Genomic DNA, 115,343 nt, shown 5'->3' with positions numbered 1-115,343 from the left:
ATAATAAGAGTTTACTTCACCCTCATTCTGTTCATAGTGTTCATTCGCAGAGGTAATCGATTGGCTATTAAGTATATTAAATACATTAATAGTCGCACGCATATCAATATCTGATACTGTGAAGTCATAAGCTGCAGATAAATCTAAGTTAAATGTCCATGGTGTACGACCCGCAGTACCACGGCTGTGTTTTTCATAGATTTTTTCGTCTTGTTGGCATTCACCATCACCATTTGTGTCTGGACAATCATTAGTGTAGATGTAGAACGTATCACCCCAACCACCATTTAAGTTAGGATCTTTCGACGGGTAACCTTGTCCAAATAGGCTTTGTGGGCGACCACTTTGTAACGTTGCATTCCAACCTACGGTCAGATTTTCAACAGGTTCCCAACTACCGAAGAACTTAAACGTATGACGACGGTCATTAGGTTGGTAACCTTGTGAGCCATCCATTACCGCTGGGAAGTCAAAATCTTGAGTAATACCCGCGTCAGCTTGACCGATATCTGATTTAACAGCACCTTCAAAGTTACCAACACTACGTGCCCATGTGTAACCAAACTGGTAGCGAATAGTGTCAGCTTGATAGTTCAAGCTAAATTCAACCGATGTATATTCATTGTTAGCCTTTGGGAGGCCTATTGTTTCAGCTGAATAAGTAGTCAGTGAGCCTGCATCTGGTACACCATCATTATCGAAACTAGAGTCACCCCAATCAGTACCATTCCAGTAGTATCCATCACTGTACCAGCTTGATGTAGAACCTGGGTTAATCATGACGCAATATGGGTATGCGTAACGTCCACAGTAATCATCAAGTGCAGTTGCAACCTCACGATAAGTACCTTTTAGCCCAACTGTATACTCTTCATTAAGTGCTTGTTGAACACCAAGAATATATTCATCTTTTGAGAATGGGTCAGCTTCTTTTGCCTGGAATATATCTTTTTCAGGAATAACAGGCACCCCACTCACTTGTTGTGAATTTGCTAAACCACCATTACCAATTGTATCTGCAAGTGGTGAAAGACCTGTTGGTGCACCTGTTTCTGGATCAACACCGGTGTAGGTATAAGCTGTTGTAATATCGCTCACACCAGATGCTGCACGGAAAATTGTATTATTAGCAACTGGTAGATAATAACGACCATATGTACCATAAACTTTTGTATCACCCGTTCCTGTTGGGTCCCATGTAAAACCTAGGCGTGGTGCAATATCCGTTTTAAAACTTGTTAATAACTTACCCGTTGTTCCCCAGCTATCAAACTCATCGACACGAAAACCAACATTTACCGCAAAATCGTCAGTAACTTGCCAATGATCTTCTATATAGTAAGCTGTTAACTCTGATTCAAAGCTACCACCACCATCAAAAATACGGTCTTCAACATAATCAAGTGCAGCACCTGTATCATTAGTAAGTGCACCGTTATCTGCTTGCCAACTACCATTTGCAGCTAATGTACGGTAATCATAGCTGTGACCACCAATTGGCTGACTAATTCTTTCTGATTTTCGCTCTTGATAATCAATACCAAAGCTAATTTCATGGTCAGACCAAACATACTCAACATCTAAACGATATTGCGTATTTTCATCATTATTTGCACCAAAGCTACCTCCCGCGCCACAACCTGTAATAGGGTTAGATGTTCCTCGAGAGTCAGTTACACTAGGACAAACAAGGTTTTCAGACTGAGTTTCATATTCAGTCTTAATATTACCAGCCATAGCAGTAATTACTAAGTCTTCGGTTAAGATACCAGTGTAACTTAGACTCTGTGCTTTACCGCCTCGTTTCAAAATAGCACCATCAATTCTTTCACCAACTGTGCCATTACCGTAATCATATACTGAGCGCTCGATATCACGTCGGTTTGAATAAGCAAAATAGCTTAAACGATGGTTTTCTGTAATATCCCAGTCAAGCTTACCGCCCCAGAATAAGTTATCGCCACCTGATGCAGACTCTTTACGATATTGGTCATTTGGAGAGAATTCATCGCCGCCCCATGTATAAGTAGACTCTGTATCACGAGGATTAACTAAACCATAGAAAAATAAAGTATCTTCAATTAATGGTCCACCAACAGCTAAAGTAACATCCGCACTATTATCAGAAGCTAAACTTTCATCTCGGAATATTTGTCCTGCACCTTGTTTTCCGCGAGAGATTGATCCCTCTTCTTGCAACGAATCAGGTGAATATTGAACTACTGCAGAAAACTCCCATTCATTGGTACCACTTTTAGTGGTTGTATTTATAGTTCCTCCCGTAGCTCTACCAAACTTAGCAGAATAACCGCCAGTTTTAACTTGAAATTGATCATAGAATTCGAATGGGACTTCACCGCAACCTAAACCCTGACGTGTATTAGTTACTTCTAGACCATTAATATAACACGCATTCTCTGCAACCGATGAGCCACCAAACGATGCTGTATTACCAAATGCACTGTCGCCTTTAACAGCACCTGGAGCAAGTAATGCTACCGATGTAAGATCTCGACTAATAGGCATACGATCTATTTCAGCATCGGTAATGACTAAGCCTGAATCAGCTGTTGATAAATCAATTGAGGAAATTCGTGCTCCAACAACTTGAATAACTTCAGGACCTGAATTGGAGATATTCGCTAGATCAAAATTTGCTTTTGAATTGGCACCAAGTGAAACACGGACTTTATCTTCTGCTACTACGGTTCCATTTTTCAAAACTTGGATATCGTAGTTTCCTGAGGGTAATGATGCAAAGCGGAACGTTCCATTTTCTGAAATATTTAAAGTACGCTCTAGACCAGTCGCCGGGTTTTTAACTTTAACTGTATATGAAGAGGTATTTTTGACATTCTGAACAGAGCCAACGACGTCTGATGCAGATGCAGGAAGCGCCAACCCCAACGAAGCAGTTACTGCAATTGCAGTAATGCTTTTCCTAAATATTGATTTCATTTTTGTATCCCTTTTAAAATTATAATTATTCACCTTTATAAGGTACTAATACATTATTAAAACGGAGAACAAATGTAAAACAAAAAATTAAATATATTACAATTTAGTTATAGTATATAAGTTTAAAACTAAAAATTTACATAAAAAACACAAAAAACACAGTTAAAATTCTAAAAAAGTGAATAAAAACAGAAAAAAACAATAAAATTTAACAATAAAGCTTAACAAAAAATAAACGCAATCATGTTTAAGACTTTCGTTTATATGATTATTTATATTAATGAAGCACTTTGATAAATTGATACTTACTTTATAAATAAAAAAAGCCCTTACGGGCTTTTTCATTGCTGAATCTATTTATTTTATTTCGACACGTTGCGAACGCATCACAATATCATCGTTTAACTCAATACCAATGCCGGGTTCTTCGGATACTTGGAAAAAGCCATTTTTAGGTTGTGGGTCTTGAATACATAACTCACGATTCCACTTTTTAATCGCGTAAGTGTGATGCTCATGAATTAAGAAGTTAGGAATGGCTGTTTCTAAATGCAACGATGCCGCTGTTGCAACTGGACCGCCACATACATGCGCTTGAATACGCACATCAAAAATATCAGCGTAATCACAGACCTTTTTCGTCTCGGTGAAACCACCACATAAACCAAGATCTGGCTGAAGCACATCAATGCTTTGATCTTCAAGATAAGGACGTACACCCCAACGATTATACAAGCGCTCGCCACCGGCTATGGGCACTGCAACTTTATCAGCGACTTTGGCATGCAATGAATGGTTTAGGTAGTTCACTGGCTCTTCATAATACATGCAATCGAATTCTTCGGCGATTTCACCAATTTGAATTGCAGATGTTGCCCCTGGCAAACTATGACATTCAAAAATAATATCAACTTCATCACCCACCGCTTCACGAATAGCCTGCATACGCGCGCGGTATAACTTCATTTCACCACGAGAAATAATATTAGTGCGGTCATAATAAGTATTGCCGTGCTTATCGTATTGGATAGGGTCAACTTTCACTGCATCGTAGCCTTCAGCAATCGCTTTTAATGCCGCTTCTGCATATTCTTCTGGATGAATAAGTGCTTTAAACTCGCTGTCCCAGTCAAACTGTAATTGCGATGCGTAAGTACGAAGTTTGTCGTTAACTTTACCCCCTAGCAATTGATAAACAGGTAAACCTAATGCTTTCCCTTTGATGTCCCACAGTGCAGTATCAATCGCACTCATCGCAGCGTAGACCACTGGTCCTCCGCCTAATCCCCAAAAGCTCTCGCGTAGCATTCGTGACCATAGCTTTTCAGTTTGAAACGGATCATGGCCTATTAAAAAAGCGTCAGCCATTTCTTTGATCATCGCAGCGGCTGCACTGTGACCTAAGTCATAAGCAAGCCCGGCTTCACCAACGCCACTAATACCTTCATCTGTATGAATACGCACAAACACAGGTGTCCAAGCAGGTCTGTCTGGACAATGAATATCGAACACTTCGACGCGATTAACTTTCATGGTTACTCCTTACTGAGCAAAACTAGGATCAAGGCGATAAGCCTTACGCAGCATCGCAGGCCACGCTAATTGGCCTCCAGTGCTGCCGCTATGCACGACATTCGCTTGATTATAAATATTATCGATAATAGGTTGAGGCACCGGAATAGCTGTTTGACCACTGGCTTGAATCGCCAATTGAATTTCACAGGCGCGCTGTAAATCATAGAAGCGCATAAATGCATCCCCCACCGTTGGGCCCACCGTTAAACCGCCATGATTTACTAAAAGCATATGATTTGTAGTGCCTAAATCATCTTGTAAGCGTTTTTTTTCATCCTTGTTCACGGCTAAGCCTTCATAGCCATGGTATGACAGTGACGGCAATGAAAACATCGAGTATTGGCTTAACGGTTGTAAACCTTTTTCTTGCGTTGCTACTGCAATAGTCTCTTTGGTATGAAGGTGGATAACACAATGCGCATCATCGCGTACTTCGTGAATAGCACTGTGAATAGTGAAACCTGCAGGGTTAATTTTAAACGGTGTATCGTCGAGAATATTCCCTTCTAAATCAACCTTCACTAAGTTTGACGCGGTTACTTCATCAAAGCTTAAACCAAATGCATTGACCAAATACTGATTTGTGCCCGGTAAGCGTGCAGATAAATGGGTATAAATTAAATCACCCCAACGAAAATGCTCGACTAAACGATAGCATGCAGCCAAATCTACGCGAAGCTGCCATTCTTGTTCAGATACTTTATTTTTTAAATCGAGTTTTGGTAAGTCAAACATGGAAAACCTTGTATATGCGACAAGCATAAATAGATGTATAGAAGTCTAAATCACTATTAACCGATGATCAATAGCTGATACAAAAAGGCCACATCAATTGATGTGGCCTTTTTTATTAAATGTAGCGGATTATTTAACTTGTGATAAATAATCTGCAATTGCTGCCATTTCTTCTTCAGATACGTTCGCAACCATTGCTTTCATCGCAGAAGCCATACCGTTATTACGTGCACCAGACTTAATGTCTTTCATTTGTGCAAGTAAGTATTCTTTATTTTGGCCATTTAGCTTAGGGTATAGCGGCATAATGGGTGCTTTACCTTCTGCACCGTGGCACGTTTGGCAAAGTTTTGCTGTGTATAGTGTTGCGCCATCAGCAGCCATTGTATTGAAAGATAGGCTTGCAGCCATTACAAGGCCAGCCCCACATAGAATTTTAGTTATCTTGCTCATTTGTATCTTCTCTTTTTAACGGGTTAGAAAACATTTTCTTTAGTGTAGACCATGATTTAACAATATTGCACCCAAATTGCCCCCGAAAAATTGTTACAGCAACCTAAATGCTATGCAGTTATGCGGGTTACCATATTAAATCATCAGGCACTTCAAAATCAGCATAGGGATCATCTTCATCCTTTTGCTTATCTTCAGGTTCGACATGGAACACTATATATTCTTCGCTAACTTCAGCGACTTTTCGAGCTGGTTCATCTTCCAGAACAAAAAATTGGCCTTCTAAAACACAAATTGCTAAGCGACCACCCGCTAACGCTTTTTGTGTTTTTTCATTTACGTCGAGCTCTTTCACTTTATTTTCATAAGTGAAATTAAAGGTGCGATCGCCACGGATCTCATCCTGATTATTATGCTCTAAAATTTGCTTAACGCGAGCAACTTGCTCACGTTGTTTTTGCTCTTCCAAACGCGCTTTATTTAGTTCATCTGCTTTTTTCTGCTGCTCGAGCTTGGTTTGCTCAATGTGCTTTTGCAAATCACTTGGGTTACTGGTAGCCCCTTTCTTTTTTTTCTTTTGCTGCTTACGTTTTTCAGTTTTAGCTACTTTCGCTTGGTGCGAGGTAGTGAGCCCAGCTTTAAGTAGCTGATCTTGTAATGAACCCATCACTAAATTCCAATAATTAAAATGCGTATAAGGGCTATTTTAATCAGCTATGCAAACAAATAACAGTACTGAACCCATTTGAATCTTTGCTATTTATATTATTACACGCAGATTAACACGCGATGAAATCATGACACTTTGATTTAACGCAATATTTCTTACTTTAACCATTATGATACTTGTAAAATTACTCGCACTCTATAAGCTAATACTTTTTCTTCACGGAGCTAAAAATGCAGCTGCGACATTTGTTACTTTGCTCTGTATTTATTTTCTTTGTTTTATACGCACCCCAGCCCCTACTTGGATTATTTGCTCGCCATTTTTCTGTGTCGCCAGCCGCCGCCGGCAGTTTAATGACAGCCACAATGCTCCCGCTAGCAATCGCTCCATTAGTGTATGGGTTATTTTTAGCAAAGCGTAACCCGCTGGTTATTTTAAAAATCGCTATGGTTATACTGGCTATTAGCTGCGTTATTTTTACCTTTGCGCCGAGCTTTAACGTGTTACTTTTGATACGTTTTATTCAAGGTATTACGCTGCCAGCCGCACTCACCGCGATGACCAGTTATATTGGTGTCACTTACCAAGCCGACCTACTACAGCGTAATATGACCTTATATATTGGTAGTACGATTGTTGGTGGTTATTTTGGTCGTATGTTAGCGGCCTTATTTACTGATTTTTTAAGCTGGCAAAGCTTTTACTATGTGATAGCGATTGGCTTAGTCTGTCTTGCCTTCGCTATCCCTAAACCCCAAAAGACAACCGCAATTCATACCCCGCAATCGCCCCTTTTATATTTAAAGCAATTAAAAAGCCCATTAGTTTTGAAGCTCTATGGGGCGGTTTTTTGTATGTTCTTTTGCTTTGCAGCGCTGTTAAATTATTTGCCCTTTATTCTGCAAGATAGCTTTGCCATTACTAACACGCGCGAAATCGGACTTGTTTATACTGGCTACTTAGTCGGTGCGCTTGCGTCAATAGCCACCCCTTGGCTACTGAGAAAGTCTTCATCTCCTTGGCGCTTGCTCACTGGGGTATTTTTATTTTATAGCCTCACAATATTGCTGTTGATGAGTCAACAGCTGCTGTTATTTGTCATCGCATTTACAGGTTTTTGTGGCGCTATGTTTGTGATTCATTCAAGTGCTGCACCATTGGTTAATAAAATTAGTACCGCCCCTGCCAGTGTGACGAATGGGGGCTATGTATCGTTTTATTACAGTGGTGGTGCACTTGGTTCACTGTTACCGGGGCTGATATACCAGCAACATGGTCAAGTTGCCTTTATGGCAGTACTGCTGCTGGTATGTTTAATAGGGCTCGCGTTGGTTTATTTAGCAGGAAGGAATACGACTCGAGGCTGATGCCCTGTACTGGCAAAGAAGCGTTCTAAGTCGTCTTTTTTCATTAACCAAGTCGCGGTGTTCTCAAACGGATGGCAATGAAAAAGCGCATTAAACCAGATTTCTTGATCAAGCCACAACGTGACATTATTTTGTTTGTCGTTTAAAAGTGCCAGCATAGACACACGGCCAGGCGGCACTTTTAAATAACGTGCAAGCCGCTCATCTGAGGCAAAACCTATCCGCGAAAGTCCTTGCTGCTTTGCAATCGCTTTTAAATCAAGCTGTTTGTCGTGGGCTGTTATCACCAAAAAATGACGTTTACCTTCGTTATCACGCAGAAATAAGTTTTTCAGTCGCGTACCAGGCCTATCAACCATAAACGTATCAGCATCGAGGCTGCCATGTAATGGTGGGTGTTCTATTTCTTCGTATTCAATAGCGAGCTGAGCAAGTGCCGCTGCCAGCTTGGTTTTATCGGCATACATTTACAAACAACGTCCTCGTAATTGCACACTCAAATCACGCCATAATACTTCGTCAATTACATGTTTGTCGTCGCAATACGAACGCTCTTTGAGTTCTTCATTTAATAATTCAACCGCTTGATCTTCTAACAGTAATTTTAAGTTGCTCGACTCTTCAAAGTACTCTTGCTCGGCAAAGTCTTTAAATTGTCGACGCGTCATCGGCTTATCTAAATTAATAGGCTTTCGGCCTTGCGCTTTTACTGACACAACATAAGCAAAAATTTTATTTCCCTGCTCATCATTTTTTCCATAAAACTGTTTGTTATTAATTTCAAAAGGAGGGGCGTCCCCTTGGCTTGCGCAACCAGCTAATAAAACAACCAAAAGCGATGCTATTTTTTTCATTATTGGATAAGCCTTGAACAGTAGATGCGACCTAGTCTATCAAAAATAAAAGCGGAGGGTAAAAATTCGATCATTTTTTAAAAAACACTTGACCGCGAATGTAAAAATAATTAAAGTTCACCCCGCTTAGGACGTAAGACTTAAGCATCCTGTATTTAGGAATGTGGGGCTATAGCTCAGCTGGGAGAGCGCCTGCCTTGCACGCAGGAGGTCAGCAGTTCGATCCTGCTTAGCTCCACCACCTTCCTACTTTTCTTAGGCACTCTGCCAAATTTAATATCAAACTTATCTAAAAAAATTATCTAGTTTATCCGTTATTTTTTGCCGTCTTAATTTTATTCACATAAAAAAAAGCCGAGCAGAGCCCGGCATTTTCATGTTTTATTTTGTGTAAATAATTACTCGCGAATTTGACCTTCGCCGTTCACTAGGTATTTTTCTGTCGTGAGTGACTCTAAGCCCATTGGGCCATAAGCATGCAGCTTGGTTGTTGCAATACCAATCTCTGCACCTAAACCTAATTGCGAGCCGTCAGAAAAACGAGACGATGCATTAACCATAACCACTGAAGCATCTACACTACGTTGGAATAACTGCGCAGCAGCTTGGTCTTTTGTACAGATCACTTCTGTGTGGTTAGAACCGAATTTAGCAATGTGGTCAATCGCACCCGCGAAATCAGGAACAACTTTAATCGCAATTTCTAAATCGAGGTACTCTTCACCAAACTCATCGTCGGCCAGTACAGTCGCGTTGTCAAAATACGCTGCGGCTTTTGCGTCTGCATTCACTTTTACGCCTTCTTGACGCAGTACCACTGCACATAAGTTTAAAAACTCATCAGCGATATCTTGGTGAACAACTAAACCTTCAAGTGCATTACACACGCCTGTACGCTGCGTTTTACCGTTAAGTAATAGATTAATAGCCACATTTAAGTCGGCGTCTTTATCTACATAAAGATGACATACGCCTTTAAAATGCTGAATAACAGGAATCGTACTGTTTTCTGTTACAAAGTTAATTAGGCCTTCACCACCGCGTGGAATGATTAAGTCAATAGTATCACGTTGCTGCATCAGCTCCATGAGTAAACCGCGGTCTGGGTCTGGAATCACCGAAATTAACGCTGTTGGCAGGCCATGCTTTTCTAATACTTTGTGCATCACACTGGCAATCGCTTGCGAGCTTTTAAGCGCTTCTTTACCACCGCGTAATATGACACCGTTACCTGATTTGAAACACAATGCACCCGCATCAGCTGTTACATTAGGACGCGCTTCGTAAATCATACACACCACACCTAAAGGCACACGCATTTTACTGATCTTAATGCCATTCGGGCGCTCAGTAATTTCACGTAGTTGACCCACAGGATCGTCAAGGCTAACAATTACCTCAATCCCTTCAGCCATGGCTTCGATACGCTCATCATTTAACGTTAAGCGATCAATCATTGCCCCAGGGAGATTATTATCACGCGCCGCAGCTAAATCGCTTTCATTTTCTTTGATAATGAACGCTTTACTTTCACGAAGTGCCTGTGCCATCTCAGTTAAAACCTGATTTTTAGTGGCTGTATCCAGTAAGGCTAGCTGGGTAGCAGCGTGTGCTGCTTGGCTCGAAATATCCGTAATTAAACTCATGACTTCTCCAATAATGCGATATCTTTCTCTGAAACAACGGGGCCAATTGAATCCTGCATTTTCTCGCTAAATTCACTTTGCTCGTTGTCAGCTATAAAACTTAATAAACAGCTACTGTAATTCGCTGTTGCTTTTGCTAGGCGCGTACCATCGTCACTGCGTACTAAAATAGTATCGCCTACGCCAAATTCTCCGTGTACCGCAAGAATTTCATCACTGCGAATACACCCATTTTCTCGGTTTGATGATTCATTAATTGAACCTTCAACCACAACTTCACCTTGCTCATTGGCAGTGTGGGTCATCCAATGCACCGCTTCTTGCATTGGTTTTTCGTATGGGGTGAAAATAGTGCCTGGATTATCACCTGCTAATAAACGGTTAAATGTTTCTTCTTTAAACCCGTTTAAAATATAGGTGGTGATACCATGTGAAGTCGCTTTTTCTGCTGCTTCTATTTTCGTTTTCATACCGCCAGTACCTACAGCACTGGTTGCACACCCAGCCATAGCATAAATTGATTCATCAATGCTTTCGATTTCAGGTAATAAGACAGCGTCCTCATGTAAATTAGGGTTCTTGTCATATAAACCATCGACATCTGAGAAAATCATCAAGGCATCCGCATCTGCCGCAGCCGCAACCATGGCTGATAAGTTATCGTTATCACCTACTTTTAAATCGTCGGTTGTTACCGTGTCATTTTCATTAATGATGGGCAATACACCGTGCTCAAGTAAAGTAAATACTGTTTCTCTAATACTTGTATAGCGTTCACGGTCTCGCAAATCACCATGCGTTAATAAAATTTGCGCCGATGGGAAATCAAAAAAGCGATCCCACATGGCCATCATTTCTGTTTGGCCAGCCGCTGCCATTGCCTTTTTCATCGTCACAGAGCGTTGCTCTTGCTCTGGGAATAAATGCGAACCAGCAGCCACCGAACCTGACGATACTAAAATAACTTCGATACCTTGCGCTCGACAACGAACGATGAACTGTGCAATGGTCAGTAAATAACGAGAACGACACCCATCTTGATCGGGTGCGATTAAGGCGCTACCAACTTTTAGTACTATACGTTGCCATTTAAACTTTTGCATAACTGTTCAACTTTCCATTTTACTATCTGTTCAGTGTCAAAATGCCACTGATTAAAAGACTCACGTTTAGCCGAGCTAAACGCATTGATCATAATTAATCTGTCAAACCACTTATCTGAGCACACAGCTAAGCCACGCAAGTAATGCGATTAGATATAGCACAACTTTTATTCAGTCAGTAGACCAAACGGTTATAAACCATAAGTTGTTATAAAAAGATAAGTGTTGTTTATGTATCGCTGTAAAAAGCTGTGTGCGGCTTTTATTAATAACAACATACATAGAGCCTATACAGTCTGGTACACCAACAGATAGGGTGTAGACTGTATGACCGAGATTTAGCTGCCACGATGGGAACTAAACATTGACCAGACAATGAACTTATATTCTATTCAACACGTAATAAATACACACTGAATAGGACCAAGCTCATTTCTATTTAATTAGAAAACAAAGTGTAAAATACACACTTAGCTCGCCAAACAATTGATTAAATAGAGCTTGAGCTCTAAGTGGAAAGGGTTTTCGTTACCAATCATTTAGATATCAAATTGTTTGAACACGAAATATAATACGGTAAACATAGGGGTAAGATCAAGTCTGAAAAGCAATCATACCTTTTATACTTACCATAACCTTGAAAAATAGAGCTCAAATAACAAACAGTTAAGACCTAGCATTTATCACTTAATGATTTTTTATCAACTTTTAAGGATTTTGTTGTCGAAAGCAGCCCAAAAAGTAGTAATAACGACTAAAATCGTATGTGAAGCAACAAGTTTGCTTGTGTCTATGACGGTGAGTAGGCTTTAATAGGTAAGCAATTTTATTTAAAAGTTAACGACTGTTTATCGTTTTCAAACGCGATTACCTATCTCGTTGGTGTTTTTAAATAGTAGTAACTAAAGGATACTTTATTCTATGTCAGCAATTTATATAGCAGGGATCGCCTTGTGCTCTGTGTTAGCACAGTGGATAGCCTGGGCGTTTCGTGTACCCGCTATTTTATTTTTACTACTAACGGGTTTATTACTTGGCCCATTTAGCGGCATTTTAAACCCCGATGCCTTACTCGGCGACTTGCTTTTCCCTGTCGTGTCATTGAGTGTTGCAGTGATCCTTTTTGAAGGCTCCTTAACGCTTCATTTTCGAGAGTTAAAAGGCATAGGCAAAGTTGTTCGAAACCTATGCTCCATCGGTATGATCACCACCTGTTTAATTATAAGCCTCAGTGCCTATTGGATTTTAGAACTAAACTGGCGTGTTGCAGCAGTTCTGGGGGCAGTATTAGTGGTTACCGGCCCGACGGTTATTGCCCCTTTATTAAACTCAATGCGGCCTACGCAAGATATCGACCGCATATTACGCTGGGAAGGTATTGTTATTGACCCCATTGGTGCCTTGTTTGCAGTGCTGGTATTTGAAGCCGTTATGCTTGTTGGTCAGGGCGAAGTACTCAGCCACACGATCATTGCTTTATTCAAGACCTTAGGCGTTGGTTTAACAATCGGTGTCGTCGCTGGCTGGTTAACAACCCTACTTATTCGCCGAGAGTGGTTACCGTTCGAATTACATAAGTTTGGCATACTAGCCTTAGTGCTCATTAGTTTCACGGTTTCTAACCACTTAAGCCATGAATCAGGACTACTTGCTGTTACCGTCTTTGGTATATGGCTTGCTAATCAGGACGACTTAGAAATAGACTCTGTGCTTGAGTTTAAAGAAGACCTGTCGATGATTCTCATTTCATCCCTGTTCATCTTACTGGCTGCACGTTTACAGCTTTCCGACTTAATGATGCTGCACAGCGACGTGTTTATCTTTTTAGCCATTGTTTTATTTGTGGCGCGCCCTGCGTGTATCGCAATTTCGACGTTTAAAAGTGATTTACCCTTAAAATCTCGTCTCGTCTTATCGTGGATAGCCCCACGCGGTATTGTCGCGGCAGCAGTAGGCTCTGTGTTTGCCCTAAGCATGGTCGAAGCCGGTATCGCGGATGCAGAAAAAATAGTGCCACTTATCTTCACAGTCATTATCGTCACTGTGGTTTTACAGAGTTTAACGGCAACGCCTTTAGCTAAATTATTAAAAGTACGTCAGCCGTCACCTAATACGATTCTTATCATAGGTGCAAACCATGTTGCACGTGCTATCGCCTGTGGTTTAAAAGAACAAAACATTCCTGTTCATTTATCTGACCCCGCGTGGGAAAACTGTCGCATGGCGCGCATGGATGGTTTACCCTGTTATTACGGTAACCCGCAATCAGAACATGCTGAGCGTTACTTACCCCTAACCACAATTAGAAACGTGTTGGCACTGTCGCCAAACCGTCATCATAATGCCTTGGGCGTACAGTATTTTTCTCACCTATTGGATGAAAAAAATGTATTTTCACTGCGCTCATCAACCAACCACGCTAAAGCGAATAAAGACAGTGCGACGTTCTTATCACGACAAATTTTATTTGGTGATAACGGGGCCTATGCTCGTTTAAGTAGCTTAATCGCGAAAGGGGGTAAAGTGAGTGCAACGCGTATTTCTGACGAGTTTAGCTGGGAGCAGTACCAAGAAGTCAACAGTGAAGCAATTCCATTGTTTATTCTAAATGGTGAAAAAGATGATGACGATGATTCACCTATACGTCTTCGCCCTTTCACCACCCACATGGAAAAAACACCTCAAGTTGGTGAACGAGTCGTGGCACTACAGCCTCCTAAACTTTCTGTTTTAAAAGATCCGAATAACGGTAAAAATAAAGAGAAAAAAGAAGACCAATAATAACGATAAGGCCAGCATTTGCTGGCCTTTGTTTATTCAGGTAGACGGGCGCGGGCGACAACGCTGTCGGGCATTTTTTCTGCCAATTTAGCCAATAACTGTTCTACTTTTTTATGCTGTGCTTTGTCAGCCACCATTGAGTGAAATAACCAACGGTAGGCGTCTTCATAGTCACGAGGACTGCCATAGCCTTGATTGAATAGGTTAACCAAGCGAATTTGTGCTTTAAGGTTTCCCTGTGCCGACGCTTCTCTGAGGTAGGTGACCGCCATGGCTTTATCTTTCTGCACTAACTGGCCGACATCATAGTAACGGCCAAGCTGCTCGAGTGCCGCTGCAAAACCTTGCTGTGCGGCTTGGCGCATGTAATAAACACCCAGCTCAACATTGCGGTCTACACACACCGCATACGCTAACATATCACCATACAGGAATTGATACGATGGCAACGCCATTTTATTGGCTCGCGCTTCAATATCTTGTACTAGCTGGCAATCATCAGCCTTTACCCGCGCCAAATGTGCATTTTTATTAATTAAGCCAATTAACTCGCTCTCAGTATACAAAGGGACTGCTGTAATAGGCTCTTCAGCCATGGCTAGGCTTGAAAAGAGGAATGTTAAAGGCAATAAAACACGCATCAAAATCACTTAATGAAAATCTGTCTTAGTAAATAATATACAATTTTCATTCCAGAATAAATTTTAGGCACAAAAAAAGCTGCCGAAGCAGCTTTTTTTAAACATATCGTGATTATGCAAACGGGTTGCGTAATACCATTGTTTCAACACGGTCTGGACCTGTTGAGATGATATCAACTGGCACGCCAGTGATTTCTTCGATACGTTTGATGTAGTCAATCGCTGCTTTTGGCAACTCTTCAACTGAAGTAACACCAACTGTGTTTTCAGACCAACCAGGCATCTCTTCGTATACTGGTGTTACTTTCTCGTAACCTTCAGCAGCTAATGGTGTAACGTTCGTTACTGTGCCATCTTCTAACTGGTAACCAGTACAGATTTTCAGTGTTTCTAAACCGTCTAGTACGTCTAGTTTAGTTAAACAGAAACCTGAGATGCTGTTGATTTGTACTGCACGGCGCATAGCCACTGCATCTAACCAACCTGTTCGACGTAAACGACCCGTTGTTGCACCAAACTCATGGCCTTTCTCACCTAAGTGCTTACCTACTGGGTCTTGTTTATCTAGACCGTCGTAAAGCTCGGTAGGGAATGGACCTGAACCTACACGTGTTGTGTAAGCTTTGATGATACCTAATACGTAATCAAGGTGTAATGGACCAAAGCCCGCACCGGTAGCTACACCACCTGCAGTAGTGTTAGACGATGTTACGTATGGGTATGTACCGTGGTCGATATCAAGTAACGTACCTTGCGCACCTTCAAATAAGATGTTGTCGCCCGCTAAACGTGTTTGATCAAGAAGCTCAGTAACATCAACAACCATTGCTTTTAAGATATCAGCGATTGCCATTGCATCGTCAAATGTCTTTTGGAAGTCCACTGGCTCTACTTTGTAGTAATGCTCTAACGTGAAGTTATGGTATTCCAATACTTCTTTAAGCTTACTAGCAAACTGTTCAGGGTTGAATAAGTCACCAACACGTATACCACGACGTGCTACTTTGTCTTCATAAGCTGGACCGATACCACGACCTGTCGTACCGATTGGCTTATCGCCACGTGCTTTTTCACGGGCTAAATCTAATGCAATGTGGAAAGGTAAAATTAGCGGACATGCTTCGCTGATTAATAAGCGTTCACGTACTGGTACGCCACGCTCTTCTAGCATGCCGATTTCTTTCATTAATGCTTCTGGTGATAAAACAACACCATTACCGATCACACACTTAACATTGTCACGTAATACACCCGATGGAATAAGGTGTAAAACCGTCTTTTCACCGTTGATCACCAAAGTATGGCCTGCGTTATGACCACCTTGATAACGAACTACTAAAGATGCTTTGTCTGTAAGGAGGTCAACTACCTTACCCTTACCTTCGTCACCCCATTGGGTGCCTAGTACAACAACGTTTTTACCCATTGCAAATTCACTTAGAAAAAATTAGGACGAGATTTTACCAGAAAACGAGGTGAAAGATCACCCCGTTTAGCTTATTTTTTCTGCGGCTGAATTTTTATCATCTTATTTAATAGCACAATTACAGGCAGAACAGAGGTTTATAAAAACAGACAGTCTATGTTTTAAGCAATCTCAGAAACAAAAAAGCCCCGCAAAATAGGCGGGGCTTTTAGCAGCGACAGTAAATTACTGTGCTTTAGAACCTTTCATGTAATTAAAGAAATCGCTATCCGGTGATAGAACCATCACGTCTTGCTTATCTTTAAAGGTATTTTTGTATGCTTCTAAGCTACGAACAAAGCTAAAGAATTCAGCATCTTTACTGTATGCGTTCGCGTAGATAGCTGCGGCATTCGCATCACCTTCACCGCGCACAGTACGTGCATTTCGCTCTGCATCAGCAAGCATAACGGTGACTCGGCGATCGACTTCTGCACGAATTGTTTCCGCTTTTTCCTGACCTTCAGAACGGTGCTCTTTTGCCACTGCAGTACGTTCAGCACGCATACGTTGGAAAATAGAGCTACTCACTTCTTGTGGTAAGTTAATTTGCTTAACACGCACATCAAGTACTTCGATACCTAACTCTTGCGCACTTTCTGATGCTTGTACTAATGCTTCTTCCATCAGCTCACTTCGCTCACCAGAGACAATTTCTCTGATAGTGCGCGAACCGAAGTTAGTACGCAGTCCGTTATTAACTTTTTGCTTTAGGAGTGTTTCAGCGTATTGCTTATCACCACGAGCACGCAAGTAGAAAGCGCTAAAGTCGTTAATACGCCATTTTACGTACGAATCAACAATTAAGTCTTTCTTCTCGCTGGTTACAAAGCGGTCTGGTGCACCATCTAGCGTTTGAATACGTGCGTCTAAGCGACGTACTTGGCTAAAAAATGGGACTTTAAGGTGTAAACCAGGCCCATACACCACCGCGTTATCACTGTCGTCTTTTTGCACTTTGCTGAATAACAGCACAATTGCCTTTTCGCCTTCTTGCACAACAAATACTGCTGAGAACGACAATACAAGAGCAAGGGCGAGTATGACTAAACTAAAGTTTTTCATCTTGTTTATCTCCCCTCATTAAAACGGTCAGTAGCGAAACGATCACCGCTTGGATTAACAGTGCTGTTTCGTGATGTGTTTATCTTATTGCGAAGGTCCTTGATATCACTTGAGCTTGGAAGTGCAACTCGCGTTGCTGTGCCTTGCTTTTCCATGATTTTATCAAGTGGTAAATACAGCATGTTATTGCCACCTTTCACATCGACTAACACTTTAGAGCTGTTACCTAACACTTGTTCCATTGCATCAATATATAAACGCTGACGCGTGACTTCTTTTGCTGCTTGGTACTCAGGTAATAACTTTTCAAAACGTGCCACTTCACCCTGTGCTTCAAGGGTAATACGTTCGCGATACGCTTCTGCTTCTTGTGTCATACGTGTGACTTGACCACGTGCACGCGGTTCAATTTCACGGGCATATGCTTCGGCTTCACGAATAAAACGTTCTTCATCTTCTTGCGCTGCAATCGCATCATCAAAGGCATCTTTCACTTCGCCCGGCGGACGAGAGTCTTTAAAGTTCACATCGCTGACGATAATACCGAGGTTATAAGGCTCGATAATTTTGTTTAGTTCATCCCATGTTTGTTGACGAACTACCTCACGACCTGTTGTGAGTACTTGGTCCATTTTCACATGACCAATGACATAACGCAGTGCACTATCAAGTGCCTGTTGTAAGCTGTGATCAGCATCCGTTACACTAAACTTGTAAAGATGTGGGTCAATTACACGGTACTGAACTTCAAACTCAACATTAACTACGTTTTCATCTTCGGTGAGCATAAACCCTTTTGCTGATAATGAACGAACAGCTTCAATATCAACAGGAATAACACGTTCGATGAACGTCATCTTCCAACGTAAGCCAGGTTCAGCAATACGGTCAAATTGACCAAACTGTAGAACCACACCACGCTCGGCTTCTTTTACGGTGTAAATACCACTCAATGCCCATACGATGACGGCAATGATTAAAATGAAAGAAATGCCTGCGCCACCAAGTCCGCCGCCGTTGTTACCTGGTTTGTTACCACCAAATAAACCGCCAAACTTGCCGGAGAACTTACGCAGTACCTCGTCTAAATCAGGTGGGCCTTGATCTTTACCGCCTTTATTATTCCACGGATCTTTATCATTGCCATTATTACCCGGTTCATTCCAGGCCATAGCTATACTCCATTGTTATCTAAATGAATTAGGTTAAATCTATCAAATATACAGCATTTCTCATACTAAAAATGACACATGCTGCTGATTTTTAGTTCGCCGCTACAAAAGAATCGAGGTCATGCCCCATTTCTTTTTTCAAACGATTCCATTCCGCCATAGGCAAACGGACTGACAAAAGCCAATTGCCTTGCTCATCAAATTGCTCTTCATGCACAGCATTTAAATTAAATAATGCGGCACGAATACGCCCGTGTTGTGGCGGTAATTTAAGCTCATCGGCAAACATTTTTTTGGCAAGTAACTCATTAATTGCCTCAGACAACAACTCACAACCGACCCCCGTACGTGCCGAAAGCCAAACGCGAATAGGTTGCCCTTCGTCGTTTCTATCTATACGTGGCGCAACGTCATCTAGCGCATCAATTTTGTTATAAACCAATAATTGTGGCACATCGTCTGCCTCAATTTCTTTGAGTACCGATTGCACCTGCTCAATATTTTCTTTACGGCGAGGGTCTGCCACATCAATCACATGAAGCTGTAAATCAGCTTCACGCGTTTCTGTTAATGTTGCTTTAAAGGCAGCCACTAAATCATGTGGTAAGTGGCGAATAAAGCCCACCGTATCGGCCAAAATAACGGGGCCAATGTCTCCAATGTCCAACTTACGTAACGTTGGATCAAGTGTTGCAAACAGCTGATCGGCTGCATACACATCAGAATTTGTTATACGGTTAAAGAGTGTCGACTTACCCGCATTGGTATACCCAACTAATGACACCGTGGGGATTTCATTTCGAGTACGCGCACGTCGCCCCTGCTCACGCTGAACAGCGACTTTATCTAAACGGGCACGAATATTCTTAATTCTTGCACGCAGTAAGCGTCTATCTGTCTCGAGTTGAGTTTCACCCGGTCCTCGTAAACCAATCCCGCCTTTTTGTCTTTCAAGGTGGGTCCAACCACGGATCAAGCGAGTAGAAATATGGCGAAGCTGAGCCAACTCCACTTGAAGTTTACCTTCGTGGGTACGCGCTCGCTGCGCAAAAATATCCAAGATCAAACTCGTACGATCAAGTACACGACACTGGCAAACGCGCTCTAAATTGCGCTCCTGTGACGGGCTAAGTTGATGATTGAAAATGATGACATCTGCATTGTGGATTTTGACAGTTTCAGCGATTTCTTCTGCTTTTCCGGTCCCGACGAATAGTTTCGGATGTGGTGCTTGACGACTGCCTTGCACAATCGCCAAACTACTAACACCAGCAGAAGATACCAACAACTCTAATTCGTGAAGATCTTCGCGATCCCCCTCTTTAGGTAAGTCGATATGAACTAAAACTGCCTGTTCGCCGGCTTCATAACGGTCAAACAAGCATTACGCTCCTAAATTTAAAAGTTTCCAGCTTCTTGCTCTTCTGCATCATCACTTCCTTGTACACCTTGGAAGTTAACAGATCGCGCTGGAACAACGGTAGAAATAGCGTGTTTATACACCATTTGATTTACGGTGTTTTCTAGTAAAATAACAAATTGGTCAAATGACTGGATTTTACCCTGAAGTTTAATGCCATTAACCAAAAAGATTGATACTGGAATGCGCTCACGACGTAACGCATTCAAAAATGGGTCTTGTAACGACTGGCCTTTTGCCATGTTATTTTCCTTCGTTCTAGGTGTTATTATAATTAAGTAGCTGAACTCATTTAACAAAGCTAAATTTTTTCAACTACTACTAGCTTAGCGAACTTACTACACGTTGCAAGTTTTCTTCATCACCCGTGGTTAACCAAGTAACATTTGGCCAACCTCTTAACCAAGTTAGCTGTCGCTTGGCTAACTGCCGTGTGGCTGCAATACCACGAAAGACCATTTCATCATAGTCAGTTTCGCCTGCAATGTAATCCCACATTTGTCTATAACCTACGCAACGAATTGATGGCAGATCGGGGTGTAAATCCTTACGTTTATATAGGGATGAAACTTCATTTTCAAACCCCTGGTCGAGCATTATTTTAAACCTTTTCTCAATTCGCTGATGCAATTCACTGCGATCATCAGGTGCAATCGCAAATTGATGGAAAGTATAAGGTAACTCAGGCTGCTTTTGTTTTTGCAGCTCTGTCATTGTTTTACCTGTTATACGATACACTTCGAGCGCACGATTAATGCGTTGTGAATCATTTTCACTCATTTTGCTCGCAGCATCAGGATCAATTTTAATAAGCTCTTTGTGCAAATGCGGCCAACCAAACTGCTTTGCTTCTTTTTCAAGCTCAGCACGTACTTCGGGTGATGCCTCTGGTAGCGGTGATAAGCCATCAAGTAATGATTTAAAATACATCATTGTACCGCCAACCAGTACAGGTACTTTACCTTGCTCATGAAATAGATCAATCTTTTCAATTGCATCGCGACGAAAATCTGCGACTGAATAACTCTCTGCTGGATCAATAATATCAATCAAATGATGTGGCGCTCGCGCTAATTCATCAGCATCGGGCTTAGCCGTGCCAATATTCATATCTTTATATACAAGTGCGGAGTCAACACTGATAATTTCAGTGTTAAGGTGCTCGCACAATGCAATTGCCAGTTCGGTTTTCCCTGCAGCTGTTGGTCCCATTAAAAAAATGACGGGTAAGTTATTCAAGCCTGATTACCTTGCTTCGTTTAAAAACTGAGATAGTTCTATTTTAACTGCTTTTTCACGCAAACGTTGCATTGTTTGTGGATTATTTTCTAGTCGCGATATTTGTTCCAAAAAGACTTGGCTTGCAAAATACCGGGTCGGTATTTGGCTATCAAGCCAAATAAGCCAACCGTCTAATGTGCTATCAACACTCTGACAGGCACTAATAAGTCGTGCTATTGCATCACTCACATCTAATAAATACAAACAGGGCGGCAGTTTTTTCACCATCACAAAATGTTTTTCAATAACGAGGTCAAACCCTAATAACGTAAACCAAGATTGCTGCGCGTTAAGCGCATTGACGTCATCATCACTCACATTAACACGCACAGGCAACAGCAATGCTTTGCCTTCAAGGTTTCCTGCTTGTTCAACCTGAGTGTGCCAGTCGAGGCTCAATGCATGCTTAAAGTGAGCTGCAAATAACTGGTTATCTTCACAAAATACACACTGCCCCTCTTGCACATGGATAAGCTGGGTCAATGCAGGTTGTGTATCGGTTACCGCTGCAACACTGGGCTCAGGGCTAACACGGTCAAAATGTGCCGCATGTTGCTCGCTAATTCCTTGATAAAACGCATTAACATCGTGATGAGTCGTTTTAGTTCGGGGCTCACTTGGCGCACTGCCCCCTGCACGCGATGCCCCACCCGACGATGAATACGAAGGGTGACGCGTTGGCTGTAATGCCGACTTAGGGTAATCATACTGCTCAGAATAGCTTGTAGCAGGGCGACTCACTGGCAACGTACTTGGTTGAGTGAAATTAAGCGGCGTGTCTGCAACAGAGTGCGTGTTATTAACACCTGACTCAAAATCGGCGTCATGCTGAAGCGGCACGACCACTTGTTTAATCGCTTGTAGAATAAAATCATGAACCAAGCGCCCTTGGTGAAAACGCACTTCGTGTTTGGCCGGGTGCACGTTAACGTCAACTTGGCGCGGGTCAATATCAATATAAATAACGAAGCCTGGTAGCTCCTCAGACCCTGCGACCTCTTCAAAGGCCTGACGAATTGCATGCAGAATCAACTTATCGCGCATCATGCGATTATTTACATAGGTGTACTGCGTACTGTTGCTTGACCCTACAGGTAAAACCCAACCTCGCAGCATCAGCCCCGCTTCACCAGATTGAATATGTAAAGCGTGTTCGCTAAATGCTCTACCAGCGACTTGCGCAACACGGGTAATCGCATCCTCAGGGTTTGGTTTAGCACGGTACTGACGCACGACCTTGGCATTATGCGTTAACGTAATCGACACATCGAAGCGACTTAAAGCGATTCGCTTAATGAGCTCATCAATATGCGAAAACTCGGTTTTTTCGGTGCGTAAAAATTTACGTCGTGCTGGGGTGTTAAAAAATAAGTCTTTCACCTCAATGGTAGTGCCATCGGGGTGGGCTGTTGGCTTGACTTGCACCGCCATATCACGGCCTTCAGCAAACGCTTGCCATGCAGCCTTTTGCTCTTTTGGCTTCGAGCTCAATGTCAAACGTGATACTGAGCTGATCGAGGCCAACGCTTCACCACGAAAACCTAGCGAACAAATATTCTCCAGATCATCGAGTGACTTTAACTTACTGGTTGCGTGGCGAGATAATGCCAACGTGAGCTCGTCTTTATTAATACCCGAGCCATTATCTCGAATTCGAATAAGCTTATGACCGCCACGTTCAATATCTATTTGGATTCGCGTCGCACCGGCATCCAAACTATTTTCAACCAGCTCTTTAACGACTGACGCGGGACGCTCAACCACTTCACCCGCTGCAATTTGGTTAGCCAGTCGCGCGGGTAATATTTCTATACTCATAGTGTTCCTAACACGCTAATTGACTAGCTTTGGGGAATATCAAGCTCTTGCCCGATAAACAAAGTGTTCGATTTTAGGTTATTTACCGTTTTAAGCTTGCTCACAGATGTGCCATAACGACTCGCCAACATGCTTAGCGATTCACCCGGGCGTACCTTATGCTTGGTTGGGTATTGCGCTTTTAATTTAGCAAATAAAGAGTCATCAGGTGGATTTTGTAAATAATAGCTTTTAATTGATTTAAAGATTGCTTTAGCTAATCGCTCTTGGTGATTGGCTGTTTTTAGTAAACGTTCTTCACGCGGATTCGAGATAAACCCTGTTTCGACCAAAATAGAAGGAATATCTGGCGATTTAAGCACTGCAAGGCTCGCTGCTTGTGGTTCTTTTTTATGTAATTTAGCCACTTTTTTCAGCTCTCTCACCACCTCTTCAGCGACGTTAAAACCCGTTTTCATTGAGTGGTCCATCGACATATCAAGCAATGCTTGCGCTAAATACTTTTCACTAGCGGTGTCTTTTAACACCCCAGCAGCACCGCCTAAAAGCTCCGAATGCTTTTCTTTATCCTCAATCCATTTACCAATTTCTGAGTTTGCACGGCGCAGCGACAACACCCATACAGAGGCTCCATTAGGTTGCGGACTGGTGAAGGCATCAGCATGAATAGACACAAAAAAGTCTGCTTTTTTCTCGCGCGCAATATTGGTACGCGTATTCAGGTTTACAAAATAATCACTGCGGCGGATCATACGTGAAATCATCCCGCGCTCAGCATCAATCATTCGCTCCAAGCGTTTAGCGATTTGCAACGTGATGTCTTTTTCATAGGTGCCTGATGGCCCTATTGAACCGGGGTCTTCACCACCGTGCCCTGCATCAATCGCAATCACAATATCACGTTCTTGATTAAGCTCGCGCTTTTTGACACTGCTATTCGTACTCGCTATCGGCTCCGCTTTTGGTGTTTTATCAACAAGGTCAACAACTAAACGATGCTTATAAGGGTCAGTAGGTAATAATGCAAATACCACGGGCTTCGTCGCTCGGGTTAATTCAAAGACAAAGCGCACACTTTTGCTGTCTTTTGGTTTCGAATAACGCAGCTTAGAAACTATTTGGTGTTTATTTGGAATACTTGGCAGTGTATCTAACTTATCGGTGTCTTTGAGATCAATCACTAAACGCGATGGATTTTTCAGCATAAAGTAGCTGTAATCGGGTTTGTCGTTTAAATCAAACACAACCCGAGTACTGTCTGGAGAGGGCCACACACGCACGCTATTAATGGAATTTTGTGCCAGCGCAACGTCACTAACAATCAAAAGCATCCAAAAAATTAATAGTTTAAATGTACAACGACCCATTTTTGATAACACACCTTTTATTGTTATTTATTTTATTATTGCGCGCTCTTTAATTGTCTAACTATAGACTGACCACGCTCAGTTAAACTCTTTATTTCAATAGCACGTGCCTCACCTTCATAGCGTAACGTGACATCTAAATCGGGCGTAGGGATAAACTCGCCCCCTTTCTCGGGCCATTCAACCACACAAATTGCCTGTGGTGAAAAATAGTCACGAATTCCCATATACTCAAGTTCTTCAGGGTCACCTAAACGATATAAATCAAAGTGATAGACATCTGCTTTCGTTAATTGATAAGGCTCTACTAATGTATACGTCGGACTCTTAACCTTACCTTGATGACCAAAACCTTGAACAATACCACGCGTTAAAGTCGTTTTGCCGGCTCCTAAGTCGCCGTGCAAATAAATTACCGCGCCTTGCTCCATTAACGCCGCAAGTTGCTTACCCATGTTTACCGTTGCAGCTTCATCAGCCAGTGGAAAACCAACACTGTCGGTCATTATTACCTCATGAAAAACTAAAAACACACTACTTTGTTAATCATACCAGATTATTTATGTAAGGCGAGAATCAGCCATGCCTTGAATTTGACACAAAAAAACCGGCAAAGTTGCCGGTTTGTTTTAGGTAAACATTATTATGTTTAAAGACCGAGTTTCTTCTCAAGGTAGTGGATATTAGTACCACCGTTTTGGAAGTTTTCATCTGCCAAGATTTTCTTGTGCAGTGGGGTGTTGGTCTTAATGCCGTCGATAACTAATTCGTTTAACGCATTACGTGAACGCGCAATCGCTACATCACGGTTTTCACCGTAACAGATCAACTTACCAATCATTGAATCGTAATGAGGTGGTACAGTGTAATCAGCATAAATGTGGCTGTCCCAACGAATACCTAAACCGCCAGCTGGGTGGAATCGTGTGATTTTACCCGGTGAAGGAATGAAGGTTTCAGGGTCTTCTGCGTTAATACGACACTCAATGGCGTGACCACGAATAACCACATCTTCTTGAGTGAATGATAATGGTTGACCCGCAGCAATTTTTAGCTGTTCTTTAATTAAGTCAACACCTGTTACCATCTCTGTTACAGGGTGCTCAACTTGAATACGGGTGTTCATTTCAATGAAGTAGAACTCACCGTTTTCGTATAAGAACTCAAAAGTACCTGCACCGCGATAACCGATTTCGATACATGCACGAGTACAGCGATCACCGATGAACTTACGCATTTCAGCTGTAATGCCCGGTGCGGGTGCTTCTTCAACCACTTTTTGGTGACGACGTTGCATTGAACAGTCACGCTCACCAAGGTGAACAGCGTTACCTTGGCCGTCAGCTAATACTTGTACTTCGATATGACGTGGGTTTTCTAGGAATTTTTCCATGTAAACCATACCATTACCGAAGAACTGCTTCGCTTCTTGTTGTGTTAATGCGATTGAATCTACTAACTCTTTTTCGCTACGCACAACACGCATACCACGACCACCGCCGCCGCCTGCTGCTTTAATGATTACAGGGTAACCAATGCGCTTAGCGATTTGAATATTGCGTTCATTATCAGCCGTTAATGGACCGTCAGAACCTGGTACACATGGTACGCCAGCTTTACGCATTGCTTCAATTGCAGATACTTTGTCGCCCATTAGACGAATTGTGTCGCCTCTTGGACCGATAAACACAAAGCCGCTTTGCTCTACTTGATCAGCAAAGTCTGCATTCTCAGAAAGAAAACCATAACCTGGGTGAATCGCCACCGCATCCGTTACTTCTGCCGCCGCAATAATGCGCGGAATATCTAAGTAACTTTCAGACGCAGCAGGTTTACCAATACAAATTGTTTCGTCTGCCAGTAACACGTGCTTAAGATCACGGTCTGCCGTTGAGTGCACAGCAACAGTTTTGATCCCAAGCTCTTTGCAGGCGCGCAATACACGAAGTGCAATTTCACCTCGGTTTGCAATGACTACTTTATCTAACATAGAGTTGGCCTTTTGTTGCGCTATTATTCAATGATGAATAAAGGTTGATCGAATTCTACTGGCTCGCCGTTTTCAACTAGGATAGCTTTTACTGTGCCCGCTTTGTCTGATTCGATTTGGTTCATCATTTTCATTGCTTCAACGATACACAGTGTATCGCCAACATTTACTTTTGAACCTACTTCTACGTACGGCGCTGCTTCTGGTGATGCTGCTGAGTAGAAAGAACCTACCATTGGTGATTTAACTTGATGACCGGTTGGTGCGGCTGGTGCTGCTTCTGCCGCTGGTGCTTCAGCAACTGGAGCAGGTGCTGCTGCCGGTGCTGGTGCCGCAAAATGTTGAGGTGCATAATGCATTGCAGGACCTGCACTCATATTATTACGGTTAATGCGAACTGATTCTTCACCTTCAGTGATTTCTAATTCAGCAATACCAGATTCTTCTACTAGTTCGATAAGTTTTTTGATCTTGCGAATATCCATTAAACGACCCGCCTGTTAGTTTATTTAAAATTAATGTGTGTTTTGCAACCGATTAACCGCAGCTTCAAGTGCTACTTTATAACCCATTGCTCCTAATCCAACGATAACGCCTTGTGCCACATCCGAAAAATACGAATGATGACGAAATGCTTCACGTGCATGTACATTACTTAAATGCACCTCGTAAAAGGGAATGTTTACACTGAGTAATGCATCTCGTAAGGCAACGCTTGTATGTGTAAATGCTGCAGGGTTGATAATAATACAATCAACCGCTTGCCACGCTGCATGAATTCGCTCAATAAGCGCCGCTTCACTGTTACTTTGAAAATGCGTTAAATCAACATGGTAACGCGTCGCGACCGTGCTTAGTTCAGCCATAATCTCGTCAAGAGATTGTGTGCCATACTTTTCAGGTTCACGCTTGCCAAGCATGTTTAAATTTGGCCCATTTATAACTAAAAGTCTGAATTTTGCAGCCATAATACGCGATATATCCTTTAAGTAACTAGTTTAAACATATTCAACATAAACCCCTGCTTAACTTAAGAGGGTAAATGTAAAATAGCAACTATTTCTCACGTTAACCACCTATTATAGATATTTCGACGTAAATAGCAGCAAAATACTGGTCTAATCACTCTTAAACAAGGCGCATCGTACGTGTGACAAGGAGCTGCGACAAGTTATCCTTGTTGTTTTATTAGGGTGATTAATTATTCAAACCGTTTAAAATTAAACCTAATGTATTAGATTTTACATGAAGTGCTCTTTTAAAAACAAAAACGCCACTCAATTGAGTGGCGTTCAGCTTGTTCGATGCAATTAACCGTTTATTTTGCGTTATTTCGTACTTTTGCTAAATGTTCGGCAAAGTCTTTCGCATTTAAAAAGCCCGTGACTCGTTGCTCGGCTAACTCGTTACCTTGGGTATCAAAAAACAAAATACTTGGTAAACCAAACACCGTGTACTCTTCCATTAACTCAATGGTTTTTGCATCACTGTCGGTTAAATCAATTTGAATTAACTCAAAATGAGCAAACTCACTTTGCACATTGGCATCTGGAAAGGTGTAATGCTCAAATTCTTTACACGCAACACACCAATCGGCATACAGGTCCACCATCACTAAACGGCCTTGGCTGTTTGCATCACTAATTTTATCTTTAAGCTCTGCTAGGTTCGCCACTTGTGTAAAGCCGTGGTTTTGCTCTACCACATTAGTAACCACTGCTTTAGTCGGCCAAAAGTAGTTTTTCGTTAACGAAGCCCCTGTAATGACTAATAACGTTGCCGCAAACCATAAAACCGTTTTTAGCTTACTTTGCGACTGACCACTTTGCCAATGGTGCAAATACAACGCGGTTGCAAGTGCAAGTAAACCGGCCATCAACCAAATGATTTCAATATCAACAATTCGCTCTAATAAAATGAGTGGCACAACCAACATAATAAAGCCGAACAAGATTTTAACCTGTTCCATCCAACCGCCGGCTTTAGGGAGTAATTTACCACCTGACGTGCCAAGTAATAATAACGGTAAGCCCATACCTAAGCTGAGTACATAAAGCGTCAAGCCGCCTACCAAGTAGTCGCCACTTTGTGCAACATAAAGCAGGGCTGCTGATAACGGTGCCGTGGTACAAGGTGACGCGATTAAACCCGACAACACCCCCATCATAAACACGCCAACATAGTTGCCGCCTTTTTGCTGGTTACTCACCTGAGTGAGCTTATTCATCATGCCGCTTGGCAATTTAATTTCGTACCAACCAAACATCGACATGGCCAGCAATACAAACAAAATACTAAAGCTAATCAGTACGGTTGGGTGCTGTAAATACCCTTGAACTTGTCCACCCAGTGAAGCAACCACCAAACCTAACGCAGCATATGTCACCGCCATACCTTGTACATAGACAAAAGATAATGAAAATGCTTTTTTCGTTGAAAGGTTTTGCTGGCCTGCTATTAAGCTCGATAAAATTGGAAACATCGGAAAAACACACGGCGTAAAGGCCAGACCCACACCCACCAAGAAGAAAATCACTAAATTAGTCAGTAATCCCTGTGAGGCTAATTTATCTGTATAAGACTGTTCCCCCTTGGGAGCTGCAGGTGTATTTTTTTGTTCTGTTTTTGAAGGCTCTGCATTTTCTAAAGACTCAGCATTGGCTGTTAATGCCGCCAATGCATTACCCGCAGATGCACTGTCGGTAACCTGCTCACCGGCGATGATTGAAAGAGGGATGGTTCTAACTTCTGGCGGATAACATAAGCCAGCCTCTGCACAGCCCTGAAATCGCACTTTTACAACGGCATCTTCTGTCACGTTGCTTAATTTGGAGATGATACTTAAGGAATCAAAAAAAACCTCGGTTCTGCCAAAAAACTCATCTTCGATTATTTCACCTTTGCCAAGGTCTGGAATTTCAATATCAGCTCCTTTGGCAATTATTTCGACTTTCTTTTTATATAAGTAATAATCTGGCGCTATGTCCCAGCCAATGAAGAGGGTGTTACCTTGCTGATCAAAATCAAAAACAAAGGCCTGATCCACAGGAAGAAAAGTTTGTTCTGCTGGTTGTTGCAGTAAATTTCCGAGTAAATTGCTATTACTTGCACTGGCTGGCAATAACCACAGTGCGCAGAGTAATAAAAAGAACGATCGCATTAATTAAGTACCTCATCCATCCAATTAAAATAGGCTAAATTGCCTGTTGCGACATCAACGACCTGAATTTCTGGCACCTCATAACTATGCAACTTCTTGATAGTTTGGATCACCTCATTCATTTTTTCTGATTTTGTTTTGATCAGTAACTTACTCTCTTTGGCTTGAGTCACTTCACCTTCCCACATGTAAATAGATTCAATGGTCGGCAAAATGTTCACACAGGCCGCTAGCTTTTCTTTAACTAGGTGCTGAGCCAGCAGACGCGCTTCATTCTCATTTGCACAGGTAGTAAAAATTAGTCGAAAATGCGTAGTCATAAGGAACCTTTATTTGATTACATGAGTCGCATCATAGTAGCCGATAGTCACTACAATGTGTAGCGGCCTCAATGATCCTTGGTTCTACCTTGAAAAAAGACCTGATCACCCATATTTATATTTCACTGACTCAAAAAAGAGCGACATTTTTAGAGAGCGTTATGTTTAGATTTTTGTTTTTATTATTTATTTTAGTGCCGATTGTTGAGATTGCACTGCTCATTCAAGTGAGTGAAGTCATTGGCGGCTTTGCAACCATAGCGCTTGTCATTGTCACCGCGATTGTCGGTGCAAAACTTGTAAAGCAGCAAGGTATCGATGCTATTCAAAACGTACAACTGCAAATGGCGCAAGGGCAAATGCCTGCAAAAGAGTTATTTACCGGTCTGTGTGTGATTATCGCCGGTGTCTTACTGATGACCCCTGGTATTATGACCGATGTGTTTGGCTTTTTATTATTAACGCCAGTAGTGCGCAATAAATTGGCGGCAGGCCTTGCCAGTCAAGCGACTGTGCGTATGAGCTCACAAATGAATCAAGGCGCTGCACACTTTCAATATCATAGTAAAACCAGCCAACATGAAGAGCCAACTCACCAGCCAACAACCATTGATGGCGAATTTGAGCGAAAAGATTAAAAATTTTTAATTTTTATACTTGGATTTTTTTAAGCCACCCCCATTATTGAAGGCAATGAAACGCAACGGGTGGCTTTAGCACTCCCCTGCATAACACAAGATTTTTTCTGTACTGTTCAGAAACTGTTAGGAGAACTAAATAAATGAACATTCGTCCTTTACATGATCGCGTCATCGTTAAGCGTCTAGAAGAAGAAACTAAGTCTGCTGGCGGTATTGTTTTAACTGGCTCTGCAGCTGAAAAATCAACGCGCGGAGAAGTTATCGCTGTTGGTAATGGCCGTGTATTAGACAACGGTGAAGTAAGAGCATTAGAAGTAAAAGCCGGTGACACTGTGCTGTTTGGCTCTTATGTTGAAAAAGCTGAAAAGATCGAAGGTCAAGAGTACCTGATCATGCGTGAAGATAACATTCTAGGCATTGTAGGTTAATCCTACTTTTCGTTTAGCAACCCGTTTACAGAATTTAAGAGGAATTAAATCATGGCAGCAAAAGAAGTACTTTTTGCAAGTGACGCACGTGGCAAAATGCTAACAGGCGTAAATATTTTAGCAAACGCAGTAAGAGTAACTTTAGGCCCTAAAGGCCGTAATGTTGTTTTAGACAAATCATTCGGTGCGCCAGTCATCACTAAAGATGGTGTGTCTGTTGCAAAAGAAATCGAGCTTGAAGACAAGTTCGAGAACATGGGCGCACAAATGGTTAAAGAAGTAGCGTCAAAAGCGAATGACGCTGCAGGTGATGGTACAACAACTGCAACCGTATTAGCGCAAGCTATCGTAAACGAAGGCTTAAAAGCAGTTGCCGCAGGCATGAACCCAATGGATCTTAAGCGCGGTATCGACAAAGCGGTTACAGCAGCTGTTGAAGAGCTTAAAGCATTGTCTGTTCCTTGTGCTGACACAAAAGCGATTGCCCAAGTAGGTACTATTTCTGCTAACTCTGATAGCGAAATTGGTAACATTATTGCTGAAGCAATGGAAAAAGTGGGTCGTGATTCAGGTGTTATCACTGTTGAAGAAGGTCAGTCACTAGAAAACGAATTAGACGTTGTTGAAGGCATGCAGTTTGACCGCGGTTACCTGTCTCCTTACTTCATCAACAACGCAGAAAAAGGCGCTGTAGAGCTTGATAACCCATTCATTCTACTTGTAGATAAAAAAGTATCTAACATCCGTGAGTTACTACCTACATTAGAAGCGGTTGCTAAAGCAAGCAAGCCTTTATTAATTATTGCTGAAGACCTTGAAGGTGAAGCACTTGCAACGCTTGTTGTGAACAACATGCGCGGTATCGTTAAAGTATCTGCGGTTAAAGCACCTGGTTTTGGCGACCGTCGTAAAGCAATGCTACAAGACATCGCAGTCTTAACGGGTGGTACTGTAATTTCTGAAGAAATCGGTTTAGAACTAGAAAAAGCAACAGTTGAAGACCTCGGTACAGCGAAGCGCGTTGTGATCACTAAAGATGACACAACAATCATCGATGGCGCAGGTGAAGAAGACGGTATCAATGGCCGTGTTGCACAAATCAAAGCACAAATCGAAGAAGCAACGTCTGACTACGATAAAGAAAAACTACAAGAGCGTATGGCTAAACTAGCTGGCGGTGTTGCAGTAATCAAAGTTGGCGCAGCAACTGAAATCGAAATGAAAGAGAAGAAAGACCGCGTAGAAGATGCATTACACGCAACTCGCGCAGCGGTTGAAGAAGGTGTTGTACCGGGTGGTGGTGTTGCATTAGTGCGCGCTGCAAACAAGCTGGTAGACTTAATTGGTGACAATGAAGACCAAAGTCACGGTATTAAAGTTGCACTTCGTGCGATGGAAGCACCACTGCGTCAAATCGTTACAAACGCAGGCGACGAAGCATCTGTTGTTGTTAACAATGTGAAAGGCGGTGAAGGTAACTACGGTTATAACGCAGCGTCTGGCGAATACAACGACATGATCGAAATGGGTATCCTAGACCCAACTAAAGTAACGCGTTCTGCACTACAGTACGCTGCTTCAATCGCGGGTCTGATGATCACAACTGAAGCAATGGTTGCTGAAATCCCAAAAGATGACGCTGGTGCCCCTGATATGGGTGGCATGGGCGGCATGGGTGGAATGGGCGGCATGGGCGGCATGATGTAGTCCACTCCAAGCACTTCGCTTAAAAAACCCAGCTTCGGCTTAATGCCAGTCAGTTAAGCAGTTTTTTGAATAAATATGTGAATATTATTCAGTTAAAGCTGCTTAAAGCAGGTGGGGATAAAATTAGCTAAAGACCATATAGCAAAAGGGCTACAGTAAGATTTTTATAAATCATCGCTGTAACCCTTTATTTTATTGGTTTTTCCTTAACTGATCTGCATTACAGCTTCGGCTGGGTTTTTTATCTCTACAGATCACTTGACTTTATAACACGCTCAATGTGTTCTAATAACACCTCTGTTGTCCAGTCAACGCCATGGTATGGAATATCAGGCCAGTAAAAATCCCCCTTACCGCGCGCTCTGTTTACATAAACTTTGTTAGGGATTATCACTTTGCTTAACCCTGAGGGAGTATCAACAAATCGAACATCCATATAGGTTGAATCAGCACTGCTCGGCGCACCAAATAACACTGTATTTGAAAATAACTTAAAAGTATCAATTGCATCCAGACACGCACTGGCACATTGTCCGGGCACTATAACGATGGCTTTAGTGTTAAAATCACTTTCAGATACTTCATCTAAGACCGGTGTCGTTGCTGGCTTCTTCTCAATATAAAAAGGTTCACCCATATCTAACGCCGTCTGCATACCTGCTGAGACTTGTTTTACTATAGCGAAGACCTCGGGCTGGTCTTGCACTTTTGTTTTTAATGACTCAAGGTATTGCGTATTATCTTTGGATGCTCGCCACCAAACGCGTGTATTTTTAGCTAACTGCTCTCTTCGCGATGTCACATGCTGCGGCCCCCAAAGTTGCTCAGCAATTTTCATACTCCAATATGTTGAGCCACCTTGATTATGGCGAAGATCTAATATCACCGCTTTAGCCGTTAGCAACTGTTCACGCTGCTCGGCTAAATCAGTGAAGAGTTGTCGGTAACGTGCTTTTTGTTCTTCATTTGGTGAAAATGAAGGCATTGCTACCCAAGCAATCTCTTGAGTTGCCCAGTGTAGGCCTACCTCGAGCTCATCACCATTGTAAGCATTTACTAAGTGCTGGCGAACATTTTTTGGGCGCTCAGACCATTCAAGTCTAACGCTATACGTCGCGCCACTGACTTTCACAAAATCACAACTTTTAAAGGGGGTTAGAAATGGGTTTCCATCATCCACTAATAATCGCCATCCTTGGTTCCACCAATGACCGGGTTGATCAACTTCACCATAAAATTTAAACAGGGTATCGCGCATTAAGGGTTCAATAGGCGTGTTATTACAGCGCACTATTTTATCCCCTTTCGTTACTTTATCATGCTCACTGTAATACACTTTTAAGCCATCACCACGCCATACTGCAGAAAACCCGGGCCAGCGTCGTGGCAACTTAACGTCGTCAGGTAACAGTGCAACTGCCCCAGCGTGACCATCTTGCAAAACCGAATTAAAACGTGCAATTGCGGCTGCGTAACCTTGTGCATTTTCTACTTGGTCGGCAAGCATTAAAGCGTGTTGCTTGGCATTAAACAGTAATTGTGGAAACCCTGGGTTATCGCTATCAAACATGCCGGGGTGATTATCGACTGATTGCTGATAAGCAGCTTCAATATCTTTTTGTGTTGTGGCTTTCCACTGGGTTGCTGTTTTTGGAAAGTGTTTTACGGGATGAGAGCTGTCAGCTTGCACACTCACACTTGCAGTGACTAAGGCTATGCCACTCACGAGTAGAGGCAAGTATAAATTAACCGCTTTATTCATATAAATCCTTTTAATTATTTTAATCCAAACAGTGGGTATACATGTAATAGCAACGCGACTTTTAATCGTGCTACTTATTGTTTAATTTATAACTAATGACTAAAAAATAAAACCCACACTGTCGACACAGGAGCCCATCATTTTGAAACACTCTGATACAACCCGCAATAATACTTAATGATTGTGAGCTGTTTATGAGGCGAATGGGCATAAATGAAATTGGCCCTTTGATTTATGGCTTGTTAAGGTGAATTAACTAACTCTCTGACTATCATAAACAAATCACTTGGCAACATACCACGCTCACCATCGCGCTCAGCGGCGATATCACCCGCTTTTGCATGTAAGCAGACCCCTAAGCTGGCTGCTTGCAGAGTATCTAGCCCTTGTGCAATTAGGGCTGCAATAACGCCAGTGAGTACATCTCCACTCCCCCCAACAGCAAGGGCTGGATTACCATCTGTGCAGACCCAGGTTTTATTGTTATTGCTAATTAATGTGCCAGCCCCTTTTAGTACGCAGGTTGTGGTATAGCTGTGCGCTAAACGTTTGACCGCTGCAAAACGGTCAGTTTCTATGTCTGAGGTGCTGCAATTAAGCAGCCGTGCGGCTTCACCGGGGTGAGGAGTGATAACCGTGTTTGTCAGTGGAAATGACGACGCATGTTGGGCAATTAAATTAAGTGCATCGGCGTCAATAACTAAGGGTTTATTATTGGTGAAACAGTACTGCATGACTGTTTCAAAGGTAGCCTCAGACCAACTATCAAGCCCCAAACCGGGACCTATGGCAATACAGCTTGCCCATTCAAGAGAAGCAATTAGATTAGCGTCTGTGACCATTAACTCTGGCCTTCCCATACTTACACTGAGAATTGAGCTGGTATGCGTATACACCTTAACCATACCCGCACCTGTTCTCAGTGCCGCTTCTGCCGTTAAGCGAATAGCACCTGCTGTACCTGCATTACCCCCAATGCACAATAACTTACCATGGCTGGTTTTGTGGCTATTGTTATCACGCGCTGGTAGTGAGTTGATTGTTTGCTGATTAATAAGTAAAGCACAGGGTGGGCACAGCAACGCAAATGCATCAGCAATGCCTAAATCTGCAAACTCACATTGACCTGCATGCGCGCGCCCTTGTCCCGTTACCAAACCTTGTTTAATACCCACAAAGGTCACAGTAACAGTCGCTTTAATTGCAATACCTTGAACAGCGCCAGTATCGGCATGAATACCAGAGGGTAGATCGATAGCTATAATGGGCGCTCGGCTATTATTCGCCGCGTTTATCAGCTCACTAAATGGCGAGCGAACGTCACTTTGAATACCCGTACCAAGCAAACCATCAACGATAACATCAGCCTGTTCAAGCACAGCAAAGTCTGTCACGATTTCGCCTGTGGCATCTAACCAAGCTTGTTGTGCGGTGAGTGCATCTCCTGACAAGGGTTTGTCAGGTACAGCGGCTATCACTGTCACGTTTTTTCCTGCTTTTTTAGCCAAATTTGCAACGATGTAGCCATCACCAGCATTGTTTCCAACGCCGACCAACACCACGTAATGCAACGCGTCCGCAAAGTAGTTCACGCTATGCATAAACACAGCCTGACCAGCACGTTCCATAAGCGTGTACATCGCAACACCACAACGTTTAGCCGCAATGGCTTCATTCGTTCTTATTTGTTCGGCTTTAAATAACTGATGTTCAATCATTGGTTTAGTCATTCTTGAGCAATCTATCAATTTACTGTAGCAAGCAACCCCGTAGATATAAACCTGTTATTCATCTTAATCTTATCGTCTTGTCTATTTATTATTGCTATGTTCTAAAGACACTGACAATAAAAAGAGTTAACCCATGACTAATAACAAAAAAACGGTTATTTCATTATTTTGTGCCTTATTAGCCCTGCCATTAAGCGCAAATACGGTCGATATTTTACCAATGAAAGCGCGCGCTGAATTTATTGATAAAATGACTGAATTACGAGTAAAAACGTTACTGCCCCCATTAATGAAGCAGCATAATATTGATATGTGGCTGCTAATCAGTAGAGAATATAACGAAGATCCTATTTTAAAAACAATGCTGCCTGCGACTTGGTTATCAGCCAGACGCACCACCATTTTGGTGTTTGCTCGAAACCAACAAGGTGGGGTTGATGCGCACGCTATCGCGCCATATAAAATAGGCAAGGTATTCAAAAAGTCATGGGATAAACAAAAGCAACCTGATCAATGGCTTGCTCTAAATGACATAATTGAAACATACCAACCTAAAAATATTGCCCTAAACACCTCTCAAAACTGGGCACATGCCGATGGTCTTGTCGTCGGTGATTTTAATAATCTTAAAAGCGCACTCCCTAAAAAATACCTTGATAAGCTCATTTCTGCTGAACCTCTCGCTATTGAGTGGCTCGAGCAACGTTTACCTGAAGAAGTAGACATGTATAAAAAGGCAGTGGCTATTGCGCATCAAATTATTGCTGAGGGCTTCTCAAGCAAAGTGATAAAGGTAGGTGAAACAACCACAAACGATTTAGCCTGGTGGTTTAGAGAGCGGGTAAGAGAATTAAAACTGCAAACATGGTTTCACCCCAGTGTCAGTATACAGCGTGCCGATAAAAAAACGTTTGATCATGAAACAAGCTTTAGCAAAGATAATGAGCACATTATTCAAGCGGGTGATCTACTGCATGTTGATTTTGGCATTACCTATTTGCGCTTGAACACTGACACTCAACAACATGCTTACGTGTTAAAAGAAAACGAAACGCAGGCACCAGACTATTTAGTGAATGCCTTAAAAAGTGGCAATCAATTACAAGATATTTTCACCTCACACTTTGCAGCCGGTAAAACGGGTAATGAAGTACTAAAAGAGTCTCGTGCAGAGGCGATTGCTCAAGGGTTAAAGCCCACAATATACACCCACCCTATTGGTTACCATGGCCATGCTGCGGGAACAACGCTGGGCATGTGGGATTCACAACAAGGGGTTGCTGGCGATGGCGACTATCCACTCCACTTAAATACCGCGTATTCGATTGAATTAAACAACGCCGTTTTTATAAAACAATGGAATAAAGAAATTCGAATTATGCTCGAAGAAGATGCGTTTTTCGATAAATCAGGGGTGTGGTATCTAAATGGCAGACAAACTGAGTTACTGCTTATAAAATAAAAAACGGCGCATAATAATTTTATGCGCCGTTTTTTTAATACGTTACCAGTGACTACTCAGTGTCAGGTAAGTTACGACCGTAGAAGATTTCTTGCATCTCGCGTGTTAGCTTAGAGCGGATCTCTTCTTCTTCGTCTTCTGACAAATCAGATGTAGATACACCGAATAAATAGGTATTTAAGTCGGTTTCTTTTAACATCATTTTAGTGTGGAACAAGTTTTCTTGATACACGTTTACGTCCATCATTTGGTACGCTTCTTTTGTATCTTCAGTCATGTAATTCTGAATAGAATTGATCGCATGGTCGATATAGTGTTTCACACCATCAACATCACGCGTGAAACCACGAACACGGTAGTCAATTGTTACTACATCTGACTCAAGGCTGTGAATTAAGAAGTTCAACGCTTTCAGTGGCGAAATAATGCCACACGTTGATACTTCGATATCAGCACGGAAAGTACAAATACCATCATCAGGGTGCGCTTCTGGGTAAGTGTGAACACAGATATGACTTTTATCTAAGTGTGCTACCACAGTTTCAGGAAGTGGACCCGGCGCTTCATCAACGTCGTACGTTGTTTGCTGCTCAATTGGCTCTTCTGAGATCAGAATTGTTACACTGGCACCTTGCGGATCATAATCTTGGCGAGAAACATTCAAAATGTTTGCACCAATAATGTCCACTACTTCACCTAAAATATCGGTAAGGCGATCAGCACTGTACTGTTCGTCGATATATTCAATATATTCTTTACGCTGTTGTTCAGTCTTCGCGTAGCAAATATCGTAAATACTGAAGCTTAAGCTCTTAGTTAAATTATTAAAGCCATGAAGCTTAATTTTATCGAAGGGTTTATTCATGCTAAACCAACCTTTAAACGAGTGAAACCTGCACCAGCAGAAATAAAAGTTCGCGGATTTTATACGAATTTTGCGTTTGGAAAAAGCGTTATTTTACTTGTTCTTCCACAACTTCATGGCTATGTGTAATTTCTACTGTTTTATCAAGCATTAAGGCTACAGAACAATACTTTTCTGCAGACAATTGAACAGCACGCGCAAGGTGTTTTTCAGACACGTTATCGCCAGTAACCACAAAATGTAGATGAATCTTGGTAAACACACGAGGAGCAGATTCAGCACGCTCAGCACTGAGCTTTACTTGCACGTCAGAAAATGATTGCTTCGCTTTTTTAAGAATACTGACAACATCAACAGATGAACAACACCCTGCCGACATTAATACCATTTCCATTGGACTTGGTGCAGCACTGTCACTACCCGCATCAAAAACGACATTGTGACCTGAATTTGAAAGGCCAATAAAGGTATCACCTTCTACCCATTTTACATTCGCTTGCATTTATTTTATCTCTAAAAGTTATTTTGCTTGATTGTAAGCAAGTCACACTCAGATGCAATCGAAAAACGATATTAGGTGTTAAAGGAGATTACGCACTTTCAGCAACGGCTGTATCGAATAAGTTTTTTACAAGTCCAGCAAACTCATCAATAAAGGCGTGTTGCTCAACAGTAACAGGTTGATTTGTGACACTGCTTAGTACTTCTTGTAAGTCATAAACGATGCCATCGACTTCGCGAACGATTTGGCTGCGTTGTTCGGTGTTCAATTCTGTATGCTGTTCGCAAAGCAGCATGACATTCTCGGCAATCACGTCTTCAATTAGCTCTAGCACCGTTGGAGCTCCTGGCTTTATTTGACCTGGCTTCTCAAATAGCGCTAAATTTTGAGTGAGATACATGACAAGATCATCGTACCCTTGCCTATCTAAAACCATACGACTGCACACCTAATAAAATGACTAACTCTATAGATTTAAGCAGAAAGCGCTTTTAATTGCTACCTTTGCTATAAAGCCAATACAAAAAAAGCAGCCGAAGCTGCTTTTTATAATCATTAATACTGATTTAGTCTATTTTTAAGCCAGGGCTTAATGTGGCTGGCATAGCCACTTTTTCAAGCTCAACTGACGCAACAGGGTATGCACAGTAGTCTGCTGCATAATATGCACTTGCTCTGTGGTTACCAGACGCACCAATGCCACCAAACGGAGCCGCACTCGATGCACCCGTAATTGGGCGGTTCCAGTTAACAATACCAGCACGAATACGACGTAAGAAGTGGTCGTAATCAGCTGCATTGTCACTTAATAGACCCGCTGATAAACCAAAGCTTGTGTCATTTGCTTTATCAATGGCAGCATCAAAATCAGTAAAGCGGAAAACTTTAAGAAGTGGACCAAAGTGCTCTTCATCAGGGAAATTAGTCACGTTTGTACACTCTAAAATGCCTGGCGTTACAAAGCCGGTATTTTCTGTATGCGTTAACTCAACTAATACGTCAGCACCTAGTTCTACTAATTGCTGTTGTGCTGCAGCCATACCCGCGGCAGCCGCAGCCGAAATCATAGAGCCCATGAACGGCTGGTCATCAGCATCATATTCACCTACTTTAATCGCTTTGGTTGCTTTTATTAGACCCGCTAAGATGGCGTCACCTTGCTCGCCCACAGGTAAGAATAACTTACGCGCACAGGTACAACGTTGGCCTGAAGAAATAAACGCAGATTGAATTATATCGTGAATAGCAGCTTTAGTATCCGCAACGTCAGTCACGATAAGCGGGTTATTCCCCCCCATTTCTAAAGCAAGGATTTTACCCGGTTGACCTGCAAATTGTTCATGTAGGATATGACCTGTACGCGATGACCCCGTAAAGAATAAGCCGTCAATGCCTTTATGCGCCGCAAGCGCCTTGCCTGTGTCAACTTCACCTTGAACAAGGTTAATAACCCCATCAGGTAAACCTGCTTTTTGCCACAGTTTTAAAGTCAGCTCTGCAACAGCGGGAGTGAGCTCAGAAGGTTTAAATACAACCGTGTTACCCGCTAGTAATGCTGGAACAATATGCCCATTTGGTAAATGACCCGGGAAGTTATACGGACCAAAAACGGCAACAACACCATGTGGTTTATGACGGATCATCGCACGGCCTTGTGGCATGGGGTTTTCAACGTCGCCGGTACGCTCTAAAAACGCTTTTTCAGAGATCGCAATTTTACCCACCATGGCGCCTGCTTCAGTGCGAGTTTCCCACAACGGTTTACCTGTTTCTTGCGCAATGATCAGCGCTAACTCTTCACTATGCTCTTTAAGCGTTTCAGCGAACGTTTTAACAATAGCTAAACGTTCTGCAAATGATTTATCCGCCCAACTATAAAAAGCTTGGCGCGCGGCATTTACAGCACTGTCGACTTGCTCAGCCGTGGCTGTATTTGCTTGCCAAATAACATCATTATTTGCAGGGTTTACAGAGTTGAATGCATGACCAAGGCCTGCTTGCCATTGACCATTAATAAATTGCGCTGCATGCGTCATTACTGTGTCTCCTAAATTCTATAGTTTTGCAACTGATACGGTGTCGCCAGCTTCTAAGTGAAGGGCTTTTGCAAGCTCACTTGAAAGGGTAATTGTATCGACATCACACGGTAGATTAATTTGTGTCACTGTGGCTCTAAAGTCAGTCAGTTTATCATTAGCGAGCATCACGGTGGTGTCGCCTTGGCTTTGACCTATTTCGACCTGCACCTTTCTTGAATTACGAATCGTAGCGATATTATCCACTTTAGCTTCAACCGTAGGACCCGCATCGAAAATGTCAACGTAGCCGTTAAAAGTGAAACCTTCACTCTTCAACAGCTCAATAGCTGGGCGAGTATTATCATGCACATGACCAATAACAGCTTGCGCATCTTTGCTTAATAGATTCACGTAAATTGGGTATTTAGGCATTAACTCGGCAATAAATACTTTTTGACCTATTCCCGTCAGGTAATCGGCTGTTGGAAAATCCATTGAGAAAAAGTGCTCTTCAAGCCATTGCCAAAATGGGCTTTCGCCATTCTCGTTTGACACACCACGCATTTCTGCAATAACAGTTTCAGCAAAACGTTCTTTATGTTGATTAATAAACATAAAACGTGCTTTTGATAGTAATTTACCATTGTTATTTTTGCGGTAACCATCTCTCAAAAACAATGTACATAGCTCTGTTGCACCGGTGTAATCATTACATAGCGTTAAGATATCAACGGCTTTATAAACGTTAAGTGTACGCGATGAATGAATCGCTTTACTTAAATGATAATGATAAAACGCGTCATCTAAACCCACGGCGGCTTCGATGGCTGAAGTACCCACTACTTCGCCTGTTTCGCTATCTTCAAGAACAAACAGGTAACCTTCATCACCAGGCTGCTGGGCTACTTTTGCAAATGAGCTCAGTGAATGATCGATTTTCTTTTGTAACAACTCTTCATTATTAGGCAAAGATGTAAAACCATGCCCTGATTCATGGGCAATTTTAAGTAATGCTGGGTAATCACTTTGCTGGATTGGGCGAAGGATCATCATGAGTCCGCTTGCTCCCTTATAAATAACGGTAAATTATGAACGCGGGCAAGCAGTGCTTGCCCTGATATGTCAGTTGAATGATTAGCCGTTAACGACTTTAGCAACTGCTTTTTCGAAACGAGCCATACCTTCGCGGATATCAGCGTCAGGGATAACAAGTGAAGGAGTAAAGCGAACAACATCTGCACCCGCTACTAATGACATGACGCCTTCTTCGGTCCCTGCCACTAAAAACTCTTTTGCACGGCCTTTGAATTGCTCAGTAACCACTGCACCCAGTAGTAGACCTTCGCCACGAATTTCACTAAATACGTTGTACTTGTCGTTGATTGCAGTTAATAGTTCGCGGAATAAAGCCGATTTTTCTTTAACGCCACTTAACACCTCTGGTGTATTCACCGTATCAAATGCAGCTTCTGCAACAGCACACGCAAGTGGGTTACCACCATAAGTAGAACCGTGTGTTCCTACTTTTAAGTGCTGAGCAATATCAGTTGTGGTGATCATTGCACCAATAGGAAAACCGCCACCTAACGCTTTAGCTGTGGTTAAGATATCAGGCGTGACATTTAAACCTTGATACGCATAAAGCTCACCAGTACGGCCGACACCTGTTTGTACTTCATCAAAAATTAACAGCGCATTGTGCTTAGTACACAGCTCACGTACACCTTTTACAAACTCTTTTGTTGGTGAAATGATCCCGCCTTCACCTTGTAGAGGTTCCATCATAACTGCACATGTATTGTCACTGATCAGTGCTTCGAAAGCCGCTAAATCATTGTAATCACAATGTACGATATCGCCCGGCTTAGGACCGAAGCCGTCTGAATAGGCAGCCTGACCACCTACTGTTACAGTAAAGAATGTACGACCGTGGAAACCTTTATTGAATGAGATAATTTGTGATTTTTGCTCACCAAAGTTATCAAGTGCAAAACGACGCGCAAGTTTTAATGCGGCTTCGTTTGCTTCTGCACCAGAGTTAGCAAAATAAACTTTTTCTGCGAACGTTGCATCGGTTAACTTTTTAGCTAAACGCAGTGCTGGCTCATTGGTCATCACATTTGATAGATGCCAGATTTTCTCGCCCTGCTCTTTTAATGCACTTACTAAGGCCGGGTGACAGTGGCCAAGGCAGTTAACAGCAATACCACCTGCAAAATCGATAAATTCACGACCTTCTTGGTCCCAAACTCGAGAGCCTTCGCCTCGCACAGGAATAACACTTGATGGTGCATAGTTAGGAACCATTACGTGATCAAATAATTCGCGATTGACTGTCATTTTATATCCTCTTTATCGTAAGCACACGCCATCTTAAGCGGCGCTATAAAGCTAAACTAAGCTATTTTACTAAGCTAATTGAGCTTAGAGTAAAATCACCTTAATTACTCTTTGGTTCAATTTTCATTCATCCATTATTTCAGAAAAAAATCCATCTGTCTCTTAGAAAACTTTCATGCAGCCCTTGAAAATAAAGGGTTTGAGATATTTTTTCATGGATAGTGAATAACTATTTGAGGGGTATTTTTTATACAAAATACACTTAAAAGGCGCGCTGCTAGCAAACCACGCATGGGCACGTTATCTAAATATTGCTATCGCTCAGCATTTACAATGAATGAATAGTCGCAAAAAAATTAACAATTATTTTAATTAATTTGGATATGGAAGTTCTCAAAGTTGCATTTTGCCAGTTCATCAAGCTCATTTTGTGTAAAACCATAATGCGTAAACCAGCGTTGAACTTCATCTTTCTCAACTAACTGATGTTCGTTCAAGCTTAAAAACTGCGCATAGCACCGTGCTTTTAAAATCACTTGGGTCAGAGGAAGGTATTCATCATTTTTAGCAAGGGGTGTCGTTAATTGCTGCAAAACGGCGTTAAACGGCAAATACCGAAATGCCATTTGCTCAATCACGGTGGCTGTCACTTTAAGTGACAATTTGCTTAATAACGAACTTAAAAATAAAGGATCGGGTTTTAACTCTAATAATGCAGTATGCAAATCTTTCTTTTGTTCTTCGCGCGCCATAGCCACCTTGCGTTGCCACACTCGCTCAAAAGTGCGCAAATAGAGCCTTACTAAGGCAATTTTCCCTACATCCAATAACATGCCTAAAGTAAACGCGTGTTCTTCATTAACGCCGTTTAGCTTTGCTATTTCTTGTGCTGCAATAGCGCATGCCATTGAATTATCTCGTAAGCGGCGCTTTAATAAAGGAAAGGGTTCTGTGCTGTGAGGCATCCAGTGACGTACTGCGAATGTCGGGACCACAAATTTCAGGTTATCAAGACCAATATAACGCAATGCGAGTAACGGGTTATCAACTTTAACGGAAGTGTGTTTACTGCGTTGCTGGCGATAGTATGGCAAATTAACAAACGCGACGAGCTCACGCCCAAGCCAGGTTAAATCTTTAATTAACGGCTCTAAGCGACCTACCGATGCTGAACGTGTCGCAAGAATATCTAAAATAGCGGGCACACTGTCTTGAATGCCAATGGTTTCATGTACCACTGAATCAATATCTTCCAGCTGCTTGTTCATCGCATTTTCAATCACTTGATGTAATTGCTGACTCGCTTGAGCACGATACTTATGGTGCGCTGTACTGCTTTTTTGGCGTTTCTTTTGCGCTGCAACTTCAACTTCTAATAAAGTTCGCTGCTCCATTTGCTCGCCATAATCAATTTCTAAAGTATGAATATAGCCAATCTGACGCTGTGCAAAACTGTGGCCAAGCAAAAGATCATGCGCACGCTCATTAAGCACCATCGCAGTCCTTTGTTGTCGGATTTCATCGGTCATTTGCACAGCAGTATTGTCGTTCATATTTGTAAATAATTAGCTTAAGATTAGAAGCGAGTTAAAAAGTTGGCAAGTAATTCAAGCCCTTGTTGCGTCAAAATTGCTTCAGGATGGAATTGCACACCTTCAAGTGCGAGATCCTTGTGCATTATTCCCATTATTTCATCAAAATGCGTATTGTGTTCGGTCCACGCTGTAATACTGAGCTCACTGGGAAGACTCTGTTTATCAACCACCAGCGAATGGTAACGACATACCGTCAATGGGTTGGCTAAGCCTTTAAAAACACCTTGGTTTGTATGGTGCACTAAGGAGGTTTTACCGTGCATAACCTGTCGTGCTCGTACGACCTCACCTCCCAATGCTTGCGCAATTGTTTGATGTCCCAAGCAGATACCTAAAATAGGCAGCTGCCCTTTAAACTCTTCAACCACTTGCAGCGAAATACCGGCTTCATTTGGTGAGCAAGGCCCAGGAGAAATGACAATATGTTCGGGCTTTAATTGCTTGATGTCGGCAACACTTATCTCATCGTTTCGTTTAACCAATACCTCTTGATCCAAGCGCTGAAAGTATTGCACTAGGTTGTAGGTAAACGAATCATAGTTGTCGATCATTAACAGCATTGCGTGTAACCCAAAATTACTCAGTCAAAATAATGAAGCGACATTTTACCCCAAGCGCCCAGAAATGTCGGCAAAAAACGGCTACTCAGAAACGAATAAGTGTGCAGAAAGTGCTGCTTTTTCTTGCTCATCTAACTTTTGCGAACATTTATTGGCAAAATCATACCGTACCAAGACCGTTTTACCCACCGCACAACATGTGCCTTGCTGCCACGCTTCTTGACGTAATACAAAGGAGCTTGAACCAATATGCTCAACACTCGTTTTTATCTCAACATCGTGGCCATAAAACAACTCTCCGACAAAGCTTACTTCAACCTTGGCTATAATCAATTTCCACTGATGTGGATTTAAATCCGGTGTAAAAAATCTAAAAATAGGCGCACGGGCGGCTTCAAACCACACGGGGAGTACGGTATTGTTGATATGCCCTAAGACATCCGTTTCGCTAAATCGGGGCGTGATTGATTCAATAAACATAGTAACCCTATAAAAAATATAAACTAAAGGTAGCTCATGACGGACTTTATTCGCGTATACGAAAACGCCCTTAGCAAAGAATTTTGCGATAATTTTATCACGGTATTTGAACAAAGCCCGCATTTAAAACAAGGCATTACCTCTGGTGGCGTTGATTTATCTAAAAAAGACAGCCGCGATTTATACCTAAATAATCACCCAGAATACGCCGAACAATTAAAACATATTCAACAAACCACCGCAGGGTACATCTTTAAGTATCTCGAAGAGCATATTTTTATGATGATTGGCGCGTTTGGATTAAAAGTCTATCACCCAAAAACCGGTCAACCCGTTGACTTAAACCAAGACAACTTTGAAGAAGTCGGCAAGCCGCAACTGCCTTTATTAGTCCAGCAAATTTTTAGAATGGGTAACATTCAGGCGCAAAAATACGATATCAATAAAGGGGGCTATCCATACTGGCACAGTGAGGTATACCCGCAAGTAGGTCATAACGAAGCGCTTCATCGCGTATTGTTGTTTATGTTTTACTTAAACGATGTAGAAGAAGGTGGTGAAACCGAATTTTACTATCAACAACGTAAAATATCGCCCAAGAAAGGAACCATGGTGGTGGCTCCTGGCTACTTTACCCATACTCACCGTGGCAATAAGCCTATCTCAAACGATAAGTATATTTTGACCTCGTGGATATTGTTTAATCGTGCCGAGCAAATTTACGGCCAACCACAGTCATAACGTTCAATAAGATAAGTGCGACACCCCTGTCGCACTTTTTAAGCAATCTGTCTAATCTGTCACGTTATTTCATCTACAACGGTAAATAGATTTGTGCACTTAAGCCACCTTCGGGGCGATTAAGCAACTGTACTTTTCCGCCATGCATATCAACAATACGTTTGATTATTGCCAGCCCTAAACCGCTACCTTCACTACCACGGGCAGCATCGCCTTGTTTAAACGGTTCAAACACGGTTTCAAGTTCACTCTCAGGAATACCTGGGCCTTGATCATTTACAACCACCATCGCGAATTTTTTATTGCTACTCAGGCGAGTTTCAACCTCAATATCACCCTGTGAATAACGTATCGCGTTTTCAATCATATTAGTGACAACACGTTTTATTGCCACCATGCTCACTGGTACATCATGAATACTGGGGTTTTCTTTAAAGGTGATGCTGCGATGATGCTTTTGCTCTGCTTCGACGACTTCTGCAACAAGCGCATTTAAATCTTCAAGCGCAAGCTCTTCGCGCTTGTGATGACGCAAGTACTCTATAAATTGGTCAATAATCGCATTCATATCTTCGATATCATGGATTATCCCTTCGCGAAGGTAGTCTTCATCATCTGACATCATTTCTGTGGCTAAACGAATGCGCGTAAGCGGCGTTCTAAGGTCATGAGATACCCCCGCCATTAGTAAACGACGGTCGTTTTCTAATGCCGCAATACCCCGAGACATCTGATTAAAAGCACGCGTTACTTCAATGACTTCGGTTGAGCCCTGCTCTTCGAGTTTGGTGGAGAAGTCGCCCACCCCCACTTTTACAGCAGCTTGTTGCAGTGCTTTTAAAGGACGGTTCAAGTGACGCGCAAACAACCAGCCACCTAGCACACTTAAAAAACCAATACTGGACAAGTAAAAAGTTAAAAATTTCAGGTTGTTTTCTTGCAAACCCGTTAAGGGTACGCGTACCCAATAACCAGGGGCTTGCGGTGCTTCAACCCAATATACAAGCGGATCCGTTTGGCTAATGCGCACACGTGCTGAACCATTCAACTCTTTAGACATGCTGCGCGAAAGCATTGAATATTCACGTGTTTCAGCCAGCCCTTCGCGCATTGCCTGGCGCTGGGTCATGACTTCTATCCCTGTTATTTCAAAGAACTTTTCAGAGGCTTCTTTGCTCACTTCAACGCCTTCTTCCCACTCGATAAACACTGTTTTAATTTGCTTAGCGAGGATCAGATTTACTTGCTCTATGGTTGGCTTTACAACATAAAAGCTGACCGTGATATATGACACGATCTGGTTGATTAAAAGCAACGCTGCGACTAAAAATACGGTTTGTCCAAATGCGCTTCGCGGAAACATGCCCATTATTGCTACTTTTCACCGTCTGGTACAAATACGTAGCCTAAGCCCCATACTGTTTGAATATAACGAGGATTAGCAGCGTCAACCTCAATCATGCGACGCAAACGCGAAACCTGTACGTCGATACTACGCTCAAGTGCGCTGTAGTCTCGGCCTCGCGCAAGGTTCATTAACTTATCACGACTTAACGGTTCACGCGGGTGTGTGACAAGCGCTTTTAATACCGCAAACTCACCACTGGTTAATGACATGGTGTTATCACCTTGCGTCATCTCACGCGTGGCTAAATTTAGTGTGAATTCACCAAAACTAATTTCGTTTTCCTCTGCAGCAGGCGCGCCTGGTACTTCTTTAGCGCGACGACGTAAAATCGCTTTAATGCGTGCCAATAGTTCGCGTGGGTTAAACGGTTTAGGAATATAGTCATCAGCACCGAGCTCAAGACCTATTATACGGTCTACTTCGTCACCTTTAGCTGTTAACATCACAATGGGTATATCGTTTTCTTTTTGTCGTAAACGGCGACAAATGGATAAACCGTCTTCGCCGGGTAACATTAAATCGAGTACGATTAAGTGGAAATTTTCACGCTCGAGTAAGCGATCCATCTGCTCTGAATTTGCTGCTGTACGAACAATAAACCCTTGCTCTACCAAATAACGTTCAAGCAAACTGCGTAAACGCATATCGTCATCAACAACTAATACCTTTGTCGTTTCGTGTCCCATAACTTTCATTCTTGTTGTAATGTGTTACTTGTTAATATAAATGAAAAACTTAAGAATAAAAATCGAATTGCACGCTTAGATTGTTACGGAACATTTCAAAATCCTACTCGACAAAGACAAAAGACTTTTATACCGTGCGGCAGGTTTTCTTGTGAGGCTAAGTAAAATGGCAAAAACAAATTTAATTACGCGTGAAGGTTATCAACAATTACAACAAGAACATGACTATTTGTGGCATGAGAAGCGTCCTGAAATTACCAAAATTGTCACGTGGGCAGCAAGCTTAGGTGACCGTTCTGAAAACGCCGATTATCAATTCAATAAACGTGTTTTACGACAAATAGATCGCCGCGTACGTTACCTAAGAAAACGTATGCCAGACCTAAAAATTGTTGACTACAATCCGCAACAAGCAGGCAAAGTATTTTTTGGCGCTTGGGTTGAAATTGAAAATGAACAAGGCGACATCAAACGATTTCGTATTGTGGGCCCAGACGAAATTTATGAGCGTAAAGATTATATTTCTATCGACGCACCTATGGCGCGTGCGCTATTGGGTAAAGAAGTGGATGACGAATTTTCGGTCATCACACCCGAAGGCACAAAAGAATGGTTCGTCAATGAAATAACTTACCCTAACGCACCCTAATTTATCTTTAAATATTCAGAAAACATTAATTAGTGATTGTCTACTCTAAAAATGTGTTCTATAACTAAAGAGACTCAAGACGCATTTAGTGCTTGAGGTTTTAGAAGGTAGTAAGTATGTCAAACCTAATACATCGCATCATGAGTAATGCCATTGTATTCGCACTTTTAATGAGTGCGAGTTTGATATCTTACGCCAATGACATTGAAAGCCACTCAGACAGTGTTACGCCAACCGCACATTTCATTGCGTGCGACAGTACAGACCCAGCCAATACAGATACTGACTTTGACAAACATACCCCTTCGCTGATTGCCAGTGCAGATCAACCACTGCCAGATGGCCGTGTTGCGGTGTATGTTAATCCTTGTTCTGTTATTTCTGTGTTCAGCGCGCATCAGCGAGGTCCCCCTGCTTTTTAATTAACTCAAAATTGTTTCAATTAAAGTTTTATTAAAATGTATGGTGATCAAAATGAATAATTTCAAAGAATTACGTCTACAAGACATTTCAAATGGCGCATTATCTAATGCTGTAAATGAAGTTGAGCCAACCCTAGACCTAACCTCTCCGGCGCTTAAAGTATTAAATAGCTTCACCAGTAAAGACCCGTTACGCGCTCATTACGACACAACGATTGTTAATGCGCTGAAACAAACTAGCAATCACTGTTCTGACTTTATCTTAGTAATTGATAGTGAAGATAAGTTACTGGGTATTACATCAAGTGCTGACCTGCAAAGCTCTAAGATTATGATGCTTGCACAGCGCTTAAACCTGCACCGTGACGAGATTACATTACACGATGTAATGACACCGCTTAGTAATTTAGCGGGTGCAAGCTTACAAAGCATTAGTTACGCATGCATTGGCGATGTACTACAAACAATGGAGCATCAAGGTATGATGTTCTTGCTAGTCACCAGTAAAGAGCATGAAATTTGTGGGCTAATTTCTGCGCGTCAAATTGCTAAAAAGTTACATATTCCTGTTAATATCAACCCCATTGCTAATAGCTTCAGTGAAGTGATGCAACACATCGATCACCCTCACTAAGTATTAAAATTTGCGTTGTGAAGAACTATTTCAGCGGGCCTTAAAAGCAGTGCTTTTAAGGCCTTCTTATTGTGATATTATTCAGGCAATTAATCTTCAGTTTTACTGATTTTCTATTTTTTAAAAAGGTTTATGCATGAGCAATATCTCTGCACGCTTAGCGACTGAGCTAAATGCCCAGCAACCACAAGTTGTTGCTGCAATCAAATTACTTGATGAAGGTGCCACAGTACCTTTTATCGCGCGTTATCGTAAAGAAGTAACGGGTGGCTTAGACGACACGCAACTGCGTTTACTTGAGCAACGCCTATCGTATTTACGTGAACTAGAAGAGCGCCGTAGCTTTATACTTGCCACGATTAAAGAGCAAGGAAAACTAACAACCGAGCTCAGTGCGGATATTAATAACGCGGACAGTAAAACGGAGCTTGAAGATTTATATCTGCCTTTCAAACCTAAGCGCCGTACCAAAGGGCAAATTGCAATTGAAGCAGGTATTGAACCACTTGCTGATGCCCTGTTTAATGATCCAAACTTAGACCCTGAACAACACGCCACTGACTACATCAATGCCGATGCTGGTTTTGCTGATACGAAAACAGTACTCGATGGGGCTAAGTTCATTTTAATGGAGCGCTTTGCTGAAGATGCTAAGTTGCTTGCAAAATTCCGCAGTCATATAAGTCAACATGGTCAAATTGAGAGCCGCGTTATTGCTGGCCAAGAAAATGATGGCGCAAAATACCGTGATTACTTTGAACACCAAGAGCCACTAAAAAAAGTGCCTTCTCACCGTGCTTTAGCCATGTTAAGAGCACGAAATGAAGGCGTATTGCAGCTCAATATTAACCCTGAACCCAGTGCTGAAAATCCGGCACAAATCTGCGCACAAATGATTGCCGATCATTATCGCTTAGATGTTAGCAACTCAGCAGCGAGTGCATGGTTAATGAGCGTAGTGCAGTGGGCGTGGAAAATTAAATTAAGCTTACATCTTGAAAATGAGTTTTTAGGGGCGATGCGCGAAAAAGCCGAAACCGGTGCCATTGACGTATTTGCAAAGAACTTAAAAGACTTATTAATGGCAGCTCCGGCTGGTCCTCGTACAACATTGGGCCTAGATCCAGGTTTACGTACGGGCTGTAAAATAGCTGTTGTAGACAGCACTGGTAAACTATTAACGACACAAACTATTTTTCCACATGCCCCTCAAAATCATTGGGAAAAATCACTGCGCACGCTTGAACAGTTATGTCGCCAGCATAAAGTTGAGTTAATCGCCATTGGTAATGGCACCGCATCTCGTGAATCAGACAAACTCGTCGCAGAGCTTATAAAAGCAAACAGCGAGCTTAACCTTAACAAAATTATGGTCAGTGAAGCTGGAGCATCTGTTTACTCTGCCTCTGAGTTTGCTGCGAATGAATTCCCCAATCTCGATGTATCGTTACGTGGTGCTGTTTCAATTGCACGTCGTTTACAAGACCCCCTTGCAGAGCTTGTTAAAATTGAACCTAAGTCAATTGGTGTGGGCCAATACCAACACGATGTGTCACAAAGTCAGTTGGGGCAAACTTTGACTTCGGTGGTTGAAGACTGTGTAAACTCTGTCGGTGTTGATTTAAATATGGCTTCAGTGCCGTTACTTACTCGTGTATCGGGTTTAAACAAAACTCTGGCACAGAACATTGTCAACTACCGTGATGCGAATGGCTCATTCAGCAAGCGTTCTGAGCTTAAAAAAGTAGAGCGTTTAGGGCCAAAAGCATTTGAACAAGCCGCGGGCTTCTTACGTATCACTAATGGTACAGACCCTCTTGATAAGTCATCAGTTCACCCTGAAGCCTACCCGATTGTTAAGCGTATTTGCGAAAAGAACAACCTGGATGTCAATAGCTTAATCGGTAACTCAGATATACTAAACAAGCTTGTTGCGAACGACTATATTGACGACAAATTTGGTTTACCAACCGTCACAGACATCATTAAAGAACTTGATAAGCCAGGCCGCGACCCGCGCCCTGAATTTAAAACGGCCGAGTTTAAAGCCGGTGTTGAAACAATTAACGATTTAAAACCGGGCATGATTCTAGAAGGTGTGGTGTCAAACGTAGCAAACTTTGGTGCCTTCGTTGATGTAGGTGTTCACCAAGACGGTTTGGTGCATATTTCTGCTATTACGAATAAGTTTATCTCAGATCCGCGTGAAGTAGTCAAAGCGGGTGACATCGTAAAAGTAAAAGTGCTTGAAGTGGATGCTGCTCGTAAACGTATTAGCTTTACCATGCGCTTAGACGATGATGTTGATACCAGCAATAAAGCGGCAACTACAAGCAAACCTGCCGCAGCTCAAAAAGTAAAAAACACGTCTAAACCAAAACGTGACTTTGGTAATGCAGCCATGGGCAATGCCTTTGCCGATGCCTTTGCCAACGCTAAAGTTAAAAAGTAGCCATTATATTAGGCTAATAAAAAACCGCGTAAGTTATGAAGCTTACGCGGTTTTTTTGTTTTTAAAGGCTCACTAAAATGAGCCTTTAAAGCGATTACTTACGACGACGTAGTGCAAGTAATGGAAGGAGTAATACGATGAAGTGACCGAATGAACCACTTGATGAGCTCTTCGCTTCCACCTCTGTATCAGGCGTTACTTTAACTGGATATTCGCAGCTACCATTATCTTTATTTGCATTCGCATCGTAGTTAGTTGCAGCTGAATCAGTACAACCTAACTCTATTCCGTCAGACTCAACCGTCAGTAAAAACTCTTGGCTTATTTTGTCTGATGGGTTTGCTTTATCATGCACTGTAACTGTAACAAGGGTTTCTCCAAAGAAATGTGGTTCAGGGATCAGGTTAAACGACATACCGTTCACCTCAGCTGACACATGTTCACCCGTGATTACTAGCTCATTTGGCGATTGATCAGCATCAATAACCATCACTTCAATGCCATCAATACGACCATTTTCAGCAACCGTCATATTAACCATATCAGCCATTTTCAGATTGCTTTGTACATCAATCGAGTGCATTAATGTACCTGACTCTTGGCTACCTAATTGATAATCAAGCGCGATGTCTTGCATGGTGCCTTTCGCTTCTGGCTTTATTGTCGCTGTAAAGTTAAATTCAACTTCACTTTGCTCAGGGCCCACGTAATCAAAACAAATGACTAAGTCATCTTGTAAGATTTTACCAAGGTCATCGAAACCGATCACATTGCTTAGAGCACCGTCTTTGTAGCCCGCGGTTGTAGCATAAACACTGTCACCACCTTCAATAAAGATAGTGCCTGTATCAATATCAGCACCTAGATTGTCGTATGCAAAAATCGCTTCAAACTTACCTTCATGGTCATCAATACCACTGCGTAAGATCACTTCATAATCATAAGTATCACCCGTATTCTTGTCGGTAACATTATCAAATTCCATGAACAGAAGGTCACCAAGATCAGGACGTTCTTCTGCATATTGACTTGCAATTGTTAACCCTGTTGGATCGCTTGGATCACGTAGATTAGTGATTTCAAATGAACCACGCCAGAACGGGGCTAATGCTTCAACTAAGAAACCTGGACCACGGTGCGCACTCATCATCCACCAAATTGGTGTAAATTGCATAGCACCTGTTGGGTGTAAACGTACTTCGTTGTTGTTTGCTTGATTATAAACTTCAAACTTAGCGCCTTGTTTGTAGAATAACCAATCAATTGGTACATCAAAGTAAACATTTGAGCCACCTTCATACCAAGAAGCATCAGGTTGAATGCGGAAGTCACCCCATAAATCGATGTAGCCACCTGTTGAGTACTCATCGATCATTGGCGTTTTACACATTTCATTAGTGATGTTATTCGTGACAACATAATCACGCTTAACATTGCGAGTAGCCTCTTGAGTCCCTTTAATTGTTAAAGTGTTGCCCTCTACTCCCAATGAAGCAGCAACTGACTCGTTGTTAGAAGTCAATGTATCAGGCCAAACTTCCATGCCCTCAGGAATGGTTAACGCTAAAGCGTAATCGCGCGCGTCAGATTCATAGTTAGCTTTGAGTTTCACGTTAACATTTACAAGATCCATAGCGCGTGCTGAGTCTTGATCAATATTAAGGGTTAACGCTTCAGCGTCACGTTTAAAGTTAACTGATGTAAACCCTAAAGTCCCTTCAGCACCTTCTGAATCACCCAGTTCAAAACCACCGTAATACACATCGTTTAGCTGCGCTTCTGGTAGATTCCAATTAATCGCAATTTCATAGTTACCATTACCTGAATGTTGTTGTGGAGCCGACACACTGAACTCACCCGTATTTTGCTCTTTCACAAATGCATAGTGAGTCACTGTTTGATAACCCACATCGCGTAAACCAGCTAACGCTGCGGTAGCGAACCAGTATTTACCAGGCTTAGGATCGATAATATTACAGTAGTTATCCTCAACACTGCTTGAAGAATAACAAATCATCTCTTCGTTCAGTGCTTTAATTAATGCATTTGGATCTTCAGCAATGTCTTCATCCGACACCATGAACGAGCCACTACCATTCGCATCATAACCCACCACTAAGTGTGCTTTTTTAATTTGCCAACGCGGTTCAACGATATCTGATAAATCAGTCGTTTGCTCTGTTGATGCCACTTTAATCATCAGGCGTTTTGTACCTTCAGGTACCTCAATTGCCTGAATATCCCATGCTTTTTCTACACGGTCTTTCGTTACATAAGGTGATACACCTAAGATATTGGCTGTTACTTCAGTTGGTTTTACAAGGCCATAATAAGTTGGTGTAAACTCACTGTAGCTGTCAGTATTCACAACGATTGACTCTGATGCATTGGCACGAGCCATATCGATATCAACCATGGCTGGAAGCTCATCAATGACATTTTTAGCCGCTAATGTGAAGTGAGCATCAGGTGAATTACCATCGGTATTTTTAAAAAGTACTTTACCGTTAAACCACGCATTTTTGTTTATAATGCTGTCCCATGGTGCGCCGGGTTCTGCTGGGTCTAGTTTAGACTGAATGATATTCGGTAACTTCATCGTTACCATCACGTCTTGTGTTTCACCCGCTTTAAGTGTGAAGTTACTTGGTGTAACACTCACTTCGACACCCGCACTTTCTTGCTCGCCTTCAATACCCCAACCATAGGCTGTTGTATCCCACGAACCATCTTTAGTCGCTTTCACTGTGCGCATCCAAGAACAGGTCAGTTCACAGTCTTGGTTTACTAATGTCGGCAGGTTTAACCACTCCACTAAACCGCCATTACGCGGGTTAGCATTGTGATAGTTTTCGATTGTCTCATCCATGATAAGACCTGCATTTGCCGCTTGCGCAACATCAATTGAGCCACTTCCCGTCATGAAGTTGTAGTAAGGGTCAACTAACGTAACACCGTTAGAAATGCGCACTTTATTCGCCGTCATCATCAGAGCCGATTGTACTTCAGCAGGCGTCCAATCTGGGTGCATTTGCATCAATAAAGTCATGGCGCCGGTTACATGCGGAGTAGCCATTGACGTACCACTCATGAATGTCCAGTCTGATGCTCTAGGATTGGCGGTGAATGGTTGGTCATCAGCATTCGCAGCATAAATATCAACACCTGGTGCCGTCAAATCAGGAACAAGGTTGTTAATATAATAACTTGGGCCCATAGAGCTAAAAATAGCGAGCTGGTTGCCAGCTTCTTCGTCAAACGAATAGTTATTTTGCGGCTCACCAATAGTCGCAATTGCAGCGCCATCAGGGTTAGCATTCACCCAGTTGCGAATAGCAAAACGCGCACTTGAAGATAAGTGAATACCTGGGATCACATAGTTATCTGCAACAACGTTCTCGCCAAAAGCAATATTTTGCAGGATAAAACCACCTGCGCCACCCGCAGCTACGTTTTTCGCTTTATCAACACGCGCAATATCACCACGTAAACACACCACTATTTGGTCTGCGGTGAAAGTACCCGCAGGGAATGGGGCATTACAGCTAGCTGCATCATAGCCATCGTCAGCATTAGGGTCGTCGTAATTCTCAGCCAAAACAACCTCACCAGTAATTCCACCAGCGAAACTCTTACCTGCATACTCACCAACAGAAGGTGCACGTGTACCTTGGAAGTTGTTAATGGTTTTAACACCTAATTCCATCACGCGATCATGCGTTGATGCCCCCACTGTCGTCACCCAAGGTGATGTATGATCCGCAGACATATAGTACGGACCTGAGTTACCCGCAGCAGCAGCAACAGAAATACCGGCCTCACGTGCGCTTAAAAATGCCATTTCCATTGGATCTTCCCACGGGAAGCTTTCACCGCCACCGATTGAGAAGTTAATCGCATCAACGCCATCTTCAATTGCATCTTCAAAAGCAGATAAAATCGCCGACTCAGGACAACCAGCGTATAAGTCGCCTGAGTTGCCCGCGTGACATACTTGGTATGAAATAATGTGCGCGCGCGGTGCAACACCACTGGTGTGATCAAAGGTAAATGGTAAGTTTTCACCATCACTCACTTTCTCACCTGTGGCTGCTTGAAGTGGCGTATTCTCTATGTAGTTACCCGCGGTTGTGCTTGCAGTATGTGAACCATGACCGTTGTAGTCTTCACCATTCTCTGGACGACGATCAGCACGTGCAAATCGATAGTCTGAATTCGCAGCCGTAATTTCAGGGTAAGAGCGAACACCAATTAACTTGTCATTACATAACGTAGGATCAGCTTCACAATCACCAACGAAATTACCTGCACCAAATGGATTTGATTTGCTGTACTCTTCATCGCTTGCAAACGCAGGGTGGTCAGTATTGATACCTGTATCAATAATACCTACAACCATGCCTTCGCCTTTAACACCCACTGATGATGCAGGTGTAGCGCCTTGCCATAATTGATCTGCGCCAATAAACTCTGGGCCACGGTCTGTACGTAGTTCGAAAATACGGTTTGGTGTGATGCGTTTCACACCCGATTGCTTAGCCAGTAGCTCAGCATCCGCCTGCGTCATTTCGACAACAACGGCATTGTTTGCTAACGTAAATTGTTTTTTAACATCAATGCTAGCACCCACGGCACGTGCCTTGCCTAATACAGATGTTTGGCGCTGCTTTAAGAAACCCTGATAAGCACGCACCTTATGTGCCGATGTATCCAAGCGCTCATTAACCATTAACGAACGAGATTCAGTAACCGCTGTTGCAGTAAAGCCCTGAATGTCACCTTGGTAACTCGCGACTGGCTCTTCAGTCATTTGAACGATATAAGTTTGAACACCTGTCACACCCTCTTGAGGCTGGAACACATGTTCTGGTTGTTGATTTTGATAATGTTGATTTAAACGCTCAACACTGCCCTTTAATAAGCTTGGATGATCAGCAATTTGTTTTTGTTCTTGATACTTTGCGATATCTTCAGCTGTAAATGTTGGCTGATAAAAGCCTTTGTCTGACACTTTATTAAAGCCCGGCTCTGCCGCAGCATAACCTGAAGTACCTACATACAATGCTGTAAGTACTGCAACTGAGCTCTTTTTCAAGTGTGCTATTTTATTATTGCTAGGTTGCATATGATTCCCACTGATTTAATTTAAAACAGCTTTGCTTACGCAAAAGCTGAGACACTAAATTCTATTAGCAGACAGACATATACAGGCGGCGTTATGAAGGGTCAAACTGTGAGGTATACATTTCAAACACAAAATTAACACTATGTAAACATTGAAGTGGTGATATATAAAGCGTTGCGGATTATTTATACAAAATGTAGCTTTTTGTAGAAAACACTATTGCAGGAACAGAAATAATATATAAAAAGAAGCTAGCGAAAGGTTCGCTAGCTTGCTAATTAACTAAAAATTATAACGAATTGAGAAGGTAAGATCTGAATAGTCGTTTACATCTCGATACGCTGCGGTCACTAACCAATCAGCTGTAATCGCATAATTTGCACCGACATGAAGCACGGTATTATTTTCGCTTTCTTCATCATGCAGACGCTCGTAACCGATACCCGCATTTAGCTCTATTGAATCGGTTAATAAGTGCCTAATTTGTGCATTTACAGATAAAATATCAGCTGTATCTGAATCAGAATATCTCTCAGAGTTGGTATCGAGTACTTGTTCTTGATAAGTGATATCTTGCTTGTACAGTACGTCACCTTCAAATTTTAGCTGGCCCAGCTTCGCTGAATAATCAATTTTAGTCACATCAGACAGAGAGTAAATATAGCCTAAAGCTAACTCATAACGCGTGATATCTAACTCTGTACGATAAAGATATTCGGTCTGCCCCGTACCGACTGGGTTGTTGTTCATATCATAAACAGTCACATTGTCGTAGATATCTAACTCTGTAAAGTCATCAGATACTTTTGAGTAGTGGCCTTGCACATACCAGTTTTGTGCAAATTGTTTACTGACGTTGATACCATAGCCCTTGAGAGAAAGATCATCAGCATCATCAATTTTCATTTTCTGATAGCCAGCATCAACATAATCATAGCTAAGAGGTGTGGTGTTTTGTGCCATAACAGCTGTTGATACAAGTGAAAGTGCACCGATAAGTACAGCATATTTCATGTTAAATCATCCTTATTTAAAATCGTGGACAATCTAACAGAGCTAATTTTTTACCACAATAGGAACAACCCTATTTATAGTAAGTAATGTGTAAGAAAATATGAGGTTAAATAACCGCAGAAAATTGGTTTTGAGCCGCAGCAGAGGTTGCCGCTTGATAGAAATTAGCAATTCGTTGAGCACGTTGATCTACTTCCACGTCACGCTTTGCTGTTTTAGTCTCCGATGCACTCACTTGCGGGCTATCTTCATTGGCAAATTCACGGTTAATTTTAAATGACGCTTGCCCATTTTGCTGCTTATCGTCATCAGACTGAGTCGCTAACTCAGCTTGAGCCGCCGCAAGTTTTTGCGTTGCATCTGCCGCTATAGCACGGTCAGCACCTGAGGGTTCTTGTGGAGCAAGCGCTGCTGCTCGTACAGTTTGCATTTTTTCAATGGTGGCTTTTGGATCCCCCTCGATTTGTGCAACATCGATTTGAACCTCTCCACCAACAGCGTAATTAGTACCATCGGGACCGCGCTGATACTCATAACTTGGCGCACCCGCATATTGCCCACCGACAGATGCATGTGCTTGCTCGTGAATGCGCACTTCAGTATCACGGGCTTTTAATTCCTTTATTTGTTCCGCATCTTGCTGCTCTTGTTCAGCAACTTGTTGCTCTTTTTTTTGTTCTTGCTTTGTTTCTTGTTGCTCTTGTTCCGATTGCTCAGAATCGCCTTGTTGGCGTTCTTGAACTACGGTGTTGTCATCAAGACGGCCTTTCGCATCATAAGTGCCAGCGTCAGTGCCTGGTTGTCTGGCTTTTTCGCCATCGTTTAAAGTTTTATTTTCAGCGTTACTGGGTTTGGTTGCCGTAGGTGCGGGGATTACCTCGCGCAACTGGTTATCACGGCGCGCACTTTCTGTATGCACATTCGCAGTGTTTAAGTTAATGGCCGGATAAGGAGTAACGATGTTCATGATATTTATACTTTAATATCGATTAAAGTGCCCAGTACCTCATCCGCGGTTTGAATGCTATTGATATTCGCCTTGGCATTAAACTCTTCTACTTTTAAGTTGACCAGCGACTCATCAATACGCGCGGGTTGTGATACAGGAGGCGTGACTGCTTCATCGGGGCGAGCGGCTTGTAATTGGCGCTGCTGCGCAAGCTGAGCATCATCTTGTTGATCTATTGAGGCACGGCTAATCTCAGCGCTTGCCTTTTCAATACCTTGGCTAGCACGGTTATAACCTTCTACCGCATTATTAAAAACAGAACCGATTGCCATGATGGTCTCCAACAGTGAGATCTAACCGTAATTATCGCTCACAAAACGAACAAAATAAAGTATAATCCCGCTATTTTTATGGCCTCAAGCTAGGTTTTGTTTAACACACTGATTTAAGAGCTGTTATAAATGCCTCTTTGTGAGAAATAAACGGGGCATGGGATGCTTTATCAATTACCTCGTAGTCAAAATTAGGCTGCAGCGCCTGCATTTTCTTAAGAGCACGATAAGGCACTAACGCATCTAAGCGACCAAAAATGCCGACTATAGGCACCGTTAACTGTGCAAACATAGCGCGTAAATCATCGTGCTGTAGTATATCGAGTCCTGCACTTAGCGCCTGCTCTTTGGGAGCGGGGTATTGATTCAATAATAATTTTAGCTGCTTTATATCATCACGAGCAGACTCACTGCCCATAGCTTGAATAGCGAGAAAGCGTTCTATGGTTTTTTCTCTATGGCTCACTAACTGATCTTTAAACGCATTCAGGACGTCCGGCTTAATACCAGGCCAATCATCGTGCTGGGCAAAAAATGGGGTTGATGCTACCAGCACAACTTTGGCCACTTTGTCAGGCCAGTGCGCAGCAATATACAAAGCAAACAGCCCTCCCAGTGACCAACCGACAAGTATTGATCCTTCATTTAGTTCGCTACTGAGCTGCTCTGCCGCAGCATGCAAAGTGTAAGGTGTTGGTATTGACTGTGCGTTACCAAACCCAGGTAAATCTAAGCAGCGAACAGCGCCATCATGAAAAAACGTAAGTTCAGGCATAATGACTTGCCACACACCTTGATTCATTCCCCAGCCATGTAACAACACCATTTCATTTTGCATATTTATAAACTCTCAACCACACTTAGCGCTCATAATAGCGTTTAAAGGAATGAATGCAATGGCGGGCTTAATTCAGGCGTTTAAAGTCGCTTTAGATGCGCTGTTCCCAAATTTTTGTTTGGGTTGCAGGGGCCACATTGAAAGTAATCAGTCACTCTGCCCACACTGTATGGATGACCTTGCACTTTTTGACTTAGCACGTCATCCAAACCTTTTACATCGCCCCGATATTTGTGACGCTTTTCCTGACTGTCATTTTGATCATCTCATTGCCTGTGCGTGGTATCAAGCACCCTATAAACAATGGCTCATACAGTTAAAATTTAACAATCAACAGCATTATAAAGTGGCTTTACAGCAAATCATAACCAAACAGCTGCAGCATGCCCTTGCAGCAAACACACACTGGCCTGATGTATTTATCATAATGCCGTTACATAAAAGGCGTTTTTTATCGCGTGGCTATAACCAAGTAAGCCAAACGTGGTTACCGGTTCTAGAGGGCTTACAGCAAGACGTTATTACGCCTCTTCATAAACAAAAAGCCACCCAGCCACAATCAAAACTAAGTAAAACAAAACGGGTAAAGAATGTAAAAAATGCGTTTGTATGTCAGCAAGATCTGACAGGGAAATCGGTGGCTATTGTTGATGATGTGATGACCTCTGGTGCTACATTAAACGCAGCAACAGAGGCATTAAAACAGGCAGGGGCCAAACAAGTATGGGCAATCCTTACGTGTTTGACTCCCCTTAATTAGTCACCCGATGCACTAAATGCATGACCAAAGAGCAATGCATTACTTAGTAATCGGCTTGTTCCATACCAGTAACCACGAAAAACGGGATTATCAGTCATACCAATCACACTGCCTTTTCCGTAAGAGTGCGCAATTAAACCTGCAGCACCTGCTACCTGCTCCACATTGACATCATCAGTAAAGCCTGCAAGTAATGGCGTGTCTGTATAAGTAAGTACATTAACAAATGGTGCCTCCGATTTTTCAAGTAACCAAGTGCTATTTTTAAATACAGGTAAGGTATTGCGCTCAAGCGAGAACGTCAGTGGGTGCGATAAGTCAACGTGAGTATTAAAAATGGCACCTGCAATGCGTTGGCGCCCTGCTAAGTCATCTTTATCGGCATAAGTAAGGCCTTTTGTATCAAATGCACTTGCAACATCACGGCGTGACAAATAATTCGCTTTTAATAGTTGCTGATCCGCTAAGAATTTAGCACCGCCTTTATGGCCCCAGATTACCCCGCCTTTACGAACCCACGCTTTTATTGCAATTTTAGTCGCATCATCAAGGCGATTATAATTACCATGCGCAAGCACAATATGGCTGTACTTATCGAGGTTAATATTATCTAAACGCTCCATTTCAATAATACTCGGGGCAATATCAACAAAGCGATCAAGGTAATACCACACTTCGCCTAACTCATATTGGCTGGTTCCTTCGCCACCAATAAGCAGTACCTTAGGTGCTTTAACAACAGCCATAGAACGAGACCCTAAATCAGCCCCTTTCACTGTTAAACCAGAGCTGATGGGAACAATTTCAATACCGAAATCTGTTTGTGCTTGGTTTAAATAACGCACCCAATTAGGGTCTGTTTGAATACCGGCTGGTAATAAAATACTGCCTGGCTCAAAAGCAACCTCACCTGCGGGTGTTTTTGCTGTAAGTGAACTAAGCGCAACACGTGCTTGAACACCTTGCTTAAGTAAGTTATTTAACATTTTAGGAGCAAGGTAGTCATCCCACTTAAATGCATAAGCATAGCTTTGTGGTAACGCAGCGAAGCTTGATTTAACCGTTTTCTGCCACGGCATTTTTGCAATGTTTAAGCCCCAATTGCTGCTCACTTTGGCAAACTCTAAATTAAATGCATGGGCCAATGTCCAGCCCGAAACATCATAAAAAGTATTGTCAACAAAGCGTTGTTGCTCGCTAAAAATCGCTTTTACTAAACGAAATTGTGGCTGTGCTAATGGCACGTAGTAGCTTTTTTCAGAAAAGCTCTGACCATTCACTTTTAAGGGCTCTTCAAGCAAATACGCATTGATTTGGTGTTGCTTTAACACGTCTAAAAAATACGCCATGCGGCTATTATCAGCGCCGCCTTTTACCACATAGCCTTTAAAATCTTCATCGCCAGCAAGATCCGTGGCTTTAGTGTAAAACTCAGCTTGATAGTCTAGTAAGTCTTGGCGATTATCAATCGCTGCTTGGAATGTAGATAAGCTCGTTAACAGTTGATTTTTAATAGTAAATGGAAAACTCAACGGGCCGTTAATTGTTTCTTGTAAGTGCCCACGAGAACTGGCTTGTTCAAATAAAATACCCACGCCACCATTTACATCCGGGTAGGTTGATCCCTTGCCATAGTAAAAATCGTCAAAGCTTTCTTCAGTAAAATACAGCGCATTGTGCTCATCAAGCGTCTTTGCATGATAATTTGCAATTGCTTTCGTTAATGTCACATTTTCTTCTGGTGTAATTGGGTGTTTACGCGTTGATATTCCCGGTTGAAAGAAGAATGTGCTATTTGGGCCCATTTCATGAAAGTCAGTTAAAATATTAGGCTTCCAGTGATGGAACTGGGCAATACGTGCACGTGACTCAGGATGTTGTAGTAACAACCAGTCACGATTTAAATCAAAAAGATAATGGTTAGTACGACTGCTCGGCCAGCTTTCACGGTGCTCACGTGTTTCAGGGTCCGATGATAAGTTCATGCCTCGATTGCTATTTGCCCAATTCGCAAAACGCGCTAAGCCATCAGGATTCAAAGAGGGGTCTAATAAAATAACGGTGTTGTTTAATAAGGTGTCAATTTCAGGCCCTTGTGCCGCTGCAAGATAATAAGCAACTAATAGCGATGCGTTGCTACCTGAAGACTCATTGCCATGCACACTGTAACCCATCCACACAACCGCAGGTTGCTTGCTTGAGTCAGTATTTCCACCGCTTAGGCGAGCTAAATGTGCTTTACGAATCTGCTCTACTTGGCCTAATTTATCTGGCGCAGTAATCGTTAACATGACCAAGGGTCGCTGCTCGTGCGTCCGGCCAATTACTTCAATGTTAATACGCTCACTTTTGTCTGCCAATATTTGCATATACTGAACAAGTTGATCATGGCGTACATGCCACTCGCCCACTTCGTAACCTAAAACCTCTTGCGGGGTTGGAATAAGCGGATCAAATTTCACATCTTCTTCAAAATAATAGGAAAGTGGTTTTGCTAATGCTGAAAAACTCACTAGCATGGTTAATATTGTTATTATTAAACGCATAGATAGCACCTGTTATTGTTTGATGTTTTCACGCTACCATTCGATAAAATAGATGCAACTTTTTACGCTCAACACTGGCGACAACACGATGAGCGGAGTATGATAGGCAGTATCCGAGTAATTTAGTCAAGTATAGTTCGTTTTATGATTTCTATTTCTGAATCTGCACAATCTCATTTTGCTAAACTTTTAGCAGACCAAGCTGAACAAACTAACATTCGTGTGTTTGTTGTAAACCCAGGTACTTCGCAAGCTGAGTGTGGTGTTTCTTACTGCCCTGAAGACGCAGTTGAAGCAAGCGACATTCGTTTACCATTTAATGGTTTTGATGCCATTGTTGATGCAGAAAGTGCTCCTTTCTTACAAGAAGCTGAAATCGATTTTGTGACTGACAAAATGGGTACTCAGCTAACGCTTAAAGCACCGAATGCAAAAGCACGTAAGCTGACCGACGATGCGACGCTTCAAGAACGTGTTCAACATATGCTTGAAACCGAAGTTAACCCGCAACTTGCTAACCACGGTGGCCAAGTAAGCCTTGTGGAAATTACAGCCGATGGTATTGCAGTACTGCAATTTGGTGGTGGCTGTAATGGTTGTTCAATGATCGATGTGACGTTAAAAGAAGGCATCGAAAAAGAAATGATCGCTAAATTTGATGAGATCACAGGGGTGAGAGATATTACTGATCACAACCCGGGTGAGCACTCATACTACTAATTAGCGCTTAAGATGCTTAAGCAGTGGGTTTTTCGCTTAGGTAGCGACCCCAAATTAAGCCTAAAACGCTTTCTTCGCGGCTTAGCACTGTTTGTGCTAGCCGTGATATTCATTGCTATCGGCTATTATGGACCCGCAATTTTCCAGCTCGTGGGGCTTGTCATTTTAGCTGTTGCATTGTTTTATGCGTTTTGGGGCTACTTAGGTATTTTTGCGAACCGTTTCGCACAAGTGCTTAAGCGTACATCCCCTAAAGATGATGACCCTGACCTGTGGAAATAACCACTCAAATTAACAACTGTTGTTGCTTAACCATTGCGCGATAACGTAGCCATAACGTAACGCCACGCAATAACATAAAGCTTGTCATAGCGAACCATAATCCATGATTTTGCCAGTCGCTTACCAACCAAAATAACCCAAAGAAACCAAATGTCGCGCTTATTAGCATGGTATTTCGCATGTCTTTTGCGCGTGTTAAACCAACAAATACACCATCGAATAAAAAGCACCCCATGGCCGCAATGGGCAATATAATGACCCAAGGTAAGTAGTGTGTAGCCATACTGACAACCTCAGGCACATCGGTTAAAAGGCGAATAATAGCGCTACCAAACACGAAAAAAATCAGGCTATAAAAGAGCGCAAAGAGTCCTCCCCAGAACAAGCTTAAATTCACCCAAAGTTTGATCTGTTCAACACTCTGCTCCCCTTTGGCTTTGCCTACTTTTGCTTCGCTCGCATAAGCAATACCATCTAAAGCAAAACTCACCAACATCAGAAAGTTCAGCAATACGGCATTAGCTGCTAATGTTGTTTCACCGATTCTAGCACCATAAAAAGTCATAAAGCTAAAGCACAATTGCAGTGCCAGTGAACGAATGAAAATATCGCGGTTTAAATTAAGCAGCTCGCCTATTTTAGCTACGCTTAACCATGCTTTAACGGCCAAATTAATACCTTGCTTTTTAGCAAGTTGTAACACCAGAAAAACAGCAAAACCGAATGCGATATAATCGGCAATAAGCGAGGCCCAAGCCGCGCCCGCCACTCCCCAATTAAGAAAAACCACAAAGTAAATATCGAGCACAATATTTGTGATATTGGTAATTAATAATAAATAAAATGGACCTCGTCCATAATGTACGCCAAGCATCCACCCTAATAGCACCAAATTACACAGGGCCGCTGGCGCACTAAAAATACGAACAGAAAAATAGCTATACGCCTGTTCTAACACAGCTTGATTGGCATTTGACAAGTAAGCCATTAAGGATTGAATTGGTGTGCTGAGCGCGATTAATAACAACGCAACCCCAGTTGCAAGCAACAAACTACGCTTTAACAGTTCACCTAGCAAAGTAAGGTCATTTTTACCGTAAGCTTGTGCCACCAGCCCCGTCGTACTCATTCTTAAAAAGCCTGCCAGCCAAAATAGTAACGAAATAACCGTAGAGCCTAATGCTATCCCCGCCAAGTAGTGAGCACTTCCTAAGTGACCAATCACGGCAGTATCAACTAATCCTAACAGTGGGACAGTAATATTTGATAAGATCATTGGACCGGCTAATAACAGCAAACTTTTATGGTGTGCCTTATGACGTTTAAGAAAATGTTTCATGTAATTTTTGCAGTCCTGTTAGGTTTATCAATGCGTGCCCACGGCGCCGTTATTTTACAGTATCATCATGTGAGTGAAACCCTTCCTGCGGTCACCAGTGTCAGCAGTGAAACATTTATAAAACACATGCAGTATTTAAAAGATCATCACTTTACTGTAGTGCCATTAAATGAGCTAATTAGTTCACTGCAATCTGGCAAAGAATTAACCGATAAAACCGTCGCAATTACCTTTGACGATGGTTATAAAAACAATTATGAACAAGCCGCGCCAATTCTTGAGAAGTTCGGCTACCCCTACACTATTTTTGTTAATCCTAAACTGATTGATGAAGGTAAAAGCTATGTCATGACATGGCAGCAATTAAAAGCGCTTTCTAAAAAAGGGGCACTTATTAGTAATCACACCCAAACGCATAATTACATGCATTTAAAGCAACAGGGTGAAACTGACGCACAATGGCAAGCACGGACTAAAAACGACATTCTCGCAGCACAAAAGCGTATCAAAGAAGAGATTGGTCATGACTATAAATACGTAGCCTATCCCTATGGCGAATTTAATAATTCACTTCAAGCACTGGTTAAGTCAATTGGCTTTGTTGGTATTGGTCAACACTCAGGTGCGGTGGGTATTCATTCTGACTTTACCCGTTTACCACGCTTCCCTGCATCAGGCTTTTACTCAAAACTTGATACATTATCGACAAAATTAGCGTCACAGGCTTTCACTATCAAAGCGTTAAATTACTCAGACAGTGTTACTAACGAGAATCCACCTAGCTTAAGCATTCAATTTGATATGCAAGACTTTCATAAAAGCCAATTTGCGTGCTATGTCTCGGGGATTGGTCAAGCAGACTTAAATTGGACAAGCAAAGACACGGTGCAAATTATCTCGCCAGCTAAATTGAAAAGTGGCCGTTCACGTTTTAATTGTACGGCCCCTTCGATTGAGAAAAAAGGCAGCTATTATTGGTTTTCACAGCCTTGGGTGATCACACCTTAACGGCTTGCTTAAGCATTTGCGCGGTAATTTTATCAAGACGCACAATTTCATGAGCCGCATCCAGTTCGATAGCGGCTTTTGGCATGCCCCACACCACTGACGATAACTCGTCTTGTGCAATTGTATAAGCACCCGCTTGTTTTAATGCCAGTAACCCTTTCGCGCCATCACTCCCCATGCCAGTGAGTAACGCGGCAATCGTGGCTTTTGGACACGCAACCAATAACGAATTAAACAATACATCCACTGCAGGTCGATGGCGATTAACTAATTCAGATGTATCGAGTTGGCAATACAAAGCAGAGCCCTGTTTTACAACACTTAAATGTTGATCGCCCGGTGCAATGTAAGCCCAACCGGGGCGTAATTTATCCCCGTGCTCTGCCTCTTTGACATTAATTTTACAGGTACGATCCATACGCATAGCAAACGAAGTGCTAAATACTGGCGGAATGTGCTGCGTAATGACAATAGGTGGACATTGCTCAGGCATACGCACCAAAACCTCTTTAATTGCCTCGGTGCCACCTGTCGAAGCACCAATCGCCAGCACACTATTTGCTTTAAATTGTAAGGTTGATAAGGCGCTATCGGCTTCTAGGTTCTGCTCCTTGAATGTACGAACCCGAGCACCAGCCGCTGTACGTATTTTTTGATGTAATAAATGCGCATACCGCTGCAAACTTTGAGACACGTTAGCAGTCGGTTTTGCTATAAAATCAACCGCTCCCGTTTCAAGCGCTTCGAGGGTAATGGGCGATCCCTTTTGTGTTAATGTTGATATCATTACCACCGGCATAGGCCGTAAACGCATTAAGTTTTTAAGAAAACTTAAACCATCCATTTTGGGCATTTCAATATCAAGCGTTAACACGTCAGGGTTGAGGCGTTTTATTTGTTCTCTCGCTTCGTAAGGGTCTTCTGCAGACCCCACAACGTGAATATCATCTGCTTGCTCAAGAATCTCTTTAAGCAATCCGCGTATCAAAGGAGAATCATCAACAATAAGGACTTTGATCATATGCTCTCCTAAAATAGCTCAATATCCGTTTTTGCATCTTGTTGCTCAATTTCGTGTAAGTATTTAACTTCACGTTCTTCAAGTTTATCTGTATGTAGTTCACGTAGCTTTTTCACCTGTGCTTTTCCCGTTTGCGGATCAAAGATGATCTTACGAGGCCAAGGTCCACCTACATCGTGAGATACTAAATCTAAACCCTCTTCAAGTACATAAGCATTTGCAAAACGAATATTACCCACCCCGATATCTGTCATGGAGCGAATAATTTTACCCCCGCCGAATAACTTTACTTTTAAGTTTCGTTTTGAGGCACCATTTTTCAGAATTTCATTGATCAAGTACTCCATAGCCCAGTTGCCATAACGACAATTAAGACTATGCGCATTAGCGGGATCAACGCCTTTTTCAATCGGTAACATAAAGTGATTCATGCCACCAATGCCTAACCCATCATCGTAGATACACGCTGCAATACAAGACCCTAACACCGTGGTGATGAGTTCATCCGATTTTGAAACATAGAATTCACCCGGCAATACTTTCACTATCACCTTTTGCCTGCGGTTATCCCAAAAGCGTTTTACATGCTCAAACCCTGGTAAAACTGCTTTATAATGAGTGTTCATAGACCACCTTTTGGTAGATCGTTTGGCCTAAATTCTTAAACTCTCTGTGATCTTTGCCGAGTGTCTCTGAGTGCCCCAAAAATAAATGGCCTGAGTTACTAAGTAACTCATAATAGCGTCGAAAGAGTGTATCTTTGGTCGACTTATCAAAGTAAATCACCACATTGCGACAAAAAATCACATCAAAAGGACCTTTCATTGGCCAACTTTGCAGTAAGTTTAAGCGCTTAAAAAAAATGTTTTTTTGTAGCGCTGGTTTCACTTTATAAAGCTGTCCATCGTGGCTTTTTAGAAACCAACGCTTAAGCTGACTGTCTTCTAAGCCATTTACATTCGCAGCCGTGTAAGTGCCTGCTTGTGCTTTCGCGAGCACATTAGAGTCAAGATCGGTGGCCAGTATTTTCACATCCCAATCTTTTGGAAATAAATCACTTAGGGTCATTGCAATTGTGTAAGGCTCTTCACCTGTAGAGCACCCAGCCGACCAAACACGTACTCGCTTGCTCTTCGCATTAGAAACGAGCAGCTTAGGTACAATGGTATTTTTTAGGTAACTAAAGTGATGAGGCTCACGAAAGAAAGAGGTTAAGTTGGTGGTAATTGCATTTATAAACTCGCTAAACTCATGCTCTTTATGCTTTTCTAAGTAATCTAAGTACTCTTTAAAGCTTTTAAGCTTATGAAGCCGTATACGCCTTGCTAGGCGTGAATACACCATTTCTCGTTTATGTTCAGCAAGCACAATACCGCAAGCATCATATACCTGTGACGAAATGTTTTTGAAATCACTGTCTGTCAGTAAAAACTCTTTCATGTCTGGACCCACTAGCCTCAAAGAGTGCGCGCATTATAGTCAAACCATTAACTTAAGTGGTTAATCAGTCCCGCGGGTAAAAACAGCGAGACGATCATAAGCGTGTTAAGCATGATTGCACCGATACGTAAGGTAACCCACTGCAGGTAAGCGGTTACTCATGATCCCCTTACCTTGGTCACCTTGCCGTGTCTTTTTGCTCAATAAGCTGTGTTAGTTCACACCATTGACATTCACTATGGTGAAACGGCAAGCGTATTAAAACTCTTCCCACTCATCGCCTGGGTCAACAAAGTTATTTCCTTTGGGAGCTGAGCGCCCAGACGGGCTCGATTGTTTAATCGGTGACGCTGTCACTCTGCTTGTGATGTCTGTTTCCTCTTGATTCGATAGCGAGAAGAAGTTAAGCAAGCGGCGCATATCATTGGCTTGTTCTGCCATTGATTCACCTGCTGCAGATGCCTGCTCAACAAGCGCCGCATTTTGCTGTGTCATTTCATCCATTTGTGCAATGGCTTTATTTACTTGCTCAATACCTGAGCTTTGCTCTTCCGATGCCTGCGCAATATCCGAAATCATGGCCGTTACGCGTTGTACCGCTGTGACAATTTCTTGTAACGTTGAACCTGATTCATTCACCAATAATGTGCCATCTTCAACTTTGCCGACACTGTCGCGAATAAGCTCTTTAATTTCTTTTGCCGCAGCAGCTGAGCGCTGTGCAAGATTACGCACTTCACCCGCAACAACCGCAAAGCCACGCCCTTGTTCACCAGCACGTGCAGCCTCTACCGCGGCATTTAATGCAAGTAGATTAGTTTGGAAGGCAATTTCATCAATTACACTGATGATATCTGCTATCTTCTTACTCGATTCATTAATAGCCGACATACTCGTTACGGCACGGTTGACAACCTCGCCTCCTTTTTGTGCCTTGCTACGAGTCTCTTCGGCAAGCTCGTTAACCTCTTTTGCATTATCGGCATTTTGACGAACTGTACTGGTCATCTCTTCCATACTTGATGCTGTTTCTTCAAGCGAAGATGCCTGCTCTTCAGTACGTTGACTTAAGTCTGCATTGCCTTGCGAGATTTCTTCTGCACCACTGGCCACCAGTGTCGCTGATGTATTTATGCGGTTAATAACCTCCGTTAACTTATCAGCCGTGGCATTCGCATCGCGTTTTAATTTATCAAATGAACCTTGGTACTCTTGTTCAATACGCTTAGATAAATCACCATTGGCCATAGCATCAAGCATATTGGCAGTGTCTTTTACGGCATCATCTACAATACCCACTAAGCTATTTAGGCCTTGTGCTAAACGTAAGAAGAAGCCAGTTTTACCCGCAATTTCAACTCGTGCCTCTAAATCACCTTTACCTGCAGCGGTTACCAGACCAGCGATTTCTTTCTCGATAGCAACTTCTGCGGTTCTATCTTCCCACTCAACAACCGTTCCAATTCGTTCGTTTTCAGGGGTAAAAATAGGGTTAGCTACCAAACCAAAAGTACGTCCACCTACTTGAATCTCAGTGCTGTAGGTATCACTCAGTTTTGATAATAAATTACGTTGATGTGCAGGGTTTTTATGGAACACATCAATATTCTGACCGAGTAAATTACTGCTGTTAAAGTTAGGCAAGTCTTTTCGAAGATCGCTCTCTGCCACTTTCATCATATTGAGTACCGCTTCGTTCATATAGATGATGTCGTTATTCGCATCGGCAATCATGGTGTTAGTGCCTACGCGGTCAAGCGCGCGACGTACCCGTAGATTCTCTTCAGCTTCACGCTTTTCGGCTTCTGCTTTATTGACACTGTCAGTGATATCTTGCCATTCAACAATTGTCCCTAAACGCTTACCCGACGAATTAACCCAAGGGGTTGCAATCAAGCTAAAAATAAGACCCGCTAAGCGCAGCGTCGTTTTATAGGGTTCAGATAAATTCTTTAGTAATTCACGTTGATGTGAAGGATGCTTATGAAAATCATCAACACAGGTGCCAATTAAATTTTCAACAGAAAAGCTAGGCAGCACTGTTTTCAATGCGGCTTCACGTGCTTTGAGCATTTGCTTCACTTGCTCATTTACAAACACTATTTCTAAATCATTGTTAGCCATCATCACATTTGCTTGGCATACACGCAGTGCATTTGACAGGTCAGCATCACGTTTAGATTGTTTTTCAAGCTCCTTCTGTGCAGTGATATCGCTGGCGAATTTAATCACTTTGACTACGCTACCATTGCTATCAATAATTGGGTTATAGGTTGCTTGGATCCAAATTTCTTTGCCGTTTTTACCGAACCGTTTAAATTCATCCGAAATAAATTCACCGCTGCGCAAGCGCTGCCAAAACTGTTGGTATTCGGGACTTTGTGCATCTTCTTCTGCAATAAACATTGAATGATGTTGACCCTGAACTTCTTCTAGCCGATAGCCCATGGCATTTAAAAAATTTGCATTGGCAGTAATGATCGACCCAGACGGTTGAAACTCAATCACTGCAAGCGATTTATTTAATGCTGCAACAACCAAATCATTATTTGACTCAACATTTTTAGGACTGCTAAACCATCCCATACCCTTCACCTTCTTGTTAATCTACCCAATTAAATGTCCATTGTTTTTTGTAGGTCGAGTAACGCGACCATTTTTTCACCCACATTTACTAACCCCGCAACGTACTGTGCGTTATCTGAGTCAGATAGATGTGGCACTGCTTTTGCCTCATGCTCAGCAATGCTATAGACATCCGAAACAGCATCAACAACGATGCCCATAATTTTACTTGCGTTCTCTAACTCTACTTTCAGTACAATCACCACGGTGAGTGGCCCATACTCAATAGCCGGAATACCAAATCGCAACCGCAAATCAACAATAGGCACTATCGTGCCACGTAAGTTGATCACCCCCTTGACGAAATCGGGTGAGTTTGGAATAACCGTTATTTCTTCCCAACTGCGTATTTCTTGCACAGTTAAAATATCTACACCGTACTCTTCTTCAGCCATAAAGAAGGTTAGAAACTGTTTAACATCTTGGTCTTGCTCAATATTCAGCTTATTATGTAGGTCATCGTGTGCTGCAATCATGACGCCTCCAAGTTAGCTTTTGACTCTATTATTAGCTCTTGACTGCCGGGCTTTCTAAGCCCTGATAACTTAATTAAGCCACTAATATCAACAATCAGTGAAACGCGGCCATCCCCTAAGATTGTTGCCCCTGAGACGCCATCGACCTTTTGATAATTCGCCTCTAAGCTCTTAATAACAACCTGTTGCTGGGATAATAAGTCATCAACCAATAAACCAATTTTTTGGTTATCACTTTCCACCACCACCAGTAAGGTTTTATCCAGTGTTTCAATCGCACCTTGATGATTAAAAATACTGTATAGACGTAAAATCGGGATGTATTCATCGCGTAGCCGCAACACATCCAAATCTTTTCCAACTCGACTGACCTTCGTGATATCGATTTGCAACGATTCAATAATCGAAATAAGTGGAATAATGTAGGTATGCTCAGCCACACGAACAAGTTGACCATCTAATATAGCCAGCGTGAGTGGTAAGCGAATGGTGAACGTTGAACCAACACCTGGGGCAGACGACACTTCAACGGAACCACTCAAGGCTTCAATATTTCGTCTAACCACATCCATACCAACACCGCGACCCGACAAGTCGCTCACTTGGTCAGCCGTTGAAAAGCCGGGTAAGAAAATTAGTTCGTTAACTTCATTATCAGATAGATCGTCTGCTTCTGATATCAAGCCATTTTTAATGGCTTTTTCGCGTATTTTGGTGGTATTGAGGCCTTGTCCGTCATCCATAATTTCAATGACAATATTACCACCTTGATGAAAGGCATTAAGCGTCACGGTACCAACCGGATTTTTACCGGCAGCAACACGTTTATCGACCGTTTCAAGGCCATGATCAAGCGAGTTTCTAACCAAATGCACCATCGGGTCAGAAATCTTCTCCATCACCGTTTTATCTAACTCAGTTTGCTCACCAAGTAGTTTCAGTTCGACTTGTTTGTCTAGTTTTTGCGAAATATCGCGGACTAAACGAGGAAAACGACTGAACACAAAACTAATAGGCAACATTCTGATACGCATAACACTTTCTTGTAAATCGCGGGTGTTATGTGCAAGTTGAGCAAGCCCCTCTTGCAACGATGCAATCGTGGCTTCAGTAATTTCTTGCTCACCTAATTGAGTCAGCATAGCTTGTGTGATGACTAACTCACCAACCATGTTGATTAAGGAGTCAACTTTATCAATACCAACACGGATTGAGGTGGATTCGGTGTTGGTTGTTGTTGATTTTACAGCAGAGACTTTCTTTACTTCGGCATCGGGCTTGGTGGCTGCTTTTTCATTTTTGTTGTCAGTCTCGACCTGCGTTGATGGCGCCGCGCTCACAGCGACTTCATCACCAAATAAACCGCCGCATAAGGTAATCGTAATATCGGCGTCATCCTCAACCCATTCGAAAATTTCTTCGATACAACTCTGGTCTTTTTCTGTGGTTAAGAAAAAACGCCACGACAAAAAGCAATCTTCGGGGGCGAGGTCGGTAATATCAGGAACAGCATCTTGAAACGCTTGAGTTTCTAAGTCACCTAACTCAGCTAATTCACTGATCATATACAGCGGTTCATTGCCGGTTTTAAATAGGTGATGATGTGGTTTAAAATCGATTTGGAAAGTATTAATACTGTTTTCGCTGAGTGGCTCCTGCACAGGCTCTGCCACTTTACTTGCCGCACGCATACCGAGTATTTCTTCGAATTTGATTCGCAGTTCATCCGCTTCGGTTAAGTCGGGTTGCTGCTCTGCTTGCAATGCTCTAAGTAAAGCTCGTAAACAATCTACTGATTTTAGTAATAAGTTTACATGTTCAGCCGTTAAATCTCGTGAACCTTCCCGAATTTGGTCTAACAGCGTTTCTAAAACATGGGTAAAATCAGCAACAGAATTAAAGCCAAATGTACCACTGCCCCCTTTAATAGAATGCGCGGCACGAAAAATAGTGTTGATTGTTTCTGAGTCTTCTTCGCCCGGAACTAAGTTTAATAACTCAGCCTCCATAGCATCCAGTCCTTCAAAGCTTTCTTCGAAAAACACTTCATAAAATTGGCTTAGATCTATACTCATGCCCCGCTCCTATTGTTAGCGAATCACTTTTTTTAAAACCGCTAACAATTGCTCAGGATTAAATGGTTTAACAATCCATCCCGTTGCCCCCGCTGCTTTTCCTTCGGATTTTTTATCAAGGCCAGACTCGGTCGTTAGCATCAATAAAGGGGTAAATTTATAGTTTGGTAAACTACGTAATTCACGTATGAGCGTAATACCATCCATCACTGGCATATTCACATCGGATATAACGGCATCGAAACCTTGCTGTTTAGCTATGTTCAACGCCTCACTGCCATCTTTTGCTTCCGTGACTTCAAAGCCTGCTTTTTTTAGCGTAAAACCTACCATTTGTCGCATAGATGCAGAGTCATCAACAGCTAAAATTCTTTTCATAAAAACCTCTTAATTGGTATTCTCAAGTACAAGATAATGACTTAAGCCCAAACTATTTATTGCCTCTTGCAACGGCTTGCTTTCGCCTACCCAAATAATTTTGTGTTGGACTGAAAGCAAATGCTTTTGTAATGAACATAACAGCTGAATTGAGGCCGTATCGGCACGAGTCACCTCACTAATATCAAGGCAAATATCATCGTTTGCTGACAACTCTTGCAACAAATCTTGATGTAGTGATTCGACTTGAGTGATGGCTAATTCAGTAGGAAGCTTCAACATTACTGGCACTTTCCCTGCTTAAAACAATTCATAACAAAAGCTTAGACCGAGTTATTAAAATTGCCATTAATTGAATTAAAAAATTGTAAAATTTTTTAGTAGCTTACATGTTGAAATCAAAAAAGGGAGCAATCGCTCCCTCGAAAATAATCACACTTGTCTATACAGATACTTAGTGATAATAATCTGCAATTTTTTTAAACTCTTCTGTTAACGTACTGGCGTTAATAAGCGGAACACTGCCCTGTTTAAACTCGGGTTTGAAAATTGCGCGTACCGCGCCATCGGGGTCAACCATCACGACTGACGCACTGTGATCAACAGCATATTCTTGCTCATCACTGTCATTAATCGCGTAAATGAGCCCTAAATCTCTAACAAAGGGAAAGAGCTGTTTATGAGGGCCTGATACGGCTAAAAAATCAGGGTTAAAATAATCAATATAGGCTTTGCGTTTTGCGGTGGTATCTCGTTTTGGATCAACCGCTACAAACCACACTTGTACCGTGTAATCTTGGCTCAGCTGCTGTTGCACACTGGTCAATTTAGCCAACGTCATTGGGCAAATATCAGGGCAACTTGTGTAACCTAAAAAGACTAAATTCCAATGACCTTTGAAGCGACTATTATCGGCGGTGTCGCCATGCTGATCAATCAATGTAAATGACTTAACAGGCTTGGCTTGCTGATACACCAGCGCATCCACATCGGGAGGTGATTTTTCGGGGCTACAGCCCGTTAAAAAAAACACCACTCCCAAACAAAGTGCCACTAAAAAACGCGTCATAAAAGCAACCATTTATCAATAAATAAGGCGATAAAGAGTAGCATTAAATGCACAATTGAAAAACGAAATAAGTCCATCGCGGTATCATCTTTCCCACCCAGTTTTAGCTTTAATGCTTTATAAACGAAAATGGCATTTAACGCACTTGCCGCCATTAAGTATATGCCCCCTGACATACCAATTAAATAAGGTAATACACACACCAATGCCAGTAAAACAGAGTAAGCGACCACACATGTTTTACAAAATTCGATACCATGAGTAACGGGTAACATCGGAATTTTTGCTCGCTCATAGTCACTTTTACGCGCAATCGCTAACGCCCAGAAGTGAGGCGGAGTCCAGGTAAAAATAATCATAACAAGTAGCCAAGGCGCTGCCGCCATATGACCCGTTTCAGACACCCACCCTAATAAGGGTGGCATAGCACCGGCCAGCCCCCCTATAACAATATTTTGGGGTGTGGCACGCTTTAAAAAAGAAGTGTAAATAAATGCATAACCCACTAACGCAAAAAGTGTCAGTATCGCCGTTAAGGTGTTTGCCCAAATGATCAACATCATAAAGCCTGCAGTACCAATAGCAGCTGCAAAACTTAAAGCATGTTGCTTGCTCAAACGCCCCTTAGCGACAGGACGGTGGCGAGTACGCGCCATCTTGCTATCAATTTCACTATCAACAACATGATTAATCACCGCAGCAGCGGCTGAGAGTAAACCTATACCCAACAAACTTGCCAATTGAACAAAAAGACCTCGCCCCATATCAGGAGCAAGTGCTAAACCGACCCATGCGGTGAGAACAAGCATCGCAACGACTTTAAATTTGCTAATCGCAAGATAGTCTTTTAACAACGCATGACCATGAGAAAATATTGATTTTTCAGTATGTAATGTTAAGGCCATTATCGCCTCCTAAGTTCTTGCTTTTAAGTGGAAACATAGTCTAACCATTGTTAATAACAACATGGCTGCCATTAAGTTATGAGCAAGCGCTACGCTTAAAGGGAAATGCCAATGAACAACCGCAAGGCCTAAACAGATTTGACACAGTAAGGCTATTAATACGGTGACCGTGCAATGCTTTATTTTTCGAGAATAAGAGTGCGAATAGATACGCCACATAATGAGTGCCAATACAACACAGGTAACAAGGGCCCAAATACGGTGTAATAAGTGAATAGACATACGTGCCTGCTGCGATAAAACACCATATTCATAAGTACTGTGTTCAAGTGGCAGTTGAAAAACGCTCTTTAACGAGAAAGGTTGAGCATAACTGCACAATGGCAACCCATTGCAGTGCGGTGCCGCATAATTAGCCGCAAGCCACCCTCCTAAGGCAATCTGAAGTATCAGGACGACTAAGCCAATCAAGGCTAATCGGTAATACGGCCGAGCTCCCGTATCCCCACCCACAATGGGTTTTGTGGTTAGCCTCAAGTACAACAAGAACACTAAAGACAAAATACTGAATCCCCCAAGCAAATGCCCCATCACCACTAATGGTTGTAAGTTCATGGTAACGGTCCACATACCTAGCGCGGCTTGAAATACCACTAACAAAAGGAGCAGTAACGTTAACTTAACTGGGGTAGTTGGGTATTGGCGTTTTAACCAAGCCAAAACAAACAAAGCCAAAATAAATAACCCAAGCGCACCGGCAAAATAACGATGGATCATTTCTTTCCACGCTTTTGCCGCTTCAAACATCATATCTGGGTAGTTTTGTTCAACATGTAGTAATGCTGTTTCGTGCTTTGGCACCGTTAAAAACCCATAGCAACCGGGCCAGTCCGGGCAGCCTAAACCTGCATCACTGAGCCGTGTATAAGCCCCCAGTCCAACGACTAACACCGACATAAAACACGTAATTAAGACTAAATATTTATAATTTTTATACATCTTTTGCATCCTTACTGAGCTTTAACTTGAACGCGCATAATTAAGTAGTTTTTTTAGATCTTTCAGTAACCCTTTTTGAATTAATCTGTTTTGTTCTGGCTCATCAGTGTAAGGATAGTGCAGTACCACCAAGCCCATATGATCGACCAAATATAAATCTCCCGCTTTAAGCGCTGAGTTTTCATCTAATTGTCGCCAACTAGTGGCTATATCTTGCTGATTTGTAAGAACGGCAACATCAACCTTTTGCTGATTCTTACCCAAGGCAATATGAAGGTTGTCTAAGCTGGCTAACTGGGCTTCACAAACCGAGTGACAGCTTTTTGGGTAGTTAAGCGCAATCGTCCATGGTTTCGGATCGCCCTGCTGCCAATTTGCAAGCTTTACTTCTGTTTCTAACAGCTCCCCGTAATTACTTGAACCGCTGGGCAGCCAATCAAGTTTCAATGCTGTATACGCTAACGCCAGTGGCACAAAGCAACATAGAGCAAATAAACTAAGTGGATTAACTTTCATTACGTCTCCTTCTCATCGCAAAATAAGCTATAACAACACAGGCCGCACCAATGAGCAGCCACTGCACAGCGTAGGCATAATGCTTGTCTGGCCCCATCACCACACTTTCGTAATGAGGAGTCGCTATGTCATCAGCTGCAAGGCGGTAGGCTAAAAACGGTTGCAGAGGTTGCGCTAGTTGACGACTAAAAATGTCTAAATCAATTGCTTGAATACGCTTAGGCCAGCCAGCTTCAGCGCCAATTTCATCTGCTAGCGTAAAGCCTTGCAGCTGACCTTGTTTGAGTTGCACTGTGGTAGATATGTGTGAAGGTTGAGGCCAATTTACGGTGGGGAGTTGACTACGATCAACCGGTGCCTTCAACCAGCCGAAATTAACAATGACAGGCGCTATATCATCATTAATTTTTACAGCAGCAAGTAGGTCGTATCCTACTTGTCCTTGGTAAATCTGATTATCTAACAGCCAATAACGCTGCGTATTGATGAGCCCATTCAAAGTCAGCTTTAAACCTGTTTTATCAACCTGATTAGGTAATAATTGAAATGCCTGCCAGTCCATTACACCTTGCTGTTCTGACTGCTCAAGCTGGCTTAATTGCTGTTGTTTTTGCTCACCACGTTGATACTGCCACACACTCAGCCGTAAACACACCAGCACCGCAAGTGACACAACGCAAATTGCAATAATTGAGCTAAGCTTTTGTTTACGCCTTAAAATCAACTGCATCTAGGAAACCTAAAATGATAAAAATCATCATTACACTGTTATTGTTATATATCGTGTTTAATCTGTTTCGGGCGCTATTTGTGATGATGTCTACTAAGCAACACTCGCGACCTATGTCTCACTATTTAGGTCGACGAGTGTTTTTCTCTGCCATGGTACTGATCATCATTATTGCGGCATTAAAACTGGGCTTTATTCACACTAACCCATCGCCAATTCATAACGCTACAGCACGTACACAAATACAAATAAACACAACCACACCACATCAACAAAGTGCCAGTACCAAGCCGCAGCTTGAAAGGCAAAATGCTTTTCACTGGTAAAGTGACCTTTAAAAATTCGCAGCAGTACCACAAATAAAATAATCGTCCCTAAGGTCACATGCATGCCGTGAAAGCCGGTCAGCAAAAAGAAGGTATTGCCATACACTCCCGCATCAAGGGTTAGACCCAAGTCTTGGTATGCATGCATATACTCATAAACTTGCAGAGCCAAAAACACCACACCAAGCAACACAGTGAGTGATAAGAACGTTTTGAGTGCCCCCCGCTTATTGTTTTCTATGGCAACATGCGCAAAGTGGATAGTGACCGATGAAGTTAATAGAATAAGGGTATTAATCAGCGGTAAGCCTTGCCAACCCATTGCTTGTGTTGTCTCTCCCGCAGGGGTTGTCAACAATGGCCATACGGCCTCAAATGAAGGCCAAAGTACCTCGTTGGTCATGGCATTATTCCCCGCACCACCTAACCAAGGTACCGAGATCATGCGGGCGTAAAATAATGCCCCAAAGAACGCCATAAAAAACATCACTTCAGAAAAAATAAACCAACTCATACCTTGTCTGAATGAGCGATCCATTTGTGCTGAATATAACCCTTTGTGCGACTCTTCAATCACGTTTTTAAACCAACTAAAAACCATATATATGAGGATCGCAATACCAAGATATAAGACGAACTGACCACTGTTTCCTTCGCCGTTTACTTGCATTACAGTGAGGCCTGCGCCTACTGCAATTAAAAACATTGCGACAGCCCCAACAATTGGCCAAGGACTCTCGGCTGGCACATAATATTTTTCGTAATTTTGATTCATTTTGTTTGCTCCTAATTAGCAATTAGCTTGGCGGCTTAATCGTTCTTGGCCACAACTTGCCCGCTAATATCAAACACGGTGTACGACAATGTTAGCTCTTCCACGTCATCGGGTAGTTCAGTATCAACATAAAACAGTAAAGTGAATTCCACTTCTTCTCCTGCTTTTAACGGCTGTTGATCAAAACAAAAACAAGCAATTTTATGTAGATACTTTGCTGCTTTACCGGGTGAAACACTTGGGATAGCTTGCATTACCTTGTCAGTATTACTGGTATTTTTAGCACTAAACTTAACTTCTCGCATGGCGCCTGGCTGCACAGCGACGCTGTACTGCTCAGACTCCACTTTGAATGGGGCGCCACTTTGCGCATGAGTTGTAAAACTCACATCAACCTGACGTTCAGTATTTACATGCTCACTGACTTTGGCTTGTTCAAGTGAGGGTTTACCATTGAGGCCCGTAACATCACAAAACACGTCATAAAGCGGCACCAATGCGAAGGCAAATGCAAACATAGCTAAACATGCTAACAACAGCTTTTTAAGCAAAGGTGCGTGATTCATTACTTAATCTCCGGTGGCGTCTCAAAGGTGTGATACGGTGCTGGTGAGTCAACTTCCCACTCCAATCCTTCAGCGCCATCCCATACTTTAGCGGGGGCTTTTTCGCCGCCTCTGGCACACTTAAAGACCACTAAAACAAACAGCAGTTGCGATAAACCAAACGCAAACCCACCGATACTGATGATGGCATTGAAATCAGCAAATTGAAGTGCGTAATCTGGAATACGGCGGGGCATACCTGCAAGCCCCACAAAGTGCATTGGGAAAAACAGCACGTTAACGCTAACAAGCGATAACCAAAAGTGCCATTTAGCCAAGGTCTCGTTATACATATTGCCCGTCCACTTCGGCAGCCAATAATAGGCCCCAGCCATAATGGAGAACACAGCACCTGTAACTAATACATAATGGAAGTGGGCAACCACAAAGTAGGTGTCATGATACTGAAAATCGGCCGGTGTAATAGCAAGCATAAGCCCCGAAAAACCACCCAACGTAAATAACACAATAAAGGCGATTGCAAACATCATGGGTATTTCAAAGCTAATAGAGCCTCGCCACATTGTTGCCACCCAGTTAAATACTTTTACCCCAGTTGGCACCGAAATCAGCATCGTCGCGTACATAAAGAACAATTCGCCAGCAACCGGCATACCTGTCGTAAACATGTGGTGTGCCCAAACAATAAAGCTTAAGAGTGCTATTGATGAGGTTGCATACACCATGGACGCATAGCCGAATAATTTTTTGCGCGAAAAGGTCGGCACAATCGTTGAGATAATACCGAACGCCGGTAAGATCATAATGTAGACTTCAGGGTGACCAAAGAACCAGAAAATATGCTGGAACATCACCGGATCTCCGCCACCAGCAGCATCAAAAAAACTGGTCGCAAAGTACTTATCGGTCAATACCATTGTCACGGCACCTGCCAGCACGGGCATAACAGCAATCAGTAAGAAAGCCGTGATCAGCCACGTCCATACAAATAGAGGCAGTTTCATCCATGTCATACCCGGCGCTCTAAGGTTTACAATTGTCACAATGACATTGATAGCGCCCATAATTGAGCTAATACCCATAATATGCACTGCAAACACAAACAGCGCGGTATTATCGTTACTGTAAGTCGTTGAAAGCGGTGCATAGAACGTCCAACCAAAAGCGGGACCACCACCGGGCATAAGCAGCGATGCCAATAAAATAAGGAAGGCAAAAGGTAAAATCCAAAAGCTCCAGTTGTTCATTCGTGGTAAGGCCATATCTGGCGCACCTATCATCATAGGTACCATCCAGTTCGCAAGCCCTGTAAAGGCGGGCATCACAGCCCCAAATACCATGATCAACCCATGTACTGTGGTCATTTGGTTAAAAAAGTGAGGATCAACCAATTGTAAACCTGGTTGGAATAATTCAGCACGGATCACCATAGCCATGGCGCCGCCAATTAAAAACATCGTCAATGAGAAGATCAGGTACAAACTACCGATGTCTTTATGGTTGGTTGTATATAACCAACGCTTGAAACCTTTCGCTGGATGATGGTGGTCGTGATGCGCATGCTCAGTGGCTTGCTCATTAATAACGTTACTCATTAGTTCGCCTCCGCTGCTGCATCAATTGCTGCTTGAATCTGACTCGGTTGAATGACATCACCGGTATTGTTACCCCACGCATTGCGTTTATAAGTGATGACTGCTGCAAGTTGTTTTATTGAAAGCTGTTTATCAAACGCTTGCATCGCTGTACCAGGCTTACCATGTAAAACAATATCAATATGATCGTTCACATCGCCCAACACGATTGGGCTGCCTTTTAAGGCTGGAAATACACCAGGCAATCCCATGCCAGTGGGCTGATGGCAGGCTGCGCAGCTGGCCATATAGACTTGCTCGCCTAAAACAACTAATTCATCTTTCGAAAGAGTTTGATCAAGTAATGCGGCATCTGCAGCAGCGGCTTGTTCTTTCGCTTGTTTTGCGTCTGCAAGCCAAGTCGCAAACTCATCTTCTGGCAATGCCTCAACAACCACCGGCATAAAACCATGGTCTTTGCCACATAACTCTGCGCATTGGCCGCGGTACATACCGGGCTCATTAATGCGTGTCCATGCTTCATTAATAAAGCCGGGATTGGCATCTTTTTTCACGGCAAAATCAGGAACCCACCAAGAATGTATTACATCATCAGAGGTCATTAAAAAACGTACTTTTTTGTTGATTGGTAACACCAGAGGTTTGTCGACTTCGAGTAGGTAGTGCTCTGTTTTTTCGGCTTGATTATCTATTTGATCTTTCGGTGTCGCTAAAATCGAATAGAAAGCAATATCTTCTCCCATGTATTCATAGTGCCACTTCCACTGCGACCCTGTTACTTTGATTGTAATATCTGCTTTTGAAGCATCTTCCATGGCAATAAGCGTTTTGGTGGCAGGGATCGCCATAGCGATTAAGATCACAAATGGAATTGCAGTCCAAAGTATCTCGACCTTCGTGCTTTCATGGAATTGGGCAGGCTTTGCCCCTTTAGACTTACGATGATGTATCAAAGCCCAAAACATCACCGCAAATACGATGATGCCAATCACACAACAGATAATAAATATCGTCATATGTAATTCATAAACATTATTACTTATATCAGTGACACCTTTACGCATATTGAATTGGCTATTTGCCAAAGCAAGTTGCGGAAGTGCTACCAATATAAGCCACAAGGTGTAACGCAGTTTACCCATGTGACAGCTCCTTTTAATGCTATTGCAAGACGCAAAGCGAAAAGGCGTTACAGCTGGTGCCCATTCGTTTTTTTTATTGTTTAAATACCCAAACCAATCGATGGTTGATGTGTCATCTGCAAACAGCTTGGGTCTGTGTATCATCACGACGCAGTGAACGACACACTCATTGTTTAACCCCCTTACACATTTGTTGTGTGTCTTTTTCGTAAATAGGTGTTAATACAATGTACTTAACCAATTAGTTAAAAAATGAGCAATAAGCAAGTTTTTGTGGTAATAAATGTTTATTTTGGTGCAAAAATAACAACTATAATCAGCGCGTTAATTAATACTTAAGGCAAGTATAAAAACTTAAAAAGAAAGGAAAACTGCGCCGTATAAGGCTTTATGTAGAAAGTAAGGGTGAACAAATCTTAGGTAAACGGTCAAAAACAAACAACGCACCAAATTGAATCAATTTGGTGCGTTGTTTCAAAAAAGTTTAGCAAAGCAGATAAAGTAATTACTCTGCTTGTAACGATTAACGCGTAATATAAAAAGCTACATCCAATCAGCGTTGCGAATAACCCCAACCGCTAAGCCTTCAATATTAAATGACTCATGCTCTAAGTCCACTTCAATCGGGGCAAATTCTTCATTTTCAGCATGCAAAAATACTTTACGTCCTGCTTTTTCTAAGCGCTTTACAGTCACATCGTCATCGACACGTGCCACAACAACTTGGCCATTTTCTGCAACTTGCGTTTTGTGTACTGCCAGTAAGTCACCATCCATGATGCCAATGTCTTTCATACTCATGCCGTTAACTCGCAATAAGAAGTCTGCAGCGGGTTTAAACAATGCAGGGTCAACCTGACAATGGCTTTCTACATGCTCTTGCGCCAAAATAGGTTCACCCGCGGCAACACGCCCAATCAGTGGTAAGCCAAGCTGTTCTGGCTCGTCTTCTTCGACTAATTGAATGCCTCGGCTTGCTCCAGGCTTCATTTTAATCATGCCTTTTTTTGCCAGTGCTTTTAGATGCTCTTCAGCGGCATTGGCACTTTTAAATCCCAATGTTTGCGCTATTTCAGCACGCGTAGGTGGCATACCAGTGTCTTTAATAAATACTTTAATAAGTTCTAAAATTTGCGATTGGCGTTTTGTTAATGGGCGCATACAACTGGTTTTCCATACAGTACATTTAACTGTGAGTATATACAGTTATCTGAAAATCGCAAATTTAAATTCCCCTTCCTCTCATGATAAAAAACAAGCATTGAACGGTGGGGATAGATACCATATTGTATACCGATATTTCACTTAAGAAGTTAGTTTGCGAAGGAAACACAATGAGCATTTGGTATCAACCATTCACCCTCGAATTATGTAAAGAACTCGAACAGGGTATTACTGGGCAAGGCACATTAATGAAAACAATGGGCATTGAAATAACCGAAATCGGCGACGATTATTTAGTGGCCACTATGCCCGCTATTCCAGAGCATCATAACCCTATGGGGATGGTCCATGGTGGTGCTAATGTTGTTTTAGCAGAGACTGTAGCAAGTTATGCAGCCAATTTTGTGGTCGACTTCACCGCATATTATGCTGTTGGCCAAGAAATAAATGCCAATCACATTAAAGCCTCTCGAAAAGGCCTCTTAACAGCCACGGCAAAGCCACTGCACTTAGGTAAGCGAACATCTGTATGGGAAATTAAAATAACGAATGCGGCAGGTGAACTATGCTGCGTATCACGAATGACCGCAGCGGTAGTCAAGCGTTAGTGATTAACGCTCAACAGGATAAATAGTAATTTCGAGCCCTGCGCCAATCGCTGAAATACGTAATAAGGTGTCTGCGTGCAGGGCTTGATTAAAACATTTAGGTGAGTCACCCGACTCAAACCCAATATCGAAAGTACGCTTTGAGCAAGACAACCATTGCTTTAATGCATTGCGTGAGCACGACTCTATAAGTTCACATAATTGGTTGATAGCTTTATCTGGTGTGCCGATATCAGCCGCGGCTTCAATACGTGCTAATTGACGGTATTCATCTTGGTCGTAATGTAAAACCATGGCGTTTTTCTTTAAATCAGCTACCAGCGCACTAATATCGTGTTTTGATTCAAGTTCCAGATCTACATTTAAAAATTGAATTTCCGACATACTCTCGTTTTTACCCTCTATTGATATCTCTGAAACTTTAACTCAGTTTTGTACATAAACCAAATTTAGAATACAGTAAATGCTGCAAGAGCGTTGAGTCGCTCTGTCTATACCGCTGCCCAATAAAAAAATAATAAGAGGTAATCAATGAATAAGCGCGTATTTAAATATGCCCGTAAAGGGCATAAGTGGCTGGGTTACTTACTCGCCATACAACTCTTTTTTTGGTTATTAGGGGGCTTAGTAATGAGCTCAATACCCCTTCAAAAAGTACATGGTAAACATTTAGCCAATCGTAGCTTAGATAATCCATTTACCTTGCATGATTACCCCGCTTCTCTTGACCAAATAACCAAACAATTTCAGCAAATTGATAGCATTCAATACCGTCATTTTTTAACCACTCCCATCATCGAAGTGACGACTAATAAAGGCGTGTTTAACTTTGACGGTCAATCAGGTCGTGCTATGAGCACACCAACTAAAACTGAAATTATTGCCAATGCCAATGCACACTTACTCATCAAGGCGGATGTCGCGGGTGCGCAGTTACTAGAAAAAGGAGCGAGAGAAGTCGGTCACCGCTCCAATGTGTGGCAAGTGAGCTATAACGATTGGTTAAATACAACCGTTTATTTAGAAGGCGACTCCGGTAAAGTCATTACTGTTCGTAGCACTTTGTGGCGCATTTTTGACTTTTTCTGGATGCTGCATATCATGGATTATGATGAACGAGAAAATTTCAACAACCCATTACTAATTAGCTTTGCCGCAAGTAGCGTATTATTTTGTATTACGGGCATTATTTTATTACTACAAAATGTCCGTATCAGACGCCGTAAACCGATTACACGTGCTGATCAATCAAAATAGGGTTACCATCAGGGTCGGTGACAATAAAACTGGCATCACCGACCTTTTGTACCGCCAGCCCCTGTTGTTTAAAGTGCGCCTCTAGTTCATCATAAGCACTAAACTCACTTAAAGGTCTCGCACTTTGGTCCCAGCCGGGGTTAAAAGTCAGCATGGTTTTATCAAACATCCCCTGAAACAAACCAATTAAATGTTCACCGTTTTTCATAATCAACCAATTATGCTCTATCTCACCCGCAAACTGAGTAAACCCCAACTTCTCGTAAAATAGCTTTGAAGCATGGATATCTTGTACATTTAAACTCACAGAAAACGCACCCAACCGCATTGTTCAACTCCCATAGACTGTATTTATTAATGACTATAGTTTACTTTTGGCGCGTGCTCTTTTTCTTTTCAGCTCTGCGTTTTACAATAGTGTTTCCAGTAGTTCACTTATGTGATGGATATGCGTTTACTTTTATCAGCAACTTTATGCCTGTTGTTATGCTTTACGGCGTCTGCAGAACAATTTTCAAACTTTTCTAGCGCCAAAAAATACCTTATTAAAACCTTACCCGAAAATGCTAAAAGCTTATATTGCGGGTGTGATATTAAACGCCAAGGAAAAAAACTGGTGCCCGACCCGAGCGTCTGCGGGTACATACCACGTAACGAAATCACTCGCTCTGGTAAAGAAAATGCACGCGCGAAACGAATTGAATGGGAACATATAGTCCCTGCGTGGGAGTTTGGGCACCAATTACAATGTTGGCAAAATGGCGGGCGTAAAAACTGCCGAAAAGTCAGTGAAAAGTTTCGTAAAATGGAGGCTGACATCCATAATCTAGCCCCTGCAATTGGTGAAATAAATGCCGACCGCTCAAATTTCCGCTATGGAATGGTTACAACCAGCAGCGCCAACTACGGCGCATGCCCTGTGAAAATAGATTTTAAACAGCGCGTATTCGAACCACCACTTTATGCAAGAAAACGTATAGCAGACACCTATTTTTATATGCAAAAAACCTATGACTTAAAAATATCAGATAAGCAACGCACCTTGTTTGAGTCATGGCAAAAACTCGAGATAGCCGAAATAAGCAATAGAAAAGCACTGTAAAATTTGTACACCTGTTTACAAAACTACAACCGTACTCTATTGCCTTACCTCTTTCTTGTTGATATTTTTTAAACAATCATTTACAGGAAAGTAAACAAATGTTTAAAAATAACAAACTCGCAGTAGCAATCTTTTTTGCGGTGTCAGGCCTCTCTTTATCTGGCTGTGGTGGCGGAGGTTCATCAACGCCAACCAACCCAAATACAAGCACGCCTACACCACCCCCAACAAATTCTGGACCAACATGGACTGCGGGTACTTTTGCCTCATCGAGTGAATTTAAAGACCAATGTGCAATACCACGCACGGGCAATGATCCTTACAACAATAACCAACCATACCCAGATAAAGCAGGCTCTGAATTTACAGAGAAAATGTGGTTACGCTCTTGGAGCAATGAAACTTACCTTTGGTACGATGAAATTGAAGATAATAACCCAGATAACTTTAATTCAGTGGCCGCTTATTTTGCACAGTTAAAAACGTTCCAAAAAACAGACTCAGGTGCTAACAAAGATAACTTCCACTTTAGCGAACCGACCGAAGATTACTTTAAAGAAGCGCAATCAGGTGTCGTATCTGGCTACGGAATTAACTGGGCATTTATTAAGAATACTCCTCCGCGTGAGTTGCGCGTTGCTTATCTAGAAGATGATTCGCCAGCCGCTAAAGCAGGTTTACAGCGCGGCGATACTATTCTATCGGTTGACAATGTAAGCATTGATAGCAATACCGCAGCAGGCGTCGATACATTAAACGAAGTACTTTTTAGTCCAACAGCTGGCGAGTCTCACAACTTTAAGTTGCGCAGCAATGATGGCACTGAAAAGTCGATTAATATCGTCGCCGGAAATATCACCCAAACGCCGGTGCAAAACGTTGGCACCATCACTACCGAAAACGGTTTCAAAGTTGGCTACATGCAATTTAATAGCCATATTAGTATTGCTCAGCAAGGACTTATTGATGCGGTCAATCAGTTTAAAGCCGACAATATTGATGAACTCGTAATCGACTTTAGATATAACCGTGGCGGCTTGTTAGCGCTGTCATCGCAGCTTGCTTATATGGTCGCAGGCCCTGCTAATACTCAAGGTTTCTATTACTATCAAACCATTAAAAACGACAAACAACCTGTCGAAAGCCCATTTCCGTTCGTTGATATTGAAGTGGACTACTCAACTTTTGAGGTAACTAATAATACCCTGCCAGATCTTAACTTAGCAAAAGTCTATGTACTGAGCACTGAAAGCACTTGTTCTGCCTCAGAAGCTTTTATAAATGGCTTAAAAGGCATTGATGCTGAAGTTATTTTAATTGGTGGTAAAACCTGTGGTAAACCCTATGGCTTTACCCCAACGCATAACTGCGCCACGACGTATTACACAATTCAGTTTACCGGTGCCAACTTTAAAGGTTTTGGTGAATACGCCGATGGCTTAAACCCAACACCAACACCACAATTTGCAGCTGATGTGAAAGGATGTGTCGTTGCTGATGACTTTGATCACTCTTTAGGCGACCAACAAGAAGGACTCCTCGCGGCCGCTCTTTATCATATTGAAAATGATAGCTGTCCTGTTGTGGCACAAGCATCAGCAACTAAACAGCTAAACTTTGCATCACAAGCAGAACAAGAGACTGGGTTATCGCTTTCACCAAATCGTCCTATTTACAGAGAAAACATGGATTTAACTCGTCCAGTTTCAGCGAAAGGAAAGAGCAATGAGTAAAAAACATGTGCTGACTGTCGCTATGTTAACAAGCTTAGTGGCGTGTAAAAGTACCCAAGCCGAACAACCACAAAATGCCACACTAACGCGAGTCAACCCAGGTGTCATCACTCAGTTGCAACAAGCGATTCAGTCAGCCAAAGGTGGGAGCTTAGTAACGCTCGCTGATGATGTGTTTACAAAAAGCGCAGAACTATTGATTGATCACGGCACCAGTAAAGGTCCAGATGGAATGCCAATTATGGGGGCACATAGCATTCCATCTGAAAAGTTCATATTGCAAAAAGCCGCTGATCAATGCGTACTTTACTACCCTAAAAAAGAGTTGCGTATTCCACTGCCCAATGTGGAATGCGAAGTCAAATAGCAAAAAAGGCGCAGTATGTTACTGCGCCTTTCATTTTCTAGTGCTTCTGATGAATAGCGTTGCTATCCATGCAATTGTCAATAATTAACCCTTGTCAGATATCGCTATTATAGGCTTTGATGAGGACCAAACACTTCGTAATGAATACGCTCGGCTGCCACACCTAAATTAACAAGTTGCTGTTTAATCAAAGCCATAAAAGCAATGGGTCCACAGATATAAAACGCGCCATCGCTAAGCGGTAACTTTTCAGTCAGTAAAGCAACATCCATCAAACCAGTAAAATCGGCTCCGGCTCCTTCTTTAAACCATGTAAAACAACTCAGCCCTTGGTGTGTATTAACTTCTGACAGCAAATAATCTTTAAATGCATATTGCGCAGCGTTATCACAGGCATGTAAATAATGAATAGGCTGGCTAGGTTGCTTGTCAAGTAAGCTTTGCAGCATGGCCAACAAGGGTGTTTGACCAACCCCTGCAGAAATGAATACCACAGGGCAGTTACTTTCACGTAAAACAAAATCACCCGCGGGTGGGTAGACCTCTATGTGCTCGCCCTCATCTAAACTATGTAAATAATTAGAAACCAGTCCTTCTCGCTTCACACTGATCCGATAGTTTTCACCGTTACTTTTTTGTGAGATAGAGTACTGGCGAATTTGAGTATTCTCAGTCTTTTTAGAGTGGACTTTTATACCTAAGTATTGACCAGGTAAGTGCGACACAACGGGCTTTCCATCACAAGGAGTGAGGGTAAAGCTGGTAATAGAATCTGACTCAACGTGTTTTTTAGTGATCGTAAACAAACGAGTACCAAACCAGCCCCCTTTAGCTTGTTTAGTTTTTTGATATAGCGCCATTTCTTCTGTAATGCATACATCGGCAAGCAATGCATATGCTTCACGCCACGCATATTCAACCTCAGGGGTAAATTGCTCTGGCAATAACTCTTTTAAGGTCGCAATTAAATGCCCACCAACAATCGAGTAGTGTTCTGGCAAAATATGGTAACTCGTGTGTTTATGGTTAATACGCGCTAACGCACTTTTTAAGACCTCAAGATTATCAATATTTGCAGCATAAGCAGCTAACGCATTGAATAATGCAAATTGCTGATGCCCTGATTTTTGATGGGTCATATTAAAAATATTTTTTAGCTCAGGATTATAACTAAACATACGATCATAAAAGTACTCAGTAACTTGCGGACCTGCTTCTGCAAGCAAAGGCAGTGTACTTTTTACAACCTGGATCGTTTTTTCAGATAACATATTTTTTCCTATTCAAGAGTAGTTAACCTGGACGGCCATCAACACGACGTTTAAGTAAAATGGGCGCACAATGAAATAAAAATAAAATAAAACCCAGCACCCATAGCAATGCACTTAATTGCCACGCAAGGTGATGGTTTAAAATAGCGGGGAGCAGAGCACGGACAATGGCAGCTCCTGCAATAAGCATAAAGGCGACATTCACGAGTACAGGCACCTGTAAAGGACGACTTGTATGGCCATGCGATACACGCACCATCATGGCAAGAATCATTAAGCCAATCGTCCCAACAGTGACAAGATGCAACGCATCTTTAAAGAGTATGAGTGGGCTGTAAAAGCTAACAGCGATTAACGCTAAACCTATTGCCAGTGCCCAATAAGCAAAATGCAGAGACCACAATAAAGGCACTTTTAATACACCTGCATGCCACCACAAAATACTGCGATAAAAATGCAAGGTAGCTAGCCATGCGAATACCCAGCCAACACTCAATGTGTTAAAAAATAACTGGCTTAAGAAATACCAAGCAATGGCAAATAACGAACTGAATAGCAGTAGCTTATCAAGCTTAGGGCTGCGCACTTGTTCAGTAATATTAAGACCGCGTGCGGTAAAAAAAGGCACAACACGCCCCGCAACAACCCCCACCAATAACACCATGAGTAAAACGGCGGTATCAACAATACTTAGCGCAAAGGAAAACTTTTGCAAAACGACCAAACTGAGGAAAATCATATTGCACGCGCATAGCATGGCGGTAATAAAAATGAACAAATAATTATGACGGCTTTTAGCCTGTAAGAGCATATCAGTCAAAATAGCAATACCAGCCAACCACCACACAAGCTGAAATCCCCCTACCAAGTAAAGGTTAAGTTGACTAATACCATTTACGTCAACAAAGAAACTGCCGCGTGCGATAACCCAAGTCACACTAAGTAAACACAATTTAATACCGCTAACACTTGGCACACCTGTCCACGTTTGCGCTGCGGTCAGTAAGAACCCCATAGCAACGACCCCTGCAAACCCAAATAGCATTTCATGGGCATGCCACAGCGTAGCAGGCATTGTTAACTGCCAACTTGCATAGCCACTCAGAATTAGCAGCCAGTAGCTCATAGATAAAACAGCCAAAATACCAGCCCCTAAAAAGAAAGGTCTAAATGCTAATCCCCATACTGGCCATTTACTTAGCTGATAAACATGGATTTTTTTTGGCATTGGCTCTGTTAAATTAATGACTTTCATTGCAACCCTTATTTGCCTGAATTAGTCAGCTTATTGCACAGTTCACGCCAAAAATAAAAACCATTAATTTTCAATCAATTAAAAACAAATCATTGCCTTATGTGTCATAATGACTCACCATTATAAAAGACAAAAGAACACATTTAGGTCAATTTGACATGACAAGCCAAAAAAGCATCCTCGATATTGCATTGGCACTTGCCCACGTAAATCCAAACAAAAACGACTTTAGCGATCTACTAAGCTGTATAAGTGAATGGATACACTGTGATGCCGTTGCCCTACTTATTAAGCAGGGCGAAACGTTAAAACCCGTCGCCCAGCGCGGCTTGTCTCAAGACACTCTTGGCAGACGCTTTGAGATAAACGAGCACCCTCGTTTATTTGAAATTTGCAGAAGCACCCAACCGCTCAAGTTTGCTAAAGAGTGTGAGCTTCCTGACCCTTATGATGGTTTATTACAAAGTCGTGAGGGGGATTTTCCTGTACATGCATGCATGGGGCTGCCCCTTTACAGTCAACAGCAAGATTCACAATTACTGGCTGTTTTAACCTTTGATAGCCTCAACGAATATGCTTTTGATGATGTCCCCCATACTCAGCTCACACAGCTTATGCAATTAGTCGCAGCACATGTTGAAACCCTCCTTACAGTGCAACATTACCAGCAACATGCACAGCACAATCACCAACTAGCTCAGCAACTTAATCTTGAGGCTTTAACCCGAGAAGGTGTTGAAATAATTGGTAATAGCCACTGTATGCAAATACTAAAAAATGATATTCAATTAGTGGCTGCATCGGAGTTTAGCGTACTGATACAAGGCGATACTGGAGTCGGGAAAGAGCTTGTTGCACGTAATATTCATCTCAATTCGAAGCGACGAGAACAACCCTTAATCCACCTTAATTGTGCTTCGTTACCTGAGAATCTGGCAGAAAGTGAATTTTTTGGGCACAGCAAAGGCGCATTTACTGGCGCCCATTCAACTCGCCAAGGTAAATTTCAACTCGCTGATGGCGGAACACTTTTTCTTGATGAAATTGGTGAATTACCCTTAGCAATGCAAAGTAAGTTGTTGCGCGTACTGCAAAGTGGCGAAGTGCAAACCGTGGGTGAAGATCAAAGTCGTTACGTTGATGTACGCGTTATTGCAGCAACAAATCGCGATTTAAAACAAGAAGTTGCTGAAGGACGTTTTCGCGCAGATCTTTATCATAGGCTGCGCGTTTACCCACTTAACGTACCCGCACTAAAAGAGCGCGAAAATGATGTGATTCTTTTGGCTGGCTTTTTTGTTGAGCAAACTGCGCGCAAACTTGCTATAAAACAGCTAAAACTGGGTATCGACACGCAAATATTGCTACGCCAATATGATTGGCCTGGTAATGTGAGAGAGCTTGAACACGTGATAAGTAGAGCTGCTTTGAAAGCCAAACAACAACAATGGCAACAGAAAATCATCACCATTGAACCACAGCACTGTGATATAGAAAAACGTGCTACAAACACGCACACAACGACTCAGCTTATCAATACCAATACATCCTCGCTGTCATTAAAAGAAGCTACCGATGCGTTTAGTTATCAGATGATTATGCAGCAACTAGAACAGCACAACTTAAACTGGGCAGCCACTGCCCGCACGCTTAAAGTCGACAGGGCCAACCTTGTGAGGCTGGCCAAACGCTTGGGTATTAACGTAAAAAAGTCGCTCTAGTTTTTTAATTTTTTAAAATAGGCTTTTAGTAGCTGGCTAAACGCCTGTACTTTCGCGGTGCGGTGCACCAAGTGATGTGTTACCAACCAGAGGTCGGTCGGCCAAACGAGTTCTTTTGCAAGCACAGGCACTAAATCTGGGTATTGATCTGCGACCTCATGCTGTAAACCACCAATGCCCAGCCCCCTAACAATAGCACGCGTTGCTTCTGATGTTTCTGATACTCTAAGCTTGATTTGTGCGGGTGCTATGTGCTCATCAACCCAAGCAAAATAAGGCACTTTAGCGTTGTAACCAGCTACACCCGACACAAAACTATGCTGCTCTAACTGCTGTAAGGTTTTCGGCAAACCATATTTTTCAATGTAGCTTTTTGACGCATAAAATCCGGACGATAACTCAGCCAAATGCTGAGCAATATAATCTCCTTCATCAGGGCGAGGGCCTGCACGTACAGCAATATGAGCTTGACCATGGTCAAGACGTAATCGGTTTTGGTCAAGGATCACTTCAAGCCGTACTTGCGGGTGTAGGCTCTGAAACTGTTCGCATACTTCACTTAATACATCAATGAAACCACTGACCGTTGTCAGTAATAAACTGCCACGCAGTTGACTGTCGGCAGCAATAATATCGTTGTGTAGCTTTTCGAGCTCTGCATTAATCGCTTTCGCTGTCGCAAAGAGCTTTGCACCTATTTCTGTCACGGTGTAACCACGCGCATGGCGATGAAATAAGCGTGCATCAAGATTCTCTTCTAAGTTATTAACCCTTCTGAGTACCGTGCTGTGATGAACACCCAACGATTCTGCCGCGGCAGTTAATGTGCCTAGTCGTGCGACTTCATAAGCAACTTTTACATCTTGCCAATCATCAAATTGAATTGCCATAGCGCCCTCTTGTGTGCGTATATGCACATAAGTTTTGCGTTTATTTGGCTTTTCTGCAAGCTGTTTTTTGCTAAAGTTAAGGTATCAACCGTGAAGCTTAAAAGGAAGCCATCATGACAGCACCAAAAATCATTGCCCTCGCAGGCAGCTTACGTAAAGACAGCTTTAATCAAAAACTAATTAATGAAGCAGCACGCTTCGCCCTTGAAAGCGGTGCTGAAGTAGAAGTGCTAAAACTAAGCGATTTAGACTTACCACTATTCGATGAAGATATAGAAGCACAGGGTACACCTGCAGGTGCACAACGTTTAAAAGATAAACTACGTGCTGCCGACGGTATTTTATTAGCAAGCCCAGAATATAATGGCTCTATTACAGCACCTTTAAAGAATGCCATCGACTGGGCTTCGCGAACTGAGCAAGGTGCAGTGCCTGCATTTCGTAACAAAGTAACGGCACTGTTTGCGTCATCACCTGGTGGTTTAGGCGGCCTACGTGGTTTAAATCATGTACGCGATATTTTATCCGGCATCGGTAGCCTAGTATTAGCTGACCAACTTGCAGTGCCCGCTATCCACACGAAATTAGATGAACACGGCCGCATTAACGATGCCGATACTGCCGAACAAGTTGCCAGTCTTGCACAGCAACTTGTCAGTGTCGCCAGTAAATTAAATAAGTAAGCGTTTAGCTCAACTTTGTCGCTGCTAATTTTGCAGCGATGAAGTCTTCATGAGTCACATACAGAAGACTCGCGACACGGCGAATAACTAATTCTTCATGTTTATCAAGTTCGCCATCAGCGTACGCTAAACGCCATAACAGCTCGATGATATCGATGCGCTGCTCGGCACTGCACTGAGCGTTAATTTGCTTAGAAAATTGGAAGTAATCAATCGCTTCATCTAAGTTTTTCGACGCACCTTCTACAAGCTCCAGCACTTCTTCGTCTGATAAAGAAAAGTATTTCTTTAAGGTGTTGTTCAGTGCCTGTTGCTCATCATCTTGTAACTCATTGTCAGCGCGCATCACCTCAATTAATAGTGCAGCAACAGCCGTTTTGAGGTCATGTTCGCTAATGTTAGATTGGCTGTTGTCCATTGCTGAAAAGAGCTGTTTTATTTTACTGAGCATCACATTGTCCCTTTTGGGTGTTAAACTACGTATAGATGTAACGTTACCTTAGTTTGACTATGGATGCTAATTCATGGTTCAACGATGCGATGAATTAACGCATTAATCACATGGAGTTAAGTGTTTATGAGTGGAGTTAGAAGTACACAAGCACTACTGTTCAGCGCGATGATATTGATTGCGGGGTGCAGTGCTGCCCAGGCCGCAAAAGGCGAAACCGAGAAACTCTACGACTTTGATGAGAAAGTCCATTACTATCAAACCAAATTGGCAGATGGTCGTTATCATCTTGAAATTCAATCTGATGATTACCCACATTTCAAGAATCAAAGCGTCTTTTTACTGCGTCATGCTAGCCGGTTATGTAAGGACAAACCTTTTATGTTAAGAGTGACTGATGGCGTACAAGAGTACGAGCGCTTTCCTACGAAACCACGTGCCTACCAGCCACCTTTAACCGTAGTATTGCAATGTGAAGACGACGCTAATTAACCAAAAGGCTGGATAATAAGTCGGTATCCAGCGGCTACTATTAACGCCAACTTCTTGAGTTTACTTGGAGCTAGTTAATCAGTGTAGCCCCACGGAGCGTTTGGAGGTGTAATCGGTTTTGTTAAGTCAAAGTCAACACGAAACTCACGACCCTCACGCACTAAACGGTAGGTGAATTGTTTTGGGTAAATATACATTTGCCACGTATTCCCCATCGACTGCGGAATACCTTGGCTTGCAAACAACTCTTTTGAATATTGATCTGCAGGAAATGACTGAGCATTCACAAAGCCAGCATCAACAGTATGACCGCCATACATTGTAGACGCATCATCGCTGCCATCTTTATGGCGATGGTCGTGCTTTAAACTCAAACCACTGCCCGTTTTAGTTATGATCCATGTACGCGACGCATCATCACCAACATGAAATGGTACTTGCAACTCACGCTCGTTACAGTGGCGCACATGCATAATAAGCTTTTTACCTGCAAATGAGCTTGGCCCAGTGGCATTATCAACCGTAACTTTTCCCTCATACGCTTTGCCACAATGCGCTGCAATATTATTAAAAAAGCCATCATGACTTGGTATTGACACTAACGGCGCTGGGCGTGCAATTGCCACTGATGATGCTGTCACTAGCATTGAAGCCACTAAATATTTCATGGTGTGTTCCTTAAATAAAAAATACGTGTTTTAGATTAGCGATTTATACATGACAAAGAAAGCAATCACGATAAGTAATAAATAAAAACGCGGCTTACGCCGCGTTTAGGTTCCACATGTAATACACGTTTATTGCCAAGGTCTCGTGGCTGCAAGTTGCTTTTCAAAAGCATCTATTTGGCCGTTAAGCGTCTCGGTTACTCCGATAAAATCTAGGCCACTTAATAAACGTTCTTTAATGTCATGACGAATATCAAAATGAATGGTCTCAAATTTATCGCTACGAAGTTGCTGATTTTCTAAATATACTTCGATATGAATATCATCATGCTGTTCACTCAGTACAAATAATCGCTCAAGTGTTTCTGCCGGTAATGCGATAGCAAGCATTTGGTTATTGCCGCAGTTATTAAAGAAAATATCTGCAAAGCTTTCCGCTAAAATGACTTCAAAACCATATTGCTTTAATGCCCACGGCGCATGCTCACGCGACGAACCACAACCAAAATTATCGCGAGTTAAAAGAATTTGCGCACCTTGGTAACAAGGGCGATTCAAAATAAACTCGGGGTTTGGCTCGCCATTATCTAAGTAACGCCAATCATAAAAAAGCGCCGCATCAAAGCCATCACGACTTGTCGAAGTTAAAAACTGCTTTGGAATAATTTGGTCAGTATCTACATTGTTTTTATCTAACGGGGCCATTAAGCCACTAAAAAATACGCTCATTAGGCTTCTCCTCTGATATCAACAAAACGACCATGAATTGCAGCTGCCGCAGCCATTGCTGGGCTCACTAGGTGTGTACGCCCACCGCGACCTTGGCGTCCTTCAAAGTTACGATTTGAGGTCGATGCACAGCGTTTACCTGCTTCTAATCGGTCATCATTCATGGCTAAGCACATTGAACACCCCGGCTCACGCCATTCAAACCCTGCTGCCTTAAAGATATCAGCAAGTCCTTCGTCTTCTGCTTGCTTTTTAACAAGGCCAGAGCCTGGAACAATCAATGCCTCTACACCGGCTGCAACTTGCTTACCTTCAACAATCTGTGCAGCGGCACGTAAGTCTTCAATACGACTATTTGTACATGAACCAATAAATACCGTATCAACCGTTGCTGAAGACAGCTTGTCACCCGCCTTTAAACCCATGTATTTCAGCGCACTGCGAATCGCATCGGCTTTTATTAAATCAGGCTCTTGGTCTGGGTCTGGAATACACTCATCTACGCCAATAACTTGTTCAGGGCTGGTGCCCCAAGTAATTTGCGGTTGAATGTCGGCTGCTTGTAATTCAACAACATGGTCAAACTGCGCGCCTTCGTCCGTTTTTAGTGTTTGCCAATAGGCAACTGCTGCGTCAAAGTCATCGCCTTTTGGTGCAAATGGGCGACCTTTTAAGTAATCATAGGTAGTTTGATCAGGTGCAATTAAACCGGCTTTTGCGCCCATTTCAATGCTCATGTTACACAGCGTCATGCGTGCTTCCATTGACAGTGCTTCAATGCCTTCACCACAAAATTCAGCTACATACCCAGTGCCACCCGCGGTCCCTAGCTTACCAATGACCGCCATAATTAGGTCTTTCGCTGTGACTGTTGGGCGCAAGCGGCCATTAATTTGAATTTTTAACGACTTGGCTTTTTTCTGCTGTAAGGTTTGGGTTGCTAATACGTGCTCGACCTCTGAGGTACCAATACCGTGCGCAAGCGCACCAAACGCACCATGGGTTGAAGTATGACTGTCACCACAAACAATGGTCGTACCCGGTAAGGTAATGCCCTGCTCAGGCCCCATTACATGCACAATACCTTGATTAATCGAATTTAAATCATAAAGTTGAATACCAAACTCTTTACAGTTTGCATCCAGTGCCATTAACTGGTTTTTAGACACTTCGCTTGCAGCATCTAACGAACGGCTTTTTGTTGAAACGTTATGATCCATGGTTGCAAAGGTTTTTTCTGGGCAACGCACTTTGCGGTTTTTCTCACGCAGACCTGCAAACGCTTGTGGTGATGTTACTTCGTGAACTAAATGACGGTCGATATACAGTAAATCGGTTTGATCATTAATACTGGCGACCACATGGGCTTGCCAAATTTTATCATATAAGGTTTGGGCCACTTGCTATTCCCTCGTTTTAGCTGCGCTGAATGACGAGTTCAGCGCAATCAATTTTAATTAAATACGTGCAACAATTGCTGCAGCAACATCACTGGTGGTATACCCTGCATTTGGATAGATATCAGGCGTACCCACACCGGCTTCAACCGCCTCTGCCACCGCTTTTTCGATAGTCCGTGCCGCTTCATCTTGTCCAAGCGAGTAACGCAACATAAGTGCAGCACTTAAAATTTGCGCAATCGGGTTTGCCACCCCTTTTCCTGCAATATCGGGGGCAGAGCCACCCGCAGGTTCATACAAACCAAAGCCAGACTGGTTCAAACTCGCCGATGGTAATAAGCCCATAGAGCCTGTGATCATCGCGCATTCATCCGACAAAATATCGCCAAATAGGTTATCGCAAAGTAGTACATCAAATTGGCTTGGTTGCTTCACTAATTGCATCGCCGCATTATCAACATAAATGTAATCGAGGCTTACTTCTGGGTAGTCTTTGCTGACTTCGGTGACCACTTCTCGCCACAGTACACTTGACGCTAACACGTTGGCTTTATCAACCGATGTAACATGGTTACTACGTAGTTTTGCCGCTTCAAACGCAAAGCGAGCAATGCGTTCAATTTCTTTACGCGAATAGGTTTGCGTGTCGAATGCGGTCTCTTGTTCGCCTTCACCGCTGCGCCCTTTTTCACCAAAATAAATACCGCCCGTTAACTCACGTACACATAAAATATCAAAGCCTTGTGCGCTAATATCTGCACGAAGTGGTGAAGCTGCACTTAAGGCTGGTAGCAACTGTGCGGGGCGTAAATTACAAAACAAACCAAAATGCTTACGCAGTGGCAACAACGAAGCACGCTCAGGTTGCTCATTCGGTGGTAAGTTCTCCCATTTTGGGCCGCCTACAGAGCCAAATAAAATAGCATCAGCATTTTCACACGCAGTAAGTGTACTTTGCGGCAATGCTTGACCAAATTCATCAATCGCAGCGCCACCTATCGCATGGTGATGACGAGTCAATGTAAAACCAAACTTTTCACTTACAGCATCCAATACGGTTTCTGCTGCAGCCATTACTTCTGGACCAATGCCATCGCCTGCTAATACGGCGATGCTGTAATTAGATTGACTCATCCTGCTTTCCTTTGTTGTTTTAAATCAGACACTTTTTGTGCACGATAAATTAAGTTATACACACGGATCATGGCACGCACTGAGGCTTCAACGACATCTGCCGCAATGCCCGCACCGTGATAAGGGCGACCATCGTATTTAGCAATAATATTTACTTGGCCTAATGAACTTGCGCCTTGCCCTGTGGCTTCAAGGTTGTATTCAATCATCTCAACCGACATACCCGTTAAACGCTCAATTGCCAAAAACGAGGCTTCTACCGGGCCATTGCCCGTTGCAGCTTCTTGCTTTGATACACCGTCAATGGTCATGCCAATCGTAGAGCTGGCAACCGATTGCGAATTAGACGTTGAGTTAACAAACTCAAGTTGATACTTCTCGTCTTTATCTCTGATTTGATTGAAGTAAATCATCGCCTCTAAGTCATAGTCATACACAGTGCCTTTTTGGTCTGCTAATGCTAAAAAGCTCTCGTATAAGCTATCCATGTCGTAGTCAGACTTTTGATAACCTAACTCTTCTAAACGGTGCTCAATAACATGGCGCCCTGAACGCGATGTCATGTTTAATTGATTACTGGGCACACCCACACTTTCTGGCGACATGATCTCGTAAGTATTCTGCGCTTTTAAAACGCCGTCTTGGTGAATACCCGAGCTGTGCGCAAACGCATTCTCACCAACAATGGCTTTGTTTGGCTGGACCGGCATATTACATATCTTCGCCACTTGACGAGAAGCGCGGTAAATTTCTTCACTGTGAATATCGGTATGCACTTTTAAGTGGTCTTCACGCATTTTCATGATCATCGCCACTTCTTCAAGCGAGCAGTTACCTGCACGCTCACCTATGCCGTTAATCGTACACTCAATTTGGCGAGCGCCCGCCTGCACCGCAGCAATTGAATTCGCCACTGCTAAACCTAAATCGTTATGACAATGCACACTTAAGCGCGCCTTATCGATGTTGGGCACATTATTCATTAAGTGATGGATCATCGCCGCATACTCGTCTGGCGTTACATAGCCCACGGTATCAGGTAAGTTGATGGTCGATGCACCTGCATCAATGGCCTTTTCAACGATACGGCATAAATCCCAATGTGGTGTACGGCCAGCATCTTCACACGAAAATTCCACGTCATCAGTATAGTGACGAGCAAGCTTAATCGACTTTACAGCCATGGCGGTGGCGTCGTCTAAGCTCATTCGTAGTTTATGTTCAAGGTGTAATGGACTGGTTGCAATAAAGGTATGAATACGCCCTTGCTCTGCTGGGCGAAGCGCTTCACCACAGGCTTCAATGTCTTTTGCAACCGCACGCGCTAAACCACAAATAATTGGTCTTTTTACTTCGGTCGCAATACGCTGTACTGAGCGAAAATCTGCCGGGCTTGATACCGGAAAACCCACTTCCATTACATCCACGTTTAAGCGGCTAATGGTATGCGCAAGTTGAATTTTATCGTCTTCTGTTAGGCTCGCTTTAAGCGCTTGCTCACCATCACGTAACGTTGTGTCAAAAATCCAAACCTTATCTTTCATAAACTGTCCTCGTTCCCAATGACCCATTAGCGAGATAAAAAAAACCCCGCGCTTGCGGGGTTTTATAATGTTTTACAAATGCAAATACACTAAGCCCCGCCTACTCGCTTAAGCAGTAAGAGGTTTAGTTTTAATGTAATTAAACGTGTCATTTGCATCTTTATTTACTAAATGTGTGTTCAGTGAGCTGTATTTTTAACATTCAACAAACAGGCTTGCAAGCATAATTTTTCTAAAAAGTAGATTGAAAAGCGACAATAATAGAAATTTAAAATCCGTTAAACCGTACATTTTGAATAATCAATCCAAAACCTAAGTCGACAGCGTTTAATTTATCGTTTACAGCCGACTCCCGTGTTTAGATTAACTTTTAAGAATGATTGTTGTCTCGCACATACATTGTGGCGCCGCGAGCAATATAACGTAGTTGCCAAATTAGACGCTCTACTAACTCTTCTCGCTGCTGTCCTTCAATATCAAGTGCCTCAGCTCCGGCGTTAAATACTAAAGTCACCATGGCCTCCGCTTGAATATACGCATGGGTGGCATCGCATGGGGTTTCGCTTTCAAGGTAGTGAGCAAGTTCTAAGATAAAGTGTTTAATTTCACGCGCGACAGCAGCACGAAATGCCTTAGAAGTGCCAGAACGTTCACGCAGCAGCAACCTAAACTGATTACTCGAGTTATCGATAAACTCCATAAAAGTCACAATAGATGTCGTAATGACACTGCCACCACTGGCTATTCGCCTACGTGCTTGACGCATTAATTGACGCAGCGTTAAACCCGCTTCATCTACCATGGTTAAGCCAAGTTCGTTCATGTCTTTAAAGTGACGGTAAAACGAGGTAGGCGCAATACCGGCCTCACGGGCAACTTCACGCAAGCTTAAATTAGAAAAACTATGATCCGCACTCAATTGATTAAATGCTGCTTCGATTAGTGCTTGTCGTGTTTTTTGTTTCTGTTGCGCTCTAACACCCGACATGGAAACTCCCAGCGTGAATTTTTAATGATTTTTCGGTTAATGAGACAGTCTAATACTTGACGCGGAGAGTTTGAAACACTATTTTAGCGTACAAGTGTACGCTCAGATTTTGAAAGATGAAAAAACCACCTATTATTTGGACCAACGTCCTATTCTTTAGCCTTACTTTTTTGGCTGCCGTTACTTTAGTGCCATGGTATGGAATTACCTATGGATTTACCAGCGCACATTGGATTGCATTCGTTGCGTGTATGTTTTATGCGGGTATGTCGATTACCGCGGGGTATCATCGCCTGTGGGCACACAAGACTTACGATACTCATCCAGTGATTGAAGCCTTTTTTGCCTTTGGTGGTGCATTTGCACTGCAAAACAGCGCACTGCATTGGAGTAGTGATCACCGTATTCACCATGGTCAAGTCGACGACCCTGTCAAAGACCCTTACGCAGCTACTAACGGCTTTTGGTATAGCCATATAGGCTGGATGCTACGTGACTATCAAGGTGATGAGTATGGCAACTACAACAACTGCCGAGATTTACAGAAAAATAAAGTGGTAATGTGGCAACACCGCCATTACATGAAGTTAGTATTAGCCACTAATATTGGTATTCCATTTGCGCTGGGTTTAATGCTGGGTGATGTGTGGGGCATGCTATTACTCGCGGGTCTGCTACGTTTGGTATTAAGCCAACACTTTACCTTTTTTATAAATTCAGTGGCGCACATTTGGGGCTCTCGTCCATACACAGAAAAAAATACTGCACGTGATAACGGTTTTTTAGCGTTATTCACTTATGGCGAAGGTTATCATAACTTCCACCATATTTTTGCCAGCGACTATCGTAACGGCATAAAATGGTATCACTATGATCCCACTAAGTGGATGATCCGCTCATTGGCCGCGATGGGTTTAGCCTCAAAGCTCAAACGTACGCCTGTTGAACGTATTGAAAAAGCGAAAGCAGAAACCTTGATGAATAAGACCCAAGATAAGCTCGCAAAATTGCCTTTAGCCCAAGATAAGCTTACATTATTACAATCTGAGTACGAATTATTGCTGAAAAAGCTGCAACACTTTTGTGCCCTGCAAAAACGCGTGTTAGAAATCAAAAAAAATAAAATGATAAAACAATGCGAAAAATCAGCAGTAATGACACAATATCATGAGCTTGAAGCCGCTTGGGAAAACCAAAAGCAGGCTTGGCTTGCACTAAATGCGAGGTTATTAAAAGCCTCTTTTAGTTAACATAGGAGCGGCTGTGGCCAAACAAAACGTAAAGCAAAAAGATACGCCTTCGTATCAGTACGACGCGATTATCATAGGCACAGGTCCTGGCGGTGAAGGCACCGCCATGAACCTGTCTAAAAGTAACAAAAAAGTAGCTGTTATTGAGCGCCAAGAATCAGTAGGTGGCGGTTGCGTCCATTGGGGCACTATTCCTTCAAAAGCCTTACGCCACTCTGTTAGTCGTTACATTGAATACAAAGCGAACCCACTTTTTAATATCAGCGAGCGCCCTAACCGCCTCACTTTCCCTGATATTCTTCGCCATGCTAGTAATGTCATTTCGAAACAATCTAACCTACGCAGTAGCTTTTACGACCGTAATCGTATTCATATGTACCAAGGCGATGCTGAGTTTATTGATAAACACACAGTGAAAATTACTCACATCGACGGTTCATTTGAAACGTTAACTGCACAAACCATTGTTATCGCAACGGGTTCTCGCCCTTACAGGCCACCAGGCGTTGATTTTTCGCATCCACGAATTTACGACAGCGATACCATTTTAGGCCTTGAACACGACCCTCATCGCGTGCTTATTTATGGTGCAGGTGTGATTGGCTGTGAATACGCCTCTATTTTTAAAGGCTTAGGCGCGAAAGTTGACTTAGTTAACACCCGTGATCGCTTACTAGCCTTTATGGATGCTGAGATTTCAGATGCACTGAGTTACCACTTTTGGAATAGCGGCATTGTTATTCGCCATAACGAAGAGTTTGATCGCATCGAAACCCGTGATGACTGTGTCGTGATGCATTTGAAGTCGGGCAAACGTGTCAAAGCAGACTGTATTTTGTTTGCTAACGGACGTACAGGTAATACCGACACTCTAAACCTCGATGCTGTGGGCTTAAAAGCCGATAGCCGTGGCCAGCTTAAAGTAAATGAAACATACCAAACAGAGGTTGATAACATTTATGCTGTAGGTGATGTTATTGGTTACCCAAGCCTTGCGAGTGCTGCCTTTGACCAAGGGCGTATTGCTGCTGATGCCATTGCATGTGGTAACTGCGAAGAAAAATTGATTATTGATATTCCTGCCGGTATTTATACGATTCCTGAAATGAGCTCAGTAGGTAAAACCGAACAAGAGCTTACCGCAGCTAAAATTCCATATGAAGTTGGCCGTGCACAGTTTAAGCATTTGGCACGCGCACAAATTGCCGGGACTGAGGTAGGTAGCTTAAAGATTTTATTCCATGTTGATACTAAAGAAGTGCTTGGTGTGCATTGCTTTGGTGAACGTGCGTCTGAAATTGTCCATATCGGGCAAGCAATTATGGAACAAAAGAACGGTGGTAACACCATCGATTACTTCGTAAATACAACCTTTAACTACCCAACCATGGCTGAGGCCTACCGAGTTGCTGCGTTAAATGGTTTAAATCGCTTATTTAAATAAGCGATTGAACGTATATAGAAAAGCCCGCATATTGCGGGCTTTTTTATAACTAGAGCGACTTACTTGTGATATTTAGCGCTTAACTCATGCACTGAGTTAATAAATATACCGGCATGTTCAGGGTCAACATCTGGGGTAATACCATGCCCTAAATTAAATACATGACCAGAACCTGTACCAAAGTCTTCTAAAATTGTGGCCACTTCTTGACGAATACGCTCTGGCGTACCGTGCAGCATTGATGGGTCCATATTACCTTGTAGTGCCACTTTATCACCAACACGACGCTTTGCATCACCAATATTGATTGTCCAATCAAGGCCTACTGCATCACAGCCTGTTGCTGCAATTGCTTCAATCCACTGACCACCATTTTTAGTAAATAGTGTTACCGGCACTTTACGACCGTCGTACTCGCGAATTAAGCCATCAACGATTTTATGCATATACTGTAGTGAGAATTCATTGTAATCACGCGGGCTTAACACTCCCCCCCATGAATCAAAAACCATCAATGATTGCGCACCTGCTTTCACTTGTGCGTTGAGGTAATCAATCACTGAATCAGCTAATTTATCGAGTAATAGGTGTAGTGTTTGCGGTTCTGCAAACGCCATTTTTTTGATTTTCCCGAATGTTTTGCTGCTTCCACCTTCAACCATGTAGGTGGCAAGTGTCCAAGGTGAACCTGAGAAGCCAATCAGTGGCACTTCACCTTTGAGTTCACGACGAATGGTGCTTACCGCATTCATCACATAGCCTAACTCATCAGTTGGATCGATATTAGGAATCTTTTTAACATCCGCTAATGATGAAATTGGGCGCTCGAACTTAGGACCTTCGCCGGTTTCGAAATAAAGGCCTAATCCCATCGCATCTGGGATAGTTAAAATATCGCTGAATAGAATCGCAGCATCAAGCGGGTAACGACGTAATGGCTGTAAAGTCACTTCACAAGCAAGTTCGGCGTTTTTACATAAGCTCATAAAGTCGCCTGCTTGAGCACGTGTAGCACGGTATTCAGGTAAATAACGGCCTGCTTGGCGCATCATCCATACCGGTGTAACATCGACAGGTTGCTTTTGTAGTGCACGTAAATAACGGTCGTTTTTTAATTCGCTCATGCGTTTTAGATCCTAGAACTGAATGAAATTGCGCTGATTGTATCACCATATTGCGCCGCTCACTATGGATAGATAACCGACCCTAGACATAGATCATAGTTTTTAGCTACGCCACCATAAAACCGCACAATTATTGAACGAAATTAAAATAATTTTAAAACTTTTTATTAATAAATTTGCAACATCGAAAAAAGCTTGGTATAACTTATCCCGCGTTAACAAAAACAATAATAAAAATTGTATAACAATAAGAATAAAAATCTTCCCATAACTATAAGAAAGCTTGTTTTAACAAGTCCGGAAAAAGAATTAAACCACCAATTTTGGTGGTTTTTTCTTTTCTTAATCAACAAGATACCTCCTCTACCTCATTAGATTGATAATCCAAAATAAACACTAGTAGTTTTTAATTATTTCCCATACACTGCTGTTAGAGCATAAAAGTCCAGCCTTAGACAACAGCGTAAAGAAGCAGAAAAACGCTGCTTAAATATGCGCCTCTAAGTTGGCTTTTAACAATCTGTTGCAATTAGACACTAAGAATTTAGTTGATCTTTGTGTCATATTTCCTTCTTATATAGGGAAGGAAAACCAACTCAGCGAGGAGATGAAATATGCTGACGCGTTTGGAAAAAGCTCAACAAAAGTGGGGAGGTAGCCATTCTGTCATCGATAAATGGCTTACAGAACGTCAAGAGCTACTTGTGTTGTTTTGCCGTATTGCGGGATTTTCACCGTATGAAAAGAAAGATCACGCCCTACCTGATCAACTGCAAATCCAAAACTTTTGTCAAATACTGATGGATTACCTGTCAGCGGGACATTTCGAAGTGTATGACGACATTGCCAAGGCCTGTGAAGAAAAAGGCCCAGAAAGCCAAAAGCTAGCCAATGCGCTCTACCCACGAATTTCTGAAACTACCGATGTTGCATTAGACTTTAACGACAAATACGCTGAAGTTGACTCAGATGACTTGCTCGACGAATTTGATAAAGATTTATCAGTGCTAGGTGAAGCACTTGAGCTGCGCTTTGAATTAGAAGATGAACTAATCGATAATCTCTATTCAAACCACACCAGCTAACACAGTAAGACGGCAGCAGAGAACACTTTCTCTGCTGGAAAGTCTTGTTATCTGCCTACCTTAATAGAATGTTATATTCCATTTCATAACAAAAATTTGAAATAATTATTTTAATGCGTTACTCATAGTAAAAAAATGAGGCGCACGATGAACAAACGTACTTTCTTAAAATCTCTTTCTGTTCTTGCAGCAGGTGCAAGTTTAGCAACCAGCCAACCACTGATTGGCGCATCACACACTGCAACTCCCACTTTAGTAAAACCAAAGCCATTAAAAAAAGGGGGAACCATTGGTCTGTGCAGCCCATCAGCGGCAACCGCTGAGCACGCTGACATCATACTCGCAAAAGGTGTAATAGAAGCACTCGGCTATAAAGCAAAGCTTGCCCCTAATATTTTAGCCCGACGCGGTCATTTAGCTGGCACAGATGCACAAAGAGCGAGTGACTTAAACAGCTTATTTGCAGACCCACATGTCGATGCGATTGTGTGCTTACGGGGTGGGTCGGGTGCGGCTCGCATCCTGCCACTTTTAGACTATGCAACAATTCGAAATAATCCGAAACCTCTTATGGGCTATTCTGATATCACGGCATTACATAATGCATTACTCGCTAAAGCCGGGCTTATTAGTTTTCATGGCCCTAATGCCACCAGCGATTGGAATCCATTTCATGTTGCGCAATTTAAAAACATGTTTGAACAATGTCAGTTAATGCGCTACCAAAATTTACCCAAAGCAGACGATGAACTAGTCAACAGCCAATACTTAACCCAAACCATCAATGCGGGTCAGGTCAGTGGCCGTTTAATCGGGGGGAATCTCACTGTACTCACAGCACTCGCAGGCTCTGACTACTTACCTGACTTTAATGGGGCTATTTTATTTTTAGAAGATATTGATGAAGCCCCTTATCGTATTGACCGTATGATGAGCACCCTTAAACTTATGGGCGCACTAGATAAAATAGCGGGGTTTGTATTTGGTGATTGTAATGACTGTAAGCCTGGTCGAGGCTATGGCTCATTAACCTTGGATGATATCTTTGCTGATTATATTAAGCCATTAGGCATTCCGGCTTATCGCGGTGCAATGATTGGTCATATTAAACGCCAGTTTATTTTACCGGTCGGTTCGATGGTGGCACTTGATGCCGATAAAGGCACGCTGCAAATGAAAGAAACAGCATTTAGCAGCTAAAAAAAGGGCCTACTTTAGGCCCTTTTCTCATTGAGTAAAAAATTACTCTGCAGCAGCTGCTTTTTCTTCGCTTTGAATTTCAAGTAGTTCTACTTCAAACACAAGCGTTGAGTTAGCAGGGATCTTACCTAGGTCGCGCTCACCGTAAGCAAGATCAGCTGGAATAGTGAACTTGTATTTAGAGCCAACAGGCATTAACTGTAAACCTTCAGTCCAACCTGGGATCACACGGTTAAGTGGGAAAGTCGTTGGCTCATTACGTGAATAAGAGCTATCGAACTCAGTTCCATCTAGTAAAGTACCTTTGTAGTGTACTTTTACCACGTCAGTAGCGACTGGCTTTTCGCCATCACCTTGTGAAATCACTTCGTACTGTAAACCAGACTCAGTTACTGTCACGCCTTCTTTCTTCGCGTTCTCAGCTAGGTATTTTTCGCCTTCAGCTTTGCTCTGTTCAGCTTCTACTTTTGCTTTTTCTTGTTGCTTAGTACGAATGCTTTGATCAAGCGCTGTTAACACTTCACGAATTTTTTCGTCGTCTAATTTTGCGTTACCTGCAAGTGCGTCTTCAAAACCACGCTTTAATAGCGCTTCATCTAATTCAACACCTAACTCTTTTTTGTCAGCTAAGTCTTGATTCAAGAAATTACCAACAGAGGCACCGATACCGTATGCTTGTTGTTGTGCTTCAGTCTCTAGTTTAACTTCAACTTGCTGTTCTTTTTTTGCTTCTTGATTACAAGCTGTAAGCGCTAAAACTGACGCTGCAATCAATGACAATTTAATCGTCTTTCTCATTTTATATCTCCGACACACTTTGCAGTTGTCAATTATTGTATTATTACTAGTTAAAGATTAACGACCTACATGGTAGGCTGCTTGTCTAATAACTAAACTTCATGCAAACGCATGATCAGTGATTAGAATAACAACCTAGGCCTTTAATGAGCCCTAGTCTAACCTCTCAATCACGAAGAGTTAAGGGGAAATACCCGTAATATGTCGATATTTCGTACTTTTTTGTATCTGCTAAGCCTAAGCTTAGTTGTTGCCTGCTCTGAGCAACATGAGCAATCCACTGCACGTTATGAACATGCAGCTAAAGGTGCGTTTGCATCTGCTATTTCGCATGATGGCAAATACAGCGTGATCTCATCTATACACCATGGGGTCGCGCTGTGGGATAATCAACAGCAGGTATTAAAATACCAATGGTTTCAACAACAAGCTCAAGATAGCCTCGTTCACACTGTGGCAATCTCTTACGACAATAGCCATGCTGTCACCGCTGAAAAGTCCACATTTGCTGTGTGGGACATTAATTCAGGTAAAAACACGGGCTACTATAAAATACACGCCTCAACAATTAGAGATATCGCGATTAGCAACCAAGGACGCAGCGTGTTATATGGCCGCGCCGACGGTGTAGTCGTTTACCTCGACTTAGAGACCGGAAGACGCATAGAGTTCCTTGGCCACCAAGAAAAAGTGAATGTTGTTGACCTTTCACCGAATGGTCATTACGCAATCAGTGGTTCTAATGACTATGTTGCCTACTTTTGGGATACCCGTACAGGGCAAGTTATACATCGCTTTAACCACCCGACTCGCGTTACTCAAGTCGCCCTCGATCCACAAGGCCGCTATGCATTTACAGCTGACAGTATGAAGCAAGCAAATGTATGGCAACTGACTACAGGTGATCTTGTTAGCAAACTGGCGTATATTGCGCGTCAGAAAATTTTTACCGCAGTGCGTTTTAACGATGAAGGCACCTTAATCGCAACCGGGTCACCCAATCGACTTGTTGAATTATGGCAGCTAGACTCAGGTAAAAAATTGCAAACGTGGCAAGTGGTTCCTCGTGAAGGAAGTCGCCCGAAATCGGCCGTGGTGTTAGATGTTGCGTTTACTGATAACAACCAAGCGTTATTAACCGAAAGCTCCAGCGGATTCGCTGAAAGTTTTAATGTAAGAGAATCAAATGAACACAATTGAACATCGTCTAATGGAACTTGAAGCAAAAGTCGCTTTTCAAGATGAAACAATTGAAATATTAAATGATGAGCTTAAAGCGCATCAGCAACAGCTTGCAAAAATGAAGCGCCAGACTGAATTGCTTGCAGAAAAGATTAAAGAAGCACAACAACCTTCTTTAATGTCGCAGATGCATGAGCCGCCTCCGCCACATTATTAATATTGAAAAATTTAGCCGGGTTAATCGCCCGGCTTAAACACCCCAATCACTTGTTCAAACTGGCGTGTTGAGGCTTGTACTGCTTTTTCTGGCTGAGTCATTTTATGGCCACACTGCACACATTCTACTTTCTCAACATCATGCTCTTTATAAAGCATCATCGTATCCATCGCATTACACTCTGGGCATGATGCCCCTGCGATAAAGCGTTTTTTTTGTCTCATACATGATCTCCGGTGCCATTTAGGCGGCTATTTTAGCCTAATAATTCTGTGTTTGATACGATTGCGAAGCCTAATACGATCCGTGTTATGATATGCGCAATTAAAACTGTGGTGTGCAAGTAAACTTTCATGATCCAAATTTCAGACATCGAGCTTCTTCGTGGTGGTAATGCCTTATTAAAAGGTGCCTCTGCAACCTTATTCCCTGAGCATAAAGTAGGCCTAGTCGGGGCTAATGGCTGTGGTAAATCCACATTGTTCGCGCTATTAAAGTCTGAATTACAACTCGATGCTGGTGAATGCAGTATTCCTAAAGACTGGTCCATTTCTTCTGTAAAGCAAGAAACACCGGCTCTCGATATTAGTGCGCTTGATTACGTACTCCAAGGCCATCCTGACTATTACACACTCAGAATCGCACTACGCGAAGCCGAGCAAAATAATGATGGTGCGGCACAAGCAAAGGCACATATTGGTCTTGAAAATATCCAAGGTTACAGCATTGAAGCAAAAGCCGGTGAACTGCTACATGGTTTAGGTTTCTCCAATGAGCAAATTGACAACCCTGTGAGTGCCTTTTCGGGGGGGTGGCGTATGCGCTTAAACTTGGCACAAGCCCTTATTCGCGATGCCGATTTATTGCTTTTAGATGAGCCAACCAACCACTTAGACCTTGATGCTGTTTACTGGTTAGAGCGCTTTTTACGCGCCTATACTGGCACACTTGTGCTTATCTCACACGACCGTGAGTTTCTCGATGCGGTGGTTGATCAAATTTGGCATATCGACCAGCAAAAAATTAATATTTATAAAGGCAATTACTCGCAATTTGAACGCCAAAAAGCAGAGCGCTTATTACAGCAACAGGCCATGTTCGAAAAGCAACAAGAACAAATTGCGCATCTTGAACAGTTTATTACTCGCTTTAAAGCCAAAGCAAGTAAAGCGAAACAAGCACAAAGTCGGGTAAAAGCACTGGAGCGTATGGAAAAGCTGGCGCCAGCACATGCTGATTCACCCTTCGATTTTGAGTTTGCTGAACCAACCGCACTACCGAACCCGCTCATGACACTTGACCAAGCCAAAGCGGGCTATGGCGATACCACCATTTTACACAGCATTAAGCTTAACCTCGTACCGGGCAGCCGTATTGCCTTGCTTGGGCGAAATGGCGCGGGTAAATCAACGCTAATAAAATTATTAGCTGGAGATCTCAAACCGCAAGCGGGCGAAGTGTTTCAGCATCAAGGATTAAATATTGGCTACTTTGCGCAGCACCAACTCGAATCGCTGGATTTAAGAGCCAGTGCCGTTACGCATTTACAACGTTTAAATCCGCAGGCAACAGAGCAATCACTGCGCGACTTTTTAGGGGGCTTTGCATTTTTTGGCGATAAAGCACTTGAGCCAGTTGCTCCATTTTCGGGTGGCGAAAAAGCACGTTTAGTACTGGCTATGTTGGTGTATCAAAAGCCCAACTTACTGTTACTCGATGAGCCCACCAACCACCTTGATTTAGAAATGCGACATGCTCTTGTAATGGCTCTACAAGGTTTTGAAGGGGCAATGGTCACCGTATCGCACGATCGCCACATGTTGAAAAACACAGCCGATGAATATTACCTTGTTGATAACGGAGAAGTAACCCAGTTTGGCTATGATCTTGACGCGTACTACCAATGGTTACTCAATGGGAACAAAGAAGCTGCAAAAACAACTGAAGACAGCGCACCGAAAGCGCATTCAAGCATCAATCGTAAAGAACAAAAGCGCTTAGAAGCCGAGTTTAGAAAATCAGTACAACCACTTAAAAAGCAAATTGAAAAGCTCGAAAAGCAACTTGATAAACACTCAGCGGAATTAGCTGAAATCGAAGAGGCACTTGGCGATAACGCGCTTTATAACGATGACAACAAAGCAAAACTCAAAGAGTTACTCGCAAAACAAGCGACATTAACGCCAAAAGTAAATGACATCGAAGAAGAGCTACTGATGGCCCTTGAAGAGATGGAAGAAAAAGAACAAGCGTTTGCCGATGAACTTGCTTAACAGTGACGATTTTTGGCAATTTGCATGTCAGCTTTATAGTAAAGATGACATGCAAGCACGCCTGTTAGATTACCAAAACCAGCAAGGTAAAAACGTTAACCTGTGTCTGCTATTGTATTATTTAGATTCTCTTGAGCTTGCTTTAAACAACTCTCAACTTAATCAGCTTGAATTATGCATTATTGAATTTGACGAGCAGGTATTAAAGCCTCTACGTAAGACTCGCGCCTACCTAAAAGCCAATCAAACCGAAATTGCTGATTACGCAGCTATTCGTATAGACCTACTCAACGCCGAGTTAAAACTCGAAAAGCAGCAACAAGGAATGTTGATAGATGCGGTAAATAAATTTAGATTAGTTACGTATCCGGAGCCGAATAATATTAGGTTGTATTTACTTGAACTGTAAATTGTAAGTAATTTGGGGCAAGCTTGTGTTTAGGGTGTAGTTAGGTCAATCATGACTAAAACCATTGCCCACGGGAATTCATACCTGTAGGAGATGTATGGACTCCTCCCCTAAATAGGGTAAGTACGGTATAAAGAAATTGCAAAACCACTTTTACCAATAAGGAATCCATACATGTCAAAATTTAACTTAATTTGTATCGACTTGGCAAAAAATGTTTTTCAAGTCGGTCAATTTTTTCATCAAAAACTACAAAGTAATAAAGCGGTAAGCAGAAAAGAGCTACTGTCGATACTCACCACGTCTCCTCGTTGTAAAGTTGTTATGGAATCATGTGGCGGTGCTCATTATTGGGCACGCAAGGCGCGTAGTGTTGGTCATGAAGTCGTGATTCTAGACCCTCGATTTGTCAAAGCATTTAGGATTGGCC

At 42.4% G+C, this 115,343-nt stretch carries 109 protein-coding genes, 1 tRNA gene and 1 pseudogene (1 of these 111 running past the window's edge); 34 read left to right on the top strand and 77 right to left on the bottom strand.

The features are described 5' to 3' along the window. From BM378_RS11270 to BM378_RS11250, 5 genes are all read right to left on the bottom strand, one after another. Positions 1-2,958: the 5' portion of a TonB-dependent receptor gene (locus BM378_RS11270; RefSeq protein WP_036973336.1), read on the bottom strand. 63 nt of this gene lie to the left of the window's left edge; only the first 2,958 of its 3,021 coding nucleotides appear in the window; the start codon lies at positions 2,956-2,958; its stop codon lies off the left edge, out of view. A 357-nt stretch (positions 2,959-3,315) separates the two neighbouring features. Next, on the bottom strand, positions 3,316-4,491 hold the full coding sequence (locus BM378_RS11265) for a mandelate racemase/muconate lactonizing enzyme family protein (protein WP_065979389.1): 1,176 nt from the start codon (positions 4,489-4,491) through the stop codon (positions 3,316-3,318). A gap of 9 nt (positions 4,492-4,500) precedes the next feature. Next, positions 4,501-5,268, bottom strand: a complete 768-nt coding sequence (locus BM378_RS11260; protein WP_036973338.1) for a class II aldolase/adducin family protein — start codon at positions 5,266-5,268, stop codon at positions 4,501-4,503. 129 nt (positions 5,269-5,397) lie between these two features. Then, positions 5,398-5,721: a c-type cytochrome gene (locus tag BM378_RS11255; protein ID WP_065979390.1), complete on the bottom strand. Its 324-nt coding sequence runs from the start codon at positions 5,719-5,721 to the stop codon at positions 5,398-5,400. 127 nt (positions 5,722-5,848) lie between these two features. Next, on the bottom strand, positions 5,849-6,388 hold the full coding sequence (locus BM378_RS11250; protein WP_036973340.1) for a DUF2058 domain-containing protein: 540 nt from the start codon (positions 6,386-6,388) through the stop codon (positions 5,849-5,851). 233 nt (positions 6,389-6,621) lie between these two features. Here BM378_RS11250 and BM378_RS11245 point away from each other — a divergent pair, with 233 nt between their 5' ends. After that, positions 6,622-7,758, top strand: a complete 1,137-nt coding sequence (locus BM378_RS11245; protein ID WP_065979391.1) for an MFS transporter — start codon at positions 6,622-6,624, stop codon at positions 7,756-7,758. On the opposite strand, the gene BM378_RS11240 is transcribed toward BM378_RS11245, so the two are convergent. Both BM378_RS11240 and BM378_RS11235 read right to left on the bottom strand, forming a co-directional pair. Next, the gene (locus BM378_RS11240; protein ID WP_074989210.1) at positions 7,725-8,225 is read right to left on the bottom strand and encodes a prolyl-tRNA synthetase associated domain-containing protein; all 501 of its coding nucleotides are present in this window, start codon (positions 8,223-8,225) and stop codon (positions 7,725-7,727) included. The two genes, BM378_RS11245 and BM378_RS11240, sit on opposite strands and share 34 nt — an antisense overlap. Continuing rightward, positions 8,226-8,612 (bottom strand): hypothetical protein, encoded by a 387-nt coding sequence (locus tag BM378_RS11235; RefSeq protein ID WP_036973343.1) that lies wholly within the window; start codon positions 8,610-8,612, stop codon positions 8,226-8,228. It lies immediately after the preceding gene. A gap of 165 nt (positions 8,613-8,777) precedes the next feature. Here BM378_RS11235 and BM378_RS11230 point away from each other — a divergent pair. Then, a tRNA-Ala gene (locus tag BM378_RS11230) sits at positions 8,778-8,853 on the top strand. Positions 8,854-9,010: 157 nt separating this feature from the next. Here BM378_RS11230 and BM378_RS11225 read toward each other — a convergent pair. Both BM378_RS11225 and proB read right to left on the bottom strand, forming a co-directional pair. Next, complete coding sequence (locus BM378_RS11225; RefSeq protein ID WP_074989209.1) at positions 9,011-10,258, bottom strand: glutamate-5-semialdehyde dehydrogenase; 1,248 nt, start codon at positions 10,256-10,258, stop codon at positions 9,011-9,013. Next, positions 10,255-11,361 carry a glutamate 5-kinase gene (proB, locus tag BM378_RS11220; RefSeq protein WP_036973345.1) on the bottom strand — a complete coding sequence of 369 codons (1,107 nt, stop codon included), beginning with the start codon at positions 11,359-11,361 and terminating at the stop codon, positions 10,255-10,257. The genes BM378_RS11225 and proB overlap by 4 nt, the downstream gene beginning before the upstream one ends. Positions 11,362-12,282: 921 nt before the next feature. Here proB and BM378_RS11215 point away from each other — a divergent pair. Then, complete coding sequence (locus BM378_RS11215) at positions 12,283-14,142, top strand: cation:proton antiporter (RefSeq protein WP_065979393.1); 1,860 nt, start codon at positions 12,283-12,285, stop codon at positions 14,140-14,142. Positions 14,143-14,174: 32 nt separating this feature from the next. Here BM378_RS11215 and BM378_RS11210 read toward each other — a convergent pair whose 3' ends face one another. The 15 genes from BM378_RS11210 to cutA form a co-directional block, all read right to left on the bottom strand. Beyond that, entirely contained in the window at positions 14,175-14,783 is a 609-nt protein-coding gene (locus BM378_RS11210; RefSeq protein WP_036973347.1) for a tetratricopeptide repeat protein, read from the bottom strand. A 112-nt stretch (positions 14,784-14,895) separates the two neighbouring features. After that, complete coding sequence (locus BM378_RS11205; RefSeq protein WP_036973348.1) at positions 14,896-16,209, bottom strand: adenylosuccinate synthase; 1,314 nt, start codon at positions 16,207-16,209, stop codon at positions 14,896-14,898. Between the two features lie 225 nt (positions 16,210-16,434). Next, positions 16,435-17,313, bottom strand: coding sequence for a protease modulator HflC (hflC, locus tag BM378_RS11200; RefSeq protein WP_036973349.1), 879 nt, complete (start codon positions 17,311-17,313; stop codon positions 16,435-16,437). 5 nt (positions 17,314-17,318) lie between these two features. Next, a complete protein-coding gene (gene hflK / locus BM378_RS11195) occupies positions 17,319-18,485 on the bottom strand; it encodes an FtsH protease activity modulator HflK (RefSeq protein WP_036973350.1) in 1,167 nt (388 codons plus the stop codon). Between the two features lie 91 nt (positions 18,486-18,576). Further along, entirely contained in the window at positions 18,577-19,866 is a 1,290-nt protein-coding gene (gene hflX / locus BM378_RS11190; protein WP_036973351.1) for a ribosome rescue GTPase HflX, read from the bottom strand. Between the two features lie 17 nt (positions 19,867-19,883). Next, positions 19,884-20,147 (bottom strand): RNA chaperone Hfq, encoded by a 264-nt coding sequence (gene hfq / locus BM378_RS11185; protein WP_036973352.1) that lies wholly within the window; start codon positions 20,145-20,147, stop codon positions 19,884-19,886. A gap of 79 nt (positions 20,148-20,226) precedes the next feature. Beyond that, the gene (gene miaA / locus BM378_RS11180; RefSeq protein WP_074989208.1) at positions 20,227-21,144 is read right to left on the bottom strand and encodes a tRNA (adenosine(37)-N6)-dimethylallyltransferase MiaA; all 918 of its coding nucleotides are present in this window, start codon (positions 21,142-21,144) and stop codon (positions 20,227-20,229) included. A 6-nt stretch (positions 21,145-21,150) separates the two neighbouring features. Then, a complete protein-coding gene (gene mutL / locus BM378_RS11175) occupies positions 21,151-23,004 on the bottom strand; it encodes a DNA mismatch repair endonuclease MutL (protein WP_074989207.1) in 1,854 nt (617 codons plus the stop codon). A gap of 23 nt (positions 23,005-23,027) precedes the next feature. Further along, positions 23,028-24,371: an N-acetylmuramoyl-L-alanine amidase gene (locus tag BM378_RS11170; RefSeq protein WP_065979395.1), complete on the bottom strand. Its 1,344-nt coding sequence runs from the start codon at positions 24,369-24,371 to the stop codon at positions 23,028-23,030. A gap of 35 nt (positions 24,372-24,406) precedes the next feature. Further along, a complete protein-coding gene (gene tsaE, locus BM378_RS11165; protein WP_036973356.1) occupies positions 24,407-24,877 on the bottom strand; it encodes a tRNA (adenosine(37)-N6)-threonylcarbamoyltransferase complex ATPase subunit type 1 TsaE in 471 nt (156 codons plus the stop codon). Positions 24,878-25,020: 143 nt separating this feature from the next. Continuing rightward, entirely contained in the window at positions 25,021-26,361 is a 1,341-nt protein-coding gene (gene accC, locus BM378_RS11160; protein WP_036973357.1) for an acetyl-CoA carboxylase biotin carboxylase subunit, read from the bottom strand. A gap of 23 nt (positions 26,362-26,384) precedes the next feature. Then, a complete protein-coding gene (gene accB, locus BM378_RS11155; protein ID WP_036973358.1) occupies positions 26,385-26,846 on the bottom strand; it encodes an acetyl-CoA carboxylase biotin carboxyl carrier protein in 462 nt (153 codons plus the stop codon). A gap of 30 nt (positions 26,847-26,876) precedes the next feature. Then, a complete protein-coding gene (aroQ, locus tag BM378_RS11150) occupies positions 26,877-27,329 on the bottom strand; it encodes a type II 3-dehydroquinate dehydratase (protein WP_036973359.1) in 453 nt (150 codons plus the stop codon). 350 nt (positions 27,330-27,679) lie between these two features. Further along, complete coding sequence (locus BM378_RS11145; RefSeq protein ID WP_074989206.1) at positions 27,680-29,521, bottom strand: protein-disulfide reductase DsbD; 1,842 nt, start codon at positions 29,519-29,521, stop codon at positions 27,680-27,682. Continuing rightward, positions 29,521-29,841 (bottom strand): divalent-cation tolerance protein CutA, encoded by a 321-nt coding sequence (gene cutA, locus BM378_RS11140; RefSeq protein WP_036973361.1) that lies wholly within the window; start codon positions 29,839-29,841, stop codon positions 29,521-29,523. The genes BM378_RS11145 and cutA overlap by 1 nt, the downstream gene beginning before the upstream one ends. Before the next feature lie 161 nt (positions 29,842-30,002). Between cutA and BM378_RS11135 the strand changes: the two genes are divergently transcribed. From BM378_RS11135 to groL, 3 genes are all read left to right on the top strand, one after another. Beyond that, entirely contained in the window at positions 30,003-30,479 is a 477-nt protein-coding gene (locus BM378_RS11135; RefSeq protein ID WP_074989261.1) for an FxsA family protein, read from the top strand. A 143-nt stretch (positions 30,480-30,622) separates the two neighbouring features. Then, complete coding sequence (locus tag BM378_RS11130; RefSeq protein ID WP_036973362.1) at positions 30,623-30,910, top strand: co-chaperone GroES; 288 nt, start codon at positions 30,623-30,625, stop codon at positions 30,908-30,910. Between the two features lie 51 nt (positions 30,911-30,961). Continuing rightward, positions 30,962-32,617: a chaperonin GroEL gene (groL, locus tag BM378_RS11125; RefSeq protein ID WP_074989205.1), complete on the top strand. Its 1,656-nt coding sequence runs from the start codon at positions 30,962-30,964 to the stop codon at positions 32,615-32,617. Between the two features lie 247 nt (positions 32,618-32,864). On the opposite strand, the gene BM378_RS11120 is transcribed toward groL, so the two are convergent. Continuing rightward, on the bottom strand, positions 32,865-34,379 hold the full coding sequence (locus tag BM378_RS11120) for a S41 family peptidase (protein ID WP_074989204.1): 1,515 nt from the start codon (positions 34,377-34,379) through the stop codon (positions 32,865-32,867). Positions 34,380-34,621: 242 nt separating this feature from the next. Then, positions 34,622-36,097: a bifunctional ADP-dependent NAD(P)H-hydrate dehydratase/NAD(P)H-hydrate epimerase gene (locus BM378_RS11115; RefSeq protein ID WP_074989260.1), complete on the bottom strand. Its 1,476-nt coding sequence runs from the start codon at positions 36,095-36,097 to the stop codon at positions 34,622-34,624. A gap of 145 nt (positions 36,098-36,242) precedes the next feature. Between BM378_RS11115 and BM378_RS11110 the strand changes: the two genes are divergently transcribed. Then, positions 36,243-37,571, top strand: a complete 1,329-nt coding sequence (locus BM378_RS11110; RefSeq protein WP_065979398.1) for a M24 family metallopeptidase — start codon at positions 36,243-36,245, stop codon at positions 37,569-37,571. Between the two features lie 52 nt (positions 37,572-37,623). On the opposite strand, the gene speD is transcribed toward BM378_RS11110, so the two are convergent. The 9 genes from speD to BM378_RS11065 form a co-directional block, all read right to left on the bottom strand. Beyond that, a complete protein-coding gene (speD, locus tag BM378_RS11105; protein ID WP_036973370.1) occupies positions 37,624-38,436 on the bottom strand; it encodes an adenosylmethionine decarboxylase in 813 nt (270 codons plus the stop codon). A gap of 88 nt (positions 38,437-38,524) precedes the next feature. After that, on the bottom strand, positions 38,525-38,938 hold the full coding sequence (locus tag BM378_RS11100; RefSeq protein WP_036973371.1) for an OsmC family protein: 414 nt from the start codon (positions 38,936-38,938) through the stop codon (positions 38,525-38,527). An 88-nt stretch (positions 38,939-39,026) separates the two neighbouring features. Then, on the bottom strand, positions 39,027-39,374 hold the full coding sequence (locus BM378_RS11095) for a DUF3802 family protein (protein ID WP_065979400.1): 348 nt from the start codon (positions 39,372-39,374) through the stop codon (positions 39,027-39,029). A 130-nt stretch (positions 39,375-39,504) separates the two neighbouring features. Then, a complete protein-coding gene (gene astD / locus BM378_RS11090) occupies positions 39,505-40,974 on the bottom strand; it encodes a succinylglutamate-semialdehyde dehydrogenase (protein WP_065979401.1) in 1,470 nt (489 codons plus the stop codon). 18 nt (positions 40,975-40,992) lie between these two features. Then, positions 40,993-42,009 (bottom strand): arginine N-succinyltransferase, encoded by a 1,017-nt coding sequence (astA, locus tag BM378_RS11085; RefSeq protein ID WP_036973377.1) that lies wholly within the window; start codon positions 42,007-42,009, stop codon positions 40,993-40,995. A gap of 81 nt (positions 42,010-42,090) precedes the next feature. Continuing rightward, a complete protein-coding gene (locus tag BM378_RS11080) occupies positions 42,091-43,296 on the bottom strand; it encodes an aspartate aminotransferase family protein (protein WP_036973379.1) in 1,206 nt (401 codons plus the stop codon). 368 nt (positions 43,297-43,664) lie between these two features. Next, a complete protein-coding gene (locus tag BM378_RS11075; RefSeq protein ID WP_036973752.1) occupies positions 43,665-44,825 on the bottom strand; it encodes an HDOD domain-containing protein in 1,161 nt (386 codons plus the stop codon). A gap of 47 nt (positions 44,826-44,872) precedes the next feature. Beyond that, a complete protein-coding gene (locus tag BM378_RS11070) occupies positions 44,873-45,451 on the bottom strand; it encodes an anthranilate synthase component II (protein WP_036973380.1) in 579 nt (192 codons plus the stop codon). Between the two features lie 81 nt (positions 45,452-45,532). Beyond that, the gene (locus BM378_RS11065) at positions 45,533-45,931 is read right to left on the bottom strand and encodes an acyl-CoA thioesterase (protein WP_036973381.1); all 399 of its coding nucleotides are present in this window, start codon (positions 45,929-45,931) and stop codon (positions 45,533-45,535) included. A 36-nt stretch (positions 45,932-45,967) separates the two neighbouring features. Here BM378_RS11065 and BM378_RS11060 point away from each other — a divergent pair, with 36 nt between their 5' ends. After that, complete coding sequence (locus tag BM378_RS11060; protein WP_065979402.1) at positions 45,968-46,672, top strand: 2OG-Fe(II) oxygenase; 705 nt, start codon at positions 45,968-45,970, stop codon at positions 46,670-46,672. A gap of 73 nt (positions 46,673-46,745) precedes the next feature. On the opposite strand, the gene envZ is transcribed toward BM378_RS11060, so the two are convergent. After that, complete coding sequence (gene envZ, locus BM378_RS11055) at positions 46,746-48,041, bottom strand: two-component system sensor histidine kinase EnvZ (protein WP_036973383.1); 1,296 nt, start codon at positions 48,039-48,041, stop codon at positions 46,746-46,748. A 5-nt stretch (positions 48,042-48,046) separates the two neighbouring features. Continuing rightward, complete coding sequence (gene ompR / locus BM378_RS11050) at positions 48,047-48,766, bottom strand: osmolarity response regulator transcription factor OmpR (protein ID WP_036973384.1); 720 nt, start codon at positions 48,764-48,766, stop codon at positions 48,047-48,049. A gap of 166 nt (positions 48,767-48,932) precedes the next feature. On the opposite strand from ompR, the gene greB reads away from it, so the two are divergent. From greB to BM378_RS11030, 4 genes are all read left to right on the top strand, one after another. Further along, positions 48,933-49,415 carry a transcription elongation factor GreB gene (gene greB, locus BM378_RS11045; protein ID WP_036973385.1) on the top strand — a complete coding sequence of 161 codons (483 nt, stop codon included), beginning with the start codon at positions 48,933-48,935 and terminating at the stop codon, positions 49,413-49,415. Positions 49,416-49,531: 116 nt separating this feature from the next. Beyond that, on the top strand, positions 49,532-49,837 hold the full coding sequence (locus BM378_RS11040; RefSeq protein WP_065979403.1) for a hypothetical protein: 306 nt from the start codon (positions 49,532-49,534) through the stop codon (positions 49,835-49,837). A 52-nt stretch (positions 49,838-49,889) separates the two neighbouring features. Continuing rightward, positions 49,890-50,471: a CBS domain-containing protein gene (locus BM378_RS11035; protein ID WP_065979404.1), complete on the top strand. Its 582-nt coding sequence runs from the start codon at positions 49,890-49,892 to the stop codon at positions 50,469-50,471. Positions 50,472-50,607: 136 nt separating this feature from the next. Further along, on the top strand, positions 50,608-52,923 hold the full coding sequence (locus tag BM378_RS11030; RefSeq protein ID WP_065979405.1) for a Tex family protein: 2,316 nt from the start codon (positions 50,608-50,610) through the stop codon (positions 52,921-52,923). A 94-nt stretch (positions 52,924-53,017) separates the two neighbouring features. On the opposite strand, the gene BM378_RS11025 is transcribed toward BM378_RS11030, so the two are convergent. The 5 genes from BM378_RS11025 to bioH all read right to left on the bottom strand — a co-directional run bounded on the left by BM378_RS11025 (position 53,018) and on the right by bioH (position 61,181). Then, a complete protein-coding gene (locus BM378_RS11025; protein ID WP_074989203.1) occupies positions 53,018-58,048 on the bottom strand; it encodes a S8 family serine peptidase in 5,031 nt (1,676 codons plus the stop codon). A gap of 282 nt (positions 58,049-58,330) precedes the next feature. Next, complete coding sequence (locus BM378_RS11020; protein WP_036973394.1) at positions 58,331-59,062, bottom strand: outer membrane beta-barrel protein; 732 nt, start codon at positions 59,060-59,062, stop codon at positions 58,331-58,333. A 106-nt stretch (positions 59,063-59,168) separates the two neighbouring features. Further along, positions 59,169-60,029, bottom strand: coding sequence for a putative metalloprotease CJM1_0395 family protein (locus BM378_RS11015; RefSeq protein WP_074989202.1), 861 nt, complete (start codon positions 60,027-60,029; stop codon positions 59,169-59,171). A gap of 5 nt (positions 60,030-60,034) precedes the next feature. Next, positions 60,035-60,343 carry a hypothetical protein gene (locus BM378_RS11010; protein ID WP_036973397.1) on the bottom strand — a complete coding sequence of 103 codons (309 nt, stop codon included), beginning with the start codon at positions 60,341-60,343 and terminating at the stop codon, positions 60,035-60,037. A gap of 100 nt (positions 60,344-60,443) precedes the next feature. Then, positions 60,444-61,181: a pimeloyl-ACP methyl ester esterase BioH gene (bioH, locus tag BM378_RS11005; RefSeq protein WP_036973398.1), complete on the bottom strand. Its 738-nt coding sequence runs from the start codon at positions 61,179-61,181 to the stop codon at positions 60,444-60,446. Between the two features lie 58 nt (positions 61,182-61,239). Between bioH and BM378_RS11000 the strand changes: the two genes are divergently transcribed. Further along, a complete protein-coding gene (locus BM378_RS11000) occupies positions 61,240-61,941 on the top strand; it encodes a ComF family protein (RefSeq protein WP_074989201.1) in 702 nt (233 codons plus the stop codon). Here BM378_RS11000 and BM378_RS10995 read toward each other — a convergent pair. Further along, positions 61,938-64,487, bottom strand: a complete 2,550-nt coding sequence (locus BM378_RS10995) for a M14 metallopeptidase family protein (RefSeq protein WP_074989200.1) — start codon at positions 64,485-64,487, stop codon at positions 61,938-61,940. The two genes, BM378_RS11000 and BM378_RS10995, sit on opposite strands and share 4 nt — an antisense overlap. A 144-nt stretch (positions 64,488-64,631) precedes the next feature. Here BM378_RS10995 and nfuA point away from each other — a divergent pair, with 144 nt between their 5' ends. Beyond that, entirely contained in the window at positions 64,632-65,207 is a 576-nt protein-coding gene (gene nfuA / locus BM378_RS10990) for a Fe-S biogenesis protein NfuA (RefSeq protein WP_036973401.1), read from the top strand. Positions 65,208-65,219: 12 nt separating this feature from the next. Beyond that, positions 65,220-65,489 carry a hypothetical protein gene (locus BM378_RS10985; RefSeq protein ID WP_074989199.1) on the top strand — a complete coding sequence of 90 codons (270 nt, stop codon included), beginning with the start codon at positions 65,220-65,222 and terminating at the stop codon, positions 65,487-65,489. Positions 65,490-65,493: 4 nt separating this feature from the next. On the opposite strand, the gene dinF is transcribed toward BM378_RS10985, so the two are convergent. Next, on the bottom strand, positions 65,494-66,828 hold the full coding sequence (gene dinF / locus BM378_RS10980; RefSeq protein ID WP_074989198.1) for an MATE family efflux transporter DinF: 1,335 nt from the start codon (positions 66,826-66,828) through the stop codon (positions 65,494-65,496). Between dinF and BM378_RS10975 the strand changes: the two genes are divergently transcribed. Further along, a complete protein-coding gene (locus tag BM378_RS10975; RefSeq protein WP_065979412.1) occupies positions 66,805-67,836 on the top strand; it encodes a polysaccharide deacetylase family protein in 1,032 nt (343 codons plus the stop codon). The genes dinF and BM378_RS10975 overlap by 24 nt on opposite strands. Here the strand turns inward: BM378_RS10975 and BM378_RS10970 are convergent. From BM378_RS10970 to BM378_RS10910, 13 genes are all read right to left on the bottom strand, one after another. Continuing rightward, the gene (locus BM378_RS10970; protein ID WP_074989197.1) at positions 67,826-68,857 is read right to left on the bottom strand and encodes a protein-glutamate methylesterase/protein-glutamine glutaminase; all 1,032 of its coding nucleotides are present in this window, start codon (positions 68,855-68,857) and stop codon (positions 67,826-67,828) included. The two genes, BM378_RS10975 and BM378_RS10970, sit on opposite strands and share 11 nt — an antisense overlap. An 8-nt stretch (positions 68,858-68,865) precedes the next feature. After that, on the bottom strand, positions 68,866-69,483 hold the full coding sequence (gene cheD, locus BM378_RS10965) for a chemoreceptor glutamine deamidase CheD (protein WP_074989196.1): 618 nt from the start codon (positions 69,481-69,483) through the stop codon (positions 68,866-68,868). After that, the gene (locus tag BM378_RS10960) at positions 69,467-70,297 is read right to left on the bottom strand and encodes a CheR family methyltransferase (RefSeq protein WP_074989195.1); all 831 of its coding nucleotides are present in this window, start codon (positions 70,295-70,297) and stop codon (positions 69,467-69,469) included. The genes cheD and BM378_RS10960 overlap by 17 nt, the downstream gene beginning before the upstream one ends. Positions 70,298-70,555: 258 nt before the next feature. Beyond that, positions 70,556-72,883: a methyl-accepting chemotaxis protein gene (locus BM378_RS10955; protein WP_065979414.1), complete on the bottom strand. Its 2,328-nt coding sequence runs from the start codon at positions 72,881-72,883 to the stop codon at positions 70,556-70,558. Between the two features lie 29 nt (positions 72,884-72,912). Then, positions 72,913-73,398 carry a chemotaxis protein CheW gene (locus BM378_RS10950; RefSeq protein WP_065979415.1) on the bottom strand — a complete coding sequence of 162 codons (486 nt, stop codon included), beginning with the start codon at positions 73,396-73,398 and terminating at the stop codon, positions 72,913-72,915. Then, a complete protein-coding gene (locus BM378_RS10945; RefSeq protein ID WP_065979416.1) occupies positions 73,395-75,473 on the bottom strand; it encodes a chemotaxis protein CheA in 2,079 nt (692 codons plus the stop codon). Before BM378_RS10945 ends, BM378_RS10950 begins: the two co-directional genes overlap by 4 nt. Positions 75,474-75,488: 15 nt before the next feature. Next, positions 75,489-75,851 (bottom strand): response regulator, encoded by a 363-nt coding sequence (locus BM378_RS10940; RefSeq protein ID WP_036973415.1) that lies wholly within the window; start codon positions 75,849-75,851, stop codon positions 75,489-75,491. Positions 75,852-75,860: 9 nt separating this feature from the next. Continuing rightward, positions 75,861-76,133, bottom strand: coding sequence for an STAS domain-containing protein (locus tag BM378_RS10935; RefSeq protein ID WP_036973417.1), 273 nt, complete (start codon positions 76,131-76,133; stop codon positions 75,861-75,863). A 172-nt stretch (positions 76,134-76,305) separates the two neighbouring features. Then, a complete protein-coding gene (locus BM378_RS10930; RefSeq protein WP_074989194.1) occupies positions 76,306-76,920 on the bottom strand; it encodes an SCO family protein in 615 nt (204 codons plus the stop codon). Further along, positions 76,917-77,825 carry a heme o synthase gene (cyoE, locus tag BM378_RS10925; RefSeq protein WP_074989193.1) on the bottom strand — a complete coding sequence of 303 codons (909 nt, stop codon included), beginning with the start codon at positions 77,823-77,825 and terminating at the stop codon, positions 76,917-76,919. Before cyoE ends, BM378_RS10930 begins: the two co-directional genes overlap by 4 nt. Before the next feature lie 9 nt (positions 77,826-77,834). Next, entirely contained in the window at positions 77,835-78,824 is a 990-nt protein-coding gene (locus BM378_RS10920) for a COX15/CtaA family protein (RefSeq protein WP_074989192.1), read from the bottom strand. A gap of 21 nt (positions 78,825-78,845) precedes the next feature. Then, positions 78,846-79,340: a redox-active disulfide-containing membrane protein gene (locus BM378_RS10915; protein ID WP_036973422.1), complete on the bottom strand. Its 495-nt coding sequence runs from the start codon at positions 79,338-79,340 to the stop codon at positions 78,846-78,848. After that, the gene (locus BM378_RS10910) at positions 79,330-80,070 is read right to left on the bottom strand and encodes an SURF1 family protein (RefSeq protein ID WP_036973424.1); all 741 of its coding nucleotides are present in this window, start codon (positions 80,068-80,070) and stop codon (positions 79,330-79,332) included. Before BM378_RS10910 ends, BM378_RS10915 begins: the two co-directional genes overlap by 11 nt. A 14-nt stretch (positions 80,071-80,084) precedes the next feature. Between BM378_RS10910 and BM378_RS10905 the strand changes: the two genes are divergently transcribed. Then, positions 80,085-80,396: a DUF2909 domain-containing protein gene (locus tag BM378_RS10905; RefSeq protein ID WP_074989191.1), complete on the top strand. Its 312-nt coding sequence runs from the start codon at positions 80,085-80,087 to the stop codon at positions 80,394-80,396. On the opposite strand, the gene BM378_RS10900 is transcribed toward BM378_RS10905, so the two are convergent. The 5 genes from BM378_RS10900 to lexA form a co-directional block, all read right to left on the bottom strand. Beyond that, the gene (locus BM378_RS10900) at positions 80,296-81,171 is read right to left on the bottom strand and encodes a cytochrome c oxidase subunit 3 (RefSeq protein ID WP_036973425.1); all 876 of its coding nucleotides are present in this window, start codon (positions 81,169-81,171) and stop codon (positions 80,296-80,298) included. The two genes, BM378_RS10905 and BM378_RS10900, sit on opposite strands and share 101 nt — an antisense overlap. Positions 81,172-81,206: 35 nt before the next feature. Next, positions 81,207-81,737, bottom strand: a complete 531-nt coding sequence (locus BM378_RS10895) for a cytochrome c oxidase assembly protein (protein ID WP_036973427.1) — start codon at positions 81,735-81,737, stop codon at positions 81,207-81,209. Then, positions 81,737-83,332 (bottom strand): cytochrome c oxidase subunit I, encoded by a 1,596-nt coding sequence (ctaD, locus tag BM378_RS10890; protein ID WP_036973428.1) that lies wholly within the window; start codon positions 83,330-83,332, stop codon positions 81,737-81,739. The genes BM378_RS10895 and ctaD overlap by 1 nt, the downstream gene beginning before the upstream one ends. Continuing rightward, positions 83,332-84,474: a cytochrome c oxidase subunit II gene (coxB, locus tag BM378_RS10885; protein WP_036973429.1), complete on the bottom strand. Its 1,143-nt coding sequence runs from the start codon at positions 84,472-84,474 to the stop codon at positions 83,332-83,334. The genes ctaD and coxB overlap by 1 nt, the downstream gene beginning before the upstream one ends. 543 nt (positions 84,475-85,017) lie before the next feature. Then, positions 85,018-85,635 (bottom strand): transcriptional repressor LexA, encoded by a 618-nt coding sequence (lexA, locus tag BM378_RS10880; RefSeq protein WP_036973430.1) that lies wholly within the window; start codon positions 85,633-85,635, stop codon positions 85,018-85,020. A gap of 173 nt (positions 85,636-85,808) precedes the next feature. Here lexA and BM378_RS10875 point away from each other — a divergent pair, with 173 nt between their 5' ends. Then, positions 85,809-86,246 (top strand): PaaI family thioesterase, encoded by a 438-nt coding sequence (locus BM378_RS10875; RefSeq protein WP_036973431.1) that lies wholly within the window; start codon positions 85,809-85,811, stop codon positions 86,244-86,246. A 3-nt stretch (positions 86,247-86,249) separates the two neighbouring features. On the opposite strand, the gene BM378_RS10870 is transcribed toward BM378_RS10875, so the two are convergent. Beyond that, entirely contained in the window at positions 86,250-86,630 is a 381-nt protein-coding gene (locus BM378_RS10870; protein ID WP_074989190.1) for a hypothetical protein, read from the bottom strand. A gap of 147 nt (positions 86,631-86,777) precedes the next feature. Between BM378_RS10870 and BM378_RS10865 the strand changes: the two genes are divergently transcribed. Further along, complete coding sequence (locus BM378_RS10865) at positions 86,778-87,503, top strand: hypothetical protein (RefSeq protein WP_065979421.1); 726 nt, start codon at positions 86,778-86,780, stop codon at positions 87,501-87,503. Here BM378_RS10865 and BM378_RS10860 read toward each other — a convergent pair. Then, a complete protein-coding gene (locus BM378_RS10860) occupies positions 87,478-87,831 on the bottom strand; it encodes a VOC family protein (protein ID WP_036973434.1) in 354 nt (117 codons plus the stop codon). The two genes, BM378_RS10865 and BM378_RS10860, sit on opposite strands and share 26 nt — an antisense overlap. A gap of 114 nt (positions 87,832-87,945) precedes the next feature. Here BM378_RS10860 and BM378_RS10855 point away from each other — a divergent pair, with 114 nt between their 5' ends. The 3 genes from BM378_RS10855 to BM378_RS10845 all read left to right on the top strand — a co-directional run bounded on the left by BM378_RS10855 (position 87,946) and on the right by BM378_RS10845 (position 90,705). Further along, a complete protein-coding gene (locus tag BM378_RS10855) occupies positions 87,946-88,605 on the top strand; it encodes an endonuclease (protein WP_074989189.1) in 660 nt (219 codons plus the stop codon). Between the two features lie 98 nt (positions 88,606-88,703). Further along, a complete protein-coding gene (locus BM378_RS10850) occupies positions 88,704-90,338 on the top strand; it encodes a S41 family peptidase (RefSeq protein WP_074989188.1) in 1,635 nt (544 codons plus the stop codon). Further along, positions 90,331-90,705, top strand: a complete 375-nt coding sequence (locus tag BM378_RS10845) for a hypothetical protein (RefSeq protein WP_074989187.1) — start codon at positions 90,331-90,333, stop codon at positions 90,703-90,705. Before BM378_RS10850 ends, BM378_RS10845 begins: the two co-directional genes overlap by 8 nt. A 107-nt stretch (positions 90,706-90,812) precedes the next feature. On the opposite strand, the gene hmpA is transcribed toward BM378_RS10845, so the two are convergent. Together hmpA and BM378_RS10835 are read right to left on the bottom strand one after the other, a co-directional pair. Beyond that, positions 90,813-91,976 (bottom strand): NO-inducible flavohemoprotein, encoded by a 1,164-nt coding sequence (gene hmpA / locus BM378_RS10840; RefSeq protein ID WP_074989186.1) that lies wholly within the window; start codon positions 91,974-91,976, stop codon positions 90,813-90,815. Between the two features lie 22 nt (positions 91,977-91,998). Beyond that, positions 91,999-93,231, bottom strand: coding sequence for an NnrS family protein (locus BM378_RS10835; protein ID WP_074989185.1), 1,233 nt, complete (start codon positions 93,229-93,231; stop codon positions 91,999-92,001). Positions 93,232-93,389: 158 nt separating this feature from the next. Between BM378_RS10835 and norR the strand changes: the two genes are divergently transcribed. Then, positions 93,390-94,952: a nitric oxide reductase transcriptional regulator NorR gene (gene norR / locus BM378_RS10830; RefSeq protein WP_036973447.1), complete on the top strand. Its 1,563-nt coding sequence runs from the start codon at positions 93,390-93,392 to the stop codon at positions 94,950-94,952. Here norR and BM378_RS10825 read toward each other — a convergent pair. Then, the gene (locus tag BM378_RS10825) at positions 94,949-95,842 is read right to left on the bottom strand and encodes a LysR family transcriptional regulator (protein ID WP_036973449.1); all 894 of its coding nucleotides are present in this window, start codon (positions 95,840-95,842) and stop codon (positions 94,949-94,951) included. The genes norR and BM378_RS10825 overlap by 4 nt on opposite strands. Before the next feature lie 113 nt (positions 95,843-95,955). On the opposite strand from BM378_RS10825, the gene BM378_RS10820 reads away from it, so the two are divergent. Then, positions 95,956-96,525, top strand: coding sequence for an NADPH-dependent FMN reductase (locus BM378_RS10820; RefSeq protein WP_074989184.1), 570 nt, complete (start codon positions 95,956-95,958; stop codon positions 96,523-96,525). A gap of 4 nt (positions 96,526-96,529) precedes the next feature. Here BM378_RS10820 and BM378_RS10815 read toward each other — a convergent pair whose 3' ends face one another. Further along, on the bottom strand, positions 96,530-96,976 hold the full coding sequence (locus tag BM378_RS10815; RefSeq protein ID WP_036973451.1) for a tellurite resistance TerB family protein: 447 nt from the start codon (positions 96,974-96,976) through the stop codon (positions 96,530-96,532). A gap of 168 nt (positions 96,977-97,144) precedes the next feature. Here BM378_RS10815 and BM378_RS10810 point away from each other — a divergent pair, with 168 nt between their 5' ends. Beyond that, the gene (locus BM378_RS10810) at positions 97,145-97,468 is read left to right on the top strand and encodes a hypothetical protein (RefSeq protein ID WP_371915646.1); all 324 of its coding nucleotides are present in this window, start codon (positions 97,145-97,147) and stop codon (positions 97,466-97,468) included. A 74-nt stretch (positions 97,469-97,542) separates the two neighbouring features. On the opposite strand, the gene BM378_RS10805 is transcribed toward BM378_RS10810, so the two are convergent. The 6 genes from BM378_RS10805 to fabR form a co-directional block, all read right to left on the bottom strand. After that, positions 97,543-98,136, bottom strand: coding sequence for a hypothetical protein (locus tag BM378_RS10805; RefSeq protein WP_036973454.1), 594 nt, complete (start codon positions 98,134-98,136; stop codon positions 97,543-97,545). Positions 98,137-98,265: 129 nt separating this feature from the next. Beyond that, positions 98,266-98,865, bottom strand: coding sequence for a 3-isopropylmalate dehydratase small subunit (leuD, locus tag BM378_RS10800; protein WP_074989183.1), 600 nt, complete (start codon positions 98,863-98,865; stop codon positions 98,266-98,268). Then, the gene (gene leuC, locus BM378_RS10795; RefSeq protein WP_036973457.1) at positions 98,865-100,265 is read right to left on the bottom strand and encodes a 3-isopropylmalate dehydratase large subunit; all 1,401 of its coding nucleotides are present in this window, start codon (positions 100,263-100,265) and stop codon (positions 98,865-98,867) included. Before leuC ends, leuD begins: the two co-directional genes overlap by 1 nt. 57 nt (positions 100,266-100,322) lie before the next feature. Further along, entirely contained in the window at positions 100,323-101,399 is a 1,077-nt protein-coding gene (gene leuB, locus BM378_RS10790) for a 3-isopropylmalate dehydrogenase (RefSeq protein ID WP_036973461.1), read from the bottom strand. Further along, positions 101,396-102,943 (bottom strand): 2-isopropylmalate synthase, encoded by a 1,548-nt coding sequence (gene leuA / locus BM378_RS10785; RefSeq protein ID WP_074989182.1) that lies wholly within the window; start codon positions 102,941-102,943, stop codon positions 101,396-101,398. The genes leuB and leuA overlap by 4 nt, the downstream gene beginning before the upstream one ends. Positions 102,944-103,313: 370 nt before the next feature. Further along, positions 103,314-103,931: an HTH-type transcriptional repressor FabR gene (gene fabR / locus BM378_RS10780; protein ID WP_036973464.1), complete on the bottom strand. Its 618-nt coding sequence runs from the start codon at positions 103,929-103,931 to the stop codon at positions 103,314-103,316. 116 nt (positions 103,932-104,047) lie between these two features. Between fabR and BM378_RS10775 the strand changes: the two genes are divergently transcribed. Together BM378_RS10775 and sthA are read left to right on the top strand one after the other, a co-directional pair. Continuing rightward, positions 104,048-105,181, top strand: a complete 1,134-nt coding sequence (locus BM378_RS10775) for a fatty acid desaturase (protein WP_074989181.1) — start codon at positions 104,048-104,050, stop codon at positions 105,179-105,181. Between the two features lie 13 nt (positions 105,182-105,194). Continuing rightward, entirely contained in the window at positions 105,195-106,625 is a 1,431-nt protein-coding gene (gene sthA, locus BM378_RS10770; protein WP_036973466.1) for a Si-specific NAD(P)(+) transhydrogenase, read from the top strand. 59 nt (positions 106,626-106,684) lie between these two features. On the opposite strand, the gene hemE is transcribed toward sthA, so the two are convergent. Next, positions 106,685-107,749 (bottom strand): uroporphyrinogen decarboxylase, encoded by a 1,065-nt coding sequence (gene hemE, locus BM378_RS10765; RefSeq protein WP_036973467.1) that lies wholly within the window; start codon positions 107,747-107,749, stop codon positions 106,685-106,687. 614 nt (positions 107,750-108,363) lie between these two features. Here hemE and BM378_RS10760 point away from each other — a divergent pair. Next, positions 108,364-108,834, top strand: coding sequence for an Rsd/AlgQ family anti-sigma factor (locus BM378_RS10760; protein ID WP_036973468.1), 471 nt, complete (start codon positions 108,364-108,366; stop codon positions 108,832-108,834). Positions 108,835-108,981: 147 nt separating this feature from the next. Next, positions 108,982-110,034, top strand: a complete 1,053-nt coding sequence (locus BM378_RS10755; RefSeq protein ID WP_177222585.1) for a S66 peptidase family protein — start codon at positions 108,982-108,984, stop codon at positions 110,032-110,034. A 42-nt stretch (positions 110,035-110,076) separates the two neighbouring features. On the opposite strand, the gene fkpA is transcribed toward BM378_RS10755, so the two are convergent. Beyond that, positions 110,077-110,832, bottom strand: a complete 756-nt coding sequence (gene fkpA, locus BM378_RS10750) for an FKBP-type peptidyl-prolyl cis-trans isomerase (RefSeq protein ID WP_065979435.1) — start codon at positions 110,830-110,832, stop codon at positions 110,077-110,079. 201 nt (positions 110,833-111,033) lie between these two features. Here fkpA and BM378_RS10745 point away from each other — a divergent pair, with 201 nt between their 5' ends. Together BM378_RS10745 and BM378_RS10740 are read left to right on the top strand one after the other, a co-directional pair. Continuing rightward, positions 111,034-112,032: a WD40 repeat domain-containing protein gene (locus BM378_RS10745; RefSeq protein ID WP_036973471.1), complete on the top strand. Its 999-nt coding sequence runs from the start codon at positions 111,034-111,036 to the stop codon at positions 112,030-112,032. Continuing rightward, positions 112,019-112,231: a SlyX family protein gene (locus BM378_RS10740; protein WP_036973473.1), complete on the top strand. Its 213-nt coding sequence runs from the start codon at positions 112,019-112,021 to the stop codon at positions 112,229-112,231. The genes BM378_RS10745 and BM378_RS10740 overlap by 14 nt, the downstream gene beginning before the upstream one ends. Before the next feature lie 20 nt (positions 112,232-112,251). Here BM378_RS10740 and BM378_RS10735 read toward each other — a convergent pair whose 3' ends face one another. After that, on the bottom strand, positions 112,252-112,455 hold the full coding sequence (locus BM378_RS10735) for a YheV family putative zinc ribbon protein (protein WP_036973475.1): 204 nt from the start codon (positions 112,453-112,455) through the stop codon (positions 112,252-112,254). A gap of 129 nt (positions 112,456-112,584) precedes the next feature. Here BM378_RS10735 and BM378_RS10730 point away from each other — a divergent pair, with 129 nt between their 5' ends. The 3 genes and pseudogenes from BM378_RS10730 to BM378_RS10720 all read left to right on the top strand — a co-directional run. Next, on the top strand, positions 112,585-114,504 hold the full coding sequence (locus tag BM378_RS10730) for an ATP-binding cassette domain-containing protein (protein ID WP_074989179.1): 1,920 nt from the start codon (positions 112,585-112,587) through the stop codon (positions 114,502-114,504). Further along, positions 114,491-114,913, top strand: coding sequence for a TIGR02444 family protein (locus BM378_RS10725; protein WP_074989178.1), 423 nt, complete (start codon positions 114,491-114,493; stop codon positions 114,911-114,913). Before BM378_RS10730 ends, BM378_RS10725 begins: the two co-directional genes overlap by 14 nt. A 174-nt stretch (positions 114,914-115,087) precedes the next feature. Beyond that, positions 115,088-115,343: pseudogene (locus BM378_RS10720) on the top strand (IS110 family RNA-guided transposase); the annotation flags it as partial.

Origin of the sequence: Pseudoalteromonas lipolytica, from assembly GCF_900116435.1 — a bacterium.
Classification (GTDB): Bacteria; Pseudomonadota; Gammaproteobacteria; order Enterobacterales; family Alteromonadaceae; genus Pseudoalteromonas; species Pseudoalteromonas lipolytica.
The sequence above is the reverse complement of the archived record's forward strand: the minus strand, read 5'-3'. Positions and strand labels throughout refer to the sequence as shown.

Excerpts from the sequence above, each read along its gene's own strand:
- BM378_RS11135 (WP_074989261.1), top strand. The coding sequence starts at position 30,003 with ATGTTTAGATTTTTGTTTTTATTATTTATTTTAGTGCCGATTGTTGAG.
- BM378_RS11040 (WP_065979403.1), top strand. The coding sequence starts at position 49,532 with ATGTCAAACCTAATACATCGCATCATGAGTAATGCCATTGTATTCGCA.
- dinF (WP_074989198.1), bottom strand. The coding sequence starts at position 66,828 with ATGAAACATTTTCTTAAACGTCATAAGGCACACCATAAAAGTTTGCTG.
- BM378_RS10850 (WP_074989188.1), top strand. The coding sequence starts at position 88,704 with ATGTTTAAAAATAACAAACTCGCAGTAGCAATCTTTTTTGCGGTGTCA.
- BM378_RS10975 (WP_065979412.1), top strand. The coding sequence starts at position 66,805 with ATGACGTTTAAGAAAATGTTTCATGTAATTTTTGCAGTCCTGTTAGGT.
- BM378_RS11010 (WP_036973397.1), bottom strand. The coding sequence starts at position 60,343 with ATGGCAATCGGTTCTGTTTTTAATAATGCGGTAGAAGGTTATAACCGT.
- BM378_RS10915 (WP_036973422.1), bottom strand. The coding sequence starts at position 79,340 with ATGAAAGTTAATCCACTTAGTTTATTTGCTCTATGTTGCTTTGTGCCA.
- BM378_RS11170 (WP_065979395.1), bottom strand. The coding sequence starts at position 24,371 with ATGGGTCGTTGTACATTTAAACTATTAATTTTTTGGATGCTTTTGATT.
- hmpA (WP_074989186.1), bottom strand. The coding sequence starts at position 91,976 with ATGTTATCTGAAAAAACGATCCAGGTTGTAAAAAGTACACTGCCTTTG.
- cyoE (WP_074989193.1), bottom strand. The coding sequence starts at position 77,825 with ATGGCCTTAACATTACATACTGAAAAATCAATATTTTCTCATGGTCAT.
- BM378_RS10735 (WP_036973475.1), bottom strand. The coding sequence starts at position 112,455 with ATGAGACAAAAAAAACGCTTTATCGCAGGGGCATCATGCCCAGAGTGT.
- BM378_RS11015 (WP_074989202.1), bottom strand. The coding sequence starts at position 60,029 with ATGAACATCGTTACTCCTTATCCGGCCATTAACTTAAACACTGCGAAT.
- BM378_RS11120 (WP_074989204.1), bottom strand. The coding sequence starts at position 34,379 with ATGAATAAAGCGGTTAATTTATACTTGCCTCTACTCGTGAGTGGCATA.
- BM378_RS11210 (WP_036973347.1), bottom strand. The coding sequence starts at position 14,783 with ATGCGTGTTTTATTGCCTTTAACATTCCTCTTTTCAAGCCTAGCCATG.
- BM378_RS11235 (WP_036973343.1), bottom strand. The coding sequence starts at position 8,612 with ATGAAAAAAATAGCATCGCTTTTGGTTGTTTTATTAGCTGGTTGCGCA.
- BM378_RS10895 (WP_036973427.1), bottom strand. The coding sequence starts at position 81,737 with ATGAATCACGCACCTTTGCTTAAAAAGCTGTTGTTAGCATGTTTAGCT.
- BM378_RS10845 (WP_074989187.1), top strand. The coding sequence starts at position 90,331 with ATGAGTAAAAAACATGTGCTGACTGTCGCTATGTTAACAAGCTTAGTG.
- tsaE (WP_036973356.1), bottom strand. The coding sequence starts at position 24,877 with ATGACCGACAGTGTTGGTTTTCCACTGGCTGATGAAGCTGCAACGGTA.
- BM378_RS11205 (WP_036973348.1), bottom strand. The coding sequence starts at position 16,209 with ATGGGTAAAAACGTTGTTGTACTAGGCACCCAATGGGGTGACGAAGGT.
- BM378_RS11025 (WP_074989203.1), bottom strand. The coding sequence starts at position 58,048 with ATGCAACCTAGCAATAATAAAATAGCACACTTGAAAAAGAGCTCAGTT.
- BM378_RS11115 (WP_074989260.1), bottom strand. The coding sequence starts at position 36,097 with ATGATTGAACATCAGTTATTTAAAGCCGAACAAATAAGAACGAATGAA.
- BM378_RS10905 (WP_074989191.1), top strand. The coding sequence starts at position 80,085 with ATGATAAAAATCATCATTACACTGTTATTGTTATATATCGTGTTTAAT.
- speD (WP_036973370.1), bottom strand. The coding sequence starts at position 38,436 with ATGAATAAACCCTTCGATAAAATTAAGCTTCATGGCTTTAATAATTTA.
- nfuA (WP_036973401.1), top strand. The coding sequence starts at position 64,632 with ATGATTTCTATTTCTGAATCTGCACAATCTCATTTTGCTAAACTTTTA.
- fkpA (WP_065979435.1), bottom strand. The coding sequence starts at position 110,832 with ATGAGAAAGACGATTAAATTGTCATTGATTGCAGCGTCAGTTTTAGCG.
- leuA (WP_074989182.1), bottom strand. The coding sequence starts at position 102,943 with ATGAAAGATAAGGTTTGGATTTTTGACACAACGTTACGTGATGGTGAG.
- BM378_RS10955 (WP_065979414.1), bottom strand. The coding sequence starts at position 72,883 with ATGGGATGGTTTAGCAGTCCTAAAAATGTTGAGTCAAATAATGATTTG.
- accB (WP_036973358.1), bottom strand. The coding sequence starts at position 26,846 with ATGGATATTCGCAAGATCAAAAAACTTATCGAACTAGTAGAAGAATCT.
- BM378_RS10985 (WP_074989199.1), top strand. The coding sequence starts at position 65,220 with ATGCTTAAGCAGTGGGTTTTTCGCTTAGGTAGCGACCCCAAATTAAGC.
- aroQ (WP_036973359.1), bottom strand. The coding sequence starts at position 27,329 with ATGGCTGCAAAATTCAGACTTTTAGTTATAAATGGGCCAAATTTAAAC.
- BM378_RS10870 (WP_074989190.1), bottom strand. The coding sequence starts at position 86,630 with ATGTCGGAAATTCAATTTTTAAATGTAGATCTGGAACTTGAATCAAAA.
- BM378_RS11035 (WP_065979404.1), top strand. The coding sequence starts at position 49,890 with ATGAATAATTTCAAAGAATTACGTCTACAAGACATTTCAAATGGCGCA.
- BM378_RS11250 (WP_036973340.1), bottom strand. The coding sequence starts at position 6,388 with ATGGGTTCATTACAAGATCAGCTACTTAAAGCTGGGCTCACTACCTCG.
- BM378_RS10855 (WP_074989189.1), top strand. The coding sequence starts at position 87,946 with ATGGATATGCGTTTACTTTTATCAGCAACTTTATGCCTGTTGTTATGC.
- norR (WP_036973447.1), top strand. The coding sequence starts at position 93,390 with ATGACAAGCCAAAAAAGCATCCTCGATATTGCATTGGCACTTGCCCAC.
- BM378_RS11100 (WP_036973371.1), bottom strand. The coding sequence starts at position 38,938 with ATGCAAGCGAATGTAAAATGGGTAGAAGGTGATACCTTTATTGGCCTT.
- BM378_RS10860 (WP_036973434.1), bottom strand. The coding sequence starts at position 87,831 with ATGCGGTTGGGTGCGTTTTCTGTGAGTTTAAATGTACAAGATATCCAT.
- BM378_RS10760 (WP_036973468.1), top strand. The coding sequence starts at position 108,364 with ATGCTGACGCGTTTGGAAAAAGCTCAACAAAAGTGGGGAGGTAGCCAT.
- BM378_RS11240 (WP_074989210.1), bottom strand. The coding sequence starts at position 8,225 with ATGTATGCCGATAAAACCAAGCTGGCAGCGGCACTTGCTCAGCTCGCT.
- BM378_RS10995 (WP_074989200.1), bottom strand. The coding sequence starts at position 64,487 with ATGCGTTTAATAATAACAATATTAACCATGCTAGTGAGTTTTTCAGCA.
- BM378_RS11255 (WP_065979390.1), bottom strand. The coding sequence starts at position 5,721 with ATGAGCAAGATAACTAAAATTCTATGTGGGGCTGGCCTTGTAATGGCT.
- BM378_RS11245 (WP_065979391.1), top strand. The coding sequence starts at position 6,622 with ATGCAGCTGCGACATTTGTTACTTTGCTCTGTATTTATTTTCTTTGTT.
- hflK (WP_036973350.1), bottom strand. The coding sequence starts at position 18,485 with ATGGCCTGGAATGAACCGGGTAATAATGGCAATGATAAAGATCCGTGG.
- groL (WP_074989205.1), top strand. The coding sequence starts at position 30,962 with ATGGCAGCAAAAGAAGTACTTTTTGCAAGTGACGCACGTGGCAAAATG.
- BM378_RS10825 (WP_036973449.1), bottom strand. The coding sequence starts at position 95,842 with ATGGCAATTCAATTTGATGATTGGCAAGATGTAAAAGTTGCTTATGAA.
- BM378_RS10900 (WP_036973425.1), bottom strand. The coding sequence starts at position 81,171 with ATGAATCAAAATTACGAAAAATATTATGTGCCAGCCGAGAGTCCTTGG.
- cheD (WP_074989196.1), bottom strand. The coding sequence starts at position 69,483 with ATGAACACTCATTATAAAGCAGTTTTACCAGGGTTTGAGCATGTAAAA.
- hflC (WP_036973349.1), bottom strand. The coding sequence starts at position 17,313 with ATGAAAAACTTTAGTTTAGTCATACTCGCCCTTGCTCTTGTATTGTCG.
- BM378_RS10970 (WP_074989197.1), bottom strand. The coding sequence starts at position 68,857 with ATGATCAAAGTCCTTATTGTTGATGATTCTCCTTTGATACGCGGATTG.
- BM378_RS11080 (WP_036973379.1), bottom strand. The coding sequence starts at position 43,296 with ATGACAGTCAATCGCGAATTATTTGATCACGTAATGGTTCCTAACTAT.
- envZ (WP_036973383.1), bottom strand. The coding sequence starts at position 48,041 with ATGGGCATGTTTCCGCGAAGCGCATTTGGACAAACCGTATTTTTAGTC.
- BM378_RS10960 (WP_074989195.1), bottom strand. The coding sequence starts at position 70,297 with ATGAAAGAGTTTTTACTGACAGACAGTGATTTCAAAAACATTTCGTCA.
- proB (WP_036973345.1), bottom strand. The coding sequence starts at position 11,361 with ATGCAAAAGTTTAAATGGCAACGTATAGTACTAAAAGTTGGTAGCGCC.
- cutA (WP_036973361.1), bottom strand. The coding sequence starts at position 29,841 with ATGACTACGCATTTTCGACTAATTTTTACTACCTGTGCAAATGAGAAT.
- hemE (WP_036973467.1), bottom strand. The coding sequence starts at position 107,749 with ATGAGCGAATTAAAAAACGACCGTTATTTACGTGCACTACAAAAGCAA.
- BM378_RS10865 (WP_065979421.1), top strand. The coding sequence starts at position 86,778 with ATGAATAAGCGCGTATTTAAATATGCCCGTAAAGGGCATAAGTGGCTG.
- BM378_RS10940 (WP_036973415.1), bottom strand. The coding sequence starts at position 75,851 with ATGAAAAGAATTTTAGCTGTTGATGACTCTGCATCTATGCGACAAATG.
- BM378_RS10755 (WP_177222585.1), top strand. The coding sequence starts at position 108,982 with ATGAACAAACGTACTTTCTTAAAATCTCTTTCTGTTCTTGCAGCAGGT.
- BM378_RS11145 (WP_074989206.1), bottom strand. The coding sequence starts at position 29,521 with ATGCGATCGTTCTTTTTATTACTCTGCGCACTGTGGTTATTGCCAGCC.
- BM378_RS10815 (WP_036973451.1), bottom strand. The coding sequence starts at position 96,976 with ATGCTCAGTAAAATAAAACAGCTCTTTTCAGCAATGGACAACAGCCAA.
- astD (WP_065979401.1), bottom strand. The coding sequence starts at position 40,974 with ATGACGCATGCAGCGCAATTTATTAATGGTCAATGGCAAGCAGGCCTT.
- BM378_RS11265 (WP_065979389.1), bottom strand. The coding sequence starts at position 4,491 with ATGAAAGTTAATCGCGTCGAAGTGTTCGATATTCATTGTCCAGACAGA.
- BM378_RS10920 (WP_074989192.1), bottom strand. The coding sequence starts at position 78,824 with ATGTATAAAAATTATAAATATTTAGTCTTAATTACGTGTTTTATGTCG.
- BM378_RS10950 (WP_065979415.1), bottom strand. The coding sequence starts at position 73,398 with ATGATTGCAGCACACGATGACCTACATAATAAGCTGAATATTGAGCAA.
- accC (WP_036973357.1), bottom strand. The coding sequence starts at position 26,361 with ATGTTAGATAAAGTAGTCATTGCAAACCGAGGTGAAATTGCACTTCGT.
- BM378_RS10945 (WP_065979416.1), bottom strand. The coding sequence starts at position 75,473 with ATGAGTATAGATCTAAGCCAATTTTATGAAGTGTTTTTCGAAGAAAGC.
- BM378_RS11260 (WP_036973338.1), bottom strand. The coding sequence starts at position 5,268 with ATGTTTGACTTACCAAAACTCGATTTAAAAAATAAAGTATCTGAACAA.
- coxB (WP_036973429.1), bottom strand. The coding sequence starts at position 84,474 with ATGGGTAAACTGCGTTACACCTTGTGGCTTATATTGGTAGCACTTCCG.
- BM378_RS11215 (WP_065979393.1), top strand. The coding sequence starts at position 12,283 with ATGTCAGCAATTTATATAGCAGGGATCGCCTTGTGCTCTGTGTTAGCA.
- mutL (WP_074989207.1), bottom strand. The coding sequence starts at position 23,004 with ATGAGTATAGAAATATTACCCGCGCGACTGGCTAACCAAATTGCAGCG.
- leuB (WP_036973461.1), bottom strand. The coding sequence starts at position 101,399 with ATGAGTCAATCTAATTACAGCATCGCCGTATTAGCAGGCGATGGCATT.
- BM378_RS10805 (WP_036973454.1), bottom strand. The coding sequence starts at position 98,136 with ATGAAATATTTAGTGGCTTCAATGCTAGTGACAGCATCATCAGTGGCA.
- BM378_RS10875 (WP_036973431.1), top strand. The coding sequence starts at position 85,809 with ATGAGCATTTGGTATCAACCATTCACCCTCGAATTATGTAAAGAACTC.
- lexA (WP_036973430.1), bottom strand. The coding sequence starts at position 85,635 with ATGCGCCCATTAACAAAACGCCAATCGCAAATTTTAGAACTTATTAAA.
- BM378_RS10730 (WP_074989179.1), top strand. The coding sequence starts at position 112,585 with ATGATCCAAATTTCAGACATCGAGCTTCTTCGTGGTGGTAATGCCTTA.
- BM378_RS11030 (WP_065979405.1), top strand. The coding sequence starts at position 50,608 with ATGAGCAATATCTCTGCACGCTTAGCGACTGAGCTAAATGCCCAGCAA.
- greB (WP_036973385.1), top strand. The coding sequence starts at position 48,933 with ATGGCAAAAACAAATTTAATTACGCGTGAAGGTTATCAACAATTACAA.
- BM378_RS10835 (WP_074989185.1), bottom strand. The coding sequence starts at position 93,231 with ATGAAAGTCATTAATTTAACAGAGCCAATGCCAAAAAAAATCCATGTT.
- BM378_RS11070 (WP_036973380.1), bottom strand. The coding sequence starts at position 45,451 with ATGCTGTTAATGATCGACAACTATGATTCGTTTACCTACAACCTAGTG.
- BM378_RS10745 (WP_036973471.1), top strand. The coding sequence starts at position 111,034 with ATGTCGATATTTCGTACTTTTTTGTATCTGCTAAGCCTAAGCTTAGTT.
- BM378_RS10740 (WP_036973473.1), top strand. The coding sequence starts at position 112,019 with ATGAACACAATTGAACATCGTCTAATGGAACTTGAAGCAAAAGTCGCT.
- BM378_RS10725 (WP_074989178.1), top strand. The coding sequence starts at position 114,491 with ATGAACTTGCTTAACAGTGACGATTTTTGGCAATTTGCATGTCAGCTT.
- BM378_RS11110 (WP_065979398.1), top strand. The coding sequence starts at position 36,243 with ATGACTAATAACAAAAAAACGGTTATTTCATTATTTTGTGCCTTATTA.
- BM378_RS11095 (WP_065979400.1), bottom strand. The coding sequence starts at position 39,374 with ATGGTTTTAGATAGGCAAGGGTACGATGATCTTGTCATGTATCTCACT.
- BM378_RS11060 (WP_065979402.1), top strand. The coding sequence starts at position 45,968 with ATGACGGACTTTATTCGCGTATACGAAAACGCCCTTAGCAAAGAATTT.
- BM378_RS11065 (WP_036973381.1), bottom strand. The coding sequence starts at position 45,931 with ATGTTTATTGAATCAATCACGCCCCGATTTAGCGAAACGGATGTCTTA.
- leuD (WP_074989183.1), bottom strand. The coding sequence starts at position 98,865 with ATGAGCGTATTTTTTAGTGGCTTAATGGCCCCGTTAGATAAAAACAAT.
- fabR (WP_036973464.1), bottom strand. The coding sequence starts at position 103,931 with ATGTCGGGTGTTAGAGCGCAACAGAAACAAAAAACACGACAAGCACTA.
- hfq (WP_036973352.1), bottom strand. The coding sequence starts at position 20,147 with ATGGCAAAAGGCCAGTCGTTACAAGACCCATTTTTGAATGCGTTACGT.
- bioH (WP_036973398.1), bottom strand. The coding sequence starts at position 61,181 with ATGCAAAATGAAATGGTGTTGTTACATGGCTGGGGAATGAATCAAGGT.
- BM378_RS11020 (WP_036973394.1), bottom strand. The coding sequence starts at position 59,062 with ATGAAATATGCTGTACTTATCGGTGCACTTTCACTTGTATCAACAGCT.
- BM378_RS11000 (WP_074989201.1), top strand. The coding sequence starts at position 61,240 with ATGGCGGGCTTAATTCAGGCGTTTAAAGTCGCTTTAGATGCGCTGTTC.
- BM378_RS10810 (WP_371915646.1), top strand. The coding sequence starts at position 97,145 with ATGATATTGATTGCGGGGTGCAGTGCTGCCCAGGCCGCAAAAGGCGAA.
- ompR (WP_036973384.1), bottom strand. The coding sequence starts at position 48,766 with ATGGGACACGAAACGACAAAGGTATTAGTTGTTGATGACGATATGCGT.
- ctaD (WP_036973428.1), bottom strand. The coding sequence starts at position 83,332 with ATGAGTAACGTTATTAATGAGCAAGCCACTGAGCATGCGCATCACGAC.
- BM378_RS10820 (WP_074989184.1), top strand. The coding sequence starts at position 95,956 with ATGACAGCACCAAAAATCATTGCCCTCGCAGGCAGCTTACGTAAAGAC.
- BM378_RS11130 (WP_036973362.1), top strand. The coding sequence starts at position 30,623 with ATGAACATTCGTCCTTTACATGATCGCGTCATCGTTAAGCGTCTAGAA.
- BM378_RS10935 (WP_036973417.1), bottom strand. The coding sequence starts at position 76,133 with ATGTTGAAGCTTCCTACTGAATTAGCCATCACTCAAGTCGAATCACTA.
- BM378_RS11075 (WP_036973752.1), bottom strand. The coding sequence starts at position 44,825 with ATGACCGATGAAATCCGACAACAAAGGACTGCGATGGTGCTTAATGAG.
- BM378_RS11225 (WP_074989209.1), bottom strand. The coding sequence starts at position 10,258 with ATGAGTTTAATTACGGATATTTCGAGCCAAGCAGCACACGCTGCTACC.
- astA (WP_036973377.1), bottom strand. The coding sequence starts at position 42,009 with ATGATGATCCTTCGCCCAATCCAGCAAAGTGATTACCCAGCATTACTT.
- BM378_RS10930 (WP_074989194.1), bottom strand. The coding sequence starts at position 76,920 with ATGACGCGTTTTTTAGTGGCACTTTGTTTGGGAGTGGTGTTTTTTTTA.
- BM378_RS10775 (WP_074989181.1), top strand. The coding sequence starts at position 104,048 with ATGAAAAAACCACCTATTATTTGGACCAACGTCCTATTCTTTAGCCTT.
- BM378_RS10910 (WP_036973424.1), bottom strand. The coding sequence starts at position 80,070 with ATGCAGTTGATTTTAAGGCGTAAACAAAAGCTTAGCTCAATTATTGCA.